Origin of the sequence: Fictibacillus iocasae (genome assembly GCF_042665465.1) — a bacterium.
GTDB classification, from domain to species: Bacteria; Bacillota; Bacilli; order Bacillales; family Fictibacillaceae; genus Fictibacillus; species Fictibacillus iocasae.
This window is the reverse complement of record NZ_JBHTCP010000016.1, coordinates 113,420-228,762: the sequence shown is the minus strand read 5'-3', so window position 1 is coordinate 228,762 and position 115,343 is coordinate 113,420. Positions and strand designations below refer to the sequence as shown.

Below are 115,343 nucleotides of genomic sequence, written 5' to 3'. Positions count from 1 at the left end.
TATAATCCCGTTGATGCACACACTCTTTCCGCTTCCGGTTGCCCCGGCAACAAGGAGGTGAGGCATTTTGGCGAGGTCCCCGATGATCGGCTCACCGGAAATGTCCCGGCCAAGCCCGACAGCAAGAGGTGCATGGTTGAGCTGAAACGGAGGAGCTTCTAGCACCTCCCTCAAACTCACCATCGCTACTTCCTGATTTGGCACTTCGATTCCAACAGCCGATTTTCCGGGAATCGGCGCTTCGATACGGATATCTTTTGCAGCGAGTGCAAGTGCGAGATCGTCACTCAGGTTAACGATTTTGCTGACCTTCACACCAGTATCCGGATACACTTCATATTTCGTGACTGCCGGCCCCAAATGCACTTTCGCCACTTTTGCTTTCACACCAAAGCTTTCAAACGTTTTCTCCAGTTTGCGGGCATTCAGTTTGCTCGCGGTATGCTGTCGATCTTTATGGCTGTTGTTTGATTTAGGCATAATCAGATAATCCATAGAAGGCAGCACATAATGTTCATTCGCAACGGGAGGCTGTTCAAATTGTACAACAGGTTCTGCTGGCCGTTCTTCAGCCTCGCCCGTTTGCTGTGTTCCTTGTTTACTATCACCCTCAAAGCCCCTTGAAGCAAATTTCAGCTGAACAGCAGGCGCCTGCTGCACATGTTGAGTGAAATCTTCGATAAGCAATTCATCGTCTTCGAGCTCGATATTTTCAGCGTAAACGGGTTCTGCATCTAAATCCTGCTCGTTTTCTTGCTGCATTCGTTTTTCTTCTGCCCGTGTTTCTTGTCTCTCTTTCATGCGTTTGTATGTATTTCCTGCTGATTTCCTGATGGTTTCGAGCACTTTTTTCAGAACATCTGATAAAGATTTACCCGTGATAAGAACGATGCTGATCACCATCAAAAAGAAAATGACCATTTTGGTGCCAGCTGCTGCAAACAAAAAGTAGCTTAAGGCAAAACAAATCGCCCCGATCATGCCGCCTCCAAGATCTTGCAGAGCAGTGTTTCCTTTGATCTGCATCCAATATAAATCCCATGTGTGATGGATGACCGATGCGTTCTTCCATTGCCCGCCGTTTGTCAGATGTTCAAATAGCGTGAGGTGGCTGAGCACTAAGAATGAACATAACATAATATAGCCGCCGGCTAATCGTCTAGTCCACATCGGCGGCATTTTTCGCTGGATAATTAAATACAGTGCTGCGGCAGTCGTTCCTGCTAACAGGACACCATACCACTCTCCTGCAAAAAAACGGAGAAAATGGACAGCAGCCAGTCCCACGTTCCCCATCCTGGCCATCGCCAACAAGGATAACGCTAGCAGAGACAATCCTGCCACTTCATACGTTAGCTGCTCTTTCCAGGCCGCCGCCTTCTTAGACCTTTTTTTATTCTTTTTTCCCATAACCTGTCACCTCTTTAGATGTCCTGCTTGCCTCTTTATGTAAGGCACTTACATACAGCTTCATTCGTCCGTGAATCGAACAGTCCTTGCACCGCATTTCCATATCCGTGGTCATTCGTTCCATTTTGCATATAAAAGTCAAAGAAAGCAGCCCTATTGCTGAAGGCTGCTGGAGAAACTGACTCTGGTTAAGTATATCATAACAGGACCATTTGTTCGTATTTTATTTAATTATTGAACCTGGCTGGCAATCGTCAAGCAGAAAGTGAGCAGGATCTGTGCTTAAAACCCTGACAATGCGATAAGATGAATGATCTTCCTTTTCGATGAGCACTGGTATGTTATTATACAGCATTATATTCTGCACAGCCTGCTCGCTTCCTTCTGCCTCAGGAAACATCAGTTCTTTTGGCATCATGGTGTACCACATTATTGCATCACATCCTGGCAGTCGTTGTCTTTTCTCTTTTCTTCGATGAAGCCATTCAGCTTTTTCAAGGCTTGCCCCACCCCTCCAACCTCATCGATCAACCCATATTGCACCGCATCTTTACCGATAACGTTTGTTCCGATGTCGCGTGTCAGGTTGCCTTTTGAAAACATCAGCTCTTTAAATTTTTCTTCTGTGATTTTTGAATGAGCGATCACAAAATTTATGACTCTCTCCTGCATCTTGTCAAGGTACTCGAAGGTTTGAGGCACCCCGATTACAAGCCCTGTCAGCCGGACAGGGTGAATCGTCATGGTGGCCGTTTCAGCAATGAACGAATAGTCAGCTGATACGGCGATCGGCACTCCGATGGAATGTCCTCCTCCAAGGACGAGTGATACGGTTGGTTTTGAAAGCGATGCAAGCATTTCAGATATCGCCAGCCCCGCTTCAACATCTCCTCCAACCGTGTTTAGAATGACGAGAACACCCTCAATTTTCGGGTTCTGCTCAATGGCGACAAGCTGAGGTATTAAATGCTCATATTTCGTCGTTTTATTGTTGGGCGGCAGCTGGACATGTCCCTCAATCTGGCCGACGATCGTCAAGCAGTGGATACTGGAGCCTTCCATCTGCGGGATGTTGGTCTGACCTAATGTTTGAATTTTACTTAACAGTGATCCCTGATCTTGCTCTTCTTTCTTTTCAGGTACATTCGTTTTTGTTTCTTCTTGAACATTGGGCTGTTCACTGTAATTCGGCAGTTCTGGCATATGGCATTCCCCGCTTCTCATTTTTTCTTAGTATGAGCCCATCGCGATGCTGCCATACACTCCATCCTTTGTCTGTCTACTCAGAGGCAAGCAGCTTTCATTAGGCGAGAAGCCGTCATGAATCTTTATTGGGTAGGGAAAAATAAAAACCCGCTTTATGCGGGCTTAAAAAAGTTAGATCTCCATGATGATCGGCATGATCATCGGGCGTCTTCTTGTTTTGTCAAACAAGAAGTGAGCCAGAGAGTCGCGGATATTCGATTTTAATGAAGACCATTCTTTCACTTTCTCTGCCATGCACTTATCAAGAACCTGTCTGACAAGCTCGTTCGCTTCTTGCAGGAGGGCTTCGCTTTCTCTTACATAAACAAAGCCTCTTGATATGATCTCAGGACCAGAAATAATCTGGTGTGTTGCCTTGCTGATTGTGACGACCACGACCATTATGCCATCCTGCGAAAGCAATTTACGGTCACGAAGAACAATGTTCCCGATATCTCCAACACCTTTTCCATCTACAAGAATATTGCCTGAAGGGACTTTGCCTTGCTTGCGGCCCTCGCCACCAGTGAACTCAATCACTTCTCCTTTATCCACGATAAAGATATTTTCTGGAGCCACTCCGGTTTGAACCGCAAGCTTTTGGTGCGCTTTTTGCATGCGGTATTCACCGTGGACAGGCATAAAGTATTTGGGTTTCATCAATGAGAGCATCAGTTTAAGTTCTTCCTGACTTCCGTGTCCGGATACGTGAACTTTCTTTTGTCCGAAAATAACATCAGCACCTGTACGCATCAGTTTATCAACGATTCGTGCTACAGCTGTCTCGTTTCCTGGAATCGGTGTCGCGGCAATAATGACGGTGTCGCTTTGGCGCAGCGTGATCTGGCGGTGCATGCCGTTAGCCATGCGTGACAGAGCGGCCATCGATTCGCCTTGGCTTCCTGTAGTCAAGATCACAACACGGTCTTCGCGATAATCGTTGATCGCATCGACCGGAATGATCAAGTCTTTCTCCATCGTTAAATAGCCGAGCTGTGTAGCGATATCGACAACTTTTACCATGCTTCTGCCGGAAACCGCGATCTTTCGGTTCGTTAGTGCCGCTGCATTCAAGACTTGCTGAACACGGTGAACGTTCGATGCGAATGATGCGATGATGATTCGCCCTTTCGCATTGCGGAAAGCGTCGATAATATCTTTTCCGACGGTTTCTTCCGATCCCGTCGCACCTGGCCGTTCAGCGTTTGTGCTGTCTGACAGCAAACAAAGAACGCCTTTTTCAGATAAAGCAGTGATTTTGTGATACTCGGTATGCTTGCCGTCGATCGGTGTATGATCGATCTTGAAATCCCCAGTATTTACGATAATTCCCTGTGACGTGTGAATCGCGATTCCTACTGAGTCTGGTATGCTATGGTTTGTACCGAAAAACGTGACTTTCGCACTTTCAAAAGGCACTTCTGTGTTTGAATCAATCAGTTCCAGTGTTGTAGACGCTAGAATTCCAGCTTCTTTCAGCTTTGCTTCTACAAGACCTAGCGTCAGTCTCGTTCCATAAACCTTAACCGGAACTTGCTTCAGTATGTATGGCAAGCCTCCAATATGGTCTTCATGGGCATGTGTAAGAAAAATCCCTTTTACCCTATCAATGTTTTCAGCAAGATAACTGACGTCAGGAATGACGATATCAATTCCGAGCATCTCTTCTTGCGGAAACATAAGTCCAGCGTCCATAACAAAAATCTCTTCGCCCGTGTCGACCACATACATGTTCTTGCCGATCTCGCCCACACCGCCCAAGGCGAATACTTTGATTTTTTCTTTATTCTGTTTTGACAATTTGTATAATCCTCCTATGCTGTATAAAAAATGAAACCCGGTCACGTCACTTGACCCTATTATATCCCACAATGAAAACCGAAAACAAGAAGAGAGCGTTAAAAAAGAAAAAAGAAGCGGTTTTGACGAGCCTATCTTTATAAGTGCCGTTATCGCTTGCAGCAGTTCATCCATAGCAAAAATAAAAGAACGTGGCCAGCTTTTCTGGTGATAGAATTCATTGAGCATGGCCGCCTGCCCGCAACCAGTTCCTGTACTGGCCGCTTTCACCACGATTCACACGTCAGACTTAGATGCACTGATACTTAGTTCCTAAACTTTTTGACTTCGTCGATTTCCTCTACTGTTAAAACGTTATATTTCATTAAAGTATAAAAGAAAAACTGGCCAAAATTCGGGCCAGTTCTACCGTGTGCTCTTATAATCAGCTTTTGTTGTTTGGTTATCTTTGCAGCGCAGCTGCCAACGATTTTCTTTCGTTTTCATCAAGCGGGAGAAGCGGCAGCCTAACACCGCCGACATCAAGTCCCTTCAGCTGAAGTGCCGTTTTTACGGGCGCCGGACTCGGGGCTTTAAACAGCTCGTTCATTACCGGCAGCAGTTTGCGATGTATAGAGGCTGCTTCTTTTACTTTTCCGTCATGGAAAAGAGCAATCATCTCCTGCATCTCGTTTCCGATCACATGTGAGGCAACAGAAACGACTCCTGCTGCTCCAATAGCCATAGCCGGCAGCGTCAATCCATCATCACCGCTGTACAACAAGAAGTCATCCCTTGTTTCTTCGATGACAGAAGCCATGAAATCCAGGTTCCCTCCTGCATCTTTCAATGCCGTAATATTAGGAACATCAGCCAGCCTTTTTACCGTATCAAGTGTAAATGAAACGATGGAACGGCCAGGTATATTATATGCCATTACAGGAAGTGATACGGATTCAGCAATCGCTTTATAATGGGCCACGATTCCCGCCTGGCTCGGTTTGTTGTAATACGGAGCGACGATCATGATGGCATCGGCACCTTCTGCCTCCGCTTTTTTTGAAAGCTCAATGGACGCTCTCGTATTGTTGCTTCCGGTTCCTGCGATAACAGGGACTTTGCCTCCTACCGTTTTTACAACATGACGGAGAAGGGCGATCTTCTCTTCATTCGTCAGGGTCGGGGATTCTCCAGTCGTCCCGGCAACGACAAGGCTGTCGCTTCCATTTTCGATAAGATGGCGGATCAGCTTGGTTGTACGGTTCAAGTCAATGTTTCCGCGGCTGTCAAACGGCGTGACCATCGCTGTGCTAATTTGGCCGAAATTCATTACCAACACTCCTTTAATGCTCTTTAATATGCTGTTCTACTATTTTATAAAGGCCTTCGTTGTTCTCTTGGTCGAGACGGAATGTGTGATGCAGCGCATTCACCGCTTCTATTAAATTTTCCCTTTTTACAAGCACCCAGATGGTTGTATGCGAGTCTGCTGACTGCAGTATCGGGATGTTTCGGGATGAAAGTGTCTCCACGATCGCCGCTGTCACTCCAGGCGTTCCGGCTATGCCAGCCCCTACAGCGGAGACTTTGGCACAATCGCGGGTCACCTGCGGATCATACCCTAAGGTACGAAGCTTGTTGACCGCTTTATCCGTCATCTCATCCATAACGGTATACACCACCCCCATCGGGCTGATGTTGATAAAATCAACAGAAATAAGTTCTTGAGCCATCGCTTTGAATACTTGGGTCTGCAGGTCGTATTGGCCGTCTTTGGCCAGCACCTTGATCTGCGTTATGTTGGAGACGTGGGCGATGCCTGTGATGACTGAATCCTGCACATCTTTTCCAGCACCGCCTTTTGTCATCGATGTAACAAGAGTGCCGGGCAGATCCGAATAGGTTGAACGGATTCGAAGCGGGATTTTCGCCTGCATGGCAATCTCTACTGCTCGCGGATGAATCACCTTCGCTCCTTGGTAGGCCATGTTGCAGATTTCGTTATAGGTGACAACAGAAAGGGGCCGCGCATCTTTTACGATTCTCGGATCAGCTGTCATCACACCTTCAACATCGGTGAAAATATCAATCCACTCAGCATTAAGTGCCGCACCTAGCGCACTGGCAGACGTGTCGCTTCCGCCTCTTCCCAAGGTTGTCACGTCACCGTTCTTCGCTTGTCCTTGGAAACCTGCGACAACGACGACATCATAGGTTGCTAGCTCCTTTTTCAGCCTGTCACACTTCATATCAAGTATCCTTGAGTTCCCGTGATCGTCGTTCGTCCTAAAACCAGCCTGGGGACCAGTTAAAGCGGTCGCTGATAGTCCGTTTCCGTTAAGCATGCTTGAAAATACTACAGAAGAAATGACCTCTCCGCACGATAGAAGGAGATCATACTCACGGCGCGACATTCTTTCTGTGCCGCCGGCCAGCGCTAATAGTGTGTCTGTCGCATAAGGGTCACCGCTCCTCCCCATAGCTGATACGACGCAGACAACCTTATACCCTTCTTTTACAGCTTTTCTTATATGTCCGAGCGCTTTTTCTCTTCCCGACTCTTCTTTCAGAGAAGTGCCGCCGAATTTTTGCACGACTATTTTCATAAAGTTACACCTACTTTGTGAGATTAAAGCAATCCGAGTTTCAAGAGGCTTTCTGCGATCTGCACGGAATTCCATGCTGCCCCTTTAAGCAGGTTGTCTGATACGATCCACATATGAAAGCCATGATCATTATCAGGGTCTTTGCGAATTCTGCCCACAAAGACATCCGGCAGTCCTACGGCACTTGCCGGCATTGGGTAGATCTGTTCTTCTGGGTTGTCTTGCAGAGTGATTCCTTCCGCATCAGAGAGAATCTCCCTTATTTCTTGCACCGATGCTCCACCTTTTTCAAATTCTGCATACAGCGACTCTGAATGTCCAGTAACGACAGGCAGTCGGACACATGTGGCAGAAATATGAAGATCGTCTAAATGCATGATTTTCTTCGTTTCGTTCATCATTTTCATTTCTTCGTAAGTAAACCCGTTATCTTGAAACAGGTCAATTTGCGGAATGGCATTGAAAGCGATTTGATAATGTTTCTTATCTGCGCCGCATGGAAGTATTTCTGGAGTGAACGCCTTCTCTTCAAGAATCGCTTGCGCCTGGCTTTTCAATTCTTCGATGGCTTTAGCTCCTGCACCAGATACTGCCTGATAGGTGGATACGACCACTTTTTTCAAGCCGAATTTTTCATGGAGAGGCTGCAGCGCAGCTACCATCTGAATGGTTGAACAGTTTGGATTGGCGATAATTCCTTTATGATCAAGAAGATCGTTTTCATTTACTTCAGGAACAACCAAAGGAACATTCGGATCCATACGGAACGCGCTTGTATTATCCACAACAATCGCCCCGCGCTTTACCGCTTCATGGGCGAGTGCATTAGAGACAGAACCTCCTGCCGAGAAAAGAGCAAGATCCACCCCTGCAAATGCTTCTGGCACCGCTTCTTGTACTGTATAAGACTGGCCTTTAAATTCTATTACCTGTCCTGCCGAGCGTTTGCTCGCAAGCAGAGTGAGCTTTTCAAACGGGAAATTTTTCTGTTCAAGTGTGTTCAGCATCTGCTGTCCAACCGCACCTGTCGCACCGACAACTGCGATATGCAATGGTTTGCTGCTCATTTTCCAAAACTCCTTTATTGTTCAGTTACGTTAGCTGATTTTGTATAAAATGCAGCATAAGGAGAAACAAAAGTTGTTTCTCCCCAATTACGTTACACGTATTATATCTTATTTTATCATAAATGTAAGTCCATATTTACTTGAGATTCAGGTGTACATCCGCAGTACAGGCTGCAGCTGTTTTTTCTCAAGCGCATGCTCTACAGATTCTACGAGCAGATCCATATGAGCGACAAGCGAGTTTTGTTTATTCACATGATCGTCCTGCCCGAACGGGATAAAATAGATGTTTTTCGCACCAAGCAGCTTCATGATGTTCATGCCATTGAGCCCCAGACCGTCATTCGTACTGATGCCAAGCAGAACAGGTGACTGGTTTCTTAACGTTGCCTTTGCCGCCATAAGAACAGCTGAATCGGTCATAGCGTTGGCAAGCTTAGAGATGCTGTTCCCTGTGAACGGGGCGATAACCATACAATCGAGTGGCGTTTTCGGACCGAACGGCTCAGCTTTGACGATAGAATCGACTGCTTCGATACCGGTGATCTCTGTGATTTTCGCCAGCCAATCTGTACCGGCTCCAAAACGGGTCGTCGTGTTCTGAACAGTATGGGTGACAAAAGGAGTAACTTTTGCACCAAGATCCACGAGCTTTTGTATTTGTGGAACGACTGCTTCATACGTGCAATGCGAACCGGTAAGGCCAAACCCAATATGCTTACCCTTAACATCCATTCCATCCTACCCCTTTCTAGATTTTCTGTCTTCATAGATCAGCTGTGAGAGCACATTCGCCACGATTTTGCCTGCTGTCTTGGGTGCAACAATCCCAGGCAGACCCGGCGCGAGCATCGCTTTAATGCCTCGTTTTTCCGCGAATCTGAAATCCGTTCCTCCAGGCTTGGAAGCCAGATCTACGATCAGGGCATGAGAGGGCATTTTAGAGATCACATCAGAGTTGACGATGGCAGAAGGGATCGTATTGATGCACACATCTACGTTCCACACTTCATTCTTCAGTGCGTCCAGATGAAAAGGTGTGAACCCCATCTCAGCAATCCTCGCAATGTGCTCCGAACGCCTTGCCCCGACCTTGACGTTTGCACCAAGTGCTTGGAAGGAACGGGCAACTGTCATCCCCACACGGCCAAACCCTAGTATGACTGTATTCGATTGATGAATGGTAATATCGGTATGCTGAATGACCATCATGATCGTTCCTTCAGCCGTCGGAATGCTGTTGTAGATCGCCACATCATCTCGCTCAAACAGCTGAGTCAGCTTGCGGCCGCTGTCAGAGACAATCTTATTTAAATAGGCATTGGAAATTCCTGAATAAATATGGCATCCAGGAGGTGTCAATTTCAGCTGTTCCACTGTTAATACCATTTTCTTATTGGAAAAGATGGTGTCGATCTCTCCCTTTTGTCCGGTACCGCTCACCGGGAGCACGATGATATCTATGCTTGTGAAATCCACCTCATCCATCTCCATTTTTTTCGCACCTGTATAACCGTGATCAAGCTGGTCATAACCCACTAAAATGAGGTTGGCATCAAGTTCTGTCAGTTTTCGTATCACTTCAAGCTGCCTGGCGTCTCCGCCCAAAATCGCAATGTTTAAATCCGTTAACATGCTTACTCCCCTTCCTCTATATTCATTAACCAGGGGATTTCAACTATTCGTTCACATCTTATGAGCACCATGCCCAATAGGTGACACTGTTTCCCCGCTAACTAACCGGCAAGCTTATCTTACCCTTTAGTATATTCACCTCGATTAAGACGGTTTTGGGCAGCTTAGATGTGCTGCGCCCATTTTTCATCTCCTTGCCCGTTCGTATTGTACACATTGCGTCTGTCTTCTCCATTGAACTGCTCTCCAACAGCCAACCATCATCCGCTGCCAATTCAGAGATTATTGATCGTCACAGCACATAAATAAAAAAACTGGTGTCCAGGCGGATGGCCTGAACACCAGCGGTTCATTTTATTATTGAATCAGCCCTTTTGGCAGAGTGCCGCTTGGACTTACAAGAGAAGCTGAGCTTTGTCCGTTGAACAGATCTAGAATGAGAGAGTTTACAGAATCCTTAGTTACTCCGTCAATGAGATCGACCATTTCATCGAGCGAACGGTGATAGTTTAGGATCAGTTCCTGCTTACCGTTTCGGCTCATCCTGCTGTTTGTGCTCTCAAGGCTCAGCATGAGGCTGCCCTTTATCTGCTCTTTTGAGTTCACTAGCTCTTTATCTGTTATTCCTTCCGATTTCAGATCATCCAATATGTTTATCACTGTGTCATAAAGCTCATCCATCTGATGTGGCGCAGTTCCGCCATAGATTGTGAACAGTCCGTTGTCCGTATAAGCAGAATGATAGGAAAACACGGAATAAGCAAGGCCCCTCTGCTCGCGAATCTCCTGGAAAAGACGGCTTGACATGCTTGATCCAAACAGGTTATTCAGCACGATCAGTGAAAAACTTCTTTTGTCTTTTAGAGACAATCCCGGGAAACCAAGACAAAGATGAGCCTGCTCTGTTTCTTTCTTGCGGGCCACCTTGTGAGCGGAAAACTCAGGCTTATCATAAAGAAGGGAGGATCCGGAAGCTTTATAGGAACCAAAATAATCTTCTATCTTCTTTATAAAGCTTTCGTCCACGTTTCCTGCAACAGAAACCACGACGTTACCTGGAAAATAGTGAGAGTCCATGTAGTCTCTGAGGGTAGTGCCGCTAAACGTATTTAATGTCTGTTCCGTACCAAGTATCGGCAGCCCTAGTGCATGCTCGCTGAAGCTTGCTTTACTGAGCATGTCATGAACGATATCATCGGGTGCATCTTCGTACATTTTTATTTCTTCTAGCACGACGTTCTTTTCCTTTGCTAGTTCTCCCTCATCAAACACAGAGTTGAAGAACATATCGGACAGCACGTCGAGCGCAAGAGGTGCATGAGTATCGAGCACTTTCGCGTAATAGCACGTGTATTCTTTTGAAGTAAAGGCATTTACTTGACCGCCGATACTGTCAAACGACTCCGCGATCTCTCTTGCACTTCTGCTTTTTGTTCCTTTAAAGAACATGTGCTCTAAAAAATGAGAGACCCCATTTTGTTCGGCTGTTTCAAATCGGGAGCCGGTCCCGATCCAGATTCCGATGGCAACGGAACGCACTGTAGGAATTTGCTCCAGTACGATGCGTACGCCATTCGGGCAAGTATGTCTGACTATCAACTTGTTTCCCCCTAGCTGTCTTGTGGTAAAGCACAGATTATCATAGGAACAATATACCATTAAGTATATTGGCATACAACTTTGTTATTGCTTCTTCACACGGCTCGGGTGAATCCTTTCTTCATCAAGCAGCTCGGATACTGTCCCGATACTGTATCCTTTCTGCTTAATTCCTTTAATCAGAAACTCAAGGCCTTCCGCCGTTGTTCCAGTAGGATGCATAAGGACCATCGCTCCAGGATGCACTTTACCTAGCACACGTTCGACCATGTCCGATGTGTTCGGATTGCGCCAGTCAACGGTATCGACAGACCATAATATCGTTTTCATGTTCATCTCTGAGGCGATCTGAACCACTTCGTTTCGGAAGCTCCCGCTTGGCGGCGCAAACCATTTAGGTTCTTCATCAATGGTCGCTTTAATGACATCATTCGTATTTTTTAGCTCTTCTGTGATCCTCGCCCGTGTCAATTTCTTTAAATCCGGATGGGTATAGGCATGGTTGCCTATTTCATGGCCTTCTTCGCTGATCATTTTGGCTAGTGTCGGGTTTTTTTTCACCCATGTTCCGTCCAAAAAAAAGGTGGAGTGAATGCCATGCTTTTTCATTGTGCTTAGGATAACAGGTAGATGCTCATTTCCCCATGCGACGTTCACAAGAAAGGTGACCATCGGTTTTTGCGGGTTGCCTTTATAGATAGGAGAGGGAGGAAGATCGTTTAGGGAGATGGATGGCTTCACTTGTTTGAATACTAGTTTCTTTTCGTCAAAACGGTTTTCTTTTCTCATGTTCTTCAATGATTGTTCCATGTCAACCACGATTCCATTATAGCCGGGAACCGCTTTCCATACCGGATTGATCTCGGCATTAACTGGGGGGGCATTATAGGCTTTTGCTTTTTCTTTAATCTGCTGAAAGATCGAGTTGGATTCTAATTGTGAAACCGATGTTGTATGTGCTTTTATATGTTCAATATACGTATTCGTAAAAGGATTATGGATGGTTAACGCTGCTGCTCCAGCGATGAATGAGAACGTCAAAACTTGAAGAGTCTTTCTTTTCATCGTCTTCCCTCCTTGTAAAAAAGGTATGTCCTTATAGGACAGGTTAGAACGATAAAAGAATGGATATGCTGTTCTGCGTGCAGAAAACGTGGCTGAGATCCAGCCTATCTCGTCAGCCTTAGTTGCACGTATGCTTTGTTCGTTACCTTTTTGCTCGAATTCCTCCATTCTTAAAAAGTTATGCTTCCTTAAAGGTAAAAAAACCGGAAGTGCCTAGGCACTTCCGGTTTCGTCTTACGCTTTTTGTTCTTCTTGTTCCTTTTTCTGCTCTTTTAATACGACTTTGCGTGAAAGGTTGACACGGCCTTGGCCGTCGATTTCCGTCACCTTGACCATAATCTCATCGCCAAGCTTCACAACATCCTCTACTTTTCCGATCCGCTCTTCAGCAAGCTCCGAAATGTGGACGAGGCCGTCTTTTCCGCTGAACAGTTCAACAAATGCGCCAAACTTTTCAATGCGCTTCACTTTGCCAAGATAGTACTCGCCGACTTGTACTTCTCTGACAATATCTTCAATGATTTTCTTCGCTTTACGATTCATCTCTTCATTAGTGGAAGCGATAAAGACCGATCCGTCCTGTTCGATGTCGATCTTAACACCGGTTTCTTCAATGATCTTGTTGATGATTTTTCCGCTCGGCCCGATTACATCACGGATCTTATCAGGATTGATCTTCATGCTGATAATTTTAGGTGCGAACTGAGAAAGCTCCCCGCGCGGTGTATCGATGGTTGATGTCATGGAATTCAGGATATGCATTCGTCCTTCTTTCGCTTGAATCAATGCTTCTTCAAGAATTTCTCGCGTGATCCCGGAAATCTTGATATCCATCTGAAGAGCCGTTACTCCCTTATTTGTTCCTGCTACTTTAAAGTCCATATCTCCAAGGTGATCTTCCATTCCTTGAATGTCAGTCAGTACTGTAACGTCCTCACCATCAGACACGAGTCCCATCGCGATACCTGCGACTGGCGCTTTGATCGGCACACCAGCATCCATCAACGCAAGGATGCTTGCGCAGATGCTCGCCTGCGATGTTGAACCGTTCGACTCCAGCACTTCTGAAACGAGGCGGATCGTATAAGGGAACTCTTCTTCGCTCGGAATGACTGCTTCGATCGCACGCTCACCTAATGCACCGTGACCGATTTCACGGCGGCCAGGACCGCGCATAAAGCCTGTTTCACCGACCGAAAACGGAGGGAAGTTGTATTGATGCATGAAACGCTTGGACTCTTCTACACCAAGGCCATCCAGTACTTGAACATCGCCTAGCGCACCAAGTGTACAGATGCTCAATGCCTGAGTCTGGCCGCGCGTGAACAAACCAGAGCCGTGTGTTCTTGCCAAAATGCCTACTTGTGATGATAAAGCACGGATTTCATTGATTTTTCGGCCATCAGGACGCACTTTATCTTTTAAGATCAAACGGCGCACTTCTTCTTTAATAATCTTTTGCAGAATCTCTTTCACTTTCGGGATTCTTTCCTCGTCTTCCTCATATCGGGAGACAAGGCGGTCTTTCACTTCATCAAGAGCAGTCTGGCGCGCATGCTTCTCGACTACCTTAACCGCTTCCTTAACATCTGCCTCAGCAAAATCACGGACTTCGGCAAGAAGGTCAGCGTCAAGCTCGTAAAGCTGAACCGCCATTTTTTCTTTGCCGACTTCAGCGACAATCTGCTCTTGGAAGGCAATCAATTTTTTGATCTCTTCATGTCCGAACATGATCGCTTCTAACATGATTTCTTCGGGCACCTCAAGTGCTCCCGCTTCTACCATGTTGATCGCGTGCTTTGTTCCAGCTACGACAAGATGAATGTCGCTTTTTTCGTTTTGCTCAATCGTCGGGTTAACAATGAACTCTCCGTTTATGCGGCCGATTGTCACTCCTGCGATAGGTCCGTCAAACGGGATATCAGAGATCGATAGAGCGAGTGAGGATCCGATCATCGCAGCCATTTCTGAAGAACAGTTTTGATCCACACTCATTACTGTGCTGACAACCTGAACCTCGTTTCGGAATCCATCAGCGAACAGCGGACGAATCGGGCGGTCGATCAAGCGGCTAGCCAAAATCGCTTTTTCGCTCGGACGTCCTTCCCGTTTAATGAACCCGCCAGGTATTTTTCCGACCGCGTATAATCGTTCTTCATAGTTAATTGTAAGCGGGAAGAAGCTTAAGTTTTTAGGTTCCTTAGAAGCGACAGCAGCGGAAAGAACAGCTGTATCTCCATATCTGACAAATACTGCACCGTTAGCCTGCTTGGCAAGCTCACCGATCTCAAACGTCAGCGTTCTCCCTGCCCAGTCCATTGAAAAAATTCTTTTCTCTTGTTCCATGTCTATTAGGTACTCCTCTCAAAACTAAAACATATCCAGTATTTATTCTTCTATTATATCCTACCCTAATCCTTCCTAAAAAGAAAAACTAGAAAGAAAATGCTAATCTGACTGGTCATCTTTTAGGCAATACAGCTTTTACAGAAGAGCATGTATGGCACTCAATCTTGGAAAAAAGCATGTACCTGAAAAAAGAGACCAATCTCAGTCATTGACATCCTGCTATTGAGAATAACAGAATGAATGACAGCCTGCACTGGCATGAGCAATATACACGGGCAGTATGTATGGCAAACATTTTTTTATCCATTAAAAAAAGCGGGATATAATCCCGCTTTTCCATTGAAATTAACGACGTAATCCCAATTTGCCGATAAGGTCACGGTAACGAGTAATATCCTTGTTTCGAAGGTATGTTAACAAGTTACGGCGCTTACCAACCATTTTCAAAAGACCACGGCGTGAGTGGTGATCCTTCTTGTGCGTACGCAAATGTCCGTTAAGCTGATTGATTGATTCAGTAAGGATAGCGATTTGAACTTCTGGAGAACCAGTGTCCGTATCATGTGTCTTGTACTCAGCAATCAAATCATTCTTGCGCTCTTGAGTGATAGCCATCCTTTTCACCTCCTTTGTAATTAGCCCCTTCTACTGAGCAAGCGTCGGTGAAAATCGCGTTGCCAAGCAGAGGTTTTTGTACTTTTTTAGTACATGTAATAGAATAGCGTTTTTCAAACAAAAAAGCAAGTGTTATTGCAGCTGGCGTATCATTTTATGAGCACTTTCTTTATCAGCAGCCAGCTGGCTGATCAAGTCTTGGATGGAGGCGAACTTCACTTCACTTCTGATTCTGTCGATCCAATGGACAGTCAGGGTCTCGCCATATATATTTTGCTCGAAATCAAACAAATGCACTTCAAGGTTCGGCTTTTCTGCGGTTTTCTGGAAAGTCGGCTTAAAGCCTATATTGGCCATGCCGCTGTAGAGACGGCCATTATATTCTGCCTGCACGGCATAGACGCCGACTGCAGGCAGCGTATAGCTTCCTGTGTCGAGGTTGGCTGTAGGAAAGCCGATCGTCCGTCCTCTTTGATCGCCTGGGATCACTCGACCCTGTACAGTGTAGAGACGGCCAAAGTATTCTCTCAGCTGTGATACACTGCCTTCCTGCAGCTTATTTCTAATCAGGGTGGAGCTGACCTTGATGCCGTCTCGTTCCACCTTCATGATCACCGTAAGGCCAAAACTACCCTCAGCCATAGTTTTGAGAGACTCGGTGTTGCCTGCCCCGCGTTTACCGTACGTAAAATCAAAGCCCGTCACAACATGGACAGCATGAAGTTCTTTTACATAGCTTTCGATAAAATCTTCGGGTGCTAATGAAGCAAATTCTTGGTCGAACGTGACAATATAAAAGCGGTCGATGCCAAGCTTCTCTAATATCCTCTTTTTTTGCTCCAAAGGTGTTAAGTACGTCCAATGGACATTGTTCTTGCCGAGCACGACTGAAGGATGAGGGTGAAAGCTCATCACAGCAGATAAGACACCTAGCTTTTCAGCTGTTTCTTTAGCCGCAGAAATCACTTTTTGATGACCGATATGAATGCCGTCAAAATATCCTAATGCTAGGACACAAGCTGGCATATCTTCTTTTTTAAAATCGTGTGGATGAGATAAGATGATTGTTTCCAATGCAGCACACCTACTATTTTTTCTTCATTAAATTTGTGCGATAACTTTTTCCGGCTTAATCAGACCTGGTTTAGAAGGATGATCCTCATAGACGGCTAAACATTTTCCTTCTCTATTATAAACGGCAGCACGCGATTGTACCATTTCTTTCGGTTTTGACAGCACGGAACCGTTCATGATCCGCTGTTCTGTCACCTGATCTGCTGTCCAGCTTTCAAAGTGTGAAATTCCTTTTTCGAGGGGAAGCAGTAAACTCTCCGCTTTTTCGTCGAGTATAGCTGCTTCAATCTCGGAGAAGGTTACACAATCTTCTTCAGTGAACGGACCTGAAGCTGTCCTGCGGAGCTCTGACATATGCGCAGCGCTTCCGAGTCTTTCTCCGATCATGACCGCTAGTGTACGGATGTATGTTCCTTTTCCGCATTTTACACGAACACGGAAGGATGGAAACGGTCCATGAAATTCATTTTCATCTGACAGCAGTTCTATTTCATGAATATCGACCATCCGTTTCGGACGTTCCACTTCGATTCCTTGACGGGCATATTCATACAGCTTTTTGCCGTTTACTTTCACTGCCGAGTACATCGGCGGAACTTGTTCGATCGTGCCGGTAAGCGCTGATAAAACATCCAGCAGCTCTTCTCTTTGAAGCGGTTTATCCCACTCTGACCTTGCCACTTCGGCACCATGAGCATCTTCGGTTTCTGTAGCTATTCCTAATGTCACTTCTGCTATGTACTCTTTTCCATAGTCAGACATGTATTCAGCGACCTTCGTTGCTCTGCCTAAGCATATCGGCAGGACGCCCGTCACTTCTGGGTCAAGCGTACCTGTATGGCCAACTTTTTTTGTTTTGTACAGTTTCCTTAATTTTGCGACACAGTCATGTGACGTCATTCCCGCTGGTTTGTCCAGCGCAAGAATTCCTTCTGCTTTCAAAATGATTCACCTGCTTTTTTCTTATCTTCACAGAATAGAAGAAAGGATAGACGCTATGCCTATCCTGTTATTCTTCGCTGTTATTCTCTTTTTCTTCTTCTTTTTTAATGACGGTTAAAAGCGACTCGATTTTGTTTCCGTAATCGATGGATTCATCAATTTTGAAGAAGATATCCGGTGTTTTGCGCATGCGGATTCTTCTGCCAATCTCTGTCCGGATAAAGCCTGTAGCTTTTGCCAGGCTCTTCAGCGTCTCAGCTCGCTGCTCTTCATCTCCAAAAACAGAGATGTATACCGTCGCTTGCTGAAGATCACCTGTAACCTCCACAGCCGTGACCGTCACAAAACCTACGCGCGGATCTTTCAGCTTGCGCCCGATAATATCCGTCAGTTCTTTCTTCATCTGTTCTCCTACACGGTTAGAACGGATCGTACCCATATTTTGTCACCCCGAATCTTGCTGTAAGCTGCTCTTAATGCCAATCGACAATTGTTCCCGTCACTTCCAGTTCAGGAATTCTCGTCACAAAGGCGATGGCTTTTTGCAGTTCTTGTTCTGCTTTTATTTTGTCCGAAGAGATCGTAACTAATCCAATCTGTGACCGCTGCCATAAATCCTGGTAATCAAGCTCAGCAGTAGCGATGTTAAACTGCTGTCTGAGCCGCGTTACCACTTTTTTGATCACCGATCTTTTTTCCTTTAAAGAATGGGATTCATAAATATGGCATTCGATGATCACGGAATGGATCATCATTATTTACGCTCGATTTCTTCCATGATGTAGGCTTCGATTACGTCGCCTTCTTTAAGGTCGTTAAACTTCTCGAGCGTGATACCGCACTCGTACCCTTGAGCCACTTCCTTCGCATCATCCTTAAAGCGCTTCAGAGCATCGATCTTGCCTTCATAAATGACAATTCCGTCGCGGATAAGGCGAACTGTTGAATCACGCGTTACTTTACCTTCTGTGACGTAACAGCCAGCGATCGTTCCAACTTTGGAAACTTTAAACGTAGTACGCACATCGACCTGCCCGATCACTTTTTCCTGGAATACAGGGTCGAGCATGCCTTTCATAGCTGACTCGATTTCCTCGATCACGTTATAGATGATGCGGTGAAGTCGAACGTCTACTTTTTCGACTTCCGCCGTACGTTTCGCGTTGTTATCAGGGCGCACGTTAAATCCAATCATAATGGCATTCGATGCCGATGCCAGGATGATGTCTGATTCTGTGATCGCTCCTACACCTGTATGAATGATTTTTACTTTTACACCAGAAACGTCGATTTTGTTCAACGAGCCGGCAAGAGCTTCCACCGATCCTTGAACGTCACCTTTAATGATCACGTTGATCTCTTTCATATCGCCTTCTTGGATCTGGCTGAAAAGATCATCAAGGTTTAACTTGGATGATTCTTTTCTCATCGCTTCTTGATGCTTGTTGAAGCGTGCTTCACCAACCTGTCGTGCTTTCTTTTCATCGGTAAACACCATGAACTGGTCTCCCGCTTGAGGAACATCGTTCAAGCCGGTAATCTCAACAGGTGTTGAAGGTCCGGCAGTTTTGACGCGGCGTCCAAGGTCGTTTACCATCGCACGCACGCGGCCGTATGTGTGGCCGACAACAATGGAATCTCCCACTTTCAATGTACCGTTCTGTACAAGAAGGGTCGCAACCGGGCCTCTTCCTTTATCAAGCTGTGCTTCGATAACAGATCCAGCAGCAGAACGGTTCGGGTTCGCTTTTAATTCTTCTACTTCTGAAACGAGCTGGATCATTTCAAGCAAGTCGTCGATTCCTTCGCCTTTAAGCGCGGATACGTTGACGAAAATGGTATCTCCGCCCCAAGCTTCGGAAACAAGGCCATGCTCCGTCAGCTCCTGCATAACACGGTCAGGGTTCGCGGCTTCTTTATCCATTTTGTTGACGGCAACAATGATCGGCACTTCAGCCGCTTTAGCATGGTTGATCGCTTCAACCGTCTGCGGCATGACGCCATCATCTGCTGCAACAACAAGGATCGTGATGTCCGTTACCTGCGCACCGCGGGCACGCATGGTTGTGAACGCTGCGTGTCCTGGAGTATCCAAGAATGAAATTTTCTTTCCGTTATACTCAATCTGGTACGCTCCGATATGCTGCGTGATTCCGCCTGCTTCGCCAGCCGTAACTTTAGTGTTACGGATGGAATCAAGCAAAGTCGTTTTACCATGGTCAACGTGACCCATGATCGTGACGACTGGCGGTCTTACTTGAAGATCTTTTTCATCGTCTTGTACTTCATACGTTTCAAATACGGTTTCATCAACTAGAATTTCTTCTTCTACTTCTACACCGAATTCGGCTGCAACGAGTTCAATCGCATCTTTATCGAGCTCTTGGTTGATCGTCGCCATGATGCCGAGGGACATCAGCTTCTTGATGATCTCAGACGTCTCTTTTCTCAGCTTTCTTGCCAGTTCACCGACTTGAAGCGTGTCAACAAACGTTATTTTAGATGGTGTAGTCGCTACCTGCTTAGGAGCAGGAGGCTGATTGCTGCCGCCGCGGTTACGCTGGCCGCCGCGGCTGTTGCCGCCTCCGCGGTTGTTCCCGCCACCACGGTTTTGATTGTTGTTTCCACGGTTTTGCCCGCCGAACCCGCCTCCGCGGCTGTTGCGGTTTGGACCGGAATTATTGTTATTCGCTCCTCCGCCTTGGCTGCTGCGGTTTTGGCCTGTACCGCTGCTGTTTTGATTGCCGCGGTTTTGGTTTGAGCTGCTGCTCTGGCCGCTAGCCTGGCCTGGACGGCTTGGTCCTGCGTTCCTGTTTTGTCCTGCTGATTGCGGACGGCTGCTGTTTGGCGCACTCCCGCTTTTTGCATGATTGTTTCGGTTCTGAGTACCAGCAGAACTGCTGCTGTTTTGGCTATTGTTTTGTTTTTGAGGTGTTTCGTCTTTTTTAATTTTCATTGTATTTTCTTTTTTACGTTCCTTCGTGTTGGTTTTGTCCAGTTGGCCTATCGGCTGTTTCGGGCTGAATGCTTCATTCAGCTTTTTTATTGCATCTTCATCAATCATGGACATATGATTGGAGACTTCTACGTTCATCTTTTTTAGCTTATCGATAATATCCTTGCTTTGAACATTTTTCTCTTTGGCATATTCATATACACGTTTTTTACTCATCTGTTCACCCCCGAGTTAATGATCAAGGAGCTCCTTCAGTTTCCGAGAGAATCCTTGATCGCTGACAGCAGCGACAACCCGCTGCTCTTTTCCGATGGCATTCCCTAATGTAATCCTGTCCGGTATCCATTGCCATTCGACTTGATAAAATTTGCATTTATCGGTCACTTTTTTCTTTGTGTTTTCCGAGGCGTCCTCTGAGATAAGAACTAGTTTTGCTGTGTTTTTCTGGATGGCTTTTACGACGAGTTCTTCACCTGATATTACTTTGCCTGCGCGGGTAGCGAGGCCTAAGAGGTTTTCCCATTTGCCTGCTTTCACTCTTTAATTGCCCCTTTTAGCAGCTCTTCGTAAATCTCTGTAGAAACTTGTGATTTCAAATGATTCTTGAGCGTGTTTTTCTTTTTTGCCAGTTCAATGCATTCTTCTGTGTGGCAAAGATATGCCCCTCTTCCGGACTTTTTCCCGGTCAGGTCGATCGATAGTTCACCTTCTGGAGAGCGGACGATACGGACTAACTCTTTTTTTTGCTTCATTTCCTGGCATGCGACACATTTTCTCATTGGAATTTTCCGCGTCTTCATCGTCTCACTCCTTTTTCACTTTGTTTTATTCGTTAGAGCTATCACCGATGTAATTTTCTTCGTCAGACGGTGTATAAACGCCTGCTTCTACTGCCTCAGTCTCACTCTTAATGTCGATCTTCCAGCCAGTAAGCTTCGCTGCTAGCCTCGCGTTCTGACCGCGTTTTCCGATGGCAAGTGACAGCTGATAATCTGGGACGATTACTGTCGTCATCTTTTCTTCTTCGTTCACCTGCACCTCAAGCACTTTGGCAGGGGATAGCGCGTTTGCCACATAAATGACTGGATCTTCTGACCAGCGGACAATGTCAATCTTTTCTCCGTTCAGCTCATTTACGATCGTCTGTACACGCGCACCTTTTTGGCCAACACATGAACCTACAGGGTCAATCTCGGGATTTTGGGCATGAACGGCGATCTTGGAACGGTCTCCCGCTTCACGGGCGATGCTCTTGACCTCAACCGTACCATCATAAATTTCCGGAACTTCAAGCTCAAATAAGCGCTTTAAAAGACCTGGATGAGTGCGTGACACCAGAATTTGCGGGCCTTTTGTCGTCTTCTCGACCTTCGTGATGTAAACTTTGATTCGGTCGTTCGTTCTGTATGTCTCTCCAGCCATCTGTTCGGCAGCCGGCAGAAGCGCTTCTACCCGGCCTAAGCTCACATAGATATAGCGCGGGTCCTGACGCTGTACAAGGCCAGTAATAATATCTTCTTCACGGTCAATGAACTCAGAAAAAATGATTCCGCGCTCCGCTTCTCTTACACGCTGAGTGACGACCTGCTTGGCTGTCTGCGCTGCGATGCGGCCGAATTCTCTCGGCGTCACTTCAAGTTCAAGCACATCTTCAAGCTCATAGCCCGGATTGATCGCTTGTGCTTCTGAAAGCGAAATTTCCTCTCGCGGATTTTCCACATCTTCTACGATGTTTTTACGGGCAAAAACACGGATGCTGCCCGTGTCTCTGTTAAAATCTACTCTTACGTTCTGCGCCTGGTGAAAGTTTCTTTTATAAGCAGAGATCAGGGCGGCTTCAATCGCATCGATTAAAATTTCCTTGCTGATTCCTTTTTCTTTCTCCAAAAGCGTTAACGCATCCAATAACTCGGTACTCATTTTTCTGCTCCCCTCTTCAATTAAAAAACAACAGCAAGCCTAGCACTGGCCACTTTGCTGTATGGAAACTGTACTTTTCTAACCGCTGTTTTCACTTTTATCTCCAGCGTAACGGTTTCTCCGTCGAAATCCTTCAATAACCCTTCAAACGCTTTTTCACCGTTGATTGATTCATATAATTTCATATGGACATTCTTGCCGATCGCCTTCGTTACATCTTCCGGTTTTTTTAGCGGGCGCTCAACACCTGGAGATGATACTTCAAGAAAATAAGGCTGTTCGATCGGATCGAGCTCATCAAGCTTCTCGCTTAGCTTTTCGCTTACTAGACCGCATTCCTCGATGTCGATGCCTTTGTCACTGTCTATGAAAACACGTAAAAACCAATTTTTTCCTTCTTTTTGAAATTCAACATCCACGAGTTCAAGACCCGCTTCGGCAACAATGGGCGTGACAAGCTCTGCAGTCAGTTCAGTAATTTTCTGGCTCATAGCTGCCCTCCTTCCACTTTTAATCCCGTAAACGTAAGGAAAGAGCGGGTTGCCCCACTCTTTCCTCCGTAACTTATTCAACAGTGTTTCCACTTTCACTATATCATAGACCAAAAAACACTGCAACTTTTACCAATTCGGAGAGATAGTTAGAAGAGTGAGAGCTGATTGGCTTCCGGAAGCCCCTCTAAGCAGCCTTGTTCATCCAAATACTCGATGATCGTCTTGGAAAGCCTCGCTCGCTGCTGAAGGTCTTCTTTTGATAGAAACTCGCCTTCCTGCCTTGCCTTTACAATATTAAGCGCGGCGTTCGTCCCAAGTCCCGCTATTGAATTGAACGGCGGAATCAACGTGTTGCCTTCTACCAGAAACTCAGAAGCACTGGAACGGTAAAGGTCGACTTTTTGGAAACTAAACCCTCTTTCACACATCTCTAATGCAAGCTCAAGGACTGTCTGCAGATTTTTTTCTTTCGTTGAAGCATCCAGCCCTTTTGCCGAAATTTCTTCGATTCGCGCTCTAATGACTGCCGAACCTTTAATCATCGCACCGATATCAAAATCATCTGCACGTACCGTAAAGTAAGCGGCATAGAAAAAGATCGGGTGATGCACTTTAAAATATGCGATTCTCACAGCCATGAGAACATAGGCTGAGGCGTGGGCTTTTGGGAACATGTATTTGATTTTCGTGCACGAGTCAATATACCAGTCTGGCACATTGTTCTTCTTCATTTCTTCAATCCATTCTGGAATGAGTCCCTTGCCTTTACGTACGCTTTCCATGATCTTAAAAGCAAGCGATGGCTCAAGCCCTGCATAGATGAGGTAGACCATGATGTCATCTCGGCATCCAATCACATCCTTCAGCTCACACGTTCCGTTTGCGATCAGTTCGTTGGCATTATTCAGCCACACATCGGTCCCGTGCGAGAGTCCGGAGATCTGAACGAGCTCAGAGAAGGTGCTCGGCTTTGTGTCTTCGAGCATCTGCCGGACGAACTTAGTTCCAAACTCTGGTATGCCAAGCGTACCTGTTTTACACATAATCTGTTCTTCTGTCACTCCGAGCACTTCTGGCCCAGAGAAAATTCTCATTACCTCAGGATCTGATGCCGGTATTGTTTTCGGATCAATGTCGCTTAAATCCTGAAGCATCCGGATGACGGTCGGATCATCGTGCCCTAGTATATCGAGTTTAAGAAGATTGTCATGGATAGAATGGAAGTCAAAATGAGTCGTCTTCCATTCTGATTCTTTATCATCTGCCGGGAACTGGACCGGGCAGAAATCATAGATATCCATATAGTCAGGAACGACAATAATGCCTCCAGGATGCTGCCCCGTTGTCCGCTTTACTCCCGTACACCCGGAAACAAGACGGTCTACCTCAGCACCTCTTAGCGTGAGGTTATGATCCCCCGCATATCCCTTTACATAGCCATACGCCGTTTTCTCAGCCACCGTTCCGATCGTACCTGCCCGATACACATACTCTTCCCCGAAGAGCTCTTTCGTATAGTTATGGGCACGCGGCTGATACTCGCCTGAGAAGTTCAAATCGATATCAGGTACTTTGTCTCCTTTGAAGCCAAGGAACGTTTCAAACGGGATATCCTGCCCGTCCTTCGTATACTTTACTCCGCAATCATGGCACTCCTTGTCAGGCAGATCGTACCCGGAACCTACAGATCCATCATCAAAAAAGACAGATTGCTTGCATTGCGGACAAACATAGTGAGGCGGCAGCGGATTCACTTCGGTAATTTCTGTCATCGTAGCAACAAAAGACGAACCGACCGATCCACGCGATCCTACAAGATAACCGTCAATAAGCGACTTTTTCACTAGTTTATGAGAGATTAGATAGATGACCGCAAATCCGTGGCCAATGATACTTTTCAGCTCTTTTTCAAGACGTTTTTCCACAATCTCCGGAAGTTCGTCGCCATAGATGCTTCTTGCCATTGAATAGCTCATGCTGCGGATCTCTTCATCTGCACCTTCAATTTTTGGTGTGTAAAGGTCATCTGGTATTGGTTTGATGTCTTCGATCAAGGAGGCAACATGCTGTGTGTTCTCGACGACGACTTGATAGGCCGTTTCATCATCGAGGAAAGAGAAGCATTCCAGCATTTCATCCGTCGTGCGGAAATGCACGTCCGGAAGTGTCTGCCTGTTCAGCGGGTTCGCACCGCCTTGTGAAGCGATCAGTATTTTTCTGTATATCGCATCACGCGGCTCAAGGTAATGGACATTGCCTGTGGCCACAACCGGCTTACCAAGCTTCTCTCCCAGCTTGATGATGTTTTTTAATATATCGCGAAGGGCGAGTTCGTCTGTAATGAATTCCCGTTCGATCAGGTGTGCATAATTGGAGGGCGGCTGGATTTCTAGGTAGTCATAGAAGGAAGCGATTTTCTCCACTTCATCCGGCGCCTTCTGCATCATGCCTTCAAATACCTCGCCTTTGTCGCAAGCTGATCCGACAAGAAGACCTTCTCGCAGTTTTGCCAGCCTCGAACGGGGAATTCTTGGCGTTCTGTAAAAATAGTTCATATGCGATTCTGAAACGAGTCTATACAAGTTTTTCAGACCAGTCTGTGTTTGAGCAAGCAGAATGCAGTGTGAAGGTCTTGAACGCTGATATCCTCCCTGCCCCATGTTGTCGTTCAGCCTGTCATGGTGTGTCACGCCTTTTTCAAACGTCAGTTTTAACAGCTTCCATAATAAATAGCCGGTCGCCTCTGCATCGTATATCGCTCTGTGATGCTGGGTAAGTTCAATATCAAACTTTTTGCAAAGCGTGTTCAACCGGTGGTTCTTTAGCTGTGGCAAGATAAAACGGGCGAGTTCAAGTGTATCAACGACCGGGTTTTTCGCCTCGCCTATCCCGATCTTGCGCAATCCTTCGTTTAAGAAACCCATATCAAAGCTCGCGTTATGGGCGACGAGCACGTGATCGCCCATCCACTCATAAAACCGCCGCAGCACGTCTTCAATTTCAGGCGCATCCTTCACCATATCATCTGTGATGCCTGTCAGTTCGATCGTAGTTTGAGATAATGGCTCATGCGGATTGGCAAAATCCTCAAACCGGTCAATGATCTCTCCATTGTGTATTTTCACGGCAGCCAGTTCAATAATTTTATTGTATACAGCTGATAGGCCCGTCGTCTCTACGTCAAACACCACATACGTTTCATCTTGCAAATTTCGCGGTGCCTCGTTATAGGCGATAGGAACGCCGTCATCGACGAGGTTCACTTCTACACCGTAAAGCACTTTAATATTGTTTTTCTTGCCCGCACTGTATGCTTCCGGGAAGGACTGCACGACGGCATGATCGGTGACGGCAACGGCTGGATGTCCCCACTTAGACGCCTGAGAAACAAGCGAAGCGGCTGAAGACACAGCATCCATCTGGCTCATCGGTGTGTGAAGGTGAAGTTCGACACGCTTACGTCCTTCTTCCCCTCTGTCTTTTCTCGTCTCTGGCGTGATCTCATTAATATCATTGGCGATCATCACCAGGTCCCGCACGAACGTGTCGTTTTGGATGCCGCCTCTCACTTTCAGCCATTTTCCTTTTTGGATGGCGTTTAAGATCGGTACATCTTCTTTGTCTCTTGAGAAAATCTTGACAAGTATGGAATCGGTATAATCCGTTATCTTGAATGTAAGCAGTGTCCTTCCGCTTCTAAGTTCACGTGTTTCAGCATCAAACACATACCCTTGAATCGTGATTTTCCGTTCTTCGTCATAAATGGAGGAAATCTGCACCGGCTCGTCTTTGATCGAATACCCAATCATGATATCGCTTCTTGCTGCGGTCTCGTCACCTTTTTTAGATTTTTCCTTTTCGACGAGCGCTTGCATAATCTTATCCGCGTCTTCTTGTTTCTTCTGCTCTACAAAACGCTGATAATCCTCTTCGTTATGTTCGATATCTGTTGAAAGCGTCACGTCTCGTATGCCGCAAATGCTGAATTCCTTCTGCAGCAATGGAGCAAGCTTTCGGCTGAAAAGGTTCTGCTCCGCTTCGTTTCGTACTTTTATCGTGATGCGGCGCCCTTCAAAAGCAGGCTCCTTCATCTCCAGAAGAGGAATGACACTTTGCGACGCTGAGTGTTTGACACGCGCACTGCATAAAGACCAGTACTCTTTTATCAATTCCAGCGAACTCACTGTTTCACTATGAAAATCAAAAGAAACAGTGGCAATATGGCTGAACGCTTCTGAAAGCCTGGCCGCGAAGACGCCATGACATTCTGCAGAAGGTATCCTTTCAAGCGAAAACTGAAAATGCCAGTTTCTTGACTGTTTATTGATGGTCAGCTTCTTAATGCTGCCCGTAGAAAAAGCGTTCCTCATTTCATCCGGAAGGGCAATCTGGTCCAGCAGAAGCTGAAACCGTTCGCGCCTGATCTGATCTTCGGCGTTCATAATGTCCTCCTATGGTAAGCCAGTCTCTAGATAACCTGGCTGAAATTTTCGACTCTGCTATTCTCTCATACATGAGTAAACTTGTCTGTGACTTCTTTTTAATTGTGCAGAGATAGCTGCCTAGTATTTTTATCGTAAACGTTTAAACTGACTCTAAGGCCGCCGCTCCTAAAACGTTATGTTCTTGTTTTGAAAAAAGAGAAAGGCGCCCTTTTTAAAGGCACCTTTCGGAAAATCATTTTCCAGCCAGCAGCTGCAGTTCTTTCTTGACTGCCTGCAGCACTTCGCTGATCGGCAGTTCATAAGATTCTCCCGTTTTGCGGACTTTAAGCTCGACAATGCCTTCGCCTGCTTTTTTACCAGCCATCACGCGAAGTGGTACACCGATCAGATCAGCATCGGCAAATTTCACACCTGCTCGTTCTGGACGGTCATCGTACAGACAGTCGTATCCTGCTTCTTTCAATTGGCTGTAAAGGGCATCTGCCGCTTCTGCCTGCTCTGTGTTCTTGCTGTTGACTGCGATCACATGAACATCAAAAGGTGCTAACGCTAAAGGCCAGATCAAGCCTTTTTCATCGTTGTTCTCTTCTGCTACTGCTGCGAGAGTACGAGATACTCCGATCCCATAGCAGCCCATGATCATCGTCTGATTCTTTCCGTTCTCATCAAGGAATTCTGCTTTCATCGGTTCACTGTATACTTTTCCAAGCTTGAACACATGACCGACTTCAATCCCTTTTGCGAACTGTATGATTCCTTTACCGTCCGGTGATGGATCTCCTTCTTTAATAAACCGTATATCTTCATAACGCTCTACTGAAGCATCGCGGCCCATATTCACATTTTTCAGATGCGTACTTTCTTCGTTTGCACCGCATATGCCGTTCTTTACATATTTCACAGCATGATCAGCAATCACACGAATCTCGCTGCTGATGTTCACAGGTCCGATTGTTCCTGGTGCTGTTCCCATCACTTTCAATGTTTCCTGCTCTGAAGCGAGGGCAAGATCGTCAGCGCCAAGTACGTTCTTCAGTTTGATTTCATTAACTTCGTGATCCCCTCTTACAAGAACGAGTACGGGTACTCCGTCTGCGATAAAAAGGAGGGACTTGATGATCGTATCCTCACTGCACTCAAGCTTCGCTGCAACTTCTGCAATCGTTCTGGCATCTCCCGTATCAACAGGCTCAAAGGATAGCTCTTCACCTTCTGGCATTGTGTACGTATCGTGCACCGGAGCCATCTCGATGTTCGCTGCAAAATCTGATTCTGAGCTGTATGCGATCCAGTCTTCCCCGATCTCAGAAAGCACCATGAATTCATGGTTATCTTTGCCGCCAATGGATCCTGAATCAGCAAGAACGGACCTGAAATTCAGTCCTAGTCTCGAAAAGATCGCGCTGTAGGCCGACTTCATTGTTTCGTATGTGTGATCCAAGCTTTCTTGTGTATGATGGAAAGAATAAGCATCCTTCATGATGAACTCTCGTCCGCGCAGGAGGCCGAAACGAGGTCTTTTTTCGTCACGAAACTTCGTCTGAATCTGATAAACGTTTAATGGAAGCTTCTTATATGACTTGATCTCGTCACGGATGATGCTCGTGATCACTTCCTCATGTGTCGCACCTAGTGCGAAGTCCCGGTCATGCCGGTCTTTTAAGCGCATGAGCTCAGGGCCGTACGACTGCCAGCGTCCGCTCTCTTCCCAAAGATCAGCGAGCTGAAGAGCTGGCATCATCATTTCCTGTGAACCCGCATTGTTCATCTCTTCTCTTACAATCGCTTCAACCTTCTGCAGCACTTTTTTCCCGAGCGGCAGAAACGAATAGATGCCCGCTGCATTTTGGCGGATGAATCCTGCTCGTAAAAGCATCTGATGGCTTTTAATATCCGCATCTGAAGGAACTTCTCTTAATGTAGGCATAAATAGTTGGCTTTGTTTCATTTTCTTCTCCTCTTATTACCGGTTTTTAGCTAAGAAAAATTTTATGAATGTCATTCCATGTCACAACGAGCATTAACAGCATTAAGAACGCAAATCCGATAAAATGGACCAGCCCTTCCTTCTGCGGGTCTACAGGCTTGCCGCGAAGTGCTTCAAAACCTAAGAACAGCAGGCGGCCTCCATCGAGTGCCGGCAGTGGAAGGAGGTTAAATATTCCCAGATTGATCGAAAGGATCGCAGCCCATTGCAGCAGCATGTATACGCCGGCTTTCGCTGCTTTATCCGTATAGTCATAGATGCCAAGAGGGCCGGACAGCTGATCGATTCCGTGCTGCCCTGTCACGAGCTGGCCAAGGCCAGTAAATATCGCTTTTGTCATAAACCAAGTCTGTTTTGCTCCATATTCCACCGAACCAAGCACAGAAAATTCTGTGTAAGGATGGGCACCGATAAATCCTTCTGATTTCCCGCCGGCCCCTTCCCGTTCGCCAAGCTTCACTTGTACATTTTCTCTTTCACCGTTGCGAACGATTTCAAACTCCAGTGATTCACCAGGGTTGTCTTGTATGACACTAACAAGTTCCTTCCAGCTTGAAACTCGCTCTCCGTCAACGGATACGATTTTGTCGTTCTCCTTTAGACCGGCTTTTTGTGCCGCTTCCCCTTTTGCCAGCTCACCTAGCCTTGACTCGTTTGATGGGATTCCCTGCATAAGAGAAAAAGCCACAAGAATTACAAACGCAAGCAAAAAGTTGGCAAGAGGTCCCGCGAAGATCGCCATGACGCGCTGCATGATCGTCTTGCTTCCAAATTGGCGGTTATATGGTGCGATCTGCATTTCTTGATGATCCGCAACATATGCGGCATCTTCTTTTACAGCATATCTAACAAGCGGAGCATCCTGGTCTTCATAGCCTTCCACAAACAGCTCGTGGTCAAGGTCCGCCCTTTCAACCGTGATCATTTTTTGCACAGGATATTTATCTTTATGATTGACGATCAGCTTCACAGCCTCATCTTTTTCATTAAAAATTAATCCGATTCGCTGGCCCGCCTTCAGTTCAATTCCTTCCGGGTCCTCTCCTGCCATACGGACAAAGCCCCCAAGCGGGAGCAGGCGGATTGTGTAGACCGTCTCGCCTTTTTTAAAAGCAAATATTTTCGGCCCGAAGCCGATCGCAAATTCTCTGCATAGAATACCTGCTCTTTTCGCCAAAAGAAGATGTCCAAGCTCGTGGAAAAAAATTAAAGCACCTAATATGATGACGATCGCAATCACAGTGTTCATTTCATTACCTGCCTTTGTTTAATAATGATAGGACATACGACCGCGCCCAGCGGTCTGCTTCCTGAAGCTCTTCAAGTACAGGGGCGGATGCAATCTCATGTGCCTGCATGGTTTCATGGATCAAGTCTTCAATCTCCAGAAATGAGATGCGTCTTTGCAAGAAAGCGTCGACTGCTGTCTCATTCGCTGCGTTTAAGACAGACGGCATCGTTCCGCCCATTTTGCCAGCAGTATACGCAAAATCCAGGCATCTAAAACGCTCGAGATCCATTTGCTGAAAATGAAGCTTGCCATTCTCCCATAAGTTTAACCGTGAGCCTCTTGTATGTTCAAGTCTTTTAGGGTAGGAGAGCGCATACTGTATCGGCACCCGCATATCAGGCTGTCCAAGATGGGCGATGACGCTTGTATCCTTGAACTCTACCATAGAGTGTATGATGCTCTCCTTATGTAAGATGACGTCTATTTTAGTATAGTCAAAAGAAAATAGCCAATGCGCTTCGATGACTTCTAACCCTTTGTTCATCATCGTGGCAGAATCGATGGTAATTTTTGCGCCCATCGACCAGTTTGGGTGATTCAGCGCTTCATCTACAGTCACGCCTTTCAGCTCATCCCGGGTACGGTCTCTGAAACTTCCTCCAGAAGCTGTCAGAATCAGCCGCTCTGCTTCTTTAGCGTCTTCTCCGTTCAAGCATTGAAAGATGGCAGAATGCTCAGAGTCCACAGGCAGGATGGATACTCCTTGCTTTTCCGCTTCTTTCATCACGATATGACCTGCCGTAACAAGTGTTTCTTTATTCGCAAGAGCGATCCTTTTGCCTTCTTTAATGGCTTGCAGCGTAGGAACCAGCCCAACACTTCCCATGACCGCATTCACGAGTACGTCGCTTTCATGATAGGCCGCTGCTTCGATGAGTCCTTCAATGCCATAAACGACTTTCGTCCTGCCAGAAGCCAGCTGCAGCTTCATAGCGTCATCTTTATGGATGACGGCTGCTATTTCCGGCTGAAATTCCTTGATGATCTGTTCGGCTTTATCCATGTTCACTCCCGCAGAAAATGCAGACAGTGCGAATTCATCCGGATGAGAACGTATGACATCCAGCGTTTGTTCCCCGATAGAACCGGTCGCTCCAAGCAGACTGATTTGTTTCATGCTGTCACCTCGAAAAAGTTTGCTTTCATTATAACAAGTGCAGAACATGAACGAGCGGCATCACAAAAAGCACGCTGTCCAGTCTGTCAAGAATGCCTCCATGGCCCGGGAGGAGATTTCCCGAATCCTTCACACCATAAATGCGCTTAAACGCCGACTGTGCCAAATCGCCAATCTGTCCGAAAACACCGACAAAAAGAGCGATAGCAAGCACTGTGATAAGCGAGAACGGAACAAAGTCCGTAACGTAGCATATAGCGCCGACCGCCAGACTCCATGCGATTCCGCCGAGCGCTCCTTCAATCGTTTTATTCGGCGAGATGACCGGCCATAGCTTATGCCGGCCGATTGCTTTTCCTGTAAAATAAGCCCCGCTGTCTGCTGCCCATATCATAAATAAAATAAAAAACACAATATAAAGACCATCATTAAGAAATCTTGTTTCGAGTAAATAATAGAAACCGAATCCGATATATACACTGCCAAACAACACGAACGCGATATCATCAAACGTGTGGCGGTTCTTGCTGACCACCGTTACAACAAGCAAAATCAACACTGCGCTGACGAGCATGTCCTGCTTTGTAAATGGCGTGATCGTGTCCATCACTTCCTTGGGAACAGCAAGCCCAGCTGTCAGTACATAGCCGATAATGCTCACTCCTGAAACGTGATGCATGTTTTTCATCTTCAGAAGTTCATACATGCCGATAAGCGAAAGCCCGATGACAAGGGCTGCAAACGGCCATCCGCCGTAAACGACGAGCCCTCCAAAAAGGACTGCCGCAATGGCGCCTGTTATAATTCGTTCTTTCATAGGTCCTCCTTATTTGACCCCGCCATACCTGCGGCCTCGTGCCTGAAAGCTTTGGACGGCATCTGCCAGGTGTGACTCTGTAAAATCGGGCCACAAAACATCTGTAAACCAAAATTCTGTATAAGCCAGCTGCCAGAGCATGAAGTTGCTCAATCGCACCTCACCGCTAGTTCGGATTAACAGATCCGGCTCTGGCAGGCCGAACGTCATCAGATGGCGCTCGATGCTTTCATCTGTAATATCAGATGGCCTTAATAATCCGGCCTCAACTTTTTGGGCGACTTGTTTTACCGCTTCAGTGATTTCGTCTCTGCTGCCATAATTCAAGGCAAAGTTCAAGATCAGCCCTGTGTTGCGGCTCGTTTTCTCAATCGCCTCGTCAACAGCTTTTATAGTATGAACAGGCAGGAATTCTTTTTTCCCCATTATTTGAACCTTTACGTTTTCCTCTATGAGCTCTGGAAGGAAACTTCCTAAAAATTCACCAGGCAGTTTCATAAGAAAATCCACTTCTTCACGTGGGCGCTTCCAGTTTTCTGTGGAAAAAGCATAAAGGGTCAATGCTTTTATGCCAAGGCGGCTCGCTTCTTTAACAATCCGTTTGACGGTTTTCATCCCTTCATGGTGCCCTGCAAAACGCGGCAGTCCTCTCTTTTTCGCCCATCTTCCGTTCCCATCCATAATTATAGCCAAATGTACGGGAATTTCACCATCGCTCAGGTCAGGAGATTCTGAAGCGTTTTTTTTCCAAAAAGCGATTTTTTCAAGCATGGCAAAGCCTCCATCTTAAGACTTGCAGGGGATCTTGTCCACAGCACAGGCACTGATCCCCTCCTAGCAAAAAAACCCCCATAACAGAGGGTTTTTTTATTTCATTGTACAGGGAATATGGTTATACTTCCATGATTTCTTTTTCTTTATTGGCCATCACAGCGTCCGCTTCAGAAGTGTACTTGTCGGTAAGCTTTTGAACATCGTCATTATAGCGGCGAAGTTCGTCCTCTGTGATCTCTCCGTCTTTTTCAAGCTTCTTCAGATCTTCATTTGCATCGCGGCGGATGTTGCGAAGCGCTACTTTAGCGTCCTCAGCATATTTTTTCACGAGCTTGGCAAGATCTTTACGGCGTTCTTCTGTTAATGGCGGTATCGTGATGCGAATCACTGATCCATCATTAGAAGGAGTAAGACCTAAGTCAGACTTTTGGATCGCTTTTTCAATGTCCGCGATCGCTGTTTTATCGTAAGGCTGGATGACCAGAAGGCGCGCTTCAGGAACCGTCACGCCTGCGAGCTGGTTGATCGGTGTCGCAGCACCGTAATAATCCACTTGAATGCGGTCTAGTAATGAAGGATTGGCACGTCCCGCACGGATAGATCCTAACTCACGCTGAAATGCGGCGATCGCTTTTTTCATTTTATCTTCTGCTTGTGTTAACACTTGCTTTGCCATTAATTTCTCCCCCTTATCACAGTTCCGATTTCTTCGCCTAAAATGGCTCGTTTAATGTTTCCTTCCTCCATAATTGAGAATACTACGAGAGGAATGTCGTTGTCCATGCATAATGATGAAGCCGTCGTATCCATTACGGCCAGTCCTTCTTTCAATACATCAAGGTATGAGAGGCTCGAATACTTAACGGCGTTCTCATCGAGCTTTGGATCAGCCGAGTACACGCCGTCCACATTGTTTTTTGCCATAAGGATCACTTCCGCTTCGATTTCCGCGGCTCTAAGTGCGGCGGTCGTATCGGTCGAGAAGTACGGGTTTCCTGTTCCTGCAGCGAAAATAACCACTCGCTTCTTTTCAAGGTGACGTATAGCTTTTCTGCGGATGTATGGTTCTGCAACCTGGCGCATTTCTATAGATGTCTGTACTCTTGTCTGAACTCCGATGTTTTCTAAGCTGTCCTGAAGGGCAAGTGAATTCATCACTGTGGCGAGCATGCCCATGTAATCCGCTGATGCACGGTCCATCCCCATCTCGCTGCCTGTCTTTCCGCGCCATAAGTTGCCGCCGCCTACGACGACTGCTACCTCAACGCCAAGCTCCACGATTTCTTTCACCTGTGTAGCAACTGACTGGACGACAACGGGGTCGATGCCTGTCGGCTGCCCGCCAGCGAGCGCTTCTCCGCTTAATTTTAAGACTACGCGCTTGTATTTTGAATGACTCATAAGTCCCCTCCATCACCTTAAAATTTAGCTAGCTTTAAAGAAAACTTGGCTGACGCCAAGCCTTTTTGTCAGCCTAAGTTGACCTTATACTTTGTTCGTTAACTTTTTGACTGCGTCGAATTCCTTATCTGTTAAAAAGTTATACTTTCTTAAAGTGGAAAAAAGAGGGAACACATTGTGCCCCCTTCTTTTATAAGACTGATTACTTTTTCACTTGAGACATAACTTCTTCAGCGAAGTTGTCTTCACGCTTCTCCATGCCTTCTCCTACTTCATATCGAACGAATGAAGCAACCGTAGCACCTTTAGAAGCCGCATACTTTCCTACTTTTTGGTCAGGGTCTTTAACGAAAGACTGGTCGTTCAAGCAGATGTCTTCAAAATATTTGCTAAGGCGTCCTTCAACCATCTTTGCAACGATGTTTTCCGGCTTGCCTTCGTTTAATGCCTGCTGCGTAAGAACCTCACGCTCACGAGCTACTTCTTCTTCTCCCACTTGGTCGCGTGAGATGTATTTAGGGTTTACAGCGGCAACATGCATCGCGATGTCTTTTGCAGCTGCTTCATCCGTCGTACCTTCAAGAACAGCTAGAACACCAATGCGTCCGCCCATGTGAAGGTATGATCCGAATGCTGCGTTGTCGCCCTTTTCAACAATCTCGAAACGGCGAAGAGAAATTTTTTCTCCGATCGTCGCGATTGCAGAGTTGATGTACTCTTCTACTGAAGAACCGTTAAGTTCTGAAGAAAGAGCTTCTTCAACGCTAGCAGGGTTAGTAGCAAGAAGGTGCTTTTCAAGCGTCGCGATCACTTCTTTGAACTTTTCGTTTTTTGCAACAAAGTCTGTTTCAGAGTTCACTTCAACGATTACAGCTTTGTTTCCTTCAACTAGGACAGAAGTTAGACCTTCAGCAGCAATGCGGTCTGCTTTTTTCGCCGCTTTCGCGATGCCTTTTTCACGAAGATAGTCGATCGCTTTTTCCATATCACCGTTCGTTTCTGTTAACGCTTTTTTGCAGTCCATCATTCCTGCGCCTGTTTTTTCGCGTAGTTCTTTAACCATTTGAGCTGTTACTGCCATTGATAATTCCTCCTTAGTTTTTATGTAGAAGCAGGGAATAGCATGTCCCGCTTCAAAGACTCTTTAAAAAAAGGGGATAAAGGGCAGCCCCCTCTATCACCCTTTTAGTTATACCCTATTATTAAGCAGTCGTTTCTTCTTCTGCCTGAACTTCAGCTGCTTCTTCTCCGCCTTGGTTAGCTTCGATTACAGCATCCGCCATTTTACCAGTAAGAAGTTTAACGGCACGGATTGCATCGTCATTACCTGGAATAACATAATCCACTTCGTCTGGATCGCAGTTTGTATCAACGATCGCGATGATTGGAATGTTAAGCTTGCGTGCTTCAGCAATCGCAATGCGCTCTTTGCGAGGATCAACTACGAACAAAGCATCTGGAAGCTTTTCCATGTCCTTGATTCCGCCTAAGAACTTCTCAAGACGATCCATTTCCTTTTTAAGGATGATAACTTCTTTCTTTGGAAGAACTTCAAATGTTCCATCTTCTTGCATTTTTTCAAGCTGCTTAAGACGGCTGATACGCTTGCGGATCGTTCCGAAGTTAGTAAGAGTCCCGCCCAACCAGCGCTGGTTGATGAAGTACATTCCAGAACGCTCAGCTTCTTCTTTTACTGAATCTTGCGCCTGCTTTTTTGTTCCGACAAAAAGGATCTTCCCTCCGTCTGCCGCGATGTTGCGCATCACGTTGTAGCACTCTTCAACCTTTTTCACTGTCTTTTGAAGGTCGATGATGTAAATGCCGTTACGCTCTGTGAAGATGTAACGTGACATTTTTGGGTTCCAGCGGCGCGTCTGGTGGCCGAAGTGTACCCCTGCTTCTAATAACTGCTTCATTGAAATTACTGCCATAATGGCACCTCCTGATGGTTTTTTTCCTCCGCCCGCTTCTTCTCTAAGCGAAAACCGGCAATAGCCAGCACCATTCGCTCAAATCCGCTAAGGCGTGTGTGATTAACACCGTGAATTAATATATCATAAATAAAGATAACCCCGCAAGCCATTTTGCAGGGTTATCGGTAAAATTTTAATAAAAGGTCGACTTCGCCTTTTCCTCTGTTCATTTCTTTCGCGATTTGTGTAGAATCGAGACCTCTTTCGGCGAGCTGAAGGATTTTTTTCTGATCACTGGAAAGCTCCGCATTCTCCGTTTCAGGCACGGAAAATACGTCATGATTTTCCTCGGGCTTCATTTCTTTTGCGGGAGCCTTATGATCTTGTTCATTCAATGCCTCGATCTTTCTAATGATCCTATCATTCTCTGCCTGCATATCGATCGTGAATAAGGCTAGGGCATCTTCCATCTCTGACATCATCTTCTGCTGCTGTTTTTGTCCATCCTTTTTCTCCTTATAAAGCTGCCATAGAAAATAAAACGCAGCGGCATGGAGAATTAGGCTGATTGATGTAAATCCACTCATCGTGCTTCACCTGTCTCTCCATTATAAGTATTTTTTAAGTACCTGGCGGATCCTGAACAGTGACTTCGAATGAATCTGTGAGATTCTGGATGTGGAGAGCCCGAGCACTTGGCCGATCTCTGTGAGCGTCAGCTCTTCATAATAAAACAAGCTGACGACAAGCTGTTCCTTTTCCGGAAGCTGGGCGATGACAGCTGCTAGCTCTCTGTTCAGCTCATCTTTGATCAGCTGCTTCTCAGGAGTGACGGCTTTCTTATCTTCAATAGAAAAACTGACCTTTTCGCGGCTGTCACTTTCTCTGTTTTCTTCGTCGATCGATAAAATATTGGCGAAAAAACTCTCGGAGAGGACCGATGTTACCTCGTTTTCCGTATATCCAGTTTCTTTCGCCACTTCTTCAGGGGTCACACTTCTTAAGTTTTGCTGTTCGAGTTTTTCGATCGCTGCTTCGACCCTCTTTGTTTTCTCACGGAGTGACCTTGGAAGCCAATCTTCTCTTCTTAACCCGTCAAGTATAGCTCCTCGCACTCTAAAAGAGGCGTACGTATCAAATTTCAAGTCGCGCTCGGGCTCAAACTTCTCAAGCGCATCGTAAAGGCCCAGCATACCGAGTGAACGGAGTTCGTCTTTGTTGACACTTTTTGGCAGACCTGCTGAGATGCGCTGAACATGATAGTTCACTAAAGGCAGGTATGCACGAAGCAGCTCGTCGCCAGCTTCTTTGTCGCGGCAGCTGTTCCATTTTCTCCAGCACGCTTGCTCTGCCGTGAATGACGGTTCTGACATGATGGCTTACCCTCCTTCTTCTTGTTTTTTAAATGACACTTATGCCTCTAGTGGCCGTCTTCACTTGCAGCTCACCGTTCATCGGATCAAACTCAATCGTTCTCCCGCATGACCCGCCGGTATCTTCTGACAGTATAGGGATGCCGAGCTTTGCAAGCTCATGCTTGACTGCCTCAACGTTTCTTGGCCCGATCCTCATTAAATCGCCTCCGCCAGAGAACTGAAACATTTGCGCGCCGCCAGCCAGCTTAGCAGCCAACGATCGTGCTCCCTCTTTGGCTAGAAGGATTTGCAGAAGCTTCACACCCGTGTCTGCAAATTTTCCTTCATTAAAATTATCACCTTTTGCGATAGACGAATCAGGGAGCATGATGTGAACCATCCCGCCAATCTGCCTTGAACTGTCAAAAAGCACGACACCCACACAAGATCCAAGCCCAGCCGTCCTTATTTTTTGAGGGGTCTTGACCGTCCCTATTCCTGCGATGCCTATTTTCATGACATCCTTTATCACATCATTCATCGATGGAAACTCCTAGTGCATGAAATATTTTTCGGTAAGAACCGGGATCCGGCAGGAGAAAGAATTGCCCTTTCAGTGACTCCCCGTGTTCGTCATTCATTCCTGTAAAAGCTGTTTCTATCACGATCGCCGAATCACTGACCGCTGAGATCTCCATCAGTCCGAAGCTCAATACCGCTCCGGCCATATCAACGGTTGTCGCAGGAACAGAAGGCGCCAGCTTCATCCCCGTAAAATCGGATAAAGAGGATAAATAGGATCCTGCTAATATATTGCCGGTTTCCTGCAGTGCGGAAAATGCCATCTCAGAGAACTCATCATGTATCTCATCGTCCTCTCCCATGAGGCTCTGCACAAGATAAGCCGCCTGGTTCACTGGCATCATGAAGAACATCGCCCCTGGCGCTTCCCCGTTCACTCTTAGAAATACAGAAGCCACAATCGCTTCAGGGCCGCCGATCAGCTCTGTGATTTCATCGAAAGCGACGACTTTTACGGCAGGCACTTTCATATCCACGCCTTTGTTTAAGAGAGACGAAAGAGCCGTTGCCGCATGTCCTGCCCCGATATTTCCGATCTCCTTTAAAATATCAAGATGAAAGGGTGTAATATTGCTGAACGGCCCGATCATCGCCTTGCGGAAGCCTTCAGCTCTTCAGGGTTCAACACTTTATCAAGATCGAGAACGACCAATATTCTATCACCTGAGCGAGCAATGCCTTTGATGTATTCCGCACTTATGGTGCCGTTTACTTCTGGCGGGGGCTCGACCGAATCAGCCGGGATATCTAGAACGTCATTGGCTTCATCTACAATAAGCCCTGCTTCTGTTCCGTTATTTGAGGCAATAATAATTTTCGCTTGTTTCTCATCATGCGTACCCTCGGATCCAAACCGCGTGTTCAAATCGATGACAGGGGTGATGACCCCTCTTAAATTAATCACGCCTCTCACAAATGGCACTGCACCTGGCACCCTTGTTACAGGCTGCATTCTTTCAATTGATTTCACTTGTGATACTTCTATCGCAAATTCTTCCCCGTTTAATTGAAATACGATGACTTGAAGCTCAGTCCCTGATAGCATATCTGCCGTCTCCATCTCGACTCCTCCTTATTGATTCATTAATGCATTACTATCAATCACGAGCGCGACCTGTCCATCTCCTAAAATGGCTGCACCCGAAATGGCAAACACTTCTGCTGATAAATAATTCCCAAGAGATTTAAGCACGATCTCTTGCTGGCCGAGAAAGGAATCGGCTACAAGTGCGGCAAGTTTTTCACCATGTTTTACAATGACCGTATACAGCGCGCCGTCCGCTGTTGATTGCTCTGGAACATGAAACGTTTTCGCGAGATATACGAGAGGGATCACTTTTCCTCTAAAGTCGATCACATCCTGTCCGTGAAGGGAGTGAATCTGATCTTTTCTTACGACCCCTGTTTCCAAAATGGATGATAGCGGGATCGCATATTTTTCTGAATGTACAGTAACCAGCAGCGCCTTTAAGATAGAGAGTGTCAATGGGAGCTGTATAGAAAATGTCGTGCCGAAGCCGCTTTTTGAATCAACCGCGATGCTTCCTCCTAATGACTCGATCTTATTTTTTACCACATCCAGACCTACACCCCGCCCAGAAATATCTGAGACGGTATCAGCCGTCGAAAATCCTGAAGCAAAAAGGAGCCCGTAAATTTGCTGGTCCGTCATTTTCATCGCTTCATCCTTTGTCAGGATGTTGTTCTCAAGTGCTTTAGACAGCACTTTCTCTTTGTTGATGCCGCCTCCGTCATCTTCAATCTCGATAATGACGTGATTGCCGCTGTGAAAGGCGCGGAGCTGGATCGTGCCCGTTTCGCTCTTTCCAGCTTTCATTCTGTCTGACGGTTTTTCGATTCCGTGGTCCAACGAATTGCGAAGAAGATGAACAAGCGGATCACCGATCTCATCGATGAACGTCCGGTCAAGCTCTGTATCAGCGCCTGTGATCTCCAAAGAAACTTGTTTTCCTAAGTCTTTGGCAAGCCCTCTGATCATTCGCGGAAAACGATTGAACACCGTCTCTACAGCGACCATTCTGAGTTTTAAAATGATATCTTGGAGATCTGTGGATGTCCGAGCCATCCTCTCCATCGTTTCTGTTAATTCACTGTTTCCGATGCCCCGCGATACTTGATCAAGACGCCCTCTTTCAATAACTAGCTCTTCAAAGAGATTCATCAGCTGATCGAGCCTCTCAATATTGACTCGGATCGTCTTTCCTCCTGCAGCAGGACCCGGCTTAGAGGCCGCTGGTTTCTCTTCCTCGCCCACGGACGGCGCAAACACTGCTGCCGCTGTTTCACTTTGTGCTGCGCCGTCGTTTTGGAGGGCGTCCTGCACTTCAGCCGTTTTCACTTCAGACACAGCAAGAACCGTTTCTTTGATGGTTTCCAACTGTTCGTTTGTCACGAGTACTGCCGTAAAGGCGGAGTCGAACTGTTCCGCTTCAAGCTGCTCGATTGGCGGATTTGCTTTGATCACCTCTCCTTTTTGCTCGAGCGCACTGAACACCATGTATACTCTCGCCGCTTTAAGCTGGCAGCTATCCTCAAGCGTTACTCTAATTTCAAAGACATGAAACCCTTGTTCTCTTGACTCAAGAATGACCGTTTTTTCAAAATCGTCGTACTCCAGGCGTGCTGTCGGCACGGCTTTCTTCTCTACCAGCGGCTTCCCGCTTTCAAGCTGCTCCAGCAACCGGACTGTGTCAGAAACGTCTCTTTGTCCGTCCCCTCCAGAACCGATCGAGCCTACCATCGCTTCTAAATGATCAATGGAAGCGAATAACGCATCCAGAACATCTGGTGTCGCCTCCGCTTTTTTATTGCGTATAGCGTCGAGCAGGTTCTCCATCATATGTGTGAGGCTTGCCAGATCGGTATAGCCCATCGTGGCAGACATGCCTTTTAGTGTGTGTGCGGAACGGAAGATTTCATTAACGATGGCCGTTTCGCCAGGATTGCTTTCTAGGAGCAGCAGCTGTGTGTTGATGGACTGAAGGTGCTCCCTGCTTTCATCTAAAAAAACATCTAAATATTGAGTCATCTCCATCTCATTCGTCCCCCGTCTCTAAAACATGTAGAATATGCATCGCGATATGGTTTACATGAACGATCTTTTTTGCAAGTCCGGCCGAAACAACAGACTTAGGCATCCCGTACACGACACAGGATTCTTCCGATTCGGCAATCACCGCGGTATTTCCGCTCTGTTTCAGCTTGTGCAGGCCTTCCGTTCCGTCACTGCCCATCCCTGTCATAACCACCGCTACTTTTCTGTAATCGTGCAGCTGTGCTGCACTTTCAAACAGTGCGTTAACTGACGGCCGGTGCCCAAGTATCGGCTCCTCTTTGTCAAGATGAGCGACTAACTGACCTGAAACTTCCTGTAATGTAAGGTGATAGCCTCCGGGCGCTATATACACTGACCCTTTATTCAGCACCTCTAGATGTTCTGCTTCTTTAATGCGGAGTTCTGAAAGAGAATCGAGCCTTTGTGCAAGAGATGCTGTAAATCCTGCAGGCATATGCTGTACAACTGCAACAGGAGCATCCAAATCGCCTGGCAGCGAGCTTAATACAGTCTGCAAAGCGCGCGGTCCTCCGGTTGACGTTCCTATCAACACCACAGGCGTCCCTTGCTTTTTATTCTTTCGCGTCTTCTCAGGCGGAGCAGGCGAAAGGTCCGTTTTTCCATCGTGCAGGTGTGATTCAGCAGGCTTGATAAAAGCCGCCATCATCACCTTTTCGATCAGCTCATCCTGAATTTTTTTAAGATCGAGTGATATGGCACCTGAAGGTTTTTCAATGAAATCGACCGCGCCAAATGACATAGCCTGGATCGTGCTGTCTGCTCCTTTTTTTGTCGAGCTGCTCAGCATAATAACAGGAACGGCACACTCTTTCATAATGAGTTTCACGGCATCCAATCCGTCCATGACAGGCATCTCAACATCCATCGTGACAACGTCAGGAGTCAGCTGCTTTACCTTTTCAAAGGCGTCTATGCCGTTTCTTGCTGTTCCGATGACAGCGATACGCTTATCCGAGGCTAAAATGTCTGAGATGTATTTTCTCATAAATGCTGAATCGTCTACTACCAGCACATTTATGGGTTTCAGCATAAGACACTACCTTTCTATTAAAAACGCTCTCAGCCGCGTGAAAAAGGAGGAACGCTGCTGAATGACCGGCTCACCAGCCAGCTTTGCAGCCATTTCCTTCACTGATCTGCTCGCAGGTGAGGAAGGAGAAGAGAGTACAAATGGCACTTGATTTTTCACACTGTTCTTAACAGCCATATCATAAGGAATCATGCCCAGGACTTTTAATCTTTTATTCAAAAAACGGTGCGACACTTCTGTCAGTTTTGCTGCGGCTGCCTTTCCTTCCGCTATCGTTTCGAACCGATTAATAATGAGGGCGACAGACAGCTCTGGTTTGCTTGCATGGATATGCTTGATCATGGAATACGCATCGGTAATGCTCGTGATCTCGGGTGTCGTGACGGTCAAGACTTCATCACAGCATAAGATAAAGCCGAGGCTCCATTCTGTTATGCCTGCCCCCATGTCTAGAATAATATGGTCATAAACCGTTTCTGCCTCAGAGAGCTGCATGAAAAAATGATCCATCATGCTGCTGTCAAGTGACGCGATGGAAGAAAAATTCCGTCCACCGGCTATATGGGAGATTCCTGTTCGATCTTGTTCGATAATGTCCCATATGCCCAAGCCGTGCTGCAGCATGTCCAAGATATTTTTAGATGACGCTTTTCCAAGCAATAGATCGATGTTACCCATTCCAATATCCAGATCGAAAACGAGCACCTTATACCCGCTTTTAGAAAGCGAGATGGCCAGATTGGCGCTTATGTTCGATTTTCCAACGCCGCCTTTTCCGCTGACGATTCCCCACACTTTTGCCTGCTTCGTTTCGGCAGACAACCGCTGCCTTAACATTTCTGCCTGATCAGCCATTCTTTTTTCCCTCTGTGAACTGCAGGGCAATCTTGTCTGCACTTGCTTCGATCAGATCATCAGGTACGTTCTGGCCGTTCGTGACATAAGCCGTTCCGATCTTATGGAACAGCGAAAAGTTGATCATAGCCCCGCTGAGCGTTGTTTCATCATACTTAGTGAAGATCACCTTGTGTACGGGCAGATTCTGAAACCGTTTATAGATGGCATCCATATCCGCGAATCGGGATGTTAAGGATAAAACAAGGTAGTTCGTCATATCACTGTCAAATTGGATGATTCGCTGCAGCTCTTCGACATAAAAAGGATTTAAAAAGTTTCGTCCGGCAGAATCCACGAACACGATATCGCAGTCGGATAACTTCTTTTTTGCTTTGCTGAAGTCATCCGCTGTATACACGACTTCACAAGGAATGTTCAAGATTTCAGCATATGTTTTCAGCTGTTCGATCGCGGCGATCCGGTACGTATCCGTTGTAATAAAGGCCGCTTTTTTTCCGTCCTTTAAAACCGCTTGTGCCGCGATCTTGGCAAGTGTGGTCGTTTTTCCTACACCTGTCGGGCCGACAACATTCAAGAATTTTGTTTCATAATGAAATGGACCAAATTCACTTTTCTGCATCCTTGCGCTCAGCCATTCCGCCACCCAGCTTGACCAGCTGTACTCGGCACGCTCCTGTTCACTGAACGACTCCCACTTTGCCAGCAGGCTGCTGATCAGTTCTTGAACAATGTCGGCAGATAATTCCTGTGAAACAAGGTAATCTCTCCACTCTTGCAAATAATCTGGGAGCGCGTCGAATTCTCCGTTTTTAATGGAACGGACCATGCTCTTAAGCTGCCGTATTTCGTCAGCAAGCACCGTTTGATTTTCACTTTCTGCAGCCTTTGCTTTCGGTTCTTCCACTCGGATGTTCGGCCTCCGGCTGTGTCTGGCCCCATCATGATCAAGTCCAGCAAACACTTCCATGGCGGTCTTTGTGAAGAACCCTAAAAAGCCGCCTTTTTGGACTTCTCTCGTATTTAGAATCACAGCACTTGAACCTAAGTCAGCTTTCACAAGTTTCATAGCCTCGGGCAAGGTAGAGGCGGTATATTTTTTTACTTTCATCAGATATTCACCACTCCCACACTTTGTACTTCAACATCCGGCTCCAATTCATTGTAGGAAAGAACCGCTATGTCTGGCAGATATCGTTCGATCAGCTGCCTCACATACATCCTGACCGCCGGCGAGCATAATAGGACAGGTGTCTGTTCAAAGCTTCTGGCTTGTTCTAGCTCTCTTGTGATGCTGTCATATATATTCTGTGAATCTTCCGGATCAAGAGACAAATAGTTGCCATGTTCGGTCTGCTGCACGTTCTCAGCGATGCGCTTCTCAACCGATCCTCCAAGAGTGATGACCTTGAGCGGGTCGTCACCGTTTCGGAAATGGCTCGAAATCTGCCTGGATAGCGATTGCCTTACATACTCTGTCAGGAGATCCGTGTCCTTGGTCATCCTGGAGAAATCAGCAAGCGTCTCGAATATGACCGGTAAGTTTCGGATGGAAATTTTCTCTTTCAAAAGTCGGGACAAAACCTTTTGAATCTCCCCTGTTGTCAGTCCATCAGGTGTCACTTCTTCAACAAGAGCAGGATACGATTCTTTCAAGTGCTCGATCATCTGGCGTGTTTCCTGTCTGCCAATCAATTCATGAGCATGCTTTTTGATCACCTCAGTCAGATGTGTAGAAACGACTGATGGCGGATCAACAACGGTATAGCCTGAGAATTCCGCTTTCTCTTTCATATTTTCTGAAATCCATAAAGCCGGCAGACCAAACGCAGGCTCCATCGTATCAATGCCGCTTATTTCTTCATCGTCCACACCAGGGCTCATCGCTAAATAATGATCGAGCAGCAGTTCTCCCCTCGCCACTTCGCTTCCTTTGATTTTTATCCGGTATTCATTAGGCTGCAGTTGAATGTTATCTCGTATTCGAACAACCGGGACGACCATTCCAAGCTCAAGTGCAAGCTGCCTTCTGATCATGACGACACGATCAAGGAGGTCACCGCCTTGCTGTGCATCCGCTAGCGGGATAAGGCTGTATCCAAACTCAAATTCTATCGGATCAACCTGTAACAGGCTGACCACTGATTCCGGACTTTTCAGCTGCTCTGTTTGCTGATCCTCTTCTAGCACGTCTTCTAAATTCTTTTGTCTAGACTCTGCCTTCAGCAGTGTGTACCCGCCATATGCGATCAGACCGCCGATCGACAGCGTGAAGAAATCATTGATTGGCGTGAAGAGGCCGAGCATGATTATCGTTCCGCTCGCAACAAGCAGCAGCTTAGGAAAAGCAAGAAGCTGCTTAGAGATATCAAAGCCGAGATTGCCTTCTGACGCTGCACGCGTAACGATAATCCCCGTAGCAGTCGAGATGATCAGCGCGGGAATCTGGCTGACAAGCCCGTCCCCGATTGTAAGTCTTGTAAACGTTTCCGCACTCTCCCCGAAGGATAGGTCCATCTGCATCATTCCGATGATGATGCCGAAGATCATGTTGATGATGACGATGATGATCCCAGCGATTGCATCACCTTTAACGAACTTGCTCGCACCGTCCATCGCTCCGTAAAAGTCTGCCTCGCGCTCTACTTTGCTTCTTCTTTCCTTTGCTTCATGGTCTGAGATCATGCCGGCATTTAGATCAGCATCGATACTCATCTGCTTGCCCGGCATAGCATCGAGTGTAAAGCGGGCCGCGACTTCGGAAACCCTTTCTGACCCTTTCGTGATTACGATAAATTGAATGATCACGAGGATAAAGAAAATGACGATACCGACTAAAATGTTTCCTTGAACAACAAACTCGCCAAACGTATGAACAACATCACCCGCCTCGCCATGCGAGAGGATGGATCGTGTCGTTGAAACGTTCAATCCCAGCCTGAACAGAGTGACAAGCAATAGCAAAGAAGGGAAGATGGAAAATTGCAGCGGTTCATTCGTATTCATTGATATCAAAATGATCAATAGGGCGAGCGATATATTAATGATGATCAAGAAGTCCAGCATCCATGGAGGAAGCGGGATGACGAGCATCGCCAATATTAAGATCACGCCAATTAATACAGAAATATCTCTTGCTTTCATGACTATCCAACTCCTATTTCCCTGCTGTTGCTTTCTTTTTTACGCTGTATACATAGGCAAGAATTTCAGCGACCGCTTTAAAAAGATCCTCAGGTATTCTGTCACCAATCTCAGCCCGGCTGTACAGCGTACGGGCGAGCGGCTTATTTTCTACCATGACAACCTCGTTTTCTTTTGCAATCTCTTTGATCCTTAAGGCAATTAAATCCATACCCTTAGCCACGATGAAGGGAGCGTCCATTTCGGAACCGTCATATTTTAGGGCGATAGCAAAGTGGGTCGGATTCGTGATGATAACATCTGCTTTAGGCACATCCTGCATCATCCGTCTCATGGCCATCTGGCGCTGCTTCTCTTTGATCTTGGATTTTATCTTAGGATCGCCTTCTGACTTCTTGTATTCATCTTTAATGTCTTGCTTTGACATTCTGATGTTTTTTTCAAAATCAAATTTTTGGTACATATAGTCCAGCAGCGAAAGAAACAATAGCACGATAGAAGCGGCGAAAAGCATCTTCATCGCCAGATCTGCTGCTGCAGAAAGCGCCGAGCCCAAATCCACGAGGGCGAACCTTCCCATTTCCGCACGTGCATCATATAAGAAATAAAAGGTAACGGCGCCGACAAAGCCGATCTTGAGCATCGATTTGGTCATCTCAACAAGGGCTCTTACCGAGTAGATACGCTTAAAGCCTTGAATCGGATCAAGACGTTCCAGCTTCATCTGTACCGCTTCTGTGGAAAACAGGAAACCCACTTGTATATAGTTTGAAATCATGGCGGCTATAAAGGCCGCTCCAAGCATGGGGGCGGCGATGGCTGCCGCTTCGTATACCAAGTCTGAAAAAAGAAGTGGGACCGAGTCAGCACTGATGTCAGCCAACAATCCTTCAGCAAGCCGCTCTCTTAACACGTCGAGCATCTTGGTCCACATCCAGCTGCCAGAGAACGCGAGTACTAATACGGAAGCAAACAGAATTACAGCCGTGTTCACATCCGCGCTTTTAGCTGTCTGCCCCTTTTTCCTCGAATCGTCTCTTTTCTTTGGCGTCGCTTTCTCTGTTTTCTCTTGAGAAAAGTATTGAAGGTTCATTCTCATCATGCTACCTTCCTCCCTCCCCAAGTGCTTCCATAAGTGCTCTCATCGCTTCGGTGATCTGAGCCATGAGAGCACTCAAGCTGACAAAAAAAACAGGAAGAACGATAAGAAGCAGTAAAAACGAGATTAATATTTTCAGAGGAAGACCGATAACAAATATATTGAGCTGCGGTACAGTCCGCGCCATGATACCAAGTGCCAGATCAGCTAAAAACAATGCGCCTACGATTGGAAACGCCATCTGAAACGCCGCCAGAAACATGCCGGAAAAGGCTTCAGCGAAAGTCTTCAGCACGTTTTCATCCCCAAAATGAAAGACAGAGTATTCAAGCGGGATAAATTGATAGCTGTAAAAGATGCCATCCAATAACAGATGATGAGCATCCGTTGATAATAGAAATAAAATAGCAAAGGTATACAGGTATCTTCCCATCAAAGGACTTTGCGCCCCTGTCTGCGGATCAAAAACGTTCGCTAATGCAAATCCCATCTGCAAGTCGATGAACCCACCAGCAGCCTGAATCGCGGCGAAAAGAATGGCGGCAATCAAACCGAGTGCAAGGCCAGTCATGACTTCTTTTAATAGAAGAAGGATGAACTCGCCGTCCACTGCAACAGCAGGCGGCTTAACCGCGTACAAGGCAATCCATGAAATGAAGAGCGAAATGGCTGTTTTATGCATGGCAGGAATGCTTCTGTTAGAAAAAATAGGCACGGTTACGAAAAAAGAGCTGATTCTTGCTGCGATTAATAGAAAGGACGGCAAGTAATTAATATCAATCATTCTTCTTTAGGGCCCTATGTAATGATGAAGATTATTAAAGATTCCAGAAGTAAAAGCCAATATTTGCGAAAGCATCCACGGACCAAAAAAGATGAGGCCGACCAGGACAGCGACAATCTTGGGCACGAACGCCAGTGTTTGTTCCTGTATCTGAGTGGTTGCTTGAAAGATACTGACAACAAGTCCGACAATCAAAGCCAATGCAAGCAAGGGGCCGCACACAAGCAGCGTCACATAGACGCCTTTTTCAGCTAATGTGATGACAAATTGTGAATCCATTTCATCCACCTACTAATTTCATAAGTTAATAGCTCAACAGCAGCGACTTGACGATGAGATACCATCCATCGACTAATATGAACAGAAGAATTTTAAAAGGCAGTGAAATCATTACCGGCGGCAGCATCATCATCCCCATCGCCATAAGGATGCTAGCCACAACCATGTCAATCACAAGGAAAGGCACAAAGATCATAAAGCCAATCTGGAAGGCCGTTTTCAGTTCGCTAATGGCAAACGCCGGAACTAGGGTTGTAAGCGGGATATCTTCTACCTTTTTGGGTTTGTCCGCCTTGGAATAATCCAGGAACAATGCCAGATCTTTTTGCCTAGTCTGCTTTGCCATAAATTCTTTCAGCGGCTTTGTCCCTTTTTCAAACGCCTCTGCTTGCGTGAGCTCTCCTTTTAATAGAGGCTTAACAGCTTCTTTGTTCACTTCTCCGATTGTCGGAGCCATGATGAAGAAAGTGATGAACAGCGCGATGCCAACCAGAACCTGGTTAGGGGGCATTTGCTGTGTCGCTAGCGATGTGCGGACAAAGGACAGGACGATGATCACCCTTGTAAAACAAGTCATTAAGATTAATAGACTTGGTGCAAGACTGAGCACCGTGAGCAGCAAGAGCAGCTGCAGCGTCGTCTCCAGGTTTGCCGGCTCACTGGAATTTAAGGCATCAAGATCGATGCTTGGTAAAAGATCATTCATCGGTGTTTCCTTCTTTCAGACGTTCCGTTATCTTCTTACGGCTTTCTGACAAATCTTTAAGCTGATTCATGAGCAGCTCTTTAAAAGGCAAGCTGCCGTTATTTTGGGCGCCATAGCCATTGAACTCTTTCTTTTCGGTGCGGTTTAGCCCTTCTAGCTGTTCGATCGTTTCATCATCTGTTATTTCTTTGATCAGTGTGACGTTTTCGCCTACACCGAGAAGGAGGATCGAGTTTCCCGCCTTGACCGCCTGCAGAGACCGGCTAGGACCTAGCCCAACTCCCCCGAGCAGCTGCAAGGCTTTTCCATGCTGAAAGCCTGCTGACTTTTTTTGAATGAACTTCAGAACAAAGACTAGCAGCGCTATAACAATCCCGAGCATCACTAGGAGCTTTAAGATCATGAAAAACGTGCTGCCGGAGCTTTCATTTTTGGCTGCAGCAGCTTTCTCAGCCTGTTTGCTGTTATTTTCTTGGTCATTGTCGATCCAATCGGACACTGATTTTCCGCTGCTTGCGTAGCTTTGTGCTGAGGCTGTTTCCCCTAGAAGAGGAAACAGCACAATCAGCATGAAAACGGCCGTAAGTTTTGCAAGTTTAAACATGGTATTCCTGCTCATCAACCTAATGTTTTCTTGATGGCTTCAATAACACGGTCTGCCTGGAAAGGCTTGACGATAAAATCCTTTGCTCCAGCTTGAATCGCATCAATCACCATCGCCTGCTGGCCCATCGCGGAACACATGATGACCTTCGCTTCTGGATGAGTTTTCTTGATCTCCTTCAAAGCTGTAATCCCGTCCATCTCTGGCATCGTGATATCCATCGTGACGAGATCCGGCGAGACTTCATTAAACTTTTCAATCGCTTGCGCTCCGTCTGCGGCTTCTCCTACTACATCAAAACCATTTTTCGTTAAAATATCCTTGATCATCATTCTCATGAATGCTGCGTCGTCAACAACTAAAATGCGAGCTCCCATAATATATAGCCTCCTGTTATTTAAGCTTTTGTAAACGGTCTATTTGACTAAGAATTTGTGTCACTCGAACACCGAAGTTCTCCTCGATCACGACAACCTCGCCTTTTGCTATCCTTTTTTGGTTCACATAAATATCGACCGGTTCACCAGCGAGCTTATCAAGCTCGATGATCGACCCTTGTCCGAGCTCTAATATTTCTTTGATCGACTTTTTGGTTCGTCCAAGTTCAACGGTCACTTGCAGCGGGATATCCAAGAGCATATCCAAGTTTTTCGTTTCTCCTGTATAACTGCTGCTGTCAGAGAAATCCGAGAAGTTTGCCGCTAATACAGGCTTTTCCTGTCTCGGCTCAGCTAGAGGCTTGCGGCTCTCTGCTGCTGGTGCATGAGGTGTAGTCTGCCTGATTTCAGGCACTGCAACTGCAATCACCGGTTCTTCCTGCTGTACAGCTTGTGGTGTCATGTCTGCCGGCATTTCCGGCTCCATGCCAAGAAGCTGGCCAACAAGCACTTTAGCAAAATCGACGTGAACGAGCTGCATTATATTGGAGTCGATCAGCGTTCCAATTTTAATTCTAAATGAGATCTTCACGAGCGTTTCTTCCAATGACATCGGAATGTTTGAACGCTCAACATCTAAAAAATCAATGCTCGGAGGTGATATGTCTACCGTCTTGCCGAACATGGCTGACATGGACGTCGAGGCAGAACCCATCATCTGGTTCATGGCTTCACCAACAGCACTCAGCTGCAGTTCGCCAAAATCAGGAGACGGACTGCTTCCATCACCGCCTAGCATGAGATCCGCGATAATCTGTGCATCTGATTTCTTGATGACGAGCATGTTCGCTCCTTCAATCCCCGCTGTATACGTGACCTCGACCGCTACATGCGGTATCGGGAATTCTGCCTTCAATGTTCCTTGCTGAATGACCGATACGACAGGTGTTGTGATCTCGACCTTCTGATTGAGAAGGGTGGAAAGGGCCGTTGCGGCACTGCCGAAGGAGATGTTACCGATCTCGCCTAGAGCATCTCGCTCCATATCTGTCAGATGTTCTTCTTCTGGTGCACTTGCACTGGAGGAAGGCCCGCCGCTAAGCAACGCATCAATTTCATCCTGTGACAGCATATTTCCGCTTACCATTGTTCGTTTTCCTCCTTTAGTGAATCGATGATTTGGACCGCCATTTTTCTGTTTACTTTGCCCGGCTGGACAAGGAACTTAGGTGTATCCTCCACCATCAAAACCATTGGTGAAGAGATTTTTTGCTTCAATTCGATGCAGTCACCAATATCCAGGTCCAAGAATTCATTGATGGTCATGTCTGAGAAGCCAAGCTCTACACGGACCGGAAGTTCTGCATTCCTTAAATTGCTCTCGATAAAGAGAATTTCCTCAGGCGGACGAGACTTTTGCTTCTTCTGCATCCACGTGTGCAGCGACAGCTTCGGGATGATCGGCTCGATCACTACGTGCGGCAGGCAAATATTAATCATTCCGGTCACTTCACCTACTGTAATGTTCAATGAGATGACCACGACCGTTTCATTCGCTGATACCATTTGAAGAAACTGCGGGTTGACTTCTATATCGAGCATGAATGGGTCTAGCTCGATTGTCGGACTCCACGCTTCTTTAAAGCTGTCAAGTGTATGGACAAACAGCTGTGTCATGATTTTCGTTTCAATCTCGGTCAAATTTTCGATCTTGTTCATCCCGGCGCCTCTTCCGCCCATAACCCGATCAAGCATCGCATAAGCGATATTCGGGTTGATCTCCATCAAGATGCGCCCTTCTAGCGGGTTTGCCTCAAAAATATTCAAGAATGTCATGGTTGGAACGCTGCGGATAAACTCTTCATATGGTAGCTGATCGACGGAGGCCACTCCGATCTGGACGAACGTTCTAAGCTGAGCCGAAAAGTAAGTCGTCAAATATCTGGCAAAATTTTCATGAATCCTTGTCAGACCACGTATCTGATCCTTAGAAAAGCGGAGAGCTCTCTTAAAATCGTAATTTCGTATTCGTTTCTCTGATTCTTCTTTTTTCAGCTCTTCAGCATCCATTTCTCCTGTGGACAGCGCTGACAGAAGAGCATCGATTTCATTTTGGGACAAAACGTCTGCCAAGAGCCCCACCTCTTTTCTGGCTTAAGTTGTTATTGGATAATTTTTTGTGTGGTATACACTTTTGAGACTTTACCGTCGAGCATAATTTTAGAAATTTTCCCTTGCAGTGTTTTCTCAAGGCCGGCCATTCCTGCAGGACCTTTCAAGCTTTCCGTTTTCATTCCGGATATTTCATAGATGATCAGGTTGTTCACTTGAAACAGCCTCTTTTCAAGCTCTTCCTTGCCTTCCTTGCTGTCCGCCTGTATTTTAAAGCGGATTTTCACATAAGCATCATCGAGCAGGTTTGTTGTGATCTCTTCTGTTTCAACCGTCAACTCTTCAAGCTCTTCTGCTGTCGGCACAGAGGCCTCGGTCTTAGGTGAAAACATCGTAAATATGTAATACCCCGATGCCCCGACAGCAGAAATCGCCAGAAGCATGGAGAACATGATAATAAATGTTTTTTTATTGCCCATCATTCTTCTTCCTCTGCCATTATGTTTACAGGAAGGAGGGCGATCCTTCGATAGAATGACGCCACCTTCTCACCTACCTGCTTTTCTGATTCTTTTACCACCATTTTCTTTCCGCTCGTCAATGTGATCGTCGTGTCCGGAAATGATTGCACCTGTTCAATGTACAGAGCATTCAGTGTAAATGACTCACCGTTCAGCCTCGTTAACGTAATCATGTAAGACAGGCTATTTTTTTATGAAAACAGCCCTGCCTCCCCTCGTATTATCGTTTCAGATTCACTAGTTCTTGCAGAATCTCGTCAGAAGTCGTGATAATCCGCGTGTTCGCCTGAAAACCGCGCTGTGCGACGATCATCTCTGTAAACTCCTCAGAAAGGTCAACGTTGGACATTTCAAGGGCACTGGAGACGATGGAACCTGCTCCTTCTTCTCCTGGAATAACAAGATCACCAACTGCTGTAGGAGCAGGACCAGAGTTTGCGGAATTTTTATACAAATTTTGACCGATTTTTTCCAAGCCTTCATTGTTCGGGAATTTTGCCAGCATAATCTGCCCGGCTTGCAATAACCCCCCTGTACCATCCACATAGTTGACGACTCCATTAGCACCTATGCTAAAGCTTTTTGCATCAGTCGGTATTTTGATTTTCCCGAATTGTGAAGTATTCACGACTCCTCCTGTAGAAGGATAACCGACCACAAATAAACCATCTGAGTTAACCAATGTTCCATCCTTATCTAAATAGAAATTCCCGGCTCTAGTAAAATTCATGTTAGGTGCAGTCGCTGTACCTGTACCCACAATAAAGAATCCATCTCCAGAAATCCCTAGATCTAGCGGACGTCCGGTTGTCTGCAGGCTACCCTGCGTTTGAACCGTGTCGATAGAAGCGATTTGGGAGCCGAGGCCGACCTGCCTCGCGTTCACACCGCCTCGGTCCGTGCCTGGAGCTGTTGCTCCGGCAATCTGCTGGCTGACAAGATCCTTGAAAGTCGTGCGCCCTTTTTTGAAGCCGTACGTGTTCACGTTCGCGATATTATTTCCGATTACATCAAGCTTGACTTGAAAGTTTTTCATTCCGCTGATTCCAGAATACATCGATCTCAACATGTGGCATTCTCCTTTAAATTTACTCTTGGCAATAAGTCTTTTTTACGAACCTGATGATGCACCTTCGCTGATCTTGATAACTTGGATGCTATCGATCTTCGTGCCGTCAGCCAGCTCGAGCTTCGTTTGTCCTTTGTCCCAGAACACCGACTTCACTTGGCCTTCCTTGGTGATGGTGGTCGTCGTGCCGTCATCCTTCGTTTCACTCACTTCGTATGAAACTTGCTTACCTATCATCTGGCTGTGCTGATACAGCATCGTTTCCGCCTGCATCCCCAAGAATTGCTCCATCGTCTTGTTCAGGTTCGTCATCTGTTCCAGTGAAGAAAAGGTAGCCATCTGGGCGATGAACTCTCTGTCCTGCATCGGATTGGACGGATCTTGGTTTTGCAGCTGGGTGATCAATATTTTGAGGAAGTCGTCTTTTCCGAGCACACTTTTGCCGGCTGACCGTTCTTTAGCCTGATAGTCAGCAAGCAAGAGATCATTTTTTATCGCATTGTTCATGAATTACACCCTCTCGCTAAGAAGTTGCAGTATGTCTGAAAAATTACGACTGTCTGGATCGTTTTTCTCATCATCAAAGCTTTGCTGCTGATCCGCCTCTTGTCGAGGTTCTCTGTTTCCGCCTTGATCTTTGTATAGACTCATCTTCTCTTGTACAAAGACATCAATCTGTTCAAGCGCAATTTTTTGCGATGTTAAGGCGTTTTTCAATGTTCCCATATGTTGATCGATCGCTTCTTTAGCTGCTATTGAAGCGGCCGTTATTTTCGCTGTCAGCTCACCATTTTTCTGCACTATTTCAATACTGATCGATCCCAGGTTCTCTGGATTTAGCTTCAAGGTGATGGATGATGATCCTCCTGCTAAAGCAGCCAGCTTCCCTTTTTGCAGGATAGATTGAAACTCTCGAAGGAACCGGGATTCTGATAGTTTGTTGCCGGCAGGAAGCTGGATGGCCAGCTGTTCTGCTGCCGTCATGGTCCCTTGATGAAACACGTGCACCTCTGTGCTCGGTGATGATGAAGCAGGCTGCACCTGACGTGTTAGGGCACTAAGCAGATGGGCTTTTGCCTGAAGAGCGTGAGTGGAGCTGGTAACGGCTGCCTGTTCTTGCGTGATTCCTTTTTTGAACACAAATCCGCTCGATTCGTTATGTTCGATTCGCAGCAGGCGGCTGTTGCCTTTCACTTTGTCTGCTTCGAAAGCGAGCGAATAGGTTTGCGCCTTGTTCCCTGTTTCAGTTCCATTGCCTTTAAGCTGCTGTTTAATGAACTCAATTAAAGCCTGCCGGCTGCTTCCTTCACTCAGCATTAAGCTTCCTTTCGAAGCATGGTGAAGCAGTGCCATCAGGATGGCTGCGGGTGCTGCAGAGTCAGAGAGCGCCTTTTCTGTCAGCTCGAGCGTTTGCAATGATTGGACGAAAAATTCGAGCTCTTCTTTGACATCAGGCGGCAGCATATCCATGATCTCCTCTGCACTCGGGTCATCGAGCATGCCTGACTGCCATAAAGAAACATCTTCAGGCAGCATTTCTTTTATCTCTGCAGCCAATGCATCCACATCTATTGGCAAAAGCTTCTCCTCAAGTGCATGCACGTCCGTGACGGCTGCAGAGTTTGACTGAAGCAACAGCGAAAAAAAGTCTGTGACGCTTTTGTTCTGCGTTTTTGCCGTATTGTCTTTTGACAGCGGGGTAAGGCAAGTATCATGCTGCAATGAAACGGTAGCCAATGTTTCTCCCTCCTTCCTATGACAAATTATTGAGCCAGCAGGACGGTCATCTCTGCTGCATCAGCAGGATCCATCTTGCTCAAAATATCAGCTTGCTTTTCTGTTTCCAGCGATTGCAGGATATCTGCTGCTGAGGCACTATCTAAAAGAACAAGGACGGCCGCTGCTTGCTTTGCTGACATCTCGCCATAAAGGGCGGACAAGCTGCCTTCTTTTTTCAGCTCGGCCGCTGCGGAAGATTCTTCATTCTTCTGCTTTAGCTTGACCAATTCGTCTTTCAGCGACGATGTCTCCTCTTCTTTTTTTTGAAGATCGGCTTCAAGTCTCTTAATGTAGGAACGCTGTTCTTTCAGCTGTTTACTGGCGTACTGCGCCTCGCTATCAAGTGTACCTTTGCTGACGATGCTCGCTTTTTCTGATCCTTCAAAAAAGGAAGAAAGAACTGGCAGGCTTCTACCCAAATTCGCTGCCTCGTCTTTCACATTGAAGCCCATCATGGATAGCACGATTGCAAAGACTGTTAATGCAAAAATCAGCGGTACAACAATGACCATCAGGAACCAGGCTAATCTTCCTGATTTTTCCTCCTGCTCCATCTTATCACCCGTTTCTATCATCTCGCGTAGCGCAATACCGAGAATTCATCATTTTGCTTGTTTTCATTTACAAGCTGAAGCGCCGTGAACTCGCTGCACTGTTTACTTTTTAACGTTTCATATTTTTTCACTTCTACTGCTTTATACATAAGCTTCTCTTGAGCGAATGCCATTTGCTCTCTCGCTGTTTGAACCTTCTTTTGAAGCAGCAGGATCTTCTTTTCTACTGATAATAAAAAACGCTGTGTCGACTGTAATTCGTTCACATACAACTTGGCATGAAACTGGCTGTCGGCATGTTCTTCTATTTCTTCTTTTCGTTTCAGAAGGCTGTATAGTTCGCTTGCTGCCTGTTCAAACGCCTGGACTGACTGGCGGTACTCTTCTTCAAACGATTCTTTTTCTTTTTCCTTTAGCATCAGGACCTTTTCAAGCTTGAACTGAAATGCCATCTTACGGTTCCCCCCACTCGGCCATAAGCCGGTCTAACGAATCTTTAAAGCTTGAGTCTTCATGCACATGCTGCTTTAAAAAGGAAATGATAGCAGGAAACGCACTGATCGCTTCATCTACCGATTTGGATGAACCTCTTTTGTAGGCTCCGATGTTGATCAAGTCTTCTGCGTCATAGTATGCCGATAAGAGCTCGCGTACTTTGCCTGCTGCAGTAAGATGCTCGTTTGGCACAATATCGTTCATCACCCTGCTCACACTCTTGAGCACGTTAATAGCAGGAAACTGTCCTTTATTGGCTAGTGATCTGTCGAGAACAAAGTGTCCGTCCAATATTCCTCTTACTGCATCAGCGATCGGTTCGTTCATGTCATCTCCGTCCACAAGCACCGTATAAAACGCGGTGATCGTACCCTTGCTGCTCGTTCCTGATCGTTCAAGCAGCTTCGGAAGCTTGGCAAAAACGCTCGGCGTGTAGCCTTTTGTTGTTGGAGGCTCGCCAGCCGCCAGTCCGATCTCACGCTGGGCCATAGCCACACGCGTGACTGAATCCATCATAAGCATCACGTTCTTCCCCATATCACGGAAGTATTCTGCGATAGCTGTTGCCGTTTCAGCACCTTTTATCCTCATCAATGCCGGCTGATCGGATGTTGCCGCGATGACGACAGAGCGCTTTAGCCCTTCTTCTCCAAGGTCACGTTCGATGAAATCCATAACTTCTCTTCCACGTTCACCGATAAGGGCGATCACGTTCAGATCAGCCGTTGAATTTCTCGCTGCCATACCGAGCAAAGTACTCTTGCCTACACCGCTTCCTGCGAAAATTCCGATCCTCTGGCCTTTTCCAACGGTGAGCAAGCTGTCGATGGAGCGGATGCCTAATGAAACGGTTTCGCTGATGCGCGGCCTGTGCATCGGGTTAGGCGGTTCGTTTTCAGCAGAGATTGTGCTAAGCCCCTTTGGAAGCTCGCTCTGATCGAGCGGGTTACCTAATCCATCCAGTACACACCCGATCAGATCCACCCCTGCTTTAATCTGGAGCGGCTTGCGGGTCGCTTCTACTAGGCTTCCCGCTGCGATGTTCCTCACTTCTGTGTAAGGCATCAACAGAAGGTTTTCTTTATAAAAACCGACAACCTCAGCCTTTACCGGCCTTGCTGCATGCGCGGTGTGTATGAGGCATACCTCTCCAACCGCTGCTTTAGGGCCTCGTGATTCTATCAGCAGACCTGCCGCTTTAACGACTTTCCCATAGCTTTTGTAGGCGTTGATGCTGCTGATTTCCTGAATAAGGTCAGCGGCCTTCATCGTCCGTTCCCTCCAGTCGGTCAAGCAGTGCGGTTTTGATTTCTGACAGCTGGCTGTCTAAAGTGGCATCCATCTTTCCGAACTGAGATTCAATGACGCATCCATATTCCTTTAAGGATGCATCGGGATATATATATAATGCGGTTGTGCCTAACAAGATATTTTTCAGTTCATCACGATATACGATCGTCTTTTCATACCAATCTGGATGGACATACAGCTTAATTTCACCGGTTTCCCGCACTTCTTTAATGAGCTGCTTCACATAATCAACCCAGACGCTTTCCTCTTTCAGTGCTGAGCCCGTTATCTTTCTCGCGACTGCGGATGCCATTTCAACGATGACGCGTTCAGAACTTTCGATATGGCTGTTGTAGGCTTCCCTTGATAAAAGAATGATTTTTTCCGCTTCTTTCAATTTCAGGTCCCACTGCGATGCGCCAGCGGCGGACCCTTCTTTAAATCCCTTTTCATAGCCCGCTGCTTTGGCCGCCTCGCTATCAGCATTCCGTTTGTTTAGAAGATCCTGTTCCATTTGCTCCAGCTTTATCTGATGGCTTTCATACTCTTCCATCATCTGCTGCCTTAATTCGTTCGCCTCATCTTCTGCTGCTTGTATAAGCTTTTCAGCTTCAAGGCGTGTCAGCTGCAGCAGCTGTTCTGGTGTGATCTCCTCTGGCAGCGATGCCGGAGGAGCTTGTCTCTCAATTTGCTTGATGCCAATGACCACTTGGGCAGCAGCATCAGAGGGGTTTGATTGTTTAATAATATTAGACAATCACATCATCTCCTCCGCCGCGTGCAATGACGATCTCGCCGGCTTCCTCAAGCCTTCTAATAGATGAAACGATGCGAGATTGTGCTTCCTCTACATCACGCAGCCTCACTGGGCCCATGTACTCCATTTCTTCTTGGAATGTCTCTGCCATGCGCTTGGACATGTTTTGATAAAGTACACTCTTGACCTCTTCGCTTGAAGCTCTAAGCGACAGCAGGAGATCTTCATTCTGGACCTCTCTGATGACTCGCTGTATCGCACGGTTATCGAGCGTGACGATATCTTCAAATACAAACATCCGTTTCTTGATTTCTTCTGCCAGATCAGGGTCTTGCTTCTCAAGAGCGTCTAAAATCGTCCGTTCGGTCGTCCTGTCCACTCCGTTAAGGACTTCAACTACCGCTTCCACTCCGCCCGCCTGTGTCAGGTCATGCGTGACAGTGGCTGAAAGCTTTCTTTCTAGTATTTGCTCGACCTCCGCGATGACCTCTGGCGACGTGCTGTCCATGAGGGCGATCCTTTTGGCCACATCAGCCTGCATTTCCTGAGGCAGTTCACTTAGTATCTGTCCGGCCTGAGAGGAATCAAGATACGCGAGAATAAGTGAGATCGTTTGGGGGTGCTCGTTTTGTATGAAATTCAGGATTTGCCCTGGGTCTGCTTTTCTTGCAAAATCAAACGGCCTTACCTGAAGTGTCGATGTCAGCTTGTTGATGATCTGCATCGCCTCGTCTTTGCCCATCGCTTTTTCCAGCACCGATTTGGCATAGCTGATGCCGCCCTGCGTTATGTAATCCTGTGCGAGTGCAAGCTGATGAAACTGTTCAATGATCTCTTCTTTTAAATTAGAATCTACTTTTCTCGTCTGCGAAATTTGAAGCGTCAGCCTTTCAATCTCTTCTTCACTTAAATGCTTATATACTTGTGCTGCTGCATCAGGACCTAAAGAGATCACGAGGATGGCAGCTTTTTCTTTACCAGACATTTCTTTTTGAGTTTTTGACATTGTTTATGGCTGCCTCCTAATCTTCTGAAAGCCATGTACGCAGCAGCTTGGCGAATTCATCTGGCTTTTCTTTTGCCATTCGATCCAGCTGCTCCTTGCGTATGGTGCCCTCTGATTCGAACTCATTATTGACATCCGGAACATTTAAATTCTCAAGCATGATTTCCGTTCCAGCTTCTTCCGCGATTTTTTGTTCGCTTGACTTTCTTCTTAGAGCAAAAATAAGGAAGATAATAACAGCAAGCAGTATACCGCCGCCTATGTACACCCAAAGCGGTATGCCAGCAGAAGCGACATTTGCTTGCGCGGTTTTCCCGTTGAAAGGCTGCGCTGAAACAAACACCTTTTCATCAATCTGTTCATCCGTCAGTGGATTCTCTGCGTCTTCTGAAATGGTCGTCCTGACGATTGTGGACAATATTTGTTTAATGTCCTCTAACCGTTCAGGCGGCAATGATTCCGGTTTTTTAGGGTTGGGAGGTTCCACCATCGCCTGAATGCCGATATCTCTGATTTCGTACGGACTCTCGACGATTTCTTTCTTAATTTTGTTTACCTCTTTGTTGATTCGCTCTTCGACTTTTTCGTAATCTCCGTTGGAGCCTGCCGCTGTACCAGGATAGTTGGGAACTTCCTCCTCACCTGATCCTGCTGGCCCTCCAGGCGGTGTTCCTTCACCAGAGAAGGTTTCCCTGATCCGTTCTACACTTACCTCGATGCCCTCCATCTTTTCTGGATCGACAGGTTCTACGAGATTTTCTTCCCGCTTCTCTTTCGTAAAATCAATATCAGCGGTTACCGTTGTGACGACTTTCTGATGTCCAACTATCGTACCGAGCATCTGCTGAACGCGGCGCTGTATGTCGCGCTCTATGTCTGTCTTGATCTTTCTTTGTTCATCGTAAGCAGATAATGACGAATCACTGCCTGCTGGCTGATCCAGGTCGTAATAATTGGAGTATTGGTCGGTGATCACAATGTTTTCAACCGGCAGACTCGGCACACTCTTTGAAACAAGGTTATAGAGTGCGTTCACATGCTGTGTTTCAAGCCTCGCACCAGGTGACAGTGTGAGAACGACAGAAGCAGAAGCGGATTCCCCCTCATCTGAAACAAATACTCCCGCTTCCGGCATGGTAATCATGACCGCAGCATCCTCAACCCCATTGATGCTCTTGATCAAGCTGCTGATCTCGGTCTGAGTGGCCTCTCTTTCCAGAATGCTGAACTCCTTGTCCGTCATACCGAATCCCGATTTCTCGCCAAAAAAAGAAAAATCAATGTTCCCGCTCTTTGGTATGCCTTCAGCCGCCAGTTCTACCTTTAATGAATCGGCACTTTCAGACGGCACTAAAATGGTGCTGCCGCCGTCAGCAAGCTCTGAGGTGATGCCTTTGCTGTTAAGCGTTTCTTGCACCTGTCCTGCTTCTTGCGGGGATAGGTTTGAATAAAGAGGCACAAGCTCCGGCTTCGATAGAAGAAACGATAGTGTTACGATGACAGCGATTACCAAGAACAAAACTCCGGCCATTATAGCTTTCTGCATCGCTGTCCGGCTGTTGACGAAGTTTTTCGTTTTACTTGTAAACAATCTCAACTTTTCGTTCATTTTTTCCCCCAATTGTTGCCGCAAAAAAATTTTCTTATATGACCCCCAAAATACCTGGAGAGATTCGAACTAATTTAGTAATCTTTAAATCTGCATCCTCATCATTTCTTGATAAGCTTCAACCGCTTTGTTTCGAATCTCAACCGCTGTTTGCAGTGTGATGCTTGCTTTTTCTGCTGCGATCATCACCTGATGAAGGTTATCTGTCTTGCCAGTAATCATGGCTTCAGTCGCTATGTTAGACTGCCTCTGCGCTTCATTGACAGAATTCAAGGCACTGCTGAGTGCGTCCTTGAATGACTCTTGCGCTTCAGCCGGTGTGATGCTCCGCGCTGCGCCTGCCGCTTGTGACGGCTGGACAGATGTGATGGAATTAATCATTTATCGTTTCTCCTATCTGCCAATTTCTAAAGCCTTTAAATACATGCCCTTTGCGGCATTTAAGGCTGTAACATTCGCTTCGTACGATCTTGTTGCACCCATCAGATCGACCATCTCTTTTAGAGGATCCACATTCGGATAGGCTACATAACCTTCTTCGTCGGCGTCTGGATGGCTTGGCTGGTATACCATTTTAAACGCGCTGCTATCTTCTACTACAGCACTTGCCTGCACTCCGCCTGCCTCTTTACTGCTTTTCATGGCAATGTTTAGCGAGGAATGGAAAGAAGTATTTTTTTGCCCGAGAACGACCATTTTCCGCCTATAAGGCTGCCATTTTCCGTCTATGTATTCGCCCCTGGTAGAATCGGCATTCGCCATATTGGATGAGGCTATGTCCATCCTTAAGCGCTGTGCTGTGAGTCCAGATGCTGAATGATTGATTGCGTCAAAGATCCCCATTGTTATTTCCCGCCTTTAATGACCATTTGCAATGAATTGAACTTCCCGTTTATCCTCTGTGTCAGTGCTTGAAAGTAAAGCTGGTTTTTAGCCATCTCTGACATTTCAAGATCCATGTCTACATTGTTGCCGTTATGATTCATATCTCCGCCTGATCTATCCATGACTTTCACCGTCCCTTGACGGTTTCCTGAAAATTCAATATGACGGCTGTTTGTTCTATACGCCTTCAATTGTGTTTCCAACTCTTTGCCGAACGAAACTGTCTTCGCTTTGTAGTGAGGTGTATCCGCATTGGCAATATTATCGCTTATTGCCTTTTGTTTGGCGGCGGACCCGTTCAATGCAGTTTCGAGGCTTTTTATTACAGGTCCAGTGAACAAATGCACCCATCCCCTCTTTTTTACTATATTTCATAAAAATTTTTCCAAAACTTTCTTACATTTCATATATTACGTGATATATCCAAAAAGTGTCTATGATTATTTTTCTATTTTCGACTTAATTCGATAGAAAGTCCTATATTTGCCTAGTTCTTTTCGCTCATAATCGACAGTAGTACACATTTACCAAAAAAACACAAAAAAAATACAGCCCTTCTATTCAGAAAGGCTGTTAGTATTTTTCGTTTATGAAGTTTTTAATTTCTCAAGCTCAAGAAGGAATTTATCGTTGAGCACTTTAATGTATGTTCCTTTCATTCCAAGTGAACGGCTTTCAATAACACCCGCACTTTCGAGCTTGCGAAGTGCGTTCACGATGACGGAACGTGTAATTCCAACACGGTCTGCAATCTTACTGGCAACGAGCAGGCCTTCGTTTCCTTCGAGTTCTTCAAATATATGCTCGATCGCTTCAAGCTCACTGTACGACAAGGAGCTGATCGCCATTTGCACAATCGCTTTGTTTCGTGCTTCTTCCTCGATCTCTTCTGCCTTCTCACGCAATATTTCCATGCCTACTACCGTTGCTCCATATTCAGCGAGCAGCAGGTCATCATCATTGAACGAGTTTGTCAGTCTTGAAAGGATCAGTGTCCCAAGACGCTCTCCTCCACCGACGATCGGCACAATCGTCGTGAGACCCGTGACGAATAAATCTTTGTTCTCTACCGGAAATGCTGTATATTCACTTTCGATGTCCAGATTCGAAGACGTTTCTTTCACATTAAAAAGATTTTGTGTATAGTCTGTCGGAAACTGTCTCTCTTCTAGCATCTTTTTCATGCGGTCGTTTGCAATCTCTTGTTTGAGTGCGATCCCGAGAAGTTTTCCGCGGCGGCTCACCACGAATATGTTTGCTTCGATAACATCACGCAGCGTTTCTGCCATCTCTTTAAAGTTGACTTGCTTGCCGCCAGACTGCTGAAGCATGGCGTTGATCGTTCTTGCTTTCTCTAGTAAATTCATTTTATTTCCTCCTACAGAAATCCTATAAAATATATTGGCTTAAATCTTTGTTTCGTGCGATGCTCGCCAATTTTTCATCTACGTATTCTGGTGTGATGACGATGTGCTCCAGACTGATATCAGGCGCCTCGAACGACAAGTCTTCAAGCAGCCGCTCAAGAATCGTATGCAGTCTCCTCGCACCGATATTATCGGTATCCCTGTTCACATCCGCTGCAATATTTGCAATTCTAGCAATAGCTTCGTCAGAAAATTCTACATTTATACCTTCTGTCGAAAGAAGTGCGGAATATTGTTTAACGATCGCATTATCAGGCTCTACGAGGATACGGACAAAGTCTTCAACGGTTAAACTCTTCAGTTCAACGCGGATCGGGAACCGTCCCTGCAGCTCAGGAATCAAGTCAGAAGGCTTTGCCATATGAAATGCTCCTGCTGCAATGAACAAGATATGGTCCGTTTTGACCGAGCCGTACTTCGTCATTACCGTTGAGCCTTCGACGATCGGAAGGATGTCACGCTGTACGCCTTCTCTTGATACATCGGCCGTATTTTGATTTTTTCCTGCGATTTTGTCAATTTCATCGATAAAGATGATGCCTGACTGCTCGGCTTTGTATACGGCTTCACTTGTCACGTCGTCCATATCGATCAATTTGGCCGCTTCATCCTGTGTCAGAACCTTTCTCGCTTCTCTAACTGTCAGCTTGCGCTTCTTCTTTTTCTTTGGCATTAAGCCGCCCAGCATATCCTGCATGTTCAGCCCGACCTGATCCAGGCCAGTACCTTGAAACATATCCATCATGCTTTGGCCCTGCTCTTCTACTTCAACCGTTACGAGATGATCTTCAAGCTCGCCTAATGCAAGCTTATGCGCTGTCTGTCTGCGCTTTTGCGATAGTGACTCATCATCATCGGATGTATTCGAGGCTGACTGGTTTTGATTGGCTGCTCCGCCAAAAAACATTTCAAGCGGATTTTTCATTGCTGTTTCTTTCTTCTTGCCAGGTGCAAGAAGCTCTACCAGCCTTTTATTCGCGTTTTCTTCAGCCAGATCTTTCACCTCGTGCATTTTGATCTCTTTCACGAGGCGAATGGATGTTTCCACAAGGTCGCGGACCATCGATTCCACATCACGGCCGACATAACCTACTTCTGTAAATTTTGTCGCTTCTACTTTTATAAAAGGAGCCTGAACAAGCTTAGCAAGCCTTCTCGCTATTTCTGTTTTCCCTACACCGGTGGGCCCGATCATCAATATATTCTTCGGTGAAATCTCCTCGCGCAGCTTCTCATCGAGCTTGCTTCTTCTAAAACGGTTACGGAGTGCGACAGCCACTGCTTTCTTCGCATTGTTCTGGCCAATAATGTATTGATCAAGCTTTTCAACAATCTGTCTCGGGGTTAAATGCTGGTGTTCACCCATTCTTCCACGCTCCTCGTCTTCATATTACAGCTCTTCAAGTACGATGTTCGTATTCGTATAAACACAGATCTCGCCAGCGGTTTCCAATGAAGCTAATGCGATCTCCTTGGCTGAAAGCTCTGGTGCTTTTCTTTTCAATGCTCTTCCAGCAGCAAGGGCATAGTTCCCGCCAGACCCAATCGCCAATATCCCGTCATCTGGTTCAATCACTTCTCCAGTTCCTGAAATGAGCAGCAGATGATCCTTGTTCATGACAATCAGCATCGCTTCTAGCTTGCGGAGCACTTGATCGGTGCGCCAAGCCTTGGCAAGTTCAACACTGGCACGCTGAAGATTGCCGGAGAATTCTTCGAGCTTGGATTCAAATTTTTCATACAGCGTGAATGCATCGGCGACAGAACCTGCAAAGCCTGCAAGAACGTTGCCGTTATAAAGCTTTCTTACCTTCTTCGCCGTATGCTTCATCACCACTGCATTCCCGAACGTAACTTGACCGTCACCTGTCATCGCACATTCACCATTATGCCGGATCGCGAAAATCGTAGTCGCATGAAATGTTGTCATTAGAAAACCCCTCCTGTACGATCTTTATGCGCGAGGATGCGCATTATTATAGATCTTTTTCAAATGATCCTTTGTCACATGCGTATACACTTGAGTAGAGGAAAGATGAGCATGCCCGAGCAGCTCCTGAACGGCTCTGAGATCGGCTCCTTCATTCAGCATATGAGTCGCAAACGTGTGCCTCAGCACGTGCGGGCTGATATGTACATTGAGAGAGGACTGCTCAATAATCTTATTCAATATGGTTCTTACGCTTCTAGAAGACAAAGGTTCCCCTTTATAATTTAAAAAAAGAGAATCTGATTTAACAGATGATTTGCCTGAAAGCTTTAATCTGCCGTCCTCTAGATACCGGGTTATAGCAGAAAGGGCGAAAGAGCCGACAGGTACATACCGTTCTTTTCGGCCTTTTCCCATGATCAAAACGGTCTCCATCGACAGATCCACATCTTTCACCTTAATGGAGCAGCACTCCGACACGCGGATGCCTGTGCCGTAAAGCAATTCCAGGATCGCTTGGTTTCTTTGCCCGAGAGGGTCTTCGAGGCTGCAGACAGAAAACAGCTGTTCCATTTCTTCCTGATATAAGAAGTGCGGGAGCTGTCTTCCTTTTTTCGGAAGAGATGCCATAGCGAACGGGTTATGGGAGATGCTTTCTTCTTTGTTTAAGAATCTAAAAAAACTTCTTAGAGAAGAAATTTTCCTCGCAACGGTATTTCTGCTGTACGAGGCATCATGAAGAACAATCAAATAATGTCTCACTAAAACATAAGAAACAGCGGCAAAGTCACTGATTGCCTGCTGTTTCATGAAGGATGCAAAATGCATAATATCTTTCTCGTAATGTTCAATCGTTAAAGGCGAACAGTTCTTTTCAATCGATAGATATCTCATAAACATCTCGATGTTATCACGGACAATCGTCATCTCAAACACCTCACAAAGCCCCTAAATCTTAACACAGTTTAGGGGCTTTATCAACGAATTATGATAATTTTTTTATAAAATTCTGAATTGTTTCCAGCGCCCTGCCAGCAAATGCCTCATACCGTTCTTTTTTGCTGCGGATTTTTCTGTCAAGCGGCGGAAACAGACCAAAGTTGGCGTTCATCGGCTGAAAGTTATCACTGCTTGCATTGGTGATATAATGCGCCATGCTTCCGATCGCCGTTTCCTGCGGGAACGTAAGAGGCTCTTGTCCTGACACATAGCGTGCTGCGTTGATTCCTGCGATCAACCCAGACGCCGCACTTTCCACATACCCTTCCACTCCTGTCATCTGGCCTGCAAAAAACAGGTCGTCGCGTGTCTTAAGCTGATATGTGTCTTTCAAAAGCTTCGGCGAGTTAAGGAACGTGTTCCTGTGCATCACGCCATAACGCACAATCTCCGCATTCTCCAAACCTGGAATGAGCTGCAGCACTTCCTTTTGCGGTCCCCATTTCAAATGAGTCTGGAAGCCTACGAGATTGTATAGCGTACCGGCACTATTATCCTGTCGCAGCTGAACGACTGCATATGGCTGTTTGCCTGTTCGCGGGTCTTCAAGTCCGACAGGCTTCATTGGTCCAAAAAGGAGCGTCTTCTTCCCGCGTTTCGCCATCACTTCTACTGGCATGCATCCTTCAAAGAAAATTTCTTTTTCAAACTCCTTCAAAGGCACAGTTTCTGCAGAGATGAGTGCTTCATAAAAGCGGTCAAACTCTTCTTCGGTCATCGGGCAGTTCAGGTAAGCCGCCTCGCCTTTATCGTAGCGTGATTTTAAATAGACTTTTTCCCGATCGATGCTGTCCACTTCGATGATCGGTGCTGCTGCATCATAAAAATAAAAATATTCTTCGCCTGTAAGCTGCTTAAGCTTTTCAGACAAAGCCGGGCTTGTCAGCGGTCCTGTTGCAATAATAGTCGGTCCTTCTGGTATCTCAGACACATCTTCATTGATCACCGTCACGTTTGGATGATTCTTCACCCTTTCTGTGACCAGACCAGCAAACTCATGCCGGTCCACAGCAAGGGCTCCGCCCGCAGGAACGGCGCAATCATCAGCTGAAGAGATGATGACGGAGTCGAGCATGCGCATCTCTTCCTTTAATACACCAACGGCGTTTGTGAGGGTGTTGGCTCTCAGCGAGTTCGAACACACGAGTTCCGCGAATTTATCTGTATGATGAGCAGGCGTCTGCCTGACTGGTCTCATTTCATAAAGCCTGACTTGAACTCCGCGCTTGGCAAGCTGCCAAGCCGCTTCACTTCCTGCCAGCCCGGCTCCGATTACATTAACATGCTGATTTGTCATGAAGCATTTCTCCTTACTTTTCCTGCTCTTCGGAATAGTCGCACTTGACACATTGCACGGCTTTCCCTTTTTTCAGCTTTTTTTCCACTAGCATACTATCGCATTTCGGGCACTTTCTTGCAAGCGGTTTGTCCCACGAAACAAACTCACAGTCCGGATATGTGTTGCATCCGTAGAAGATCCGCTTCTTTTTGCTTTTTCTCTCCACGATCGTACCATTGCTGCATTCAGGACAAGGCACTCCTGTATCTTTCACGATCGCTTTTGTGTTGCGGCAGTCTGGGAAGTTGGAGCACGCCATGAATTTTCCGAAGCGGCCCATCTTGAACACCATCTCACTGCCGCACTTTTCACAGTCTTCTCCTGCAGGCTCATCCTTGATTTCAACCTTTTGCATTTCCTCTTCCGCTATCTTCAGCTTCTCTTCGAAGCCTTGGTAAAAGGATTCGATGATCTTGATCCAATTCTCTTTTCCTTCTTCTACCTCGTCCAGTTCGCTTTCCATTTTGGCGGTGAACTCAACATTGAAGACTTCCGGGAAGAATTCAAGCGTCATCTGCAGGACGAGTTCGCCGAGTTCAGTCGGAACAAACTTCTTATCGTCCAGCGCCACGTATCCTCGCTTTTGAATGGTATCCAGTGTTGGAGCGTAAGTCGACGGACGTCCGATTCCGAGCTCTTCCATCGTCCTGACAAGACGGGCTTCCGTATATCGCGGCGGCGGCTGAGTAAAGTGCTGTGTCGGTTCTATTTCCTGTTTTTCAGCCGATTCGCCTTCCTTCAAATCGGGCAGAAGGCGGTCTTTCTCTTCCTTGCCGTCATCGTTTCCTTCCACATAGACTTTCATGAATCCTTGGAACTTTACAGCAGATCCGTTTGCACGGAAGATGACTCCGTTATTTTCTAGATCGACCGTCATCGTATCCAGGACGGCTGATGCCATCTGGCTCGCCACAAAGCGTTCCCATATGAGGCGGTACAGACGCAGCTGGTCGCGTGACAAATACTCCTTTAGTTTAGATGGCTGATACATGACCGATGTGGGCCGAATCGCTTCATGGGCATCCTGAGCGTTTTTCCCTGCCTTTTTTTCTGCACGTTCACCGGCTGTGTACTCTTTTCCGTATTCCTTCGTGATGAATTCAAGCGCTTCTTGCTTTGCCGTATCAGAAATACGTGTCGAGTCTGTTCTCATATAGGTGATCAGACCAACTGTTCCCTCTTTGCCCAGATCAATTCCCTCGTATAGCTGCTGTGCGATCATCATCGTCTTTTTTGCACGGAAGTTTAATTTTCTCGCTGCTTCCTGCTGTAAAGAGGAGGTGATGAAAGGCGGTGAAGGGTTTCGCTTTCTTTCTTTCTTTTGGACAGACTGGATAAGAAATTTCTTTCCTTTTATTTTGCTTAAGATGTCTTTTACTTCACCTTCATTCGACAGCTCTTTCTTCTTGCCGTCCATTCCATAAAACTGGGCTTCAAATTCTTTTTTTTCCGAGCCGAAGATGCCCTTGATCTTCCAATACTCTTCTGGTTTGAACGCTTCAATTTCACGTTCGCGCTCGACGATCATCCTGACTGCTACGGTCTGTACTCGACCGGCGCTCAATCCCTTTTTTATTTTCTTCCATAAAAGAGGACTGACCTTATATCCCACAAGGCGGTCGAGCACGCGTCTCGCCTGCTGGGCATCGACTAAATCCATGTTGATTTTACGCGGCCGTTTGAATGAATCTTTGATCGCATTTTTTGTGATCTCATTAAATACAACGCGGCAATCCGAATCCAGCTCAATATCGAGGCTGTGGGCTAAATGCCATGCGATCGCTTCTCCTTCGCGATCCGGGTCAGCTGCGAGAAATATTTTATCCGCTTTTTTAGCGGCTGTTTTCAATTCTTTTAAAACAGGGCCTTTGCCCCGAATGGTTATATATTTCGGCTCATAATTTTCTTCGACGTCTACGCCGATCTGGCTTCGTGGCAGGTCCCGCACGTGACCCATCGAAGCTTTCACATCATACTTGCTCCCTAAATATTTCTTTATTGTCTTTGCTTTTGCGGGAGATTCAACGATTACTAGGTATTTTTCCATTTTTCCAGAATATCCCCCTTTAAGGGTTTAATAAAATCTTCCCTATTATTAAATAATGTTTCATACTTTGTCAAACTCTTTAAGAAAACGCTTTACTGAAATATTTCGGATATTCAGTTAAAATGTCATCACTGCATGCGGTTAATTTTGCTCCATTTTGGATTAAAGAGTTCGTCCCAAAGCTGCATGGTTCATGGATTGGTCCTGGTACGGCAAACACCTCTCTGCCCTGATCCAGCGCCTGATCGGCCGTGATGAGCGAACCGCTTTTTTCACGCGCTTCAACGACTAGCGTTCCTGGGCTCAGGCCGCTTATGATCCGGTTTCTTTGAGGAAACTGCCACTTATTCGGCTTATTATAAAACGGAAACTCTGTCACTAAAATGCCTTGCTGCTCTATCATGCCTGCGAGCTCAGCATTTCGTGAGGGGTAGAGCGTCCCTAAACCATGGCCTAAGACAGCGATTGTCGGCCGTTGGCTGATGACGGACAATCTGTGTACTTCGGTGTCAATTCCAGCGGCTAACCCGCTGACAGTCGTCCAGCCTTTTTCAATGAGAGGAACAAGGATCTGCCTGAGACTGCTGATCCCATACGGTGTAGGATTTCGCGTCCCTACTACACTGATGGAGGTTCTGGAAAAATATTCAATGTTCCCTTTTGCATATAATACCCATGGCGGATCGAATATACACTGTAACAGTGAAGGGTATTGCTCGTCTCCCATGACAATGAGAGAGATTTTCTCTCTTCTATAGAAGTTTGCAAGCTTTTTAAAAGATGAAACTGTCAGATGCCGGCTAAGTCTGGCAGCTGTATCTGTCTTTAAATGAAAGAATCCGCTCAATTCCCTGCTGCTCATTTTATAGATCTTTTCCAATGTCGGGTCAAATGTTAAAAAATGATGAATATGTTTCCATCCTATGCCCTCGCAATGATGAAGCATGAGCAGCCTCTCGCGATCCATTCTATAGCTTCCTCCTTTTAAAAAGCTCGTCATATATGAGCAAAGGCTCCCAAAAAGGGAGCCTTTGCCTCATTTAGCGCAAAAGCATCAGATAAATACTGCCGCCTGATTATGCTTTTGCTTTATGTGTGATGCAGCGGTCAAGCAAATCGTGTTCTTTCAGGACAGAAATAAGCGTTTCTCCCATTACAGAAGGCGTCTCTGCCACTTTAATGCCGCATGCTTCCATCGTTTTAACCTTTTCAGCGGCTGTTCCCTTGCCGCCGGAAATAATCGCACCAGCATGCCCCATACGTTTTCCTGGAGGTGCCGTTTTGCCGCCGATGAATCCAACTACCGGCTTCGTCATGTTCGCTTTTACCCACTCGGCCGCTTCTTCTTCTGCTGTGCCGCCGATCTCGCCGATCATGATCACCGCATATGTGTCTTCGTCTTCATTGAACGCTTTTAATACATCGATGAAATCAGTGCCGTTAACAGGGTCTCCGCCGATGCCGACCGCTGTAGACTGTCCGATGCCATTTTGCGAAAGCTGGTGAACCGCTTCATACGTGAGCGTTCCAGAACGGGAAACAACACCGACATGGCCTTTCATGTGAATGTAGCCAGGCATGATGCCGATCTTGCATTCTTCAGGAGTGATCACACCCGGACAGTTCGGACCAACAAGACGCGTGCGTTTTCCTTCCATGTATCGCTTCACTTTTACCATATCCATAACAGGAATGCCTTCTGTAATACAGATAGCCAGGTCAAGATCCGCATCGACCGCTTCCACGATCGCCTCAGCTGCGAATGCAGGTGGCACATAAATGACAGACGCGTTCGCACCAGTCGCTTTTACCGCTTCTTCGACCGTATTAAAGACAGGAACGCCTTCTACTTCCGTTCCGCCCTTACCAGGCGTTACACCGCCGACAATCTGTGTTCCGTATTCGATCATTTGCTTCGCGTGGAATAGTCCTACCGCGCCGGTGATCCCTTGAACGATTACCTTTGTATCTTTATTAATAAAAATACTCATGCTCTTTTGCTCCACCCTTCTTGTATTGTTTGATTACTTAACCAATGCGACGATTTTTTCTGCTCCGTCAGCCATGGAATCAGCTGCCGTGATGTTTAATCCCGATTCTTTTAGGATTTTCTTCCCAAGTTCAACATTTGTTCCTTCAAGACGCACGACAAGCGGCAGCTCAAGACCGACCTGCTTCGTTGCTTCTACTACACCGTTAGCGATTACATCGCACTTCATGATGCCGCCGAAAATGTTGACGAAGATTCCTTTTACGTTTTTATCGGAAAGAATAATTTTGAACGCTTCCGTTACTTTCTCTGTCGTCGCACCGCCGCCAACATCTAAGAAGTTTGCCGGATCTCCGCTGTAATGCTTGATGATGTCCATCGTAGCCATCGCAAGTCCAGCTCCGTTTACCATGCAGCCGATGTTACCATCAAGCGCGATGTAAGTCAGGTCATATTTGGAAGCTTCGATCTCTTTTGGATCTTCTTCTTCCAGGTCACGGTACTCCATAATATCCGGGTGGCGATACAGCGCGTTAGAATCAAAGTTCAGCTTCGCATCCAGAGCCATCACGTTGCCGTCTCCTGTCACAACAAGAGGGTTGATCTCTGCAATCGAGCAGTCTTTTTCAACGAATGCCGTGTATAAGCTGATCATAAATTTAACAGCTTTATTGACAAGTTCTTTCGGAATGTTGATGTTATAAGCGAGACGGCGTGCCTGAAAGCTTTGAAGGCCGATAGCCGGGTCGATCACTTCTTTAAAAATCTTTTCCGGAGTCGCTTCAGCCACTTCTTCGATCTCTGTTCCGCCTTCTTCTGATCCCATCATGACGACCCGTGAAGTGGCACGGTCAAGCACAAGACCGATATAATATTCTTTTTTAATGTCGCAGCCTTCTTCAATAAGTAAGCGCTTAACTTCTTTGCCTTCTGGGCCTGTCTGATGTGTTACAAGCACTTTCCCTAGAATCTCGCTTGCGTATGTACGCACTTCGTCTAAGCTTTTTGCCACTTTTACACCGCCCGCTTTACCGCGGCCGCCTGCATGAATCTGGGCTTTAACGACTGAAACGGCACTTCCGAGCTCTTTCGCGGCCTCTACAGCTTCTTCAACAGAAAACGCTACTTTTCCGTTTGGAACAGCCACACCATATTTTTTTAGAAGCTCTTTTCCTTGATACTCGTGGATATTCATATCTCTCTCCATCCTCCTGTCATGGTAAAAACTTAAACTACCGTTATCATTGTATATAAACAAGCCTGTACTGTCTACCATTCTTCAGAAAATTGCAAGCGCATTCAAGTATCGAAATAGAAAAAAACAAGCAGAAAATGGTTTCCGCTTGCCTATTCACTCAGAACGTTTTCCGAAAATCGTTAGCTTTTTTAGCCGATTCTTTCATTTTCCGGTTTTTTTACGCGCTTTTTCCACTAGCTTGGGTGTAATAACATCTCGTTCTGCAGCAGGCCGGAACATTCCAAATTCTTCAGCCATCTCTTCCTTGAACTGATTGGCTGCCTGATCAGCACCGCTAACATCCAGTTTGTTTTTTGGCATTCCATAATCCTCCTTTTTTAAGTAAGGTGCCCATAACAGGAATGCGCTATGCTTTTTTCTCCGCCTCTTTATCAAGCGTATAAACGTAAGCGAAAACTTCTGCAACCGCCGCATACAGTTCCGGCGGGATCTGCTCGCTGATTTCCAATTTAGAAAGAAGAGAGACGAGAGACGGATCACTTTGAACGGGAATGCCATTTTCTTCGGCACGGGACAGAATGTTGGCTGCCGTCATGCCTGTTCCTTTTGCAATCACTTCCGGAGACTCGGTCACACCGGTTTTATATCGCAATGCGACCGCTTTTAATGTTTCTTGTCTGCTGTTCAAATTTTCACATCCAAACTGCGGGAAGCATTCATTTTTGACTGCCAAGAGAAGCCCTTTTCTTCTTTTGGCGGCTGTTTAAATACAACCGAACTCACCTGGTACCCGATCAGCTGCATCGCATGTTTGAGTTCTTTTTCTGCTGCTGCTCCTAGATGCTCGATTCCTTTATAGCTGCTGTAAATCGTAATAACGGCAGTGTTCTTTTGTATGTTCAGATCTATCCCGACTTCTTTCAGCTGCTGAAGTTCAAGCCATAGCCAAATCCGGCAATAATGCTTATCCAGCATGTTTCCTGCTTCTTTCTTTCCTTCCCATATGACACTGAGCTGTTTTGCGGCATAGCCATCTGGCAGGGGAATCTGTAAATAAACCTGCTGTGCTGGATCCGCGGCAGATGCTGTGTTCAATAGCTGCAGCCCAGTGATTTTGCTAATGACATGGTCAGCCTGGGTCTTTAATGATAGTGAGGCATCGCTGTCTTTCAGGAGATTCAGCAGCGTTTTTTTCACCGTGTCGGAGTGTTCCGTATTTGGCGGATGCAGCGTTTGCAGTGATTGCAGTGATTGAAACTCATGGTTCAAGCCGCTAACCTTTAGCATCCGTTCAACAGCGGCGCTAAATAAATCTTTCACAGGCTGTACATTGAAGCTATTGGATGAGCGAACCGTATGATTGTTTACGCCTTCTCCCGCTTTGAGAGGTGGCGCTTGTTTGACAAGTGCAACTCCGGCATCAGGCTGTGTACTGCTGATTACAGCTTTCGTCACCGTTCCTGTCTGTTCACTCGTATGACGAGATGGAATTAAAAAGCTTTCGAGCAGGGCGATCGTTTTGGTAGCAGCGAACGATGGACCTGCCTCATTTTTCACTAATTTCAGAAGCTTGCTCATTTCCTCCTGCAAGTGTTTACCGTTAAGCGCATCTCGCAGCGCTATTACGGTTTCTTCTGATATAGGCAGCGGCAATTCTGATATTTTCTGAAGCACCAGCTTGTTTACCTGCTCATTTTGTTCGGGCAGCTTCAATAGGATGGCTGCTGCGGCTGTTAATTTTTTGGTGATGGGGAGACCATGCTCATCAAGCGCTGAAACTGCTTCCCCGAGCTCAGGTGTTGGGGACAGTCCCATTTTTGATAAAAACAGCGTCCAGTCCTTTTCATGCTGAATGCTTCCCGCCGCTCTTAAAACCGGCTGGCCCCCTTTTGGAACTGCGAGCACTTCAAACAAATACGGCTTGCCTTTTTCGAGCGGTGCATCAAGTTTTGCTGTCACCACACCGTTTCTCAGACTTACTGCCGCTGTTCCTCCCGCAAAAATCTCAAGTATTTTCCCTGTAAGAAGCTGGCCTTGCTTAAAGGTTATCTGGCTTGAAACAGAAAGAGGAGAGGATAGCTTATTGACCAGAAAATCCATCATCTGTGCCACTGTATTAGACTCCTTTAGCCGATGAGCGCTTGGACGGGTGCAAAGGTTTTTCGATGCTCGTTAATCGGACCGTGTTCTCTCAGACCTTGCAGATGCTCAGCCGTCCCATAGCCCATATTCGTTGAAAAACCATAGAACGGATAGCGCTCGTGCAGCTTTTTCATATATTCGTCTCTTGTCACCTTTGCTATGATTGACGCTGCGGCAATGGAAACACTTTTTTGGTCACCTTTTATAATTTTAGTCTGTGAAACATCCAGATCGATCGTCATGGCGTCAATCAGTACATGATCCGGCGGGATTTCAAGAGAAGATACCGCTTCTGTCATCGCTTTTTTGGATGCTTGGTAGATGTTGATACGGTCGATATCTTCTGGTGTTACGGTGGAAACGGACACACATAGAGCATGTTCCATAATCTGTTCATATAGCGTGTTTCTCAATTTTTCACTCAATTTCTTAGAATCGTTGATGCCCTCTGGCTTCCACCCTTTTGGCAGAATGACCGCTGCAGCGACTACAGGTCCTGCGAGCGGTCCACGACCTACTTCATCCACTCCTGCTATCCTTTCTTCTCCGCGCTCGTGGCATGATTGTTCATATTTATACATTTCTGTCAGCCTGTTTTGTTCGGCAATCGCTTTGTTCTGTTTGTTCTTCAAACGTTTAAGCAAGGCTTTTACCCCTGCTCTTTCATCGTTTTCATAGCGTCTGATAATCTCAGCCACTTCTTCTGGCATAGCAGCCTTGACCGTTGCTTCAATAATTTTGATGCTGTCATTTATCATATGTATTCTCCAATGTTCGTCATCTTTATATCGTCATTACACACGAATTATAAATCACAAATAAACACTTCAACGCAATTAAAAAGAAAAAGCCAGCACGTCAAGTAAACGGCTGGCCTTTTGGTGTTTATTCTTCTGGCTTTTCAAATGTCAGCCTGCCAAGCTTTTCTGCTCTCAAGTCACGAAGAATCAGTTCAGCTGCTCGGTCGAAGTCGATTTCTCCTCCAGAAACGAGGCAGCCTCTCTTTTTTCCAATTTCTGCGAACAAAGCGATCGTCTCTTCAGGAAACTGTTCGATAGAATAACGTTCTCTCAGCCTCTCTGGATACTCTTCCTTTAAATATGAAAGAGTAAAAAGAATCACATCACTAAAATCAAAAAGTGTCTCTTTGATCGCACCTGTAACAGCCAGCTTTCTGCCGATCGTTTCATCCTCAAACTTTGGCCACAGAATTCCTGGCGTATCCAGGAGTTCGAGCGATTTGCCGCATTTGATCCACTGCTGCTTCTTCGTCACACCTGGTTTATCGCCCGTCACAGCGATGTTCTTTCCAGCCATCCTGTTGATCAATGTCGACTTCCCGACATTTGGTATACCGACAATAAGGGCGCGCACCGCACGAGGCTGAACGATTCCCTTCGCTCTCATCTTGTCAAATTTCTCTTTTACGAGTTCTTTTGCTGCAGCCTCTATCTTCTCGACACCTTTTCCTGTCCTCGAATTTAGTGCGAGAGAGGGAATGCCCTTAGCCCGAAAGTAGCGTTCCCATTCCTTTGTCAGTTCCGGGTCTGCCATGTCCGCTTTATTTAATAATAAGAGCCTTGGTTTGCTTCCTAATATTTGATCGATCATCGGGTTTCGGGATGCCAGCGGAATACGTGAATCAACCAGTTCAAATACGACATCAATCAGTTTTAATTTTTCTGTTATTTCCCTGCGGGCTTTCGCCATATGCCCTGGGAACCATTGTATGGTCATGCATGCACCCTCTTTACTTTACAAAGCCGATATCTGATAGTGGCCAAAACTGAAAAGACGCTTTTCCGATGATATCATCGATCTTGACAGTTCCGATATTTCGGCTGTCGCTTGAGTTCCGGCGGTTATCCCCAAGAACGAACAGTTCGCCCTCTGGCACAACATTTTCTGCCGTTACTTCATACAGCGTAAAATCATATGTTAAGTTTCCGTCTTTCGTTTTTTTCTTATACGGCTTTAAATAGTCTTCGTTCACTTTCTTGCCATTCACATACAGCACGTCGTTTTTATACTTTATTTTGTCACCAGGAAGACCGATCACACGCTTAATGTAGTCTTTTTCTTCTGTGGCTTTAAAAACGACAATATCAAAACGGTCAGGCTTACCGATCACATAGCTCAGCTTGTTGACGACAAGACGGTCTTGATGGTGCAGTGTCGGCATCATGGACTGGCCGTCTACGACGATTGGGGCGAATAGGAAGAAACGGATGACGCCGGCTAGAAGCAGCGCTGCACCCAGTGCTTTGACCCACTCCCACGTTTCATTTTTCTTTCGTTTCATAACTTTTCCTCACTTACGCCTATAGTATGTATCTATTTTAATATGGAAAAAGGAGCTTGAAGTAGTCAAGCCCCTTTTTTCTGAAACATTATTAGCGGATTTCTTTAATACGAGCTGCTTTACCACGAAGTGCACGTAGGTAGTATAGCTTCGCACGGCGAACTTTACCACGGCGGACAACTTCAAGGTTTGCGATCTTAGGTGAATGCAATGGGAACGCACGCTCCACACCTACACCGTAAGATACTTTACGAACAGTAAACGTCTCAGAGATTCCTGATCCGCGCTTCTTGATAACAACGCCTTCAAAAAGCTGGATACGCTCACGAGTTCCCTCGATTACTTTCACGTGTACACGCACTGTGTCACCTGAACGGAAAGCAGGAAGATCGTTCTTTAACTGTTCTTTCGCTAGATCTGCAATAAGCTGTTGCATAGTTATTGCCTCCTTTTCAACAGATGTTCATACTAACATAAGTAGAGCAGCGGAACACCGGAATAATGGGCTTTTAGCCACAAAGACTATATTAGCATATAAAGCTGATAAATGGCAAGAACACCTTTGTGAATTAATTCGATTGATTCCACTCTGCGAGCCATGCTTTTTCCTTATCGGACAGCTCTATATGTTCAAGTAATTCAGGCCGTCGTTCAAATGTCCGTTTAAGAGATTCTTTTCTTCTCCACTCGTCGATCATTGCATGATTTCCTGACTGAAGGACTTCAGGAACCTTCAAGCCACGGAACTCTGCCGGCCTTGTATAGTGAGGATGCTCGAGCATGCCGGTTGAAAAAGAATCCTGCTGATGCGACTCTTCATTGCCAAGCACATCGGGAATAAGTCTCGTCACAGCATCGACAATCACCATCGCCCCTAGCTCGCCGCCTGTCAGCACATAATCACCAATGGAGATCTCGTCCGTGACAAGGTGCTGGCGAATCCGCTCATCATACCCCTCATAGTGGCCGCAAATAATGATCAAGTGGTCTTCTTTTGCCAGTTCCTCCGCCTTACGCTGAGAAAAACGCTCTCCTTGCGGGCACATTAAAACGATTCTCGGCTTTTTTAAGCTTGTGCTCTTAGCGGCAGCCGCCGCCGCTGCATCAAAAATAGGCTGCGGCGCAAGCACCATGCCCGCACCGCCTCCATACGGATAGTCATCGACTTTGCGGTGCTTATTATCCGCGTAATCACGAAAATCGGTAACCGTAAAAGAGACCGCTCCTTTTTCCTGAGCTTTTTTTAAGATCGACGAATGAAGCACCCCTGAAAACATCTCAGGAAATAAGCTTAAAATATCAACCTTCATCTTACAGAAGGCCTTCCATCATCGTAATCGTCACCTTTTTTTCTTGAACATCAACGTTTTTCACAACAGGCGGGATGTATGGAATCAGGATATCGGATCCTAATCCTTTTCTCTTCACAACCCAAACGTCGTTCGCACCCGGTGAGAGAATTTCCTTCACTGTACCAAGCTCTCCCCCTTCATCAGTGAACACTTTGCAGCCAATGATTTGATGGTAGAAAAATTCTCCCTCTTCAAGCTTCACCTCTTCACTCGCCGGCACTTTCAGAAGAAATCCTTTGAATCTCTCCACATCATTGATGTTGGGATAGCCTTCAAAGGTTAGAAGATCAAAGTTTTTATGTTTACGATGAGCAGCGATCACAACTGGCTCCATCTCACCGTTTTCTTTCGCTACATACAGCCTCTTCCCTTTCTTAAACCGCTCTTCAGGAAAATCTGTTCTCGAGATCACACGAACCTCGCCCCGGATGCCGTGCGTGTTCACGATTTTCCCCACATTCAGCCACTCTGCCATACTCTCACATCACTTTCTTAGATGGTCCTACCCTTAACCTTCACAATCGCGCATTTTGTATTCATTTTACAGCAATTAGGCGCTCAAAGCTGACAACATGCCTTTAAGACAGCCTTAGGTGACTGCACGCTTAATTTTTTTTGACTACGTCGAGGATCATCACATATGCAACGTTATAACTTCTTAAAGTGGAAAAAAAGGGAAGAGGCAGGCCTCATCCCTTTTTAAACGATTTCGAGTGAAATCCTTTTATTGTGATTGGTTCCTGCAGCATTCACTACAGTACGAATCGCTTTGGCAACACGCCCTTGTTTTCCAATTACCTTGCCCATATCGGACGCGTGAACGGTAAGCTGATACACAAGGCGGCTGCCTTCTTCCACTTCTCTGACGCTGACTTCTTCTGGATGATCCACTAGAGCTTTAACAATCGTCTCGATTAACTCTGTCATCGCAGTTCTCCTAAAATAAAATTATTTTTGGTTTTTAGCGTTGTGGAATTTCTCCATCAAACCTGCTTTAGAGAAAAGGTTGCGCACAGTGTCAGATGGCTTCGCGCCGTTCTGCATCCACTGAAGAGCTTTCTCTTCATTGATCTTTACTTCTGCAGGCACTGTTACTGGATTGTAGTATCCGATTTCTTCAATGAAACGTCCGTCACGAGGAGAACGAGAATCTGCTACTACTACACGATAGAAAGGAGCTTTGTGAGCACCCATGCGCTTTAAACGAATTTTAACTGCCATTTAAAAATACACCTCCGAAAATAGTTCACACAAAATAATATGATAGTATAAATTGACAGGTTTGTAAACCTGTAAATTCTGTTACATGAAAGGAAATTTCATACCGCCTTTTTTCTTTCCCTTCATCATGCCGGACATTTGTTTCATCATCTTCTTCATGTCCTCAAATTGCTTCAGCAGTCTGTTGACTTCCTGTATCGGGCGGCCAGAGCCTCTCGCAATCCGCTTTTTGCGGCTTGCGTTGATCACTTCCGGCTGTTCACGCTCGTACTTCGTCATCGACTGAATGATAGCCTCTACGTGGCTGATCTGCTTATCATCGATCTGCACGTTTTTCAGGCCTTTCATTTTGTTTGCACCTGGGAGCATGCCGAGTATCTCGTCAAGCGGTCCCATTTTCTTCACTTGGCCCATCTGTTCAAGAAAATCATCAAAAGTAAAGCTCATGTCCCGCATTTTTTTCTGCAGTTCCTTCGCTTTTTCTTCATCGACTGTCACTTGAGCCTTTTCAATGAGCGTCAGCACATCACCCATACCTAAAATGCGTGATGCCATGCGGTCAGGGTGGAACGGTTCAAGCGCATCCATCTTCTCTCCAAGACCGACAAACTTGATCGGAAGACCTGTTACAGCCTTAATAGAGAGGGCTGCCCCACCGCGAGTGTCGCCATCCAGCTTCGTCAGGATCACCCCGGTCAAACCGAGCTGTTCGTTAAAGCTTTCCGCTACATTCACCGCATCCTGTCCTGTCATCGAATCCACAACAAGAAGGATCTCATCCGGTTTCACCGCTTCTTTAACCTGCTTCAACTCTTCCATCAAGTTTTCGTCAATATGCAAACGTCCTGCCGTATCGATGAAAACATAATCGTTGTGGTCTTCCTTCGCTTTTTGAACAGCCTGTCTGGCAATTTCCACCGGACTGACTTGATCGCCGAGCGAGAAAACAGGCATGTCCAGCTGTTTCCCAAGCGTTTCAAGCTGCTTGATCGCAGCAGGACGGTAAATGTCCGCAGCGGCCATGAGCGGCTTTTTATTATGCTTTTTTCTTAAGTGGTTCGCGAGCTTACCAGAAGTCGTCGTTTTACCAGCACCCTGCAGCCCCACCATCATGACAACAGTCGGCGGCCTGCCGCTTGAGGCAATCTTGCTTTGCTCTCCCCCAAGAAGCGCAGTCAGCTCTTCATTAACGACTTTTACAACCTGCTGGCCAGGCGTCAGGCTCTTCAGCACATCCTGCCCAACCGCACGCTCAGACACTTTTTTAATGAAGTCTTTTACCACTTTAAAATTAACGTCCGCTTCCAGCAAGGCGAGCCTTACCTCACGCATCATCACTTTTACATCCGCTTCTTCCACTTTCCCTTTTCCGCGGATTTTCTGAAGAGTGCTTTGAAGACGGTCTGCTAATCCTTCAAAAGCCATATTATGAGTCGCCCCCTATTCCATTTTGTCAAGGCGGTCAATGATCGCGGAGATCTCCTTAGAAGAACTTCCGACCAGCTGTTTCAATTCTTTCAGCAGCTGCTCCCGTTCCTGAGATTTTGAGAAAAGCCCCAGCTTTTCTTCGTATTCCTCCAGCATCGCCTCTGTACGTTTTATATTATCATATACGGCCTGGCGGCTGACTTCATACTGTTCCGCGATTTCCCCGAGCGAAAAATCGTCCAGGTAATAAAGAAACATATAGTTCTTTTGTTTAGGCGTCAGCAATGATTGATAGAAGTCAAACAAATAATTGATACGCATCGTTTTATCAAGCACGCCGAGTCACCCCTTGTTAAGTGAAAAGCCTTTACGTATAACAATATACTATCCGCAGCATACGATGTCAAGTTTTTTTCTTGTCGCAAGAACATACCTCAAACCCCTAATACCGAAGGTCATCATCTCGGTACCGGACCTCAGGTAAGCCTCAATGAACATGTTCGCCACTCTCACCCCAAGAATAAAAACCAACCAAAAACATAATAAGTCCAAACCCCTCCAAACAACCAAAACCCTCTTTCGCTTCCCCGCGGCCCACAGTTCCCTCAGCGGGGTCCGGTACCGATCACGGTCTTCATTATACCGAAGGCCATCATCTCGGTGCCGGACCCCAGTTACTCAAAAACAAAAAAAACCGAAAAGCCTTGACTTTTCGGTTTTCAATCTTTTTATTTATTCTTGTTCCTCTTCCTCTTCCTCATTAAACGAGAACAAACCATAAACGAACTGGTCAGGGTCAAAAGGTTGAAGGTCATCGATCTTTTCGCCAAGTCCTACAAGCTTGACAGGTATGTCGAGTTCATGGCGTATCGCCAGCACGATGCCTCCTTTTGCCGTTCCGTCAAGCTTCGTGAGAACGAGTCCCGTCACATCAGTAGACTGTCCAAATGTTTTCGCTTGATTCATAGCGTTTTGACCTGTTGTAGCATCAACAACCAGCAGCACCTCATGAGGCGCACCCGGTATCTCACGCTCGATCACACGCTTCACTTTCTCAAGCTCATTCATTAAGTTCACTTTATTTTGCAAACGCCCGGCGGTATCGCACAAAAGAACGTCCACGTTGCGCGCCTTGGCTGCCTTGATGCTGTCATATACGACAGCAGCCGGATCGGCGCCTTCTTGATGTTTGATAACATCTACTCCAGCACGCTGCCCCCAAACCTCCAGCTGGTCGATCGCTCCTGCTCTGAACGTATCTCCCGCTGCGAGCAGCACACTTTTTCCATCATTTTTTAGCTGATGAGCCAGCTTGCCAATCGTTGTCGTTTTGCCGACTCCGTTTACACCGACAAATAAGATGACCGTCATGCCATCACTCTGGATGTTCAGTGTACCATCACTGTCACCCTTATGGAGCATTTGAGCGAGCTTTTCTGAGATCGCTGACTTTAATTCGGCAGGATCTTGAATGTTTTTTGTTCGTGCAAGGTCCTTCAAATCATCTATTATATCCAGGACCGTGTGAACGCCGACATCCGCACCAATCATGATCTCCTCGAGCTCTTCAAAGAAATCTTCATCCACTTTCCGGTAACGCTTCACCAAGTCGTTTACTTTTGATGTGAATGATGAACGGGTTTTCTCGAGCCCGCTGCGGAACTTTTCGGATACGGACTCTGACTGGCCCGTGATTTTTTCTTTTAACTTCTTAAAAAAACTCATACATTACCTCCTCCTTAAGATGGAACAAGCTCTCTTGTTTCTTCTAGCTTTACAGAAACAAGCTTAGAGATCCCGGATTCCTGCATCGTGACGCCATAGAGCACATCTGCTTCTTCCATCGTTCCTTTTCGGTGTGTCACGACAATAAACTGCGTTTCTTTGCTGAACACTTTTAAATATGTGGCAAAACGATTGACGTTCGCATCATCTAGCGCCGCTTCTACTTCATCAAGAATACAAAATGGCACCGGTCTGACTTTCAGTATAGCGAACAGCAGCGCTATTGCTGTGAGCGCTCTTTCGCCGCCTGATAAAAGGGCAAGATGCTGAAGTTTTTTACCTGGAGGCTGTGCAAATATATCCACTCCTGTTGCTAAAAGATCTTCTGGCTGCGTTAACACAAGGTCCGCTTTCCCTCCGCCGAACAGTTCACTGAATATGACACCGAAATGGGAACGGATTTGAGTGAAGGAAGCTTCAAAGCGCTTTTTCATCTCTTCGTCCATCTCTGAAATAACCCCGTATAAGGTTTCTTTCGCTTCATTCAAATCGTCTCTTTGAGCAGCAAGAAACTCAAAGCGTTCTTTGACACGGTCATATTCTTCAATAGCACCAAGGTTCACATTGCCAAGCTCAGCAATTGAAAGCTTGATCAGCTTCACTTTTTTGCGTGCCTCTTTCGCCGGTATGGTCAGGATATGCTTTCCCTTCGCTCCTTCATAAGACAAGCTGTAATCTGAGCTAAGGGCCGTCAATCGGTTTTCAAGTTCCACATCCAAGCGGTTCAAGCTTATTTCTTCTGTTTTTAAACCTTCGCTAAGCTGAACGAGCTGTCTTTTTGCTTCTTTAAGAAGATCCTCTTTTTCCTCCACGATCTGAAGCTTTTCCAGCCTTTGCTTGCGACGCTCGGATATGAGTTCCATCGACCCTTGTTTTTCGTGCCGTTTTTGCTTGATCTGGTTGTCGAGCACATCCTCACCAGAAAAGTTGGAATTCATTTCTTCTTCAAGAAGCCAAAAATCTTCTTCCGTTTCTTTCAGCTGGTCATTTACGTTGCTGAACTCTTCTTTTAGCCGTTCTACTTTTTCCTGCTGGCTGAGCATCTGCTGTTCCAGCTCTGCACTCTTAACCTTTAAGGCGGTTACTGATTCTTGTGTCTGCTCGAAGGACGACTGCTGAAGCTTCTTTTGCTCACCCAATTCTTTTATTAACGAATCAAGATCCGCTACTGCCTTTACTGCCGCAGTAAGATCTTGCTGCAGCTGGCGCAGCCGAGCTTCTGCTGAACTTTTCTCTGAAGCAAACGATTCCTTTTCACGGTCATAGAGGCGAAGCCTGTCGTTGACCGATTTTTCTTCAAGTTCGATTTCTTTTAAAGCGGATTTCAGATCGTTTTCTTTGATGCGGAGCAGCTCACCCTGTTCACGGAGGAATTCCAGCTCCGATTTACCTGCTTCAAGTTCAGCTTTTTGTTTCTTTACCTTTTCTTCGGCAGCTGCTGTCTGTTTTTCCATTACAGCGAGCTTTTCGGTCAATTCCTCGAGCTCCCTCTGTCTGCTCAAAAGAGAACTGCTTTTCTGTTTCACGCTGCCTCCGGTCATGGATCCACCTGGGCTGACAACGTCACCATCAAGCGTAACGATACGGTAGCGATGGCCGGCTGCTCTTGCCAACTCGTTCGCACCTTGAAGTGTGTCAGCGATGATCACGTTGCCGAGAAGGCTTTTTATCACTTTTTCATATTTGTTATCAAATGCGATGAGATCAGCCGCTGTCCCGATGAAGTAATCCATTCCCTGAATACGCTGAAGGTCAGCTGGAGATACAGATCGTTCTTTTATGACCGTCAGCGGAAGAAAGGTGGCCCTTCCGAATCGATGCTGCTTTAAATAGCGGATGGCAGCCATCGCACTCTGTTCGCTTTCTGTGACAACATGCTGCATCGATGCACCGAGTGCGATCTCTATCGCCGTTTCCAGTTTCTCTGGAACAGTGATCAGTTCAGCCACCGCCCCCTCAATTCCGGCAAGCTTTCCATCCTTGGCTTTAAGGACTTCTTTTACACCTAGCATGAAACCGGCGTAATCATCCTGCAGGGATTCGATCATTTCCTTCTTTGAACGATACTGCTGAATATAATGATAAGCCTGATAAAGCTTTTGCTGGCTCGCTTCAAATTCTTTTTCCCGCTGAAGTGTCACCGTGCGAAGGGCTTGATAGGTATCCAGTTTCTCTTTCAAATCTAATTCTGCTTTTTGGCATTCGAGCAAGGCGGCTGCCTTTTTTTCAGCTGTATCTGTTCTTATGGTTGTAAACTGGGCGTTTTCTTCTTCAAGCTTTCCTGATTTGACAGCCTGCAGCTTTAGCTGATCTTCTAAATATCTCATCTCATTTTTGACAGACGTCTGCTCGTTTAGCTTTTCAAAGTAATCCCCTTTAAGGCGCTCTATCTCTTCTTCCATGTTCTTCTCAGAATAAGCGAGCCTCTTTTGCTGCTCTTTCAGTTCTTCACGCGTAGCAAAAAGGGCCTTTTTTCGGCCTGACAGCACTTCTTTTTCGTGGGCGAGTGTTTCGTTCAACTGTTCAATACGGCTCTTGAATTCTTTGATCTGGCCCATCATGCTGTTTTTATTCTGGTTATAATTCTTCTTCCGCTCTTTCATCACTTCCCGCTTGCCTTCAAGCTTTTCAAGTGATTCGCTCGCAGCTAATAAAGCATCCTGGATCTCATTGATCGAGTCATCGAGCAGCTGCATTTCTGCCCGTGTTTCACCGATGACGAATTCTCCATCATGGACAAACGTTGAAGCATGTTCTTGTTTCACCTTCAGCTCATCAACAAGCACTGACTGGTGCTCCCATTTTTCATGAAGCTCTTCGATTTCGTGGACAAGAAGGGCTGTCTCGATTTCTTTCAGTTCTTCCTTCTTTTCCAGATAATCCTTCGCGATGCTCGCCTGGATCTTTAATGGCTCTACCTGGCTTTCGAGCTCATGAAGGATATCTTCTACGCGGTTTAGGTTTTCTTGCGTTTCCGATAGCTTTTGTTCTGCTTTTTGCTTGCGTGTTTTGTATTTCAAAACACCTGCTGCTTCTTCAAAGATTTTTCTTCTCTCTTCGGGTTTACTCGAAAGAATCTCTTCTATGCGGCCTTGGCCAATAATGGAATAAGCCTCGCGTCCGAGACCGGAATCCATAAACAAATCAACGATATCTTTCAGCCTGCACGGCTGCTTATTGATCAAGTATTCACTGTCACCTGAACGGTACACTCTTCTCGTAACGGACACTTCACTGTATTCAAGCGGCAAGTGCTGATCTTCGTTGTCGAGTGTCAGCGTCACTTCCGCTACATTCAGCGGTTTTCTGCCGTCGCTTCCTGCAAAGATGATATCTTCCATCTTCGAACCGCGGAGGGATTTGGCAGATTGTTCGCCGAGTACCCAGCGGACGGCATCTGAAATGTTGCTTTTGCCGCTTCCGTTCGGTCCGACCACGGCGGTAACACCTGGCACAAACTCCACCTGAATCTTATCTGCGAATGATTTAAATCCTGCTACGTCTAACCGTTTGAGGAACATATGTAATCCCCCTTATGTATTTTAACCTTTTCATTCTACCACATTTCCTATGGTCATAGGCACAACACCTTTACTGTGCTAAAATGAATCTATTAATGTAATGAAAGAGGTTTCTGCCATGGACTTAAACTCAAAGAACGAAGAAAACTTGGACTTTATGATCGAAACGATGAAAAAGAAGCTTCAGCTCGTGAATTCCGGCTTGATTCAAGGATCAGACTATTCGCTGGACAAGTACGACGACATTAAAGAATTGTACGATATGATCATGAAAATGAACTCATTTAGCGTGCGAGATTTAGAGGGCATCGTTTCAGAACTTGGAGCGATGAAATCTAAATAAGACAGAAAAACAGCCTCCGCCAAGAATAGCTTGGCGGAGGCTGTTTTCTCATTTCTTTACGATTTTCTCGATCGCTTCTTGAGCAGCATGCTGTTCCGCTTCCTTTTTGGAGCGGCCATAGCCGAGCCCAAACGGCTGTTCATTAAGCCTGACCTCAGAAACAAACTCCCGGTTATGAGCCGGCCCTTTTTCCTGCACGATTGCATAATCAATCTGCCCCAGACCTTCTCGCTGCACATATTCCTGCAGCTGGCTCTTAAAATCCATCACATGAGAAAAAGCACCTTCATTTATCTTAGGGAAAACGTGTTTCTCCAGAAACTCTCGCACCTTCTCAATTCCCTGATCCAGATAGAGTGCTCCTACAAAGGCTTCAAAGACATCCGCCAACAGGGCAGGACGGGTCCTGCCACCCGTATTTTCTTCGCCTTTCCCTAACAATACAAAATCACCGAAGCGAAGCTCATTCGCAAATAATACGAGCGAGGGTTCACAGACGATCGCCGCACGAAGCTTAGTCAGTTCCCCTTCACTCATTGCTGGAAATTTAGCAAACAGAAACTGTGAAATCGTCAGTTCAAGGACTGCGTCTCCTAAAAATTCCAGCCTTTCGTTATCTTCGTGAGCTTTTCCGCGATGCTCATTCACATATGATGAATGGGTAAAGGCCTGTGCCAAAAGCTTTGGATCGGAAAAAGAAATATTGATCCGTTCCTGCAGGGGAGCGACCTTCTGAACTCTTGTTTTGTCATCCATCCCTTTTTTTGAAGATGACTTAAAACGGTTTCTGAATCCTTTTTTATGCACGTTCATGTTTTCCTCCCAAAAGCTTTCACTTTTCCCCATTAATCATTAAGAAAACTTGGCTGACGCCAAGCCTTTAAGTCAGCCTTAGTTGCCTTTATACTTGTTCGTCAGCTTTTTAACTGCGACAATTTTTCTTCCATGTTAAAAAGCTTCCTAAAGTGGAATAAAGCCCCGTATGGATACGGGACTTTTTAAACAACATGTTCTTGTTAGTTTTTGCTGTTTATGTAGTTTACAACATCACCAACTGTTGCAATTTTCTCAGCATCTTCATCGGAAATCTCAAGCTCAAACTCATCCTCAAGTTCCATAACAAGTTCAACCACATCAAGAGAGTCAGCGCCAAGATCCTCTTTAAAGGAAGCTTCAGGCTTCACTTCAGAAGCGTCAACACCTAAACGGTCAACGACAATCTTTGAAACTCTTTCTAAAACGTCTGCCATACGTGTCACCTCCTTTCAATAGTATAAGGCATTCTCATGCAAAAAACCATAGCCAATGCTACATGACCATGCCGCCATCGACATGAAGTGTCTGCCCTGTAATATACCCGCTCTCATCACTCGCAAGGAAAGCAACAGCCGCTGCAACATCGTCTGTCTGTCCAAAACGGGCAAGCGGAATGACCTTCAGCATTTCTTGTTTTACGCTATCTTCCAGTACATCTGTCATTTCGGTTTCGATGAAACCAGGTGCCACAGCGTTTGCCGTAATGCCCCGGCTCGACAGCTCTTTCGCCGTCGTTTTTGTCAGGCCGATCACGCCTGCTTTAGCGGCAACATAATTTGCTTGACCCGCATTGCCTGAAACACCGACGATGGACGCAATATTGATGATACGGCCAGAACGCTGCTTCATCATTTGTCTCGTCACTGCTTTCGTGCAAAGAAATACACCCTTCAAGTTCGTGTTCATCACGGCATCCCAGTCTTCTTCCTTCATGCGCATCATCAGGTTGTCGCGCGTGATGCCGGCATTGTTGACGAGTACATCGAGTGAACCGAACGTGTCAATAACCGCTTTTACCATACCGTTTACGGAATCAGCGCTGGATACATCTGCCTGCACGGCAAACGCTTCTCCGCCAGCTTCCTTTATCGCGCTCACGACTTCATTGGCTTTCTGCTCGCTTCCTGAATAATTGACCGCCACTTTCGCCCCTCTTTTTGCAAGATAGATGGCAATGGAACGGCCGATTCCTCGTGAAGCTCCTGTGACGAGTACTACTTTTCCGTTAAGCATGTTCTTTTTCCCCTTTCAGTTTCTCGATGACAGCAGCGAGTGTTTCTGGATCTGAAACAGCGTAAACATTGGCCCGTCTGTTTACTTTTTTGACGAGGCCGCTCAAAACCTTGCCGGGACCTGCTTCCACAAACGTATCCACACCAAGATCCATGAGTTCACGTATCGTTTCTTCCCATCTTACAGGGGAAAACAGCTGTTCTACTAAAAGTTCCTTGATTTCGTGTCTGTCAGTTACGGGCTTAGCTGTTACGTTCGCGACCACCCCGACAGATGCATCTGAAACGTTCGTCTTCTCCAGTACACTTCTGAACTTTTCGGCAGCTGGCTTCATTAAAACGGAATGGAACGGACCGCTTACTTGAAGCGGAATAACTTTTGCTCCTTGCTCTTTTACAAGCAGTGATGCATTGTCGACGCCTGAAGCAGTACCTGAAATAACAATTTGGCCAGGGCAGTTCAAGTTGGCAATTTGAACGGAATCCCCCTCTTTTGTTACTTGAGCGGTGATGCTTTCTAAGAGCTGCTGTTCCATGCCCAGTACAGCGGCCATCGAACCAAGTCCTGAGGGAACCGCTTCTTCCATGAACTTACCTCTCTGACGGACACAATACACTGCCTCTTCAAACAACAAGCTGTTTGCTGCGACGAGCGCAGAGTACTCACCTAAGCTATGGCCGGCTGCATAATCAAATGTTATGCCATTCTCTTTCAGTACTTCAGCCACCGCCGTGCTCATTGTCAGGAGCGCTGGCTGTGTGTTTTCCGTTCTTTTCAGCTCCTCTTCAGGTCCGTGAAACATCAGTTCTGATAAAGAAAAGCCTAGAACTTGATCTGCTTTTTGAAAAACGTCTGAAGCCGCTGCATATTGTTTTGCCAGTTCTTTCCCCATGCCAGGAAACTGTGAGCCTTGTCCCGGAAATAAAAATGCGGTTTTCCCCATCATTACCCCTCCTGATTTTGTCCTTCATACTCCTTGATTTTCTGCATCATGATCGGAATCGCTTTTTTCTCAAGCATATTGACCGTCTGCCTTATCGCATTGTAAACAGCCGTTGCATCGGAAGATCCATGTGCTTTAATAACGGGTGCACTCAGTCCAAAAAGCCCTGCTCCGCCATACTCGCTATAATCCATTTTATTTTTGATATCTTTGAGCTTTGGCTTTAAAACAGCTGCTGCAAGCTTAGATGCGGTGCTTGATGTAAGTGCATCCTTTAGCATGGCGAACATCATCAGTGCTGTACCCTCAATCGATTTCAGCACAAGGTTTCCGGCAAATCCGTCACAAACGACGACATCCGCCGCTCCATTCAGCAGATCTCTCGCTTCAACATTTCCGATAAAATGAACTGGAGCCTCGGAAAGAAGAGCAAAAGCGGCCTTTGACAAAGCGTTGCCCTTTTCATCCTCCGTCCCTACGTTTAGGAGCCCGACTCTCGGTTTATCGATTCCCCGCACTTCCTCTGCATAAATGGACCCGATGATCGCATATTGCAGAATATGTTCTGGCTTGGCATCCATATTAGCCCCAACATCAAGAAACAAGAATCCTTTTCCATCCAGCGTCGGCAGCGTCGGGGCAAGAGCAGGACGATCGATGCCTTTCATCCGGCCGACCACAAACAATCCGCTCGCCATTAACGCGCCTGTATTGCCGGCAGAGATGCAAGCATCCGCACGACCTTCTTTTACCTCTTTAGCCGCGAGCACCATGGATGCGTTCTTCTTTTGTCGGACTGCACGAACAGGTTCATCACTGCTTTTAATCACTTCATCTGTATGCACAATAGAGAGCCTGCTGTTCTGTGTGGCATACAAGTTAATCTTCGCTTCATCTCCAGTGAGCGTTATAGAAAGCTCTGGAAACCTTTCTAAAGCGAGGATCGCTCCTTTAACAATCTGTTCAGGGGCATTGTCGCCGCCCATTGCATCTATCGCTATTTTCATTGATTTACTTCTTCCTTTCTTATCCTCAAGAACGGTACATCAAGAACTTTCCGCTAAATACGGTCTCTTTGTCTACAAAGCTTGTCACATCAACTACAGTGCGGTCACTGCCGCGTTTGGTTACTTTTGCCTTAGCAACCACTCGCTCACCCGCTTTAACTTGGCGGACAAAACGGATTTCAGCAGATGCCGTGAGCGCAAGTTCATCGTCTATGATGGCGACTGCGAGTGAATTGGCTTGCGCGAAAAGATGGTGCCCCCGTGCGATGTTCGTTCGTGAAAACACATGCTCACGTTTGATGTCAAGAATAGAGATCGCTGATTCATCTAGCTGCAAATCAATCATTTCACCGATGACCTCTTCGATCGTTAGAGCCCTCACGTCATCGAGCCGAGTTTGAGCGACCGTTTTAATTCGTTCGCGAAGTTCAGGAATACTCAGTTCCAGACGATCCAGCCTTATCGTCTGGACACTCACCTGAAACTTTTCTGCTAATTCTTCATCTGTTATAAAAGGGGTCTCTTTTATCGTTTCTACTAGCAGCGATTGTCTTTCTTTTTTGTTTTTTTTCATCCTACACCGTCCTAAACACTGCCAGTATCATTACTATGAGCAGGTACTAATAGCAGTATATAATACCAGAGTTCTGCTTTCAATCCTTTTCACCTAATCCAGCCGGTCATTTTGGAACACACCCGCTGCTTCAAGAGATGCTCTTAGCGGCGCAAATTCGCCGTCAGACCAGAAATAATCAGAAAAAATTAATTCTGCAGCATCTTTTCTCGCTGTTTCAAGCACTCGATAATCATGCACAAGATCCGCTGTCTTAAAATCTGGCAGCCCGCTCTGCTTCGCTCCAAAAAAGTCACCAGGACCACGGAGCTGAAGGTCTTTCTCTGACAGTTCAAACCCATTGGAGGTTTCGGTCATGATCGTCATGCGCTCCTGTCCTTCTTCAGATTTCGGATCGGCTATAAGGATGCAGTATGATTGTTCGAGCCCCCTGCCGACACGGCCTCTGAGCTGGTGCAGCTGACTCAAGCCAAAACGGTCCGCATCATAGACAACCATGACCGTTGCATTGGGAACGTTCACACCTACTTCGACGACTGTAGTCGATACGAGAATCTGAGTTTCATTGAAGGCGAATTTCTTCATCACCTCTTCTTTTTCAGACGGATGAAGCCTTCCATGCATGAGTCCGACAGCGGCACTTGAGCCAAAGTACAAGGACAGCTGCATGTGAACATCTATCGCGTTCTGCACATCGATTTTCTCCGATTCCTCTATGAGCGGACAGATCACATACGCCTGACGTCCTTTAGCTAGTTCTTTTTTAATAAACTCAAGAACGCGGGGAAGCATGTCATGTTTCGCCCAGTATGTTTCAATCGGCTTTCGTCCTGCGGGCATCACATCGATCGTCGACACGTCCATATCGCCAAAAGCTGATATCGCCAGTGTCCGCGGAATCGGGGTCGCTGTCATAAATAAGACATCCGGGTATTCCCCTTTTTCTCTCAGCACTCTTCTTTGGTTCACTCCAAAACGGTGCTGTTCATCCGTGATTACGAGACCAAGATCTTTAAAGTTGACTTCATCTTGTATTAAGGCGTGAGTGCCTATCATGACGGATATCTCACCGAGGGCGAGCTTTTCTAAAATCTCTTTTCTTTTTTTTCCTTTTACTGAGCTTGTCAGCAGGGCGGTTTCTATTCCGAAAGGAGCAAACATACCCTGCAGAGACTGATAATGCTGCTCGGCAAGAATTTCAGTTGGCACCATCATCGCCCCTTGCTTGCCTGCCGTTACCGCAGCATACAGCGCAACAGCACCGACCGCCGTTTTTCCTGAACCAACATCGCCTTGCAGCAGTCGATTCATCCTATAAGGAGACTTCAAATCGTGCATGATTTCTTCCGTCACCCGTTGCTGCGCCTCTGTCAGTGTGAACGGAAGAGATTGGACGAATTCAATTGTTTTCTTTCCGTCTATACGCAGGGACTTTCCTTCCGATTGATCACGGTTCATTTTTTTAAACAGCTGCATTTTTAGCTGAAACAGCAGCAGCTCTTCATAGACCAGTGTTCGGCGCGCCATTTTTAACGCTTCAAAAGAAGCAGGAAAATGCATCCTATAGAGCGCCTCTCCTTTTTTCATCAGCTTATATCGCTGCATAAAAACAGCAGGCAGGCTATCTTCAATTTCCTTACCGAATTGATGAAAAGCCTGCTGAATCATTTTTCTGAGCGCCTTCATATAAATGTTGCCCTTTAGCGGATAGACAGGTTCGATCGCTTGGTCGCTGCTGTATGGTCCAAAGTGAATGTCCGATGCATTGAGCGTCATTTTATGTTTGTCCCATTTACCTGTCAGTGTAACTGTTTGTCCAGGGGAAATCTGGCTTTTTAAAAACGCCCGGTTGAAGAAGACCACTGTGATCAAAAACTTTTCTCCAACGAGCACCCTGACAGACAATCTAGATTTTTTCCTTGGAAAATGACGGAGAGAAGGTTCAGAATGAACCTTCCCTTCAATCGTTGCTTTTTCATCGTGTTCTATCTCAGGCAGACTTTTCAGCTTGTTGTCGTCATACCGAAAAGGCAGATATTCTAACAGGTCCATAACAGAGTAAATGCCAAGAGCTTCTAGATCAGCTCGTTTAGATTCTCCAATCCCTTGTACGGCGGTTACGGGTTCATACAGCATGCTCACTTTTCGCTGAGCGGCACACCGAATATTTTCGCTTCGAGCTCTCTTCCGGTAGGTGTAGCCGCCAAGCCTCCTTGCGCTGTTTCTTTTAGCGCTACTGGCATTGTGAGTCCGATTTTATACATGGCCTCAATGACTTCATCGCATGGAATACGGCTGACGATTCCCGCGAGCGCCATATCTGCCGCCACTAGCGCGTTGCTCGCACCCATCGCGTTCCGTTTAACGCAAGGCACTTCCACCAACCCAGCTACTGGATCACATACGAGGCCGAGCATATTTTTAAGGGCGATGGCAAAGGCCTGTGCGCATTGAGAAGGTGTCCCGCCAGCAAGCTCCACAATGGCCGCCGCCGCCATGCCTGTCGCACTTCCAACCTCAGCCTGGCATCCCCCAGCCGCGCCGGAGATCGATGCGTTGTTGGCTACAACAAAACCGAACGCGCCTGATGTAAATAAGTACGCGACCATCTGTTCACGAGTCGGGTTCAGTTTTTCTTTGATCGCAAACAAAGTTCCTGGCACTACACCCGCAGAACCAGCAGTCGGTGTGGCACAGATCGTTCCCATGGCGGCGTTCACTTCGTTCGTCGCGATCGCTTTACTCACCGCATCAAGCATGAATTCTCCGCACAGTGATTTTCCGCTTTTCATGTACGTTTGCAGAAGCTTCGCATCTCCACCTGTAAGCCCGGAGTGTGAGCGGACGTCCTCGGTCACGCCGCGCAAAACCGCATCTTCCATGACCTGCAAGTTGCGGTCCATCTGGGAGATGATCTGTTCTCTTGTTTTACCTGTAAACTCTATTTCCTGCTCGATCATAATATCGGATATTTTACAGCCTTTCGACTCAGCTAGTTCAACTAACTCTGCTGCATTACGAAACATGTTCTAACTCCCCCTTTAATCATGCACTTTAACGACTTGTGAAACGATTGGCAGTGATTCAATCTCCTGCATGATGCTGTTTTCAATATTTTGGTCAACCTCGATGACCATGAGCGCTTCTTTGCCTTTTTCTTTTCGAGAAACTTCCATTTGGCCGATGTTAATCGAATGCTTGGCCAAAATATTCGTCACGCCAGCTATTGCTCCGAATTTATCGTTGTGAACGATCAACAAGGCCGGATGGTTTCCGCTTAGACGAAGTTTAAAGCCGTTCAGCTCGGTCACTTCAATTTTTCCACCGCCAATTGAAATACCCGTAAGCTCCATCTCGCCTTTTTCATCACCAAGAACAATTCTTGCCGTGTTTGGATGATCTGTAATCGCATCTTCTTCACTCATTGTAATCTGGATGCCCGCTTCCTTCGCTAGTGTAAGCGCATTCACGATTCTTGTATCGAACGTGTCGAAATCCAGTATTCCCCCGGCAATCGCAACATCTGTGCCATGGCCTTTATATGTTTTCGCAAATGAACCGTAAAAGTATACACGGGCATAATCGGGTTTCCTGCCGAACAGATGCCTCGCGACGCGTCCGATTCTGGCAGCGCCAGCCGTATGAGAGCTTGATGGTCCAATCATGACCGGACCGATGATGTCAAAAACACTTTTATACTTCATATCACTAGCCTCATTTCATAAATAAGTAAACACAAAAATATTCCCTCTTAACCATATCATAAGCGTGGTTAAGAGAGAATATCTTTCAAAAGCTTATTCGACTGACAGGATATACGAATAGATTGGCTGGCTGCCGACGTGAACTTCCACTTCTGCTTCAGGGAATGAAGCTTCAATAAAATCCGTCAGCTCTTCCGCTTCTTCATTCGTCGTATCTTCGCCGATGATGATGGTTACGATCTCAGAGTCCTCATCCAGCATCTCTTGCAGAAGCTGTTTCGCAGCCTCCTGCTTGCCTTGGATGGAGACGACGATTTTTCCTTCATAGATGCCCATGTAGTCGTCTTTTTTAATATCAACACCATCGATAGATGTATCTCTAACAGCAAACGTCACTTGTCCTGACTTAACAGTTGAGATCGCATCTGTCATTTTTCTTTCATTTTCTTCAAGTGCTGCACCAGGGTTGAACGCGAGAATCGACGCGATACCCTGTGGAACTGTTTTTGTACGGATCACACGCACTTCCTGGTCTACAACACTTGCTGCCTGTTCAGCTGCCATGATGATATTGCTGTTGTTCGGAAGGATAAACACGTTTTCCGCGTTCACTTCTGCGATCGCTTTAACAATATCCTCTGTGCTCGGGTTCATCGTCTGTCCGCCTTGAATGACGGCCGCTCCCATGCTCGTGAACATCTCTTCGATTCCTGAACCCATCGCAACGGTAACGATTCCGAATTTCTTCTTCTCTGAAACAGGTTTCGACGAATATTGAGGCACGACTTGTTCGCTCTCAAGGATCGCTGTATGCTGCTCGCGCATATTCTCGATTTTTATGTTAATCAGGCTGCCGAAACGCTGTGCGAGAGTAAGCATATCGCCAGGCTTCTCGGTATGGATATGCACTTTCACAACATCATCATCGGAAACGACGAGAAGAGAATCTCCGTGGTTGTTGAGCTCGTTTCTAAACGCATTTTCATCAAAAGATGTCTTGCTCAGTTTATCGTCTTCAAACTTTACCATGAATTCGGTGCAATAGCCGAAAACGATATCTTCTGTTTTCATGTGCATCTGCGCTTTATGGTGTTCGGCATTGACCATATCATTCATCAGCTTAGAAGCCGCTGGTGTCTTAGGAAGCTCTCTTCCTTCAAGCACGGCGAGGAAACCTTCATAAACCGTCACAAGACCTTGTCCGCCTGAATCGACAACGCCGACTTCTTTCAGGACAGGCAAAAGGTCTGGTGTACGATTTAATGAGGCATACGCTTCTGTCAGTACGTCTTTCATAACCGTAATAATGTCATCATTCTTTTTGGCTGATTTCACAGCCATTCTTCCTGAATCTTTCGCTACAGTTAAAATCGTTCCTTCAACGGGCTTCATGACTGCTTTATAAGCCGTTTCAACTCCGCCTTCGAATGCTTTAGCGAATTCTTGAGCGTTAATGGATGATTTTCCCTCAACGGCTTTAGAAAACCCTCTGAAAATCTGGGACAAAATGACACCAGAGTTCCCTCTGGCCCCCATCAGCAAGCCTTTAGCAAATGATGCTGCTACATTTCCAACATGATTTTCCTTGCTTTTCTCTACTTCTTTCGCACCTGATGTGATGGTTAAATTCATGTTTGTTCCGGTATCTCCGTCTGGGACAGGAAATACGTTTAAGGCGTCAACCATTGCCGCATTTTTGGATAAGTTCGCTGCTCCTTCAAGCACCATCTGAGCGAACTTGTTACCGTCTAATACCTTTAAAGACACAAACCTTTCCTCCTAACTTAAGGGGTGGTTACCCTTACACCCTGAACATAGATGTTAACCGAATCAACGGATAATCCTAGCATCTGGTCAAGTGTGTACTTTACTTTATTTTGGACATTGTGTGCCACTTCTGAAATCTTCGTGCCATAGCTGACGATGATGTACATATCGATATGCACTTCGTCTTCTTCCTGCCTTACGACGATTCCACGGGAAAAGTTTTCACGTCCAAGAAGTTCAGAAAGTCCGTCTTTAAGCTGTTTTCTAGACGCCATTCCGACGATGCCGTAACAGTCGATCGCTGCGCCGCCTGCAATTGTCGCGATAACTTCGTTTGAAATATCAATCTGACCATAATTTGTTTTCATTTCAATGGACATGCTTAAATCCCCCTTTTAATTTATATGGCTACCAAACATTTTACTATACTTTACCTTGATTTAAAAGGACTAGTCCATTTCACACCAGTTCTGAAAGCTTTGTCAAGCAAATTTACTTGAAATGTTTTATTTCTAATGTTGCAAACCGTTGTGACTCATGCTAATATAAGTTAGTATTTAACATACGACTGAATTGATTCATAGCTTTTTGCTGTAACGAAGGAGGTACATCAACATGGCACGTAAATGTTTCATTACTGGAAAAGCACCGAAGACAGGAAATAAACGCTCTCACGCGATGAACAAAGCGAAGAAAAGCTGGGGCGTAAACGTTCAGAAGGTCCGCATCCTTGTGGATGGCAAGCCTAAGCGAGTTTACGTATCTGCCCGCGCACTTAAGTCCGGGAAGGTAGAGCGCGTTTAATAAAAAGCATCGGCACACGTGCCGATGCTTTTTTATTTTGGTTTCTGCTTTATCAAAGATGTTTTTATGAATTAAGAGATGAAAGTTGATTTCCATTCCAGGTGCATGCTTTCCGCGGGGTGATGCCGAAAAGCAAAAAAAGGCTCGTTCAGCCTAGGGCAAGCAAATGAGAAAGGGACCTAAAGAATCGGTTTGTGACTTATTGGGCACTGGCTCATTTGACCTCGAGGAGCTAGCCATTTCTGCTGGACAAACCGAAATGCGGAGGCGGCTCGTTCAGTCCCGACCAGCAGAAGGTGAAGGGGCAAGTAAGGCGCTTTTTGCCTTACTGGACCATTCATCCTTCTGACTCGAGGGACTAGCCGCCGTAGCTGGACAAACCGAAATGCGGAGGCGGCTCGTTCAGTCCCGACCAGCAGAAGGTGAAGGGGCAAGGAAGGCGCTCTTTGCCTTACTGGACCATTCATCCTTCTGACTCGAGGGACTAGCCGCCGTAGCTGGACAAGGTGAGCCCCAACGCTCTCCAAGCGCCATTGAAGGGTCTCACCTTCTCACTCCCACACGCAGGATAAGGAAAGCTACGCAGCAAAACATCAGATGCTAGAAAATGTGATTTTCATTTTCGAGGAGTCGGCACCTGAGACGAAGATCAACTTTATCAATTGTCGTATTCAAAGATGTACAATAAATAACAATTCTGCGATGTTAAGAAATTCTCCTGTGTCTTCTTATGGAACAAATCCATTCGGCTCTTCAAATTTATTAGAATACGTTGTTTAAGTAAGCTTCTCAAAAAAAAGAAAAAAAAACGTAAAAAAACGCCTGCAGCGGCGTTTTTTTACGTTTACCCTTTTTTCATGGAACCGAGTATGGCTCTGACGAATCCCCCTAAAAACTTAGGCAATTTAATCGTGTAGAACTTCATCTTACCCCTCCTCCAGGCCCGCTAAAGTATAATGGAAGTCACCCATAATTACTATATTCCCCGTTAATAATAAGTTGCGGGGCCTGTAAACCCGTGATTCCGGGTTAATCACGGCTCTTTACCATCAATAATATGCCTGATGTAAAGGAATAAGTACCACTTTTATCGGCTAGCTCGTTTGAAATGCAAAGCGACGATCCTATGTGAAGATCTGCCATTTCCAGAGGATATTTAAATCCTTTGAGGGTGATCCCCTTCACTTCAGAAGAGAACGCCAGGAAGGAAATATAGTTAGCTTCGCCTAATTCGGAGGTGGTTATTTCGTAAGTTCCAGGCAGAAACAGCTCCATTTCATTCTGAACGTCTTTCATGACGGTTTTCACTCCGTTCTTGAGTCCTTTAAGCATGAGCTGAATGTTAACAAGGGCATGATCGAGCCGCCCTCCCGTCGCGCCGATCAACTCGATGGATGAAGGGCGCTGGCTGACAGCCCAATCTAGCGCAAGCTCCAAATCGGTTGCGTTCTTTTCTTTTTCATATTCCACCATCATCATGTCAGCTTGCTGAATCTTGCGTTTTTCTTCTTCTGTAACCGAATCAAAATCGCCGAAAGCATAATGAGGAATAATTCCTGTTTCAAGAAGATGATAGACCCCTCTGTCAGCGCCAACATATACAGCTTTTTCGGAATGGTCAATTTCCGGCCAATAGTGAGGCGGCCCTCCAGCTGCAATGATAATCTTACGCGGCATGTTCTGCTTTTGAGCGGCCGGTATGAATCAACCGAGGAGATGAACTCGTAATGAACAAGGCTGCCGCGGACGTGATCAAGAATATGGGCAGCATATACGATCCGTTATATAACACCGAGTAAAGCCACGGGTTCATCCCTTCTGGTGCATAACTTGCGAAAAACACGGCTCCCGACAATACATGTGAAGCAAAACGAACCGTACACCCGAGAAAAATTCCGGTGACCAAGTACAGCGAGCGCTTTGATGCCTTTTCTTTGGCTGGTAGCGCAAACATTCCTGCAAGCCCTGCTGCCATAAAAGCGATCGGATAATCCAGTACGATAGACAATGGATGAACGGCTGAAAAGTTGAACATCAGCTGAAGCAGACCGACAGCCAAACCTGTAATCAATCCTCCCGCAAGACCTCTTCTGAATGCCATAAAAAAGATCGGCACCATCTCGAGGCTGACAGAGCCTCCGTTCGGCCAGAAGCCATTGAATTTCACAAAACCTAAAATGACGGCGAGCGCACTCATGATTGCCGCTTCAGTCAGCAGCCCTAACGTTTTTCTTTCCATATCTTTCTCTCCTTTCAGTATGCTGGAGAAAAAATAAAAAGCAGCCATCATGTGAAAGAAGGCTGCTTTGCAAACGACAAAGTCAAGTTCTCCACATTCCTACGCAGGCATGATCCTGCTTCAGGTTCAAAGGGTCGGGAGCATACTCCCCTCTCAGCCTTTTTGAAAGACTCCCCCTGTGGCACTGATTATTTTTTCCTGCTTATATTATACACCACGGATGGACGAGATTGCATCCTTTAAGTCGTTTTTCCCATACACGGCTGATCCTGCCACAAGCACATTCGCACCGGCTTCACGGCAAAGTACTGCCGTTTCAGCATTTACGCCGCCGTCTACCTCAATCTCAACATCCAGACCGAGATCGTCGGCCATCTTGCGAATTTGAGAAATTTTCTGCAGCATGCCGGGAATGAACGCCTGGCCTCCAAAACCTGGATTCACCGTCATAACCAGCACCAAATCGACCTCCTCGATGACATGTCGTATGCTTTCTGCAGGTGTTGCCGGGTTCAGTACAACACCCGCTTTAACACCATGTTCTTTTATATATGAAATCGTTCTGTGCAGATGAGGACAAGCCTCAACATGAACTGATATGATGTCTGCACCCGCATGCGCGAACTCTTGAATGTATTGGTCTGGATTCGAGATCATAAGGTGGACATCAAGAGGAAGCGATGTCGCTGGCCGGATCGCCTTAACAGCCAGTGGACCGAACGTGATGTTCGGCACAAAATGCCCGTCCATCACGTCAACGTGAATATAATCCGCACCAGCCTTTTCTGCTGCAGCAACATCATCTGCTAAAGCAGCAAAATTGGCTGAAAGGATGGATGGCGCAACTTTAACCATGGTTAATATCTCCTTTTTTGTTCTTTAATTTCCTGCAGAAAGCTGACATAGTTATCGTAACGGCCTTTATGGATCTCGCCGTCATCAACAGCAGTTTTGACCGCGCATTTTGGCTCTGATGTATGGGTGCACCCTCTAAACTTGCAGCCATCTAGACGGCTCTCCATTTCTGGAAATAAGCGGGATAGGTCTTCTGTGCTGATGTCCGTAAAATCGAGTGAGCTGAAGCCTGGTGTGTCCGCCACAAGCCCTTCTCCAAAAGGGATCAGCTCTACATGGCGAGTCGTATGCTTTCCTCGGCCAAGATGAGTGGAGATCGCATTTGTTTCCAGGTTCAATTCAGGATTGATCAGGTTCAGCAGTGATGATTTTCCTACTCCCGACTGTCCGGCAAACACTGTCACCTTATCTTTAAAAAGCTCATGAAAATGAGGCAGGTCTGCGGCAGCCTTCGTTGATGTTGGAATCACTTCATACCCGATATCACGGTACATAGACATGTATTCTTCAATACTTTCTTTTTCTTCATCGCTAACAAGGTCCATTTTTGATACGACGATAACAGGATGAATATGGTTTTGTTCGATATGAACCAAAAACCGGTCAAGCAGCACAGGCGCAAACGCTGGTTCCACGGCTGAGAAGACAAGCAAGGCTTGATCAATGTTAGCGACAGGAGGCCGGACTAACTCGTTTTTCCTCTCAGAAACATCAAGAATATAGCCGTCTGTCACGTTAGAGGATTCAAATTCCACCCAATCGCCGACTAAAGGTGATATCTTTCTTTTTCTAAAGTTGCCTCTGCCCCTGCATTGAAAGATGCCCTCCTCGTGGCTGACATAATAAAATCCGGCTAACGCTTTGATAATTCTTCCTTCAGGCATGATCAATCACCTTGATCCTCTCTGTCTTCCTCCAAATCATCATAACCATATGTTTTAGTCGTTTCCTCCTTGCCGTTAATATAAAGAGTGTACGAGGCGGTACCGTCCTTGGCTACGGTTAGCGGAATAACATATTCCTTCGTTCCCGTAATCGGTTCTTCAACGAATACTTTATTGCTTGCCTTTTGATCGCTGTAAACGATCTTAACCATAGCCGGTTCTTTTTTATTTTTCTTTGGAAGCTTTACCGTTAGCTTCGCATTAAACTGTTTCGCCTCCGGCTCTTCTTCTTGAGGGGCCGGTTCCTGCTGCTTGTCAGGGTCTGGACCTTTCGAAAGTGTTACCGTAATGGTGTCACCCTTTTCAAGCTCCGTATACGGTCCAGGCTCTTGAGTTATGACACGGCCTTTTTCGACCGTCTCTGAAAATTCGTCCTTATACAGCGTTTTTAGACCGGAAGTGGAAGCAAATGCTTCTACTTCTTCCTTAGTCAATCCTGTTAAGTTTTCCATTTTAATCAGTTCCGGACCAGAGCTTACACGGATAATCACCTGTGCTTCAGATGGCACGACGCTTTGTCCAATATCAGGAGTCTGTGAGATGACGGTCCCTTCAGCTTCTGATTCAGATTCTTCATAAATAATTTCTCTGTTAATATAACCCTTGCTTTCGAGAATATTTTCAGCTTCCTCGATGTTCAATCCAGTAATGTCAGGCATTTCGCTTTCTTCAGGGCCTTTGGAGACAATCAAGACTACTTTGCTGCCTTCTTTTACTTTTGTACCAGATATGGGGTCCTGCCTGATCACTTTGCCGTCCTCTACCTTTGAATCATGCTGTTCTTTCCTGCTGACTTCTAGTCCGAGTGCGGTCAGTCTGTCCAGTGCATCCTCGTAATCTTTGTTCTCCAAGCTCGGTACTGTTACTTCTTCCACATAGAACAAAGCCGGAAGCAAAGTAAAGGCTGCTGCCGCTGCTCCACCAGCCAAGACGAATAAAAGAAGAAGGATGAGCCACCACTTTCTTTTCTTTTTTCCTGGCTGTTTCTCTTTCTCTTTCACTTTTTCAGAAGCCATTACCTCAGGACTTTTACTCCCGGCTATAACGGGATTCATCATCCTTGTTTTTTCTTCTTCGTCTTCTTGAAGCGCCGTCCATTTGCGCTCATTTAATCGGCCTGGCAGCAGCGCATCTTCGGCATCCTCGAGCAGCTCATGGGCCGTTTCATAACGGTACAGCGGATTTTTGGCTAAGCACTTTAATATCATGTTCTCCACGCTTTGCGGGATATCAGGATTCAATCTTCTTGGCTCAATAACAGAATCTTGCAGGTGTTTCAATGCCACTGACACAGGAGATTCTCCAGTAAATGGCACTCTCCCTGTCACCATTTCATATAGTACGACGCCAAGAGAGTATATATCAGACTTGCCTGTTGCCAGACCTCCGCGGGCTTGTTCTGGAGAAAAGTAGTGGACCGAGCCTAACACTGAGTTGGTGTGGGTGATGGTTGCACTCGTAATGGCAAGCGCAATGCCGAAATCGGTTACCTTTGCTGTCCCATGGCTGTTCAGCAGTATATTGTGTGGCTTAATGTCACGGTGAATAATGCCATAATCATGAGCGACAGCCATTCCCGATGCAATTTGCTTCATGATATCAAGCGATTGTTCAACAGACAGCTTGCCATGTTCTTTTATGTATTGTTTTAATGTTTTACCTTGAACATATTCCATCACGATAAAATAGATGTTCTCTTCTTCGCCAACATCAAAAATGCTGACGATGTTTGGATGATCAAGGCTTGTTGCGGCTTCTGCTTCCCTTTTAAACCGGCGGATAAATTCTTCATCATCTGAAAACTCTGGCCGTAAGATCTTTACAGCAACATCTCTGTCCAAAATTAAGTCAAGTGCCCTGTAGACGATGGCCATCCCGCCATCTCCAATGACTTCAAGCAGCTTATATCGGCCGCTTATTCGTTTGCCAATCATATTATGCTTCCCCTTCTTGCACTTGAGAAACGTCTGCATTCATTACCAGCGCCACCGTAATATTATCATCGCCCCCGTTACGGTTCGCTTCTTTAATAAATTCCAGCGCTCTCTCGCCGAGCGGAACATCCTCATTGCGCAGAATATGCTCGATCGTATCCTTCGTTACTTTGTCAGAAAGGCCGTCAGAGCAAAGCAACAGGATATCCCCATCCTTCCACTCTACGAGTGAAAGCTTAGGCTCAACTCGGTAATCTGTTCCAACCGCTTTTAATATGACATTCTTTCTAGGATGAATCTGGGCTTCATCTTCTGTGATCTGCCCTGATTTTACCAGTTCATTGACGAGTGTATCATCTTCTGTCACCTTGCTGAACTCGTCTCCGTTTAATAGATAGCATCTTGAATCGCCTATATTCCCGATGACTACGACAACATCATCCCCAATCGCGGCAACAATGGTTGTACCCATCCCTTTCATCGATTCATTTTCGTTTGCGATCGTATAAACGTGTTTGTTAACTTCAGTGATCGTATTTCGTAGCCATGCTTTCCTATTTTCCACATTCGTTAATACTTCTTCAGAAATGTCTTTCCATTTTTCCTCAAAATATTGGATCGCTTGCTGGCTGGCAACTTCACCTGCATTGTGCCCTCCCATGCCATCGGCGATAATGGCAAGAAAGTGTCCACTTTTAGTGAACACTCCCCCGCTGTCTTCATTATGGTGCCGAACCAAACCAGTATCACTTTGAAATGCGGTTTTCACAGAAGTCACCTCGTCTCTTCTTTACGTTCCTTTGCACGGAGCTGTCCGCAGGCTGCATCAATATCATGGCCCTGCTCACGTCTGATCGTTGCGTTGATCCCCCGTTTTTTCAGCGTTTCCCAAAACTTGAAGATTTGATTTTTCGACGTTCTGACATAATCTCTTTCTGGTACATAGTTCACCGGAATCAGGTTGACGTGGCACTTGATCGGCTTGATGAGCGCTGCCAATTCTTCAGCGTGTTCCACTTGATCGTTGACCCCGCCAAATAAGCCATATTCAAACGTCACCCTCCGGCCTGTTTTTTTGATGTAATAACGGATTGATTCCATCAGCTCGTCAAGCGGATACATCCGGTTAACAGGCATTAGTTTGCTTCTGATCTCCGTGCTTGGAGCGTGAAGAGAAATAGCAAAATTGATCTGCATGCCTTCATCAGCGAACTTATAGATATACGGCACAATTCCGCTTGTTGAGATCGTGATATGTCGAGCTCCGATATTTAGCCCGGCCTCATGGTTAACGATTCTAAGAAAAGAAAGAAGACCCTCGTAGTTGTCAAAAGGTTCTCCTATTCCCATCACGACGATCGATGATACACGCTCTTCCGTTTCATCAAGCGCTTTCTGCACTTGAAGAACTTGTCCGACAATTTCGCCGGCAAGCAGGTTTCTTTTTAGCCCGCCAAGTGTTGACGCACAAAACGTACAGCCTAACCGGCATCCGACCTGTGTGGTAACACAGATGCTGTTGCCATACTCATGCCGCATAAGTACCGTTTCGATCGAATAGCCATCCTGAAGCTCGAATAAAAATTTGATCGTCCCATCAGAGGATTCCTGACGGATCACTTCCTTCATCGGCTCGATGTAATAGTCATGATCAAGCTTGTCACGCAGTCCTTTAGGAAGATTCGTCATCTCCTCAAAAGAAGTGACTCGTTTTTGATACAGCCACTCAAATATTTGCTTCGCCCGGAATTTAGGCTCCTTCATTTCCTTGAGCCATGCTTCAAACTCATGAAGTTCCAATGAGTAGATTGATGGCTTAATGTTTGGATTGGCTTGCTTTTCTGATAATGGTTTAAGCATCTGTTTCACCGCCTGCTGTCTGTTTTGGGATTTTCTTGAATGCTGCTATAAAAAATCCGTCGCTGTTGAAATAATGGGGAAGAATCTGCAGCTGCGCTTTTCCTTCCGTTATATAAGATGAGACTGACTGTGGCATTTTTTCATTGAAAGAAGAATCATAACCCAGTTCAGCGAACTCTTCCAAAATCCAATTGGCCATCTCTTGATTTTCTGATTGATCAATGGTGCAAGTACTGTAAACGAGTGTTCCGCCGTCCTTTAATAGCGGAACGACACTTTGTACGATTTCCTTTTGGATAAAGGTCAGCCGCTCTGCATCACTTTCGTTCTTCGTCCATTTCATGTCTGGTTTCTTGCGTATAACACCGTATCCGCTGCATGGGACATCAAGCAGTATACGGTCAAAGAAACGGCTCTCAAACTTTTCCTTTGCTTTTCTCGCATCAAGCGCCTCGGCCTTTATGCAGTTCAGACCAAGCCTTTGTGCCTGCTCTTGGATGAGTCTGATTTTATGAGGATGCAAGTCCAGGGCATAGATCGTGCCATTGTCCTTCATCTGTTCTGCAAGGTGCGTGGTTTTGCCGCCTGGAGCCGCACAAGCATCCAGAACCCTTTCTCCCGGTTTTGGAGCGAGTGCTCTTGCGACAAGCATCGAGCTCTCATCTTGTATGGTGAGCCATCCTTTTTTATAGGATTCGGAAGCAGGCAAATAACCCTTTTCTATCACAATGCTATCTTCAGACAATTCGCCTTTTGAGGCTTGTATTCCTTCTGCAGCCAATGCAGCAATCGCGTCTTCTATTGAGCCTTTTAACGTGTTCACTCTAGCCGTAACTGGCGCTGGACTTAAATTCGCCTCTGCCATCCGTGCTGCTGTCAGTTCACCATACTGGCTTGACCACTTTTCGATCATCCATTGAGGTGTACTGAACTGAAGAGATAGGCGGAGTCCGTCATCCTTCACATCTTCTATCGATGCAACACCTTCCCGCTGTATGCTGCGTAATACTCCGTTGACAAGGCCGCCAAGTCCTAGATGTCCCTTAGTTTTCGCAATCGTAACACTTTCATTAATAATAGCGTGATCAGGCACCCTGTCCATGTACAAAAATTGGAAAACAGACATTCTCAGGAGCACACGCACCCACTCGTCTTTTTTCTTCAGCCCTTTTTTTAAAAAGGGAGCGATATAATAATCTAATGTGTTTTGCCTTTGAACGGTCCCATATACAAGCGTCGTCAAAAGGCCTTTATCTCGTTCATCGAGCCCTGACTTTTGCAGCTCTTGATTGATGAGAAGATTACTGTATGCCTGGTTTTGTTCAATTTTCATCAAAATGTCCAGAGCAAGTTGTCTGACCGTTTTTTTGCTTCTTTTATTGTCCAAGCTTCATGCCTACCTTCAATTCCGAGCCCTTAAGATAATCCTTCGCCAGCATTCTTTTTTTGCCAGCAGGCTGCAAATCTGTTACAAAAATGGCAGTACGGCTGCCGGTGGCTACACAAAAGCCATCCTCTTCAATAGATAGGATCGTTCCCGGTTCAGCTGAGCTGCTGCTTTTTCTTTTTTCGCCCCACCATATTTTCATCACGTTGCCGTTAAGCTCCGTATACGCTACTGGCCATGGATGAAGACCGCGAATCTGATTGAAGATCACTTCGCCGCCATTGTCCCACATTATTTTTTCTTGATCTCTTGTAATGTTCCACGCGTATGTCACTTTCTCTGCATCCTGCGGTACAGCCTTGATCTTTCCTTCAGCAAGCTGCGGAATCGTTTCCGATAACAATTCTGCACCTGCTGCACTTAGCTTATCATGAAGTGTTCCTGTATGATCATTTTCTTCAATTTGGACTTCTTTTTGTGACAGTATATCCCCAGCGTCAAGTTTCTCTACCATGTACATGATCGTGATGCCTGTCTTTTTCTTGCCGTCCAGAATGCTTTTATGAATCGGTGCACCACCGCGGTATTCTGGCAGCAGGGAAGCATGTACGTTGATGCACCCAAACGGTGGAGCATCGAGAACAGCATTAGGCAGAATTTGGCCGTATGCGGCTGTGACGATCAAGTCAGGCTTCAGTGAAAGGATCGCTTCATGTTCTTCTTTTAATTTGATCGGCTGAAATACCGGGATTCCGAGTCTTAACGCTTCTTCTTTTACAGGCGTCGGCTTGATCTCCCTTTTTCTTCCGACCGGTTTGTCCGGCTGAGTAACGACTCCCACGACCTCGTATCCGTCCTCAGACAGCCGGCGCAGCACCGGAACTGAAAAATCGGGTGTTCCCATAAAAACAATTCTCATGATATCCTACCTTTCAAATTCGCCTTCTTCATAAAAATGCGTCACTTTGCTTGTGAATAGTACACCGTTCAAATGGTCCGTTTCATGAAGGATGGCACGAGCCGTAAATCCTTCCGCATGAAGTGTAAACGGCCTCCCTTTTTGGTCCATGGCCTCTACAGTAATTTTTTCAGCCCGATCCACGTCTCCGAACAAACCTGGAAAGCTTAAACATCCTTCTGGACCAGCCTGTGAACCGCTTTGTTTCGTAATGACCGGATTGATCAGAACGAGCGGTCCTAGGTCATCCCCTGTGTCTACTACCGCGACCCTGCTTGTAATGCCAATCTGTGGAGCAGCAAGACCGACGCCTTCTGCTTCATACATCGTATCAAACATATCTCTAACCAGTTTGGCCAATTTTTTATCAAAAACCGTAACATCAAGGCATCGTTCCTCGAGTACGGGGTCTGGATGAAGAACAATCTTTTTTACAGCCATATCTTTCAACTCCTCAAGCAGATACGCCTACATGACGTTCTGCACGTTCATATCCACCGCTATCTGAAGCTGAGTCTGCGCGATGTCTCGCTGAAAATGATTCAGTATTTCCCTAATATACAGCCTCAAGTCTGGCTCATTTTTGTATTTTACCATGACCTGATAGCGATATCTATCTTTCAAGCGTGCAATCGGTGAAGCCACGGGTCCTAAAATGATGCTGGAAGTGTTCAGTTTAGATTGTAAATACTCTGCCGCTTTCTCACTGACTTCCACCACTTTAAGTAAATCCGGACTGCTGACTGTCATCATGCTTAAGAAATAATAAGGCGGATATTGCATGCTCCGCCTTGTCAGCATCTCACGGTTATAAAAAGTAAGGTAATCATGCTCTGATGCGCACTGTATGCTGTAGTGGCTGCAGTCATACGTCTGGATCACAACTTTGCCTGGAAGGACATCCCTTCCTGCACGGCCAGAAACTTGGGTAAGAAGCTGAAACGTTTTCTCTGAAGCTCTAAAGTCGGGCAGGTGAAGCATGGAATCTGCAGCAAGAACGCCGACCAGTGTCACCTTAGGAAAATCCAGCCCTTTGGCGATCATCTGCGTACCGAGGAGTATATCTGCCTCCTCGTTGCCAAAGGCTGTAAGCAGCTTCTCATGGCTGCCTTTTCTTCTTGTCGTATCAACGTCCATTCTGATGACTCTCGCTTCAGGCAGAAGCTTCGCCAGCTCTTCTTCTACCTTTTGTGTCCCCGTGCCAAAGTAACGGATATGCTCGCTCGAACAAGATGGGCAATTTGACGGCATGTATTCTTCATGTCCACAATAATGGCATTTGAGCTGCTGCCCTTTCTTGTGATACGTCAATGAAATATCACAATGCGGACACGTGACAGCATATCCGCAGTCACGGCACAAGACAAAGGAAGAATAACCGCGCCTATTTAGAAAAAGGACGATTTGTTCACCGCGCTCAAGCCTTGAATTCATCTCCTCCATCAAACGTCTAGAAAACATCGAACGGTTGCCCTCATGCAGCTCGTTCCTCATATCCGTAATCTCTACAGGCGGAAGCTCCTGCATCATCACTCGCTTTGTGAGGCTGCTTAGCGTATAAACGCCTTTTTGCGCTCTGGCGTATGATTCAAGTGAAGGCGTAGCGCTTCCTAAAATAACTGGACAGGAATGATGCTGACCGCGCCAAATGGCTACGTCCCTGGCATGATAGCGCGGGTTATCGTCCTGTTTGTAGCTTGTCTCATGCTCTTCATCAATGATGATAAGCCCAAGGTTTTCAAAAGGGGCGAACACGGCAGATCGTGCTCCAACAACGACCGTCACTTCTTTTCGTAAAATCTTTCGCCATTCATCATACTTTTCACCTTTAGACAGACCGCTGTGCAAAACCGCTACCTTCGAGCCGAAACGGCCTTTAAAACGCGTGACCATCTGTGGAGTTAAGGCGATCTCTGGCACAAGGACGATCGCCTCATTTCCTTCTTGGAGCGCTTTGTCAATGGATTGAAGGTAAATTTCCGTCTTCCCGCTGCCTGTCACACCATGAAGCAAGACTGTTTCATGACTGTTTTTTTCCATAGCATTAATGATCGGCAATATTGCCTGCTGCTGCAGATCGGTCAGCTCAAGCGGCTCAGTCTTTCTTTCTTCTCTTCCGGCAAATGGATCACGGTAGACTTCACGTTCTTCAATCGTGACGAGCCCCTTTTTTTCAAGTGCGGCAACTGCTGCGCTGTTGGCCCCTGTATTTCTTACCAGTTCTTGAAGCTCCTGAAATGGTATGAGGACAAGGTTCATGAGGACATCTTTTTGTTTTTTTGAACGAGCCGGCAAGTTTTCAGCGAACTCTTCAGCTGCTTTCATATCAGCCTTCAATGTGACATACTTTTTCTTTTTCTTTACCGCTTGATCTTTCACTTTGTATATAACATCGATCACACCTGCACGTGCCTGCTGTTGGAACACTGCCAGCATTTGAGGGTGCTCTTGAATCACTTCATCTAAAGTCACTTCTGACCGGTTAGAGTAAAGTGATGCAAGCGGAAAATCCTCAGCCGGCTCTTTTGCCAGCACGAACGATTTGCTGTAGGAAGCTTTCATGGCAGCAGGCAGCATCGCTTGAAAAACGGTGATGTAAAAGCTTAATGTATGGTCAGACAGCCATTGTCCGAGAAGAAGCAGTTCTTCTGTAAGTACAGGAACAGGATCAAGAACTTCTTGAATTTCCTTGAGCTTTTCTACATCAGTGTCCAGCACAATTTGTGTCACAAACCCCTGAAGCTTCCTCGGACCGAATGGCACCACTACTCTCATACCAGGCAGGATAGAGTGTTTTAATGAATCGGGCACTTTATAATCGAACGATTTGTTGACCAGTCCTGACGGCAGGTCGACGACAACCTGCGCGATCATCAGTCCAAAAGCTCCGAGACTTCTGTTAACAGCATCTCGGCTGCTTTGTCTTTGGAGACGAGCGGAAGAACCTTCTTTGTGCCGTCCTTTCCAAAAAGAACAAGTTCATTGGTTTCGCTGCCAAACCCTGACCCTTCTTTCGACACGTCGTTCGCTGCAACCAGATCAAGATTCTTTTTTTCCAGCTTTCGCCTCGCGTACTCTTCAAGATTATTGGTTTCAGCAGCGAATCCTACAAGAACCTGATGCTCCTTTTTTTGTCCGAGTGACTCAAGAATATCCACTGTCTTTTCCATTTCAATGTGCCAGTCTTGTTTATTTTTCTTCATTTTGCTTTCATATCTTACAGCCGGCTTGTAATCTGCAACGGCGGCACACTTTATGACAATATCTTGGTTATGAAATTCCTCCATGACGGCATCATGCATTTCCTGCGTAGAAACCACCCGCTTAACCGTGACTCCAGAAGGCACTTCAAGTGATGTGGGACCTGTGATCAGCGTCACTTCAGCACCCATTTTCTTTGCTGCCTTAGCGATGGCGTACCCCATCTTCCCTGATGAAAAGTTAGTAAAGTACCGCACTGGATCGACAAGTTCCCTTGTCGGCCCTGCCGTAATGAGCACCTTTTTATTGTGCAGCAGAAGCTTTTCTTCCTTCACTTCGTCAAAAAAAGCTTCAACGGCGATCACAATTTCATCTGGCTCAGCAAGCCTTCCTTTGCCGACATAGCCACAGGCGAGCAGCCCCTCCCCTGGTTCTATAAAGCGAAAGCCAAACGAGTTTAGCTTGTTCATGTTTTCCTTTACAGCAGGATGGCTGTACATGTTGACATTCATAGCAGGAGCAAGCAGAACAGGCGCCGTTACGGCGAGCATTGTAGTCGAGAGCATATCGTCACCGATCCCATTGGCAATCTTCCCGATCACATTGGCCGTAGCTGGTGCCACCAAAACAAGATCCGCCCAGTCCGCCAAATCAATATGGCTGACGACCTCCGGATTTCGTTCTTCGAATGTATCAGTGTATACATCACCTCTCGTTAGCGTTTGAAACGTTAAGGCTGTGATGAACTGCTGTGCCGATTCGGTCATGATTACTTTGACATGGTATCCACTCTGATAGAGACGGCTAGCGACTGTCGCGGATTTATAAGCGGCAATTCCTCCAGATACACATAAGAGAATGTTTTTGTTATTCATGTAAAGCCTCCGTTCAGTTTACATAATAATTTTACGGTAGTGTAATCTTTATGTTTATTTTACCGTATTCACAGCCATTTGCCTTGTACTGCAGCTTAAATAAATTCAGACAATGAAAGATGGCCGACGCAATCGTTCTGCGGCAGCCTAATCAACCTTTACAACCTTATGCTTCGTCAACATGTCTAGCAGCTATCTTAAAAAAATTTCATTCTATTCTATCTGTCTTATAAAGTGAGAACTACGAATTTCTTCTCTGTACACTCTTGAAGTGAAAAAAATAACAACCTTGCAAGAAGGTTGTATTTTTTGTCACTCTTCAGATTTCACCTGTTTTACCGGCTTAAGGATGCCTTCATGGATCTCTTCTAGTGCCTTGCCGACAAATTTATGTGAAACAGGCTTAACGATTTGCTGGTTGCTGTGTTTTTGAATTTCTCGTGCTCTCTTTGAAGAAAGAGTGACAAGTGAATATTTAGAATCAATTTTTTCCATTAACGCATCGATTGAAGGGTATAACAATACAATCAGCTCCTAAACATTTTTTCGTACTTTGGCTGTACGTGGGAAACTTTGCAGTGCTCTGCTGTTATGATGGACTTGATCCGGTCACACGCGCTCTCTACCTCATCGTTGACAACCGAATAATCATAATGCTTCATCATTTCGATCTCTTCCTTAGCAACAGCCATGCGGTTGTTGATCAGATCTTCCGTCTCTGTTCCTCGTCCGACAATGCGGCTTCTCAGCTCGTCAAGGCTTGGAGGAGTAAGGAAGATAAATACACCTTCAGGGAACGTCTTCTTCACTTGCAATGCTCCCTGCACCTCGATCTCGAGAAGAACATCACGTCCTTCATCAAGTGTTTGGTTCACATATTCTATCGGCGTACCGTAATAGTTTCCAACATACTCTGCCCACTCAAGCAGTTCATTTTGATCAATCATCTTCTGGAACTCTTCTTTCGTCTTGAAGAAGTATTCCACACCATGAGTTTCACCTTCGCGCGGATTTCTAGTCGTGGCTGAAACCGAATATTGTATATTAAGCTTCTGTGCACGCAGCGCTTTGCAGATCGTTCCCTTTCCGACTCCTGAGGGGCCAGAAAGAATAAATAAAATGCCTCTTTCGTTTTTCATCCTTATCCTCCAACCTAGCTTTCTTCCGTCCCATCCTCCACAGATGAAAGCCGCTGTGCTACCGTTTCCGGCTGAACCGCGGACAGTATAACATGATCGCTGTCTGTTACGACGACCGCACGCGTTCGCCGGCCGTATGTAGCATCAATTAAAATATTTCTTTCACGTGCCACGGTGATGAGGCGTTTAATCGGCGCCGACTCCGGGCTGACTACCGCGACAATCCTGTGGGCAGCAACAATATTTCCGTAACCAATATTGATCAGTTTCATGCTTCGGCTCCCTTACCTGCTACTATTCTAGCCTAAATGACCGGCGGATAAAACGGTATGTAAGTAAATATTGTGAGAAAGTACACACATGTCACTCCATTTTACCATAAAAGCAAAAGAAACCAAAAATATTTGAAGAGATTTCTTCTATTCACAAAAAAATCGCCTGCCACAAGCCATATAGCCAGAGCAGACGAATCAATATATCATTCTTAGCGAGAATGTATTTTAGATAGGAAAAAAACGAGCCTCAAGCAAGCCGGCTTCTAGATCTTGAACAACTTGAAGATTCATGCCCTGTTGCTTCTATCCTTCTTTTATGCCAGGTGAACACTCTATTTTTTTCGTTTAAAAAGCTGCGTTCCAGCCAGCGCAAACGTAGGAATAGATGCCATTCCAAGCACAAGCAGCCACTGCCTGAGCGGAAGGGAGACGGTATGGAATATGCCCTGCAGCCCTGGTGTATACATGACAATCAATAACAGAATGACCGATGAGACAACGGCAGCCACCAAATATTTGTTTTCAAATGGATTGCGGTGCAGTACAGATCGTTCACTGCGGCAGTCAAACACGTGGATAAGCTGCGCCATAACAAGTGTCGCGAACGCTACCGTCTGCGCCATGATCAGGTTGTCTGGATTCTCTTTTAGTGTAAGCCAAAATGCGGCTACCGTAACAAGGCCGATCAAAAACCCTCTTGAAACGATCTTCCAGCCAAGACCTCTAGAAAACACACCTTCTTTCCCAGAACGCGGCCTCCTGCGCATCACGTCTTCTTCCGCCTGGTCGACCCCGAGCGCCATAGCCGGCAATCCATCGGTAACCAGATTTACCCACAAAATTTGAATGGGCAATAACGGAAGCGGCATACCAAGCACCATGGCGAACAGCATCACCAAAATTTCGCCGACATTAGAGGCTAGTAAATAACGGATAAATTTCCTTATATTTTCATAGATATTTCTTCCTTCTTCAATGGCCGAACGAATCGTAGCAAAGTTGTCATCGCTCAACACAAGTGAGGACGCTTCTTTGGCGACATCCGTCCCTGTTATCCCCATCGCGATGCCAATGTTTGCACTCTTGATAGCAGGTGCGTCATTCACACCATCTCCTGTCATCGCGACAACATGACCACGCGCTTGCAAAGCTTTTACTATTTTCAACTTATGTTCTGGCGAGACTCTCGCATACACGTAAATGCTCTCAGCCTGATCCTCCAGCTCTTCTTGTGATAAAAGCGATAAGGAAGCCCCGTCCATTACTTTTCCGTCTTTAGGCAGAATGTTCAGCTCACGTGCAATGGCTGCCGCT

118 protein-coding genes and 1 riboswitch (2 of these 119 running past the window's edge) are annotated in these 115,343 nt (G+C 46.2%); of the genes, 2 read left to right on the top strand and 116 right to left on the bottom strand.

Features of this window, described 5'->3' with window-relative positions:
• The 88 genes from ACFQPF_RS11080 to smc form a co-directional block, all read right to left on the bottom strand.
• A protein-coding gene (locus tag ACFQPF_RS11080; RefSeq protein WP_379749582.1) for an FtsK/SpoIIIE family DNA translocase crosses the window boundary here: on the bottom strand, positions 1–1,410 show its 5' portion. The gene continues 924 nt to the left of window position 1, outside the view; 1,410 of the gene's 2,334 nt are visible here — the first part of the coding sequence; it begins with the start codon at positions 1,408–1,410; its stop codon lies beyond the left edge, outside the window.
• A gap of 223 nt (positions 1,411–1,633) precedes the next feature.
• Positions 1,634–1,840: a YlzJ-like family protein gene (locus tag ACFQPF_RS11075; RefSeq protein ID WP_379749580.1), complete on the bottom strand. Its 207-nt coding sequence runs from the start codon at positions 1,838–1,840 to the stop codon at positions 1,634–1,636.
• Positions 1,840–2,613, bottom strand: a complete 774-nt coding sequence (locus tag ACFQPF_RS11070; RefSeq protein ID WP_379749578.1) for a ClpP family protease — start codon at positions 2,611–2,613, stop codon at positions 1,840–1,842. Before ACFQPF_RS11070 ends, ACFQPF_RS11075 begins: the two co-directional genes overlap by 1 nt.
• A 174-nt stretch (positions 2,614–2,787) precedes the next feature.
• Positions 2,788–4,455 carry a ribonuclease J gene (locus tag ACFQPF_RS11065; protein WP_379749577.1) on the bottom strand — a complete coding sequence of 556 codons (1,668 nt, stop codon included), beginning with the start codon at positions 4,453–4,455 and terminating at the stop codon, positions 2,788–2,790.
• A 442-nt stretch (positions 4,456–4,897) separates the two neighbouring features.
• Positions 4,898–5,764, bottom strand: a complete 867-nt coding sequence (dapA, locus tag ACFQPF_RS11060; RefSeq protein WP_379749575.1) for a 4-hydroxy-tetrahydrodipicolinate synthase — start codon at positions 5,762–5,764, stop codon at positions 4,898–4,900.
• A gap of 13 nt (positions 5,765–5,777) precedes the next feature.
• Entirely contained in the window at positions 5,778–7,040 is a 1,263-nt protein-coding gene (dapG, locus tag ACFQPF_RS11055; RefSeq protein WP_379749573.1) for an aspartate kinase, read from the bottom strand.
• A gap of 23 nt (positions 7,041–7,063) precedes the next feature.
• On the bottom strand, positions 7,064–8,107 hold the full coding sequence (asd, locus tag ACFQPF_RS11050) for an aspartate-semialdehyde dehydrogenase (protein WP_379749571.1): 1,044 nt from the start codon (positions 8,105–8,107) through the stop codon (positions 7,064–7,066).
• 147 nt (positions 8,108–8,254) lie between these two features.
• Positions 8,255–8,842, bottom strand: a complete 588-nt coding sequence (gene dpaB / locus ACFQPF_RS11045; RefSeq protein WP_379749569.1) for a dipicolinate synthase subunit B — start codon at positions 8,840–8,842, stop codon at positions 8,255–8,257.
• Positions 8,843–8,848: 6 nt separating this feature from the next.
• A complete protein-coding gene (dpaA, locus tag ACFQPF_RS11040; RefSeq protein ID WP_379749567.1) occupies positions 8,849–9,742 on the bottom strand; it encodes a dipicolinic acid synthetase subunit A in 894 nt (297 codons plus the stop codon).
• 357 nt (positions 9,743–10,099) lie between these two features.
• Positions 10,100–11,341 (bottom strand): M16 family metallopeptidase, encoded by a 1,242-nt coding sequence (locus tag ACFQPF_RS11035; protein ID WP_379749565.1) that lies wholly within the window; start codon positions 11,339–11,341, stop codon positions 10,100–10,102.
• An 84-nt stretch (positions 11,342–11,425) separates the two neighbouring features.
• Positions 11,426–12,406: a polysaccharide deacetylase family protein gene (locus tag ACFQPF_RS11030; RefSeq protein ID WP_379749563.1), complete on the bottom strand. Its 981-nt coding sequence runs from the start codon at positions 12,404–12,406 to the stop codon at positions 11,426–11,428.
• Positions 12,407–12,640: 234 nt separating this feature from the next.
• The gene (locus ACFQPF_RS11025; RefSeq protein WP_379749561.1) at positions 12,641–14,752 is read right to left on the bottom strand and encodes a polyribonucleotide nucleotidyltransferase; all 2,112 of its coding nucleotides are present in this window, start codon (positions 14,750–14,752) and stop codon (positions 12,641–12,643) included.
• A gap of 348 nt (positions 14,753–15,100) precedes the next feature.
• Positions 15,101–15,370 carry a 30S ribosomal protein S15 gene (gene rpsO / locus ACFQPF_RS11020; protein ID WP_379749559.1) on the bottom strand — a complete coding sequence of 90 codons (270 nt, stop codon included), beginning with the start codon at positions 15,368–15,370 and terminating at the stop codon, positions 15,101–15,103.
• Positions 15,371–15,502: 132 nt separating this feature from the next.
• On the bottom strand, positions 15,503–16,444 hold the full coding sequence (locus ACFQPF_RS11015; RefSeq protein WP_379749557.1) for a bifunctional riboflavin kinase/FAD synthetase: 942 nt from the start codon (positions 16,442–16,444) through the stop codon (positions 15,503–15,505).
• Positions 16,445–16,471: 27 nt separating this feature from the next.
• Entirely contained in the window at positions 16,472–17,386 is a 915-nt protein-coding gene (gene truB / locus ACFQPF_RS11010; protein WP_379749555.1) for a tRNA pseudouridine(55) synthase TruB, read from the bottom strand.
• 67 nt (positions 17,387–17,453) lie between these two features.
• Entirely contained in the window at positions 17,454–17,825 is a 372-nt protein-coding gene (rbfA, locus tag ACFQPF_RS11005) for a 30S ribosome-binding factor RbfA (RefSeq protein WP_379749553.1), read from the bottom strand.
• A 34-nt stretch (positions 17,826–17,859) separates the two neighbouring features.
• Positions 17,860–18,138, bottom strand: a complete 279-nt coding sequence (locus tag ACFQPF_RS11000; protein ID WP_379749704.1) for a DUF503 domain-containing protein — start codon at positions 18,136–18,138, stop codon at positions 17,860–17,862.
• 2 nt (positions 18,139–18,140) lie between these two features.
• Entirely contained in the window at positions 18,141–20,558 is a 2,418-nt protein-coding gene (infB, locus tag ACFQPF_RS10995; RefSeq protein ID WP_379749551.1) for a translation initiation factor IF-2, read from the bottom strand.
• A 15-nt stretch (positions 20,559–20,573) separates the two neighbouring features.
• Entirely contained in the window at positions 20,574–20,879 is a 306-nt protein-coding gene (locus ACFQPF_RS10990; RefSeq protein ID WP_379749549.1) for a YlxQ family RNA-binding protein, read from the bottom strand.
• A complete protein-coding gene (gene rnpM, locus ACFQPF_RS10985; RefSeq protein ID WP_379749547.1) occupies positions 20,876–21,142 on the bottom strand; it encodes an RNase P modulator RnpM in 267 nt (88 codons plus the stop codon). Before rnpM ends, ACFQPF_RS10990 begins: the two co-directional genes overlap by 4 nt.
• A gap of 25 nt (positions 21,143–21,167) precedes the next feature.
• Positions 21,168–22,262, bottom strand: a complete 1,095-nt coding sequence (nusA, locus tag ACFQPF_RS10980) for a transcription termination factor NusA (RefSeq protein ID WP_379749545.1) — start codon at positions 22,260–22,262, stop codon at positions 21,168–21,170.
• Between the two features lie 20 nt (positions 22,263–22,282).
• The gene (rimP, locus tag ACFQPF_RS10975; protein ID WP_379749543.1) at positions 22,283–22,753 is read right to left on the bottom strand and encodes a ribosome maturation factor RimP; all 471 of its coding nucleotides are present in this window, start codon (positions 22,751–22,753) and stop codon (positions 22,283–22,285) included.
• Positions 22,754–22,902: 149 nt separating this feature from the next.
• A complete protein-coding gene (locus tag ACFQPF_RS10970; RefSeq protein ID WP_379749541.1) occupies positions 22,903–27,198 on the bottom strand; it encodes a PolC-type DNA polymerase III in 4,296 nt (1,431 codons plus the stop codon).
• Positions 27,199–27,433: 235 nt separating this feature from the next.
• The gene (locus tag ACFQPF_RS10965) at positions 27,434–29,149 is read right to left on the bottom strand and encodes a proline--tRNA ligase (protein ID WP_379749539.1); all 1,716 of its coding nucleotides are present in this window, start codon (positions 29,147–29,149) and stop codon (positions 27,434–27,436) included.
• Between the two features lie 25 nt (positions 29,150–29,174).
• Positions 29,175–30,437: an RIP metalloprotease RseP gene (gene rseP / locus ACFQPF_RS10960; protein WP_379749537.1), complete on the bottom strand. Its 1,263-nt coding sequence runs from the start codon at positions 30,435–30,437 to the stop codon at positions 29,175–29,177.
• 4 nt (positions 30,438–30,441) lie between these two features.
• Positions 30,442–31,596, bottom strand: coding sequence for a 1-deoxy-D-xylulose-5-phosphate reductoisomerase (locus ACFQPF_RS10955; protein WP_379749535.1), 1,155 nt, complete (start codon positions 31,594–31,596; stop codon positions 30,442–30,444).
• A 28-nt stretch (positions 31,597–31,624) separates the two neighbouring features.
• The gene (locus ACFQPF_RS10950; RefSeq protein WP_379749533.1) at positions 31,625–32,413 is read right to left on the bottom strand and encodes a phosphatidate cytidylyltransferase; all 789 of its coding nucleotides are present in this window, start codon (positions 32,411–32,413) and stop codon (positions 31,625–31,627) included.
• 9 nt (positions 32,414–32,422) lie between these two features.
• The gene (gene uppS, locus ACFQPF_RS10945; protein WP_379749531.1) at positions 32,423–33,184 is read right to left on the bottom strand and encodes an undecaprenyl pyrophosphate synthase; all 762 of its coding nucleotides are present in this window, start codon (positions 33,182–33,184) and stop codon (positions 32,423–32,425) included.
• 121 nt (positions 33,185–33,305) lie between these two features.
• Positions 33,306–33,863, bottom strand: a complete 558-nt coding sequence (gene frr, locus ACFQPF_RS10940; protein ID WP_379749529.1) for a ribosome recycling factor — start codon at positions 33,861–33,863, stop codon at positions 33,306–33,308.
• Complete coding sequence (gene pyrH, locus ACFQPF_RS10935) at positions 33,863–34,588, bottom strand: UMP kinase (RefSeq protein WP_379749527.1); 726 nt, start codon at positions 34,586–34,588, stop codon at positions 33,863–33,865. Before pyrH ends, frr begins: the two co-directional genes overlap by 1 nt.
• 202 nt (positions 34,589–34,790) lie before the next feature.
• Complete coding sequence (gene tsf / locus ACFQPF_RS10930; protein ID WP_379749525.1) at positions 34,791–35,669, bottom strand: translation elongation factor Ts; 879 nt, start codon at positions 35,667–35,669, stop codon at positions 34,791–34,793.
• 121 nt (positions 35,670–35,790) lie between these two features.
• Positions 35,791–36,519, bottom strand: a complete 729-nt coding sequence (rpsB, locus tag ACFQPF_RS10925) for a 30S ribosomal protein S2 (RefSeq protein WP_379749523.1) — start codon at positions 36,517–36,519, stop codon at positions 35,791–35,793.
• A gap of 161 nt (positions 36,520–36,680) precedes the next feature.
• A complete protein-coding gene (locus ACFQPF_RS10920) occupies positions 36,681–37,088 on the bottom strand; it encodes a DUF6115 domain-containing protein (protein ID WP_379749521.1) in 408 nt (135 codons plus the stop codon).
• A 21-nt stretch (positions 37,089–37,109) separates the two neighbouring features.
• The gene (locus ACFQPF_RS10915) at positions 37,110–37,874 is read right to left on the bottom strand and encodes a FliA/WhiG family RNA polymerase sigma factor (protein WP_379749519.1); all 765 of its coding nucleotides are present in this window, start codon (positions 37,872–37,874) and stop codon (positions 37,110–37,112) included.
• A gap of 28 nt (positions 37,875–37,902) precedes the next feature.
• The gene (locus ACFQPF_RS10910) at positions 37,903–38,397 is read right to left on the bottom strand and encodes a chemotaxis protein CheD (RefSeq protein ID WP_379749517.1); all 495 of its coding nucleotides are present in this window, start codon (positions 38,395–38,397) and stop codon (positions 37,903–37,905) included.
• On the bottom strand, positions 38,390–39,028 hold the full coding sequence (locus ACFQPF_RS10905) for a chemotaxis protein CheC (protein ID WP_379749515.1): 639 nt from the start codon (positions 39,026–39,028) through the stop codon (positions 38,390–38,392). Before ACFQPF_RS10905 ends, ACFQPF_RS10910 begins: the two co-directional genes overlap by 8 nt.
• Positions 39,025–39,498 carry a chemotaxis protein CheW gene (locus tag ACFQPF_RS10900; RefSeq protein ID WP_379749513.1) on the bottom strand — a complete coding sequence of 158 codons (474 nt, stop codon included), beginning with the start codon at positions 39,496–39,498 and terminating at the stop codon, positions 39,025–39,027. Before ACFQPF_RS10900 ends, ACFQPF_RS10905 begins: the two co-directional genes overlap by 4 nt.
• A gap of 12 nt (positions 39,499–39,510) precedes the next feature.
• The gene (locus tag ACFQPF_RS10895; protein ID WP_379749511.1) at positions 39,511–41,493 is read right to left on the bottom strand and encodes a chemotaxis protein CheW; all 1,983 of its coding nucleotides are present in this window, start codon (positions 41,491–41,493) and stop codon (positions 39,511–39,513) included.
• Between the two features lies 1 nt (position 41,494).
• Positions 41,495–42,562: a protein-glutamate methylesterase/protein-glutamine glutaminase gene (locus tag ACFQPF_RS10890; RefSeq protein ID WP_379749702.1), complete on the bottom strand. Its 1,068-nt coding sequence runs from the start codon at positions 42,560–42,562 to the stop codon at positions 41,495–41,497.
• 9 nt (positions 42,563–42,571) lie between these two features.
• Positions 42,572–43,420 (bottom strand): MinD/ParA family protein, encoded by an 849-nt coding sequence (locus ACFQPF_RS10885; RefSeq protein WP_379749509.1) that lies wholly within the window; start codon positions 43,418–43,420, stop codon positions 42,572–42,574.
• Positions 43,413–44,531, bottom strand: coding sequence for a flagellar biosynthesis GTPase FlhF (gene flhF / locus ACFQPF_RS10880; RefSeq protein WP_379749507.1), 1,119 nt, complete (start codon positions 44,529–44,531; stop codon positions 43,413–43,415). Before flhF ends, ACFQPF_RS10885 begins: the two co-directional genes overlap by 8 nt.
• The gene (gene flhA, locus ACFQPF_RS10875) at positions 44,531–46,564 is read right to left on the bottom strand and encodes a flagellar biosynthesis protein FlhA (protein WP_379749505.1); all 2,034 of its coding nucleotides are present in this window, start codon (positions 46,562–46,564) and stop codon (positions 44,531–44,533) included. Before flhA ends, flhF begins: the two co-directional genes overlap by 1 nt.
• 13 nt (positions 46,565–46,577) lie before the next feature.
• A complete protein-coding gene (gene flhB / locus ACFQPF_RS10870) occupies positions 46,578–47,666 on the bottom strand; it encodes a flagellar biosynthesis protein FlhB (RefSeq protein ID WP_379749503.1) in 1,089 nt (362 codons plus the stop codon).
• A 1-nt stretch (position 47,667) separates the two neighbouring features.
• A complete protein-coding gene (gene fliR, locus ACFQPF_RS10865; protein WP_379749501.1) occupies positions 47,668–48,447 on the bottom strand; it encodes a flagellar biosynthetic protein FliR in 780 nt (259 codons plus the stop codon).
• Between the two features lie 6 nt (positions 48,448–48,453).
• A complete protein-coding gene (gene fliQ, locus ACFQPF_RS10860) occupies positions 48,454–48,726 on the bottom strand; it encodes a flagellar biosynthesis protein FliQ (protein WP_379749499.1) in 273 nt (90 codons plus the stop codon).
• Positions 48,727–48,751: 25 nt separating this feature from the next.
• Positions 48,752–49,432, bottom strand: coding sequence for a flagellar type III secretion system pore protein FliP (gene fliP, locus ACFQPF_RS10855; protein WP_379749497.1), 681 nt, complete (start codon positions 49,430–49,432; stop codon positions 48,752–48,754).
• Positions 49,425–50,036, bottom strand: a complete 612-nt coding sequence (locus tag ACFQPF_RS10850) for a flagellar biosynthetic protein FliO (RefSeq protein ID WP_379749495.1) — start codon at positions 50,034–50,036, stop codon at positions 49,425–49,427. The genes fliP and ACFQPF_RS10850 overlap by 8 nt, the downstream gene beginning before the upstream one ends.
• Positions 50,037–50,050: 14 nt before the next feature.
• Positions 50,051–50,413, bottom strand: coding sequence for a response regulator (locus tag ACFQPF_RS10845; RefSeq protein WP_094250807.1), 363 nt, complete (start codon positions 50,411–50,413; stop codon positions 50,051–50,053).
• Between the two features lie 16 nt (positions 50,414–50,429).
• Positions 50,430–51,560 carry a flagellar motor switch phosphatase FliY gene (gene fliY / locus ACFQPF_RS10840; RefSeq protein WP_379749493.1) on the bottom strand — a complete coding sequence of 377 codons (1,131 nt, stop codon included), beginning with the start codon at positions 51,558–51,560 and terminating at the stop codon, positions 50,430–50,432.
• Positions 51,554–52,546, bottom strand: a complete 993-nt coding sequence (fliM, locus tag ACFQPF_RS10835; protein ID WP_379749491.1) for a flagellar motor switch protein FliM — start codon at positions 52,544–52,546, stop codon at positions 51,554–51,556. The genes fliY and fliM overlap by 7 nt, the downstream gene beginning before the upstream one ends.
• A 29-nt stretch (positions 52,547–52,575) precedes the next feature.
• A complete protein-coding gene (fliL, locus tag ACFQPF_RS10830; RefSeq protein ID WP_379749489.1) occupies positions 52,576–53,007 on the bottom strand; it encodes a flagellar basal body-associated protein FliL in 432 nt (143 codons plus the stop codon).
• A complete protein-coding gene (locus ACFQPF_RS10825; RefSeq protein ID WP_379749487.1) occupies positions 53,004–53,219 on the bottom strand; it encodes a flagellar FlbD family protein in 216 nt (71 codons plus the stop codon). Before ACFQPF_RS10825 ends, fliL begins: the two co-directional genes overlap by 4 nt.
• Before the next feature lie 47 nt (positions 53,220–53,266).
• Positions 53,267–54,115, bottom strand: coding sequence for a flagellar basal body rod protein FlgG (gene flgG, locus ACFQPF_RS10820; protein ID WP_379749485.1), 849 nt, complete (start codon positions 54,113–54,115; stop codon positions 53,267–53,269).
• Positions 54,116–54,157: 42 nt separating this feature from the next.
• Positions 54,158–54,622, bottom strand: a complete 465-nt coding sequence (gene flgD / locus ACFQPF_RS10815; RefSeq protein ID WP_379749483.1) for a flagellar hook assembly protein FlgD — start codon at positions 54,620–54,622, stop codon at positions 54,158–54,160.
• 3 nt (positions 54,623–54,625) lie between these two features.
• The gene (locus ACFQPF_RS10810) at positions 54,626–55,852 is read right to left on the bottom strand and encodes a flagellar hook-length control protein FliK (protein ID WP_379749480.1); all 1,227 of its coding nucleotides are present in this window, start codon (positions 55,850–55,852) and stop codon (positions 54,626–54,628) included.
• A gap of 26 nt (positions 55,853–55,878) precedes the next feature.
• Positions 55,879–56,448, bottom strand: a complete 570-nt coding sequence (locus ACFQPF_RS10805; protein WP_379749478.1) for a MotE family protein — start codon at positions 56,446–56,448, stop codon at positions 55,879–55,881.
• Positions 56,449–56,465: 17 nt separating this feature from the next.
• Positions 56,466–56,900 carry a flagellar export protein FliJ gene (fliJ, locus tag ACFQPF_RS10800; protein ID WP_379749475.1) on the bottom strand — a complete coding sequence of 145 codons (435 nt, stop codon included), beginning with the start codon at positions 56,898–56,900 and terminating at the stop codon, positions 56,466–56,468.
• Between the two features lies 1 nt (position 56,901).
• Positions 56,902–58,212 carry a flagellar protein export ATPase FliI gene (fliI, locus tag ACFQPF_RS10795; protein ID WP_379749471.1) on the bottom strand — a complete coding sequence of 437 codons (1,311 nt, stop codon included), beginning with the start codon at positions 58,210–58,212 and terminating at the stop codon, positions 56,902–56,904.
• A complete protein-coding gene (gene fliH, locus ACFQPF_RS10790; RefSeq protein WP_379749468.1) occupies positions 58,199–58,990 on the bottom strand; it encodes a flagellar assembly protein FliH in 792 nt (263 codons plus the stop codon). Before fliH ends, fliI begins: the two co-directional genes overlap by 14 nt.
• Positions 58,983–59,996: a flagellar motor switch protein FliG gene (gene fliG / locus ACFQPF_RS10785; RefSeq protein WP_379749466.1), complete on the bottom strand. Its 1,014-nt coding sequence runs from the start codon at positions 59,994–59,996 to the stop codon at positions 58,983–58,985. Before fliG ends, fliH begins: the two co-directional genes overlap by 8 nt.
• A gap of 16 nt (positions 59,997–60,012) precedes the next feature.
• Positions 60,013–61,605 carry a flagellar basal-body MS-ring/collar protein FliF gene (fliF, locus tag ACFQPF_RS10780; RefSeq protein WP_379749464.1) on the bottom strand — a complete coding sequence of 531 codons (1,593 nt, stop codon included), beginning with the start codon at positions 61,603–61,605 and terminating at the stop codon, positions 60,013–60,015.
• A gap of 84 nt (positions 61,606–61,689) precedes the next feature.
• Positions 61,690–61,986 (bottom strand): flagellar hook-basal body complex protein FliE, encoded by a 297-nt coding sequence (fliE, locus tag ACFQPF_RS10775; protein ID WP_379749462.1) that lies wholly within the window; start codon positions 61,984–61,986, stop codon positions 61,690–61,692.
• Positions 61,987–61,998: 12 nt separating this feature from the next.
• Positions 61,999–62,448, bottom strand: a complete 450-nt coding sequence (gene flgC / locus ACFQPF_RS10770) for a flagellar basal body rod protein FlgC (RefSeq protein ID WP_379749460.1) — start codon at positions 62,446–62,448, stop codon at positions 61,999–62,001.
• Between the two features lie 2 nt (positions 62,449–62,450).
• The gene (flgB, locus tag ACFQPF_RS10765; protein WP_379749458.1) at positions 62,451–62,837 is read right to left on the bottom strand and encodes a flagellar basal body rod protein FlgB; all 387 of its coding nucleotides are present in this window, start codon (positions 62,835–62,837) and stop codon (positions 62,451–62,453) included.
• 240 nt (positions 62,838–63,077) lie between these two features.
• On the bottom strand, positions 63,078–63,857 hold the full coding sequence (gene codY / locus ACFQPF_RS10760) for a GTP-sensing pleiotropic transcriptional regulator CodY (protein ID WP_379749456.1): 780 nt from the start codon (positions 63,855–63,857) through the stop codon (positions 63,078–63,080).
• Between the two features lie 22 nt (positions 63,858–63,879).
• Positions 63,880–65,283: an ATP-dependent protease ATPase subunit HslU gene (hslU, locus tag ACFQPF_RS10755; protein ID WP_379749454.1), complete on the bottom strand. Its 1,404-nt coding sequence runs from the start codon at positions 65,281–65,283 to the stop codon at positions 63,880–63,882.
• A 24-nt stretch (positions 65,284–65,307) separates the two neighbouring features.
• Entirely contained in the window at positions 65,308–65,847 is a 540-nt protein-coding gene (gene hslV / locus ACFQPF_RS10750) for an ATP-dependent protease subunit HslV (protein WP_379749452.1), read from the bottom strand.
• Positions 65,848–65,871: 24 nt separating this feature from the next.
• Complete coding sequence (gene xerC / locus ACFQPF_RS10745; RefSeq protein WP_379749700.1) at positions 65,872–66,774, bottom strand: tyrosine recombinase XerC; 903 nt, start codon at positions 66,772–66,774, stop codon at positions 65,872–65,874.
• 58 nt (positions 66,775–66,832) lie between these two features.
• Positions 66,833–68,143 carry an FADH(2)-oxidizing methylenetetrahydrofolate--tRNA-(uracil(54)-C(5))-methyltransferase TrmFO gene (gene trmFO, locus ACFQPF_RS10740; RefSeq protein ID WP_379749449.1) on the bottom strand — a complete coding sequence of 437 codons (1,311 nt, stop codon included), beginning with the start codon at positions 68,141–68,143 and terminating at the stop codon, positions 66,833–66,835.
• Between the two features lie 13 nt (positions 68,144–68,156).
• Positions 68,157–70,232, bottom strand: coding sequence for a type I DNA topoisomerase (gene topA, locus ACFQPF_RS10735; RefSeq protein ID WP_379749446.1), 2,076 nt, complete (start codon positions 70,230–70,232; stop codon positions 68,157–68,159).
• A 79-nt stretch (positions 70,233–70,311) separates the two neighbouring features.
• Entirely contained in the window at positions 70,312–71,199 is an 888-nt protein-coding gene (gene dprA / locus ACFQPF_RS10730) for a DNA-processing protein DprA (protein WP_379749443.1), read from the bottom strand.
• 109 nt (positions 71,200–71,308) lie between these two features.
• Complete coding sequence (sucD, locus tag ACFQPF_RS10725) at positions 71,309–72,223, bottom strand: succinate--CoA ligase subunit alpha (RefSeq protein WP_379749440.1); 915 nt, start codon at positions 72,221–72,223, stop codon at positions 71,309–71,311.
• 33 nt (positions 72,224–72,256) lie between these two features.
• Positions 72,257–73,417 (bottom strand): ADP-forming succinate--CoA ligase subunit beta, encoded by a 1,161-nt coding sequence (gene sucC, locus ACFQPF_RS10720; RefSeq protein WP_379749438.1) that lies wholly within the window; start codon positions 73,415–73,417, stop codon positions 72,257–72,259.
• 204 nt (positions 73,418–73,621) lie between these two features.
• Positions 73,622–73,780, bottom strand: a complete 159-nt coding sequence (locus tag ACFQPF_RS10715) for an alpha/beta-type small acid-soluble spore protein (RefSeq protein ID WP_379749436.1) — start codon at positions 73,778–73,780, stop codon at positions 73,622–73,624.
• A gap of 46 nt (positions 73,781–73,826) precedes the next feature.
• A complete protein-coding gene (locus ACFQPF_RS10710) occupies positions 73,827–74,108 on the bottom strand; it encodes an EscU/YscU/HrcU family type III secretion system export apparatus switch protein (RefSeq protein ID WP_379749434.1) in 282 nt (93 codons plus the stop codon).
• Positions 74,105–75,532, bottom strand: coding sequence for a hypothetical protein (locus ACFQPF_RS10705; RefSeq protein WP_379749431.1), 1,428 nt, complete (start codon positions 75,530–75,532; stop codon positions 74,105–74,107). Before ACFQPF_RS10705 ends, ACFQPF_RS10710 begins: the two co-directional genes overlap by 4 nt.
• A gap of 14 nt (positions 75,533–75,546) precedes the next feature.
• Entirely contained in the window at positions 75,547–76,320 is a 774-nt protein-coding gene (locus tag ACFQPF_RS10700; RefSeq protein WP_379749429.1) for a ribonuclease HII, read from the bottom strand.
• A gap of 127 nt (positions 76,321–76,447) precedes the next feature.
• On the bottom strand, positions 76,448–77,299 hold the full coding sequence (ylqF, locus tag ACFQPF_RS10695; RefSeq protein WP_379749427.1) for a ribosome biogenesis GTPase YlqF: 852 nt from the start codon (positions 77,297–77,299) through the stop codon (positions 76,448–76,450).
• Between the two features lie 13 nt (positions 77,300–77,312).
• Positions 77,313–77,864 carry a signal peptidase I gene (gene lepB, locus ACFQPF_RS10690; protein ID WP_379749425.1) on the bottom strand — a complete coding sequence of 184 codons (552 nt, stop codon included), beginning with the start codon at positions 77,862–77,864 and terminating at the stop codon, positions 77,313–77,315.
• A gap of 91 nt (positions 77,865–77,955) precedes the next feature.
• Positions 77,956–78,300, bottom strand: a complete 345-nt coding sequence (gene rplS / locus ACFQPF_RS10685) for a 50S ribosomal protein L19 (RefSeq protein WP_094250835.1) — start codon at positions 78,298–78,300, stop codon at positions 77,956–77,958.
• 133 nt (positions 78,301–78,433) lie between these two features.
• Positions 78,434–79,174 carry a tRNA (guanosine(37)-N1)-methyltransferase TrmD gene (trmD, locus tag ACFQPF_RS10680; RefSeq protein ID WP_379749423.1) on the bottom strand — a complete coding sequence of 247 codons (741 nt, stop codon included), beginning with the start codon at positions 79,172–79,174 and terminating at the stop codon, positions 78,434–78,436.
• A gap of 1 nt (position 79,175) precedes the next feature.
• Positions 79,176–79,691: a ribosome maturation factor RimM gene (gene rimM, locus ACFQPF_RS10675; RefSeq protein ID WP_379749421.1), complete on the bottom strand. Its 516-nt coding sequence runs from the start codon at positions 79,689–79,691 to the stop codon at positions 79,176–79,178.
• Between the two features lie 224 nt (positions 79,692–79,915).
• A complete protein-coding gene (locus ACFQPF_RS10670; RefSeq protein WP_379749419.1) occupies positions 79,916–80,143 on the bottom strand; it encodes a KH domain-containing protein in 228 nt (75 codons plus the stop codon).
• 21 nt (positions 80,144–80,164) lie between these two features.
• Positions 80,165–80,437 carry a 30S ribosomal protein S16 gene (gene rpsP, locus ACFQPF_RS10665; protein ID WP_094250839.1) on the bottom strand — a complete coding sequence of 91 codons (273 nt, stop codon included), beginning with the start codon at positions 80,435–80,437 and terminating at the stop codon, positions 80,165–80,167.
• 81 nt (positions 80,438–80,518) lie between these two features.
• Entirely contained in the window at positions 80,519–81,862 is a 1,344-nt protein-coding gene (ffh, locus tag ACFQPF_RS10660; RefSeq protein ID WP_379749417.1) for a signal recognition particle protein, read from the bottom strand.
• A gap of 15 nt (positions 81,863–81,877) precedes the next feature.
• The gene (locus ACFQPF_RS10655) at positions 81,878–82,201 is read right to left on the bottom strand and encodes a putative DNA-binding protein (RefSeq protein ID WP_379749415.1); all 324 of its coding nucleotides are present in this window, start codon (positions 82,199–82,201) and stop codon (positions 81,878–81,880) included.
• A 396-nt stretch (positions 82,202–82,597) separates the two neighbouring features.
• A complete protein-coding gene (gene ftsY, locus ACFQPF_RS10650; RefSeq protein ID WP_379749413.1) occupies positions 82,598–83,590 on the bottom strand; it encodes a signal recognition particle-docking protein FtsY in 993 nt (330 codons plus the stop codon).
• A gap of 14 nt (positions 83,591–83,604) precedes the next feature.
• Positions 83,605–87,171 (bottom strand): chromosome segregation protein SMC, encoded by a 3,567-nt coding sequence (smc, locus tag ACFQPF_RS10645; protein WP_379749411.1) that lies wholly within the window; start codon positions 87,169–87,171, stop codon positions 83,605–83,607.
• Between the two features lie 118 nt (positions 87,172–87,289).
• On the opposite strand from smc, the gene ACFQPF_RS10640 reads away from it, so the two are divergent.
• A complete protein-coding gene (locus tag ACFQPF_RS10640; protein WP_379749409.1) occupies positions 87,290–87,514 on the top strand; it encodes a DUF1128 domain-containing protein in 225 nt (74 codons plus the stop codon).
• Between the two features lie 48 nt (positions 87,515–87,562).
• Here ACFQPF_RS10640 and rnc read toward each other — a convergent pair whose 3' ends face one another.
• The 11 genes from rnc to ACFQPF_RS10585 form a co-directional block, all read right to left on the bottom strand.
• Positions 87,563–88,270, bottom strand: a complete 708-nt coding sequence (rnc, locus tag ACFQPF_RS10635; protein WP_379749698.1) for a ribonuclease III — start codon at positions 88,268–88,270, stop codon at positions 87,563–87,565.
• Between the two features lie 260 nt (positions 88,271–88,530).
• Positions 88,531–88,764 carry an acyl carrier protein gene (gene acpP, locus ACFQPF_RS10630; protein ID WP_094250846.1) on the bottom strand — a complete coding sequence of 78 codons (234 nt, stop codon included), beginning with the start codon at positions 88,762–88,764 and terminating at the stop codon, positions 88,531–88,533.
• 58 nt (positions 88,765–88,822) lie between these two features.
• Complete coding sequence (fabG, locus tag ACFQPF_RS10625; protein ID WP_379749407.1) at positions 88,823–89,563, bottom strand: 3-oxoacyl-[acyl-carrier-protein] reductase; 741 nt, start codon at positions 89,561–89,563, stop codon at positions 88,823–88,825.
• Positions 89,556–90,506, bottom strand: coding sequence for an ACP S-malonyltransferase (gene fabD / locus ACFQPF_RS10620; protein WP_379749696.1), 951 nt, complete (start codon positions 90,504–90,506; stop codon positions 89,556–89,558). Before fabD ends, fabG begins: the two co-directional genes overlap by 8 nt.
• A 2-nt stretch (positions 90,507–90,508) precedes the next feature.
• Positions 90,509–91,513 carry a phosphate acyltransferase PlsX gene (gene plsX, locus ACFQPF_RS10615; RefSeq protein ID WP_379749405.1) on the bottom strand — a complete coding sequence of 335 codons (1,005 nt, stop codon included), beginning with the start codon at positions 91,511–91,513 and terminating at the stop codon, positions 90,509–90,511.
• A 25-nt stretch (positions 91,514–91,538) separates the two neighbouring features.
• A complete protein-coding gene (fapR, locus tag ACFQPF_RS10610; RefSeq protein ID WP_379749403.1) occupies positions 91,539–92,087 on the bottom strand; it encodes a transcription factor FapR in 549 nt (182 codons plus the stop codon).
• 93 nt (positions 92,088–92,180) lie between these two features.
• Complete coding sequence (recG, locus tag ACFQPF_RS10605; protein ID WP_379749401.1) at positions 92,181–94,223, bottom strand: ATP-dependent DNA helicase RecG; 2,043 nt, start codon at positions 94,221–94,223, stop codon at positions 92,181–92,183.
• Positions 94,224–94,225: 2 nt separating this feature from the next.
• Positions 94,226–95,113 carry an L-serine ammonia-lyase, iron-sulfur-dependent, subunit alpha gene (gene sdaAA / locus ACFQPF_RS10600; protein WP_379749399.1) on the bottom strand — a complete coding sequence of 296 codons (888 nt, stop codon included), beginning with the start codon at positions 95,111–95,113 and terminating at the stop codon, positions 94,226–94,228.
• 15 nt (positions 95,114–95,128) lie between these two features.
• On the bottom strand, positions 95,129–95,791 hold the full coding sequence (sdaAB, locus tag ACFQPF_RS10595) for an L-serine ammonia-lyase, iron-sulfur-dependent subunit beta (protein ID WP_379749397.1): 663 nt from the start codon (positions 95,789–95,791) through the stop codon (positions 95,129–95,131).
• A gap of 93 nt (positions 95,792–95,884) precedes the next feature.
• The gene (locus tag ACFQPF_RS10590; protein ID WP_379749395.1) at positions 95,885–97,558 is read right to left on the bottom strand and encodes a DAK2 domain-containing protein; all 1,674 of its coding nucleotides are present in this window, start codon (positions 97,556–97,558) and stop codon (positions 95,885–95,887) included.
• A 17-nt stretch (positions 97,559–97,575) separates the two neighbouring features.
• Positions 97,576–97,938, bottom strand: coding sequence for an Asp23/Gls24 family envelope stress response protein (locus ACFQPF_RS10585; RefSeq protein WP_379749393.1), 363 nt, complete (start codon positions 97,936–97,938; stop codon positions 97,576–97,578).
• Between the two features lie 235 nt (positions 97,939–98,173).
• On the opposite strand from ACFQPF_RS10585, the gene rpmB reads away from it, so the two are divergent.
• Positions 98,174–98,362 (top strand): 50S ribosomal protein L28, encoded by a 189-nt coding sequence (gene rpmB / locus ACFQPF_RS10580; protein WP_094250856.1) that lies wholly within the window; start codon positions 98,174–98,176, stop codon positions 98,360–98,362.
• Between the two features lie 844 nt (positions 98,363–99,206).
• Here rpmB and spoVM read toward each other — a convergent pair.
• The 17 genes from spoVM to ACFQPF_RS10495 all read right to left on the bottom strand — a co-directional run.
• Positions 99,207–99,287 (bottom strand): stage V sporulation protein SpoVM, encoded by an 81-nt coding sequence (gene spoVM / locus ACFQPF_RS10575; protein ID WP_106408307.1) that lies wholly within the window; start codon positions 99,285–99,287, stop codon positions 99,207–99,209.
• 104 nt (positions 99,288–99,391) lie between these two features.
• Positions 99,392–100,039 carry a thiamine diphosphokinase gene (locus tag ACFQPF_RS10570; RefSeq protein WP_379749391.1) on the bottom strand — a complete coding sequence of 216 codons (648 nt, stop codon included), beginning with the start codon at positions 100,037–100,039 and terminating at the stop codon, positions 99,392–99,394.
• Positions 100,029–100,601, bottom strand: coding sequence for an energy-coupled thiamine transporter ThiT (thiT, locus tag ACFQPF_RS10565; protein ID WP_379749389.1), 573 nt, complete (start codon positions 100,599–100,601; stop codon positions 100,029–100,031). The genes ACFQPF_RS10570 and thiT overlap by 11 nt, the downstream gene beginning before the upstream one ends.
• 79 nt (positions 100,602–100,680) lie before the next feature.
• Positions 100,681–100,788, bottom strand: a riboswitch (TPP riboswitch).
• Between the two features lie 20 nt (positions 100,789–100,808).
• On the bottom strand, positions 100,809–101,456 hold the full coding sequence (gene rpe, locus ACFQPF_RS10560) for a ribulose-phosphate 3-epimerase (protein WP_379749387.1): 648 nt from the start codon (positions 101,454–101,456) through the stop codon (positions 100,809–100,811).
• A gap of 2 nt (positions 101,457–101,458) precedes the next feature.
• A complete protein-coding gene (gene rsgA / locus ACFQPF_RS10555; RefSeq protein WP_379749385.1) occupies positions 101,459–102,340 on the bottom strand; it encodes a ribosome small subunit-dependent GTPase A in 882 nt (293 codons plus the stop codon).
• A gap of 2 nt (positions 102,341–102,342) precedes the next feature.
• Positions 102,343–104,334 carry a Stk1 family PASTA domain-containing Ser/Thr kinase gene (pknB, locus tag ACFQPF_RS10550; protein WP_379749383.1) on the bottom strand — a complete coding sequence of 664 codons (1,992 nt, stop codon included), beginning with the start codon at positions 104,332–104,334 and terminating at the stop codon, positions 102,343–102,345.
• A 1-nt stretch (position 104,335) separates the two neighbouring features.
• Positions 104,336–105,103: a Stp1/IreP family PP2C-type Ser/Thr phosphatase gene (locus tag ACFQPF_RS10545; RefSeq protein ID WP_379749381.1), complete on the bottom strand. Its 768-nt coding sequence runs from the start codon at positions 105,101–105,103 to the stop codon at positions 104,336–104,338.
• Between the two features lie 5 nt (positions 105,104–105,108).
• Complete coding sequence (gene rlmN / locus ACFQPF_RS10540; protein ID WP_379749379.1) at positions 105,109–106,194, bottom strand: dual-specificity RNA methyltransferase RlmN; 1,086 nt, start codon at positions 106,192–106,194, stop codon at positions 105,109–105,111.
• Positions 106,187–107,581 (bottom strand): 16S rRNA (cytosine(967)-C(5))-methyltransferase RsmB, encoded by a 1,395-nt coding sequence (gene rsmB / locus ACFQPF_RS10535; protein ID WP_379749377.1) that lies wholly within the window; start codon positions 107,579–107,581, stop codon positions 106,187–106,189. The genes rlmN and rsmB overlap by 8 nt, the downstream gene beginning before the upstream one ends.
• Positions 107,571–108,503, bottom strand: coding sequence for a methionyl-tRNA formyltransferase (fmt, locus tag ACFQPF_RS10530; protein ID WP_379749694.1), 933 nt, complete (start codon positions 108,501–108,503; stop codon positions 107,571–107,573). Before fmt ends, rsmB begins: the two co-directional genes overlap by 11 nt.
• A 3-nt stretch (positions 108,504–108,506) precedes the next feature.
• A complete protein-coding gene (gene def, locus ACFQPF_RS10525; RefSeq protein WP_379749375.1) occupies positions 108,507–108,980 on the bottom strand; it encodes a peptide deformylase in 474 nt (157 codons plus the stop codon).
• A 27-nt stretch (positions 108,981–109,007) separates the two neighbouring features.
• Positions 109,008–111,416, bottom strand: a complete 2,409-nt coding sequence (gene priA / locus ACFQPF_RS10520; RefSeq protein WP_379749692.1) for a primosomal protein N' — start codon at positions 111,414–111,416, stop codon at positions 109,008–109,010.
• The gene (coaBC, locus tag ACFQPF_RS10515; protein ID WP_379749373.1) at positions 111,413–112,615 is read right to left on the bottom strand and encodes a bifunctional phosphopantothenoylcysteine decarboxylase/phosphopantothenate--cysteine ligase CoaBC; all 1,203 of its coding nucleotides are present in this window, start codon (positions 112,613–112,615) and stop codon (positions 111,413–111,415) included. Before coaBC ends, priA begins: the two co-directional genes overlap by 4 nt.
• A gap of 312 nt (positions 112,616–112,927) precedes the next feature.
• Positions 112,928–113,137, bottom strand: coding sequence for a DNA-directed RNA polymerase subunit omega (rpoZ, locus tag ACFQPF_RS10510; RefSeq protein ID WP_379749371.1), 210 nt, complete (start codon positions 113,135–113,137; stop codon positions 112,928–112,930).
• Between the two features lie 5 nt (positions 113,138–113,142).
• Entirely contained in the window at positions 113,143–113,754 is a 612-nt protein-coding gene (gmk, locus tag ACFQPF_RS10505; RefSeq protein ID WP_379749369.1) for a guanylate kinase, read from the bottom strand.
• Positions 113,755–113,768: 14 nt separating this feature from the next.
• On the bottom strand, positions 113,769–114,026 hold the full coding sequence (gene remA / locus ACFQPF_RS10500) for an extracellular matrix/biofilm regulator RemA (RefSeq protein ID WP_094250870.1): 258 nt from the start codon (positions 114,024–114,026) through the stop codon (positions 113,769–113,771).
• A gap of 335 nt (positions 114,027–114,361) precedes the next feature.
• A protein-coding gene (locus ACFQPF_RS10495) for a calcium-translocating P-type ATPase, SERCA-type (protein WP_379749367.1) crosses the window boundary here: on the bottom strand, positions 114,362–115,343 show its 3' end. 1,697 nt of this gene lie beyond the right edge of the window; the window shows 982 of its 2,679 coding nt (coding positions 1,698–2,679); its start codon lies beyond the right edge, outside the window — the gene reads right to left on this strand; the stop codon is at positions 114,362–114,364.

What these genes read in the sequence shown, in the direction of transcription:
- plsX (WP_379749405.1), bottom strand. Translation starts at nt 91,513, where the DNA reads ATGAAAATAGCGATAGATGCAATGGGCGGCGACAATGCCCCTGAACAG.
- ACFQPF_RS10670 (WP_379749419.1), bottom strand. Translation starts at nt 80,143, where the DNA reads ATGACAGAGTTAATCGAGACGATTGTTAAAGCTCTAGTGGATCATCCA.
- ACFQPF_RS10950 (WP_379749533.1), bottom strand. Translation starts at nt 32,413, where the DNA reads ATGAAAGAACGAATTATAACAGGCGCCATTGCGGCAGTCCTTTTTGGA.
- fliP (WP_379749497.1), bottom strand. Translation starts at nt 49,432, where the DNA reads ATGAATGATCTTTTACCAAGCATCGATCTTGATGCCTTAAATTCCAGT.
- gmk (WP_379749369.1), bottom strand. Translation starts at nt 113,754, where the DNA reads ATGAAAAACGAAAGAGGCATTTTATTTATTCTTTCTGGCCCCTCAGGA.
- flhF (WP_379749507.1), bottom strand. Translation starts at nt 44,531, where the DNA reads ATGAAAGTAAAAAAATATACCGCCTCTACCTTGCCCGAGGCTATGAAA.
- rpsO (WP_379749559.1), bottom strand. Translation starts at nt 15,370, where the DNA reads ATGGCTATCACTCAAGAGCGCAAGAATGATTTGATTGCTGAGTACAAG.
- hslU (WP_379749454.1), bottom strand. Translation starts at nt 65,283, where the DNA reads ATGGGTGAACACCAGCATTTAACCCCGAGACAGATTGTTGAAAAGCTT.
- fliQ (WP_379749499.1), bottom strand. Translation starts at nt 48,726, where the DNA reads ATGGATTCACAATTTGTCATCACATTAGCTGAAAAAGGCGTCTATGTG.
- ACFQPF_RS10915 (WP_379749519.1), bottom strand. Translation starts at nt 37,874, where the DNA reads ATGTCAGAACCGTCATTCACGGCAGAGCAAGCGTGCTGGAGAAAATGG.
- topA (WP_379749446.1), bottom strand. Translation starts at nt 70,232, where the DNA reads ATGGAAAAATACCTAGTAATCGTTGAATCTCCCGCAAAAGCAAAGACA.
- rpsB (WP_379749523.1), bottom strand. Translation starts at nt 36,519, where the DNA reads ATGGCAGTAATTTCAATGAAGCAGTTATTAGAAGCAGGGGTACACTTC.
- rplS (WP_094250835.1), bottom strand. Translation starts at nt 78,300, where the DNA reads ATGCAACAGCTTATTGCAGATCTAGCGAAAGAACAGTTAAAGAACGAT.
- dprA (WP_379749443.1), bottom strand. Translation starts at nt 71,199, where the DNA reads ATGGATCGCGAGAGGCTGCTCATGCTTCATCATTGCGAGGGCATAGGA.
- fabD (WP_379749696.1), bottom strand. Translation starts at nt 90,506, where the DNA reads ATGGGGAAAACCGCATTTTTATTTCCGGGACAAGGCTCACAGTTTCCT.
- rimM (WP_379749421.1), bottom strand. Translation starts at nt 79,691, where the DNA reads ATGGCAGAGTGGCTGAATGTGGGGAAAATCGTGAACACGCACGGCATC.
- lepB (WP_379749425.1), bottom strand. Translation starts at nt 77,864, where the DNA reads ATGAAACGAAAGAAAAATGAAACGTGGGAGTGGGTCAAAGCACTGGGT.
- dapA (WP_379749575.1), bottom strand. Translation starts at nt 5,764, where the DNA reads ATGAATTTCGGCCAAATTAGCACAGCGATGGTCACGCCGTTTGACAGC.
- rsgA (WP_379749385.1), bottom strand. Translation starts at nt 102,340, where the DNA reads ATGCCTGAAGGAAGAATTATCAAAGCGTTAGCCGGATTTTATTATGTC.
- rnpM (WP_379749547.1), bottom strand. Translation starts at nt 21,142, where the DNA reads ATGAAGACGCGGAAAATTCCAATGAGAAAATGTGTCGCATGCCAGGAA.
- acpP (WP_094250846.1), bottom strand. Translation starts at nt 88,764, where the DNA reads ATGGCAGACGTTTTAGAAAGAGTTTCAAAGATTGTCGTTGACCGTTTA.
- ACFQPF_RS10570 (WP_379749391.1), bottom strand. Translation starts at nt 100,039, where the DNA reads ATGCCGCGTAAGATTATCATTGCAGCTGGAGGGCCGCCTCACTATTGG.
- recG (WP_379749401.1), bottom strand. Translation starts at nt 94,223, where the DNA reads ATGCTGTATGAACCCGTAACCGCCGTACAAGGGATTGGAGAATCTAAA.
- spoVM (WP_106408307.1), bottom strand. Translation starts at nt 99,287, where the DNA reads ATGAAGTTCTACACGATTAAATTGCCTAAGTTTTTAGGGGGATTCGTC.
- ffh (WP_379749417.1), bottom strand. Translation starts at nt 81,862, where the DNA reads ATGGCTTTTGAAGGATTAGCAGACCGTCTTCAAAGCACTCTTCAGAAA.
- smc (WP_379749411.1), bottom strand. Translation starts at nt 87,171, where the DNA reads ATGTTCCTCAAACGGTTAGACGTAGCAGGATTTAAATCATTCGCAGAT.
- ftsY (WP_379749413.1), bottom strand. Translation starts at nt 83,590, where the DNA reads ATGAGTTTTTTTAAGAAGTTAAAAGAAAAAATCACGGGCCAGTCAGAG.
- ACFQPF_RS10920 (WP_379749521.1), bottom strand. Translation starts at nt 37,088, where the DNA reads ATGAGTGGATTTACATCAATCAGCCTAATTCTCCATGCCGCTGCGTTT.
- hslV (WP_379749452.1), bottom strand. Translation starts at nt 65,847, where the DNA reads ATGACAACATTTCATGCGACTACGATTTTCGCGATCCGGCATAATGGT.
- pyrH (WP_379749527.1), bottom strand. Translation starts at nt 34,588, where the DNA reads ATGAGTCATTCAAAATACAAGCGCGTAGTCTTAAAATTAAGCGGAGAA.
- fliF (WP_379749464.1), bottom strand. Translation starts at nt 61,605, where the DNA reads ATGAACGAAAAGTTGAGATTGTTTACAAGTAAAACGAAAAACTTCGTC.
- flhA (WP_379749505.1), bottom strand. Translation starts at nt 46,564, where the DNA reads ATGAAAGCAAGAGATATTTCTGTATTAATTGGCGTGATCTTAATATTG.
- flhB (WP_379749503.1), bottom strand. Translation starts at nt 47,666, where the DNA reads ATGATGAGAATGAACCTTCAATACTTTTCTCAAGAGAAAACAGAGAAA.
- ACFQPF_RS10585 (WP_379749393.1), bottom strand. Translation starts at nt 97,938, where the DNA reads ATGTCCATTGAAATGAAAACAAATTATGGTCAGATTGATATTTCAAAC.
- ACFQPF_RS10965 (WP_379749539.1), bottom strand. Translation starts at nt 29,149, where the DNA reads ATGAAACAAAGCCAACTATTTATGCCTACATTAAGAGAAGTTCCTTCA.
- rimP (WP_379749543.1), bottom strand. Translation starts at nt 22,753, where the DNA reads ATGAGCCAGAAAATTACTGAACTGACTGCAGAGCTTGTCACGCCCATT.
- ACFQPF_RS10885 (WP_379749509.1), bottom strand. Translation starts at nt 43,420, where the DNA reads ATGGCTGATCAGGCAGAAATGTTAAGGCAGCGGTTGTCTGCCGAAACG.
- thiT (WP_379749389.1), bottom strand. Translation starts at nt 100,601, where the DNA reads ATGGAAAGAAAAACGTTAGGGCTGCTGACTGAAGCGGCAATCATGAGT.
- ACFQPF_RS11075 (WP_379749580.1), bottom strand. Translation starts at nt 1,840, where the DNA reads ATGTGGTACACCATGATGCCAAAAGAACTGATGTTTCCTGAGGCAGAA.
- fliL (WP_379749489.1), bottom strand. Translation starts at nt 53,007, where the DNA reads ATGATGGGCAATAAAAAAACATTTATTATCATGTTCTCCATGCTTCTG.
- ACFQPF_RS10970 (WP_379749541.1), bottom strand. Translation starts at nt 27,198, where the DNA reads ATGAACGCCGAAGATCAGATCAGGCGCGAACGGTTTCAGCTTCTGCTG.
- dapG (WP_379749573.1), bottom strand. Translation starts at nt 7,040, where the DNA reads ATGAAAATAGTCGTGCAAAAATTCGGCGGCACTTCTCTGAAAGAAGAG.
- rpe (WP_379749387.1), bottom strand. Translation starts at nt 101,456, where the DNA reads ATGGTTAAAGTTGCGCCATCCATCCTTTCAGCCAATTTTGCTGCTTTA.
- flgC (WP_379749460.1), bottom strand. Translation starts at nt 62,448, where the DNA reads ATGGGGATCTTTGACGCAATCAATCATTCAGCATCTGGACTCACAGCA.
- rlmN (WP_379749379.1), bottom strand. Translation starts at nt 106,194, where the DNA reads ATGCTTAAACCATTATCAGAAAAGCAAGCCAATCCAAACATTAAGCCA.
- sucD (WP_379749440.1), bottom strand. Translation starts at nt 72,223, where the DNA reads ATGAGTATTTTTATTAATAAAGATACAAAGGTAATCGTTCAAGGGATC.
- ACFQPF_RS10715 (WP_379749436.1), bottom strand. Translation starts at nt 73,780, where the DNA reads ATGCCAAAAAACAAACTGGATGTTAGCGGTGCTGATCAGGCAGCCAAT.
- trmFO (WP_379749449.1), bottom strand. Translation starts at nt 68,143, where the DNA reads ATGACAAATCAGCATGTTAATGTAATCGGAGCCGGGCTGGCAGGAAGT.
- ACFQPF_RS10805 (WP_379749478.1), bottom strand. Translation starts at nt 56,448, where the DNA reads ATGGAGCAGGAGGAAAAATCAGGAAGATTAGCCTGGTTCCTGATGGTC.
- sucC (WP_379749438.1), bottom strand. Translation starts at nt 73,417, where the DNA reads ATGAATATCCACGAGTATCAAGGAAAAGAGCTTCTAAAAAAATATGGT.
- rseP (WP_379749537.1), bottom strand. Translation starts at nt 30,437, where the DNA reads ATGAACACTGTGATTGCGATCGTCATCATATTAGGTGCTTTAATTTTT.
- flgD (WP_379749483.1), bottom strand. Translation starts at nt 54,622, where the DNA reads ATGAACAATGCGATAAAAAATGATCTCTTGCTTGCTGACTATCAGGCT.
- sdaAB (WP_379749397.1), bottom strand. Translation starts at nt 95,791, where the DNA reads ATGAAGTATAAAAGTGTTTTTGACATCATCGGTCCGGTCATGATTGGA.
- fliI (WP_379749471.1), bottom strand. Translation starts at nt 58,212, where the DNA reads ATGAAGGCCGCTGACCTTATTCAGGAAATCAGCAGCATCAACGCCTAC.
- ACFQPF_RS10825 (WP_379749487.1), bottom strand. Translation starts at nt 53,219, where the DNA reads ATGATTACGTTAACGAGGCTGAACGGTGAGTCATTTACACTGAATGCT.
- tsf (WP_379749525.1), bottom strand. Translation starts at nt 35,669, where the DNA reads ATGGCAGTAACAGCTCAAATGGTTAAAGAACTACGCGAAAAAACAGGC.
- infB (WP_379749551.1), bottom strand. Translation starts at nt 20,558, where the DNA reads ATGAGTAAAAAACGTGTATATGAATATGCCAAAGAGAAAAATGTTCAA.
- nusA (WP_379749545.1), bottom strand. Translation starts at nt 22,262, where the DNA reads ATGAGTACCGAGTTATTGGATGCGTTAACGCTTTTGGAGAAAGAAAAA.
- def (WP_379749375.1), bottom strand. Translation starts at nt 108,980, where the DNA reads ATGGCTGTAAAAAAGATTGTTCTTCATCCAGACCCCGTACTCGAGGAA.
- fliR (WP_379749501.1), bottom strand. Translation starts at nt 48,447, where the DNA reads ATGATTGATATTAATTACTTGCCGTCCTTTCTATTAATCGCAGCAAGA.
- sdaAA (WP_379749399.1), bottom strand. Translation starts at nt 95,113, where the DNA reads ATGTTTCGTAATGCAGCAGAGTTAGTTGAACTAGCTGAGTCGAAAGGC.
- ACFQPF_RS11000 (WP_379749704.1), bottom strand. Translation starts at nt 18,138, where the DNA reads ATGATCCATTCCGTGATCATCGAATGCCATATTTATGAATCCCATTCT.
- fliG (WP_379749466.1), bottom strand. Translation starts at nt 59,996, where the DNA reads ATGTCAAAAACTCAAAAAGAAATGTCTGGTAAAGAAAAAGCTGCCATC.
- ACFQPF_RS10955 (WP_379749535.1), bottom strand. Translation starts at nt 31,596, where the DNA reads ATGAAACAAATCAGTCTGCTTGGAGCGACCGGTTCTATCGGGGAACAA.
- frr (WP_379749529.1), bottom strand. Translation starts at nt 33,863, where the DNA reads ATGGCAAAGCAAGTGTTAACACAAGCAGAAGATAAAATGAAAAAAGCG.
- ACFQPF_RS11030 (WP_379749563.1), bottom strand. Translation starts at nt 12,406, where the DNA reads ATGAAAAGAAAGACTCTTCAAGTTTTGACGTTCTCATTCATCGCTGGA.
- asd (WP_379749571.1), bottom strand. Translation starts at nt 8,107, where the DNA reads ATGAGCAGCAAACCATTGCATATCGCAGTTGTCGGTGCGACAGGTGCG.
- ACFQPF_RS10905 (WP_379749515.1), bottom strand. Translation starts at nt 39,028, where the DNA reads ATGATCGGGCCGTTCAGCAATATTACACCCTTTCATCTTGATATTTTA.
- rnc (WP_379749698.1), bottom strand. Translation starts at nt 88,270, where the DNA reads ATGGATGACAAAACAAGAGTTCAGAAGGTCGCTCCCCTGCAGGAACGG.
- ACFQPF_RS10845 (WP_094250807.1), bottom strand. Translation starts at nt 50,413, where the DNA reads ATGGGAGCTCGCATTTTAGTTGTTGACGACGCAGCATTCATGAGAATG.
- fliJ (WP_379749475.1), bottom strand. Translation starts at nt 56,900, where the DNA reads ATGGCATTTCAGTTCAAGCTTGAAAAGGTCCTGATGCTAAAGGAAAAA.
- ACFQPF_RS11070 (WP_379749578.1), bottom strand. Translation starts at nt 2,613, where the DNA reads ATGCCAGAACTGCCGAATTACAGTGAACAGCCCAATGTTCAAGAAGAA.
- codY (WP_379749456.1), bottom strand. Translation starts at nt 63,857, where the DNA reads ATGAATTTACTAGAGAAAGCAAGAACGATCAACGCCATGCTTCAGCAG.
- trmD (WP_379749423.1), bottom strand. Translation starts at nt 79,174, where the DNA reads ATGAAGGTTGATATTTTAAGCTTATTTCCTGAGATGTTTTCAGGGGTG.
- dpaA (WP_379749567.1), bottom strand. Translation starts at nt 9,742, where the DNA reads ATGTTAACGGATTTAAACATTGCGATTTTGGGCGGAGACGCCAGGCAG.
- ACFQPF_RS10850 (WP_379749495.1), bottom strand. Translation starts at nt 50,036, where the DNA reads ATGTTTAAACTTGCAAAACTTACGGCCGTTTTCATGCTGATTGTGCTG.
- coaBC (WP_379749373.1), bottom strand. Translation starts at nt 112,615, where the DNA reads ATGAATAACAAAAACATTCTCTTATGTGTATCTGGAGGAATTGCCGCT.
- rpmB (WP_094250856.1), top strand. Translation starts at nt 98,174, where the DNA reads ATGGCACGTAAATGTTTCATTACTGGAAAAGCACCGAAGACAGGAAAT.
- fliY (WP_379749493.1), bottom strand. Translation starts at nt 51,560, where the DNA reads ATGGTAAGCGGAAATATGCTGTCACAGGATGAAATTGATGCGTTGCTT.
- ACFQPF_RS10640 (WP_379749409.1), top strand. Translation starts at nt 87,290, where the DNA reads ATGGACTTAAACTCAAAGAACGAAGAAAACTTGGACTTTATGATCGAA.
- ylqF (WP_379749427.1), bottom strand. Translation starts at nt 77,299, where the DNA reads ATGACCATACAATGGTTCCCAGGGCATATGGCGAAAGCCCGCAGGGAA.
- rpsP (WP_094250839.1), bottom strand. Translation starts at nt 80,437, where the DNA reads ATGGCAGTTAAAATTCGTTTAAAGCGCATGGGTGCTCACAAAGCTCCT.
- ACFQPF_RS10700 (WP_379749429.1), bottom strand. Translation starts at nt 76,320, where the DNA reads ATGATAAATGACAGCATCAAAATTATTGAAGCAACGGTCAAGGCTGCT.
- uppS (WP_379749531.1), bottom strand. Translation starts at nt 33,184, where the DNA reads ATGCTTGAAAAAATCGCTTTTTGGAAAAAAAACGCTTCAGAATCTCCT.
- fliE (WP_379749462.1), bottom strand. Translation starts at nt 61,986, where the DNA reads ATGATTAATTCCATCACATCTGTCCAGCCGTCACAAGCGGCAGGCGCA.
- xerC (WP_379749700.1), bottom strand. Translation starts at nt 66,774, where the DNA reads ATGACGATTGTCCGTGATAACATCGAGATGTTTATGAGATATCTATCG.
- fapR (WP_379749403.1), bottom strand. Translation starts at nt 92,087, where the DNA reads ATGAAAAAAAACAAAAAAGAAAGACAATCGCTGCTAGTAGAAACGATA.
- flgG (WP_379749485.1), bottom strand. Translation starts at nt 54,115, where the DNA reads ATGTTGAGATCGATGTATTCTGGAATCAGCGGAATGAAAAACTTTCAA.
- pknB (WP_379749383.1), bottom strand. Translation starts at nt 104,334, where the DNA reads ATGATTGGCAAACGAATAAGCGGCCGATATAAGCTGCTTGAAGTCATT.
- ACFQPF_RS11025 (WP_379749561.1), bottom strand. Translation starts at nt 14,752, where the DNA reads ATGGAACAAGAGAAAAGAATTTTTTCAATGGACTGGGCAGGGAGAACG.
- fabG (WP_379749407.1), bottom strand. Translation starts at nt 89,563, where the DNA reads ATGCTTAACGGAAAAGTAGTACTCGTCACAGGAGCTTCACGAGGAATC.
- ACFQPF_RS10895 (WP_379749511.1), bottom strand. Translation starts at nt 41,493, where the DNA reads ATGGAGATGACTCAATATTTAGATGTTTTTTTAGATGAAAGCAGGGAG.
- ACFQPF_RS10910 (WP_379749517.1), bottom strand. Translation starts at nt 38,397, where the DNA reads ATGAATGATGTGATAAAGGATGTCATGAAAATAGGCATCGCAGGAATA.
- remA (WP_094250870.1), bottom strand. Translation starts at nt 114,026, where the DNA reads ATGAAACTGATCAATATTGGTTACGGAAATATTGTTGCTGCCCACAGG.
- dpaB (WP_379749569.1), bottom strand. Translation starts at nt 8,842, where the DNA reads ATGGATGTTAAGGGTAAGCATATTGGGTTTGGCCTTACCGGTTCGCAT.
- ACFQPF_RS10900 (WP_379749513.1), bottom strand. Translation starts at nt 39,498, where the DNA reads ATGGAGACGGCAGATATGCTATCAGGGACTGAGCTTCAAGTCATCGTA.
- rbfA (WP_379749553.1), bottom strand. Translation starts at nt 17,825, where the DNA reads ATGGGTACGATCCGTTCTAACCGTGTAGGAGAACAGATGAAGAAAGAA.